The sequence below is a fragment of the Pseudomonas sp. PK-RTE-24 genome (genome assembly GCF_054052265.1).
In genome coordinates, this window is the sequence record NZ_CM133224.1 from 399,973 (window position 1) to 515,315 (window position 115,343).

At 60.1% G+C, this 115,343-nt stretch carries 103 protein-coding genes and 1 pseudogene (2 of these 104 only partly in view); 56 read left to right on the forward strand and 48 right to left on the reverse strand.

Annotated elements, in window-relative coordinates; translation table 11 throughout:
• From ACV8MC_RS01825 to rlmF, 5 genes are all read left to right on the forward strand, one after another.
• Positions 1-428, forward strand: the 3' end of a protein-coding gene (locus ACV8MC_RS01825) for a leucyl aminopeptidase (protein ID WP_016771567.1). It extends 1,063 nt beyond the left edge of the window; the window shows 428 of its 1,491 coding nt (coding positions 1,064-1,491); the start codon falls outside the window, past its left edge; it ends in the stop codon at positions 426-428.
• A gap of 60 nt (positions 429-488) precedes the next feature.
• A complete protein-coding gene (locus ACV8MC_RS01830; protein ID WP_125918303.1) occupies positions 489-917 on the forward strand; it encodes a DNA polymerase III subunit chi in 429 nt (142 codons plus the stop codon).
• An 8-nt stretch (positions 918-925) separates the two neighbouring features.
• Positions 926-1,312, forward strand: coding sequence for a hypothetical protein (locus ACV8MC_RS01835; RefSeq protein ID WP_056783087.1), 387 nt, complete (start codon positions 926-928; stop codon positions 1,310-1,312).
• A gap of 194 nt (positions 1,313-1,506) precedes the next feature.
• Positions 1,507-4,353, forward strand: a complete 2,847-nt coding sequence (locus ACV8MC_RS01840) for a valine--tRNA ligase (RefSeq protein WP_457264285.1) — start codon at positions 1,507-1,509, stop codon at positions 4,351-4,353.
• Between the two features lie 233 nt (positions 4,354-4,586).
• Entirely contained in the window at positions 4,587-5,606 is a 1,020-nt protein-coding gene (gene rlmF, locus ACV8MC_RS01845) for a 23S rRNA (adenine(1618)-N(6))-methyltransferase RlmF (RefSeq protein ID WP_016771571.1), read from the forward strand.
• Between the two features lie 194 nt (positions 5,607-5,800).
• Here rlmF and ACV8MC_RS01850 read toward each other — a convergent pair whose 3' ends face one another.
• Positions 5,801-6,082, reverse strand: a complete 282-nt coding sequence (locus ACV8MC_RS01850) for an HU family DNA-binding protein (protein WP_003221909.1) — start codon at positions 6,080-6,082, stop codon at positions 5,801-5,803.
• A 396-nt stretch (positions 6,083-6,478) separates the two neighbouring features.
• On the opposite strand from ACV8MC_RS01850, the gene yejK reads away from it, so the two are divergent.
• The gene (gene yejK, locus ACV8MC_RS01855; RefSeq protein WP_039759184.1) at positions 6,479-7,483 is read left to right on the forward strand and encodes a nucleoid-associated protein YejK; all 1,005 of its coding nucleotides are present in this window, start codon (positions 6,479-6,481) and stop codon (positions 7,481-7,483) included.
• Entirely contained in the window at positions 7,483-7,833 is a 351-nt protein-coding gene (locus tag ACV8MC_RS01860; protein WP_056783081.1) for a glutaredoxin family protein, read from the forward strand. Before yejK ends, ACV8MC_RS01860 begins: the two co-directional genes overlap by 1 nt.
• A gap of 116 nt (positions 7,834-7,949) precedes the next feature.
• Here ACV8MC_RS01860 and ACV8MC_RS01865 read toward each other — a convergent pair whose 3' ends face one another.
• The 5 genes from ACV8MC_RS01865 to ACV8MC_RS01885 all read right to left on the reverse strand — a co-directional run bounded on the left by ACV8MC_RS01865 (position 7,950) and on the right by ACV8MC_RS01885 (position 11,927).
• Positions 7,950-8,885, reverse strand: a complete 936-nt coding sequence (locus ACV8MC_RS01865; RefSeq protein ID WP_457264288.1) for a glutathione S-transferase family protein — start codon at positions 8,883-8,885, stop codon at positions 7,950-7,952.
• 84 nt (positions 8,886-8,969) lie between these two features.
• A complete protein-coding gene (locus ACV8MC_RS01870) occupies positions 8,970-9,272 on the reverse strand; it encodes a GIY-YIG nuclease family protein (protein ID WP_095180433.1) in 303 nt (100 codons plus the stop codon).
• A gap of 40 nt (positions 9,273-9,312) precedes the next feature.
• Positions 9,313-9,783 (reverse strand): nuclear transport factor 2 family protein, encoded by a 471-nt coding sequence (locus ACV8MC_RS01875; protein ID WP_095180432.1) that lies wholly within the window; start codon positions 9,781-9,783, stop codon positions 9,313-9,315.
• Between the two features lie 190 nt (positions 9,784-9,973).
• A complete protein-coding gene (locus tag ACV8MC_RS01880; RefSeq protein ID WP_041479504.1) occupies positions 9,974-11,278 on the reverse strand; it encodes a CynX/NimT family MFS transporter in 1,305 nt (434 codons plus the stop codon).
• On the reverse strand, positions 11,268-11,927 hold the full coding sequence (locus tag ACV8MC_RS01885; RefSeq protein ID WP_095180430.1) for a FadR/GntR family transcriptional regulator: 660 nt from the start codon (positions 11,925-11,927) through the stop codon (positions 11,268-11,270). The genes ACV8MC_RS01880 and ACV8MC_RS01885 overlap by 11 nt, the downstream gene beginning before the upstream one ends.
• Before the next feature lie 166 nt (positions 11,928-12,093).
• Here ACV8MC_RS01885 and ACV8MC_RS01890 point away from each other — a divergent pair, with 166 nt between their 5' ends.
• Both ACV8MC_RS01890 and ACV8MC_RS01895 read left to right on the forward strand, forming a co-directional pair.
• Positions 12,094-12,405 carry a type II toxin-antitoxin system MqsR family toxin gene (locus ACV8MC_RS01890; protein WP_071174464.1) on the forward strand — a complete coding sequence of 104 codons (312 nt, stop codon included), beginning with the start codon at positions 12,094-12,096 and terminating at the stop codon, positions 12,403-12,405.
• Positions 12,402-12,890 carry a type II toxin-antitoxin system MqsA family antitoxin gene (locus ACV8MC_RS01895; RefSeq protein WP_150636205.1) on the forward strand — a complete coding sequence of 163 codons (489 nt, stop codon included), beginning with the start codon at positions 12,402-12,404 and terminating at the stop codon, positions 12,888-12,890. The genes ACV8MC_RS01890 and ACV8MC_RS01895 overlap by 4 nt, the downstream gene beginning before the upstream one ends.
• 57 nt (positions 12,891-12,947) lie before the next feature.
• Here the strand turns inward: ACV8MC_RS01895 and ACV8MC_RS01900 are convergent, their stop codons facing one another.
• The 4 genes from ACV8MC_RS01900 to ACV8MC_RS01915 all read right to left on the reverse strand — a co-directional run bounded on the left by ACV8MC_RS01900 (position 12,948) and on the right by ACV8MC_RS01915 (position 17,110).
• Entirely contained in the window at positions 12,948-13,712 is a 765-nt protein-coding gene (locus ACV8MC_RS01900; RefSeq protein ID WP_016771581.1) for an amino acid ABC transporter ATP-binding protein, read from the reverse strand.
• A gap of 13 nt (positions 13,713-13,725) precedes the next feature.
• Entirely contained in the window at positions 13,726-14,820 is a 1,095-nt protein-coding gene (locus tag ACV8MC_RS01905; protein ID WP_457264293.1) for an amino acid ABC transporter permease, read from the reverse strand.
• Positions 14,821-14,830: 10 nt separating this feature from the next.
• Entirely contained in the window at positions 14,831-16,012 is a 1,182-nt protein-coding gene (locus ACV8MC_RS01910) for an amino acid ABC transporter permease (protein WP_071174462.1), read from the reverse strand.
• A gap of 66 nt (positions 16,013-16,078) precedes the next feature.
• Positions 16,079-17,110: an amino acid ABC transporter substrate-binding protein gene (locus ACV8MC_RS01915; protein WP_016771583.1), complete on the reverse strand. Its 1,032-nt coding sequence runs from the start codon at positions 17,108-17,110 to the stop codon at positions 16,079-16,081.
• Positions 17,111-17,578: 468 nt separating this feature from the next.
• Here ACV8MC_RS01915 and ACV8MC_RS01920 point away from each other — a divergent pair, with 468 nt between their 5' ends.
• From ACV8MC_RS01920 to ACV8MC_RS01940, 5 genes are all read left to right on the forward strand, one after another.
• Positions 17,579-18,235: an alpha/beta hydrolase gene (locus ACV8MC_RS01920; protein WP_056783069.1), complete on the forward strand. Its 657-nt coding sequence runs from the start codon at positions 17,579-17,581 to the stop codon at positions 18,233-18,235.
• A gap of 96 nt (positions 18,236-18,331) precedes the next feature.
• On the forward strand, positions 18,332-19,810 hold the full coding sequence (rhlB, locus tag ACV8MC_RS01925) for an ATP-dependent RNA helicase RhlB (protein WP_056783067.1): 1,479 nt from the start codon (positions 18,332-18,334) through the stop codon (positions 19,808-19,810).
• 117 nt (positions 19,811-19,927) lie between these two features.
• Positions 19,928-20,872 carry an ornithine cyclodeaminase family protein gene (locus ACV8MC_RS01930; RefSeq protein WP_056783066.1) on the forward strand — a complete coding sequence of 315 codons (945 nt, stop codon included), beginning with the start codon at positions 19,928-19,930 and terminating at the stop codon, positions 20,870-20,872.
• A gap of 150 nt (positions 20,873-21,022) precedes the next feature.
• On the forward strand, positions 21,023-22,150 hold the full coding sequence (locus ACV8MC_RS01935) for an NAD(P)/FAD-dependent oxidoreductase (RefSeq protein WP_353188219.1): 1,128 nt from the start codon (positions 21,023-21,025) through the stop codon (positions 22,148-22,150).
• A gap of 84 nt (positions 22,151-22,234) precedes the next feature.
• Positions 22,235-22,861, forward strand: a complete 627-nt coding sequence (locus ACV8MC_RS01940) for a helix-turn-helix transcriptional regulator (RefSeq protein ID WP_016771588.1) — start codon at positions 22,235-22,237, stop codon at positions 22,859-22,861.
• Between the two features lie 101 nt (positions 22,862-22,962).
• Here the strand turns inward: ACV8MC_RS01940 and ACV8MC_RS01945 are convergent, their stop codons facing one another.
• From ACV8MC_RS01945 to ACV8MC_RS01970, 6 genes are all read right to left on the reverse strand, one after another.
• On the reverse strand, positions 22,963-23,739 hold the full coding sequence (locus tag ACV8MC_RS01945) for an ABC transporter substrate-binding protein (protein WP_056783062.1): 777 nt from the start codon (positions 23,737-23,739) through the stop codon (positions 22,963-22,965).
• 262 nt (positions 23,740-24,001) lie between these two features.
• Positions 24,002-24,454, reverse strand: coding sequence for a molybdopterin synthase catalytic subunit MoaE (gene moaE, locus ACV8MC_RS01950; protein WP_016771590.1), 453 nt, complete (start codon positions 24,452-24,454; stop codon positions 24,002-24,004).
• 2 nt (positions 24,455-24,456) lie between these two features.
• Positions 24,457-24,699, reverse strand: coding sequence for a MoaD/ThiS family protein (locus ACV8MC_RS01955; protein WP_024011686.1), 243 nt, complete (start codon positions 24,697-24,699; stop codon positions 24,457-24,459).
• Positions 24,696-25,169: a cyclic pyranopterin monophosphate synthase MoaC gene (gene moaC, locus ACV8MC_RS01960; RefSeq protein WP_041479492.1), complete on the reverse strand. Its 474-nt coding sequence runs from the start codon at positions 25,167-25,169 to the stop codon at positions 24,696-24,698. The genes ACV8MC_RS01955 and moaC overlap by 4 nt, the downstream gene beginning before the upstream one ends.
• A 240-nt stretch (positions 25,170-25,409) precedes the next feature.
• A complete protein-coding gene (locus ACV8MC_RS01965) occupies positions 25,410-26,804 on the reverse strand; it encodes a PhoH family protein (RefSeq protein WP_024011685.1) in 1,395 nt (464 codons plus the stop codon).
• 338 nt (positions 26,805-27,142) lie between these two features.
• Entirely contained in the window at positions 27,143-28,219 is a 1,077-nt protein-coding gene (locus tag ACV8MC_RS01970) for a polysaccharide deacetylase family protein (protein ID WP_457265516.1), read from the reverse strand.
• 363 nt (positions 28,220-28,582) lie between these two features.
• Between ACV8MC_RS01970 and yaaA the strand changes: the two genes are divergently transcribed.
• From yaaA to ACV8MC_RS02035, 13 genes are all read left to right on the forward strand, one after another.
• Positions 28,583-29,362: a peroxide stress protein YaaA gene (gene yaaA, locus ACV8MC_RS01975; protein WP_457264300.1), complete on the forward strand. Its 780-nt coding sequence runs from the start codon at positions 28,583-28,585 to the stop codon at positions 29,360-29,362.
• Positions 29,363-30,171: 809 nt separating this feature from the next.
• Positions 30,172-31,488, forward strand: a complete 1,317-nt coding sequence (locus ACV8MC_RS01980; protein ID WP_256809511.1) for a nucleotide sugar dehydrogenase — start codon at positions 30,172-30,174, stop codon at positions 31,486-31,488.
• 79 nt (positions 31,489-31,567) lie between these two features.
• Positions 31,568-33,049: a mannuronan synthase gene (alg8, locus tag ACV8MC_RS01985; protein WP_162098720.1), complete on the forward strand. Its 1,482-nt coding sequence runs from the start codon at positions 31,568-31,570 to the stop codon at positions 33,047-33,049.
• A gap of 35 nt (positions 33,050-33,084) precedes the next feature.
• A complete protein-coding gene (locus ACV8MC_RS01990) occupies positions 33,085-34,254 on the forward strand; it encodes an alginate biosynthesis protein Alg44 (RefSeq protein WP_024011680.1) in 1,170 nt (389 codons plus the stop codon).
• A 9-nt stretch (positions 34,255-34,263) separates the two neighbouring features.
• Entirely contained in the window at positions 34,264-35,772 is a 1,509-nt protein-coding gene (gene algK / locus ACV8MC_RS01995; protein ID WP_207808461.1) for an alginate biosynthesis TPR repeat lipoprotein AlgK, read from the forward strand.
• Complete coding sequence (locus tag ACV8MC_RS02000; RefSeq protein WP_056783051.1) at positions 35,769-37,250, forward strand: alginate export family protein; 1,482 nt, start codon at positions 35,769-35,771, stop codon at positions 37,248-37,250. The genes algK and ACV8MC_RS02000 overlap by 4 nt, the downstream gene beginning before the upstream one ends.
• A gap of 26 nt (positions 37,251-37,276) precedes the next feature.
• Positions 37,277-38,848 (forward strand): mannuronan 5-epimerase AlgG, encoded by a 1,572-nt coding sequence (gene algG / locus ACV8MC_RS02005; RefSeq protein WP_073473915.1) that lies wholly within the window; start codon positions 37,277-37,279, stop codon positions 38,846-38,848.
• A gap of 11 nt (positions 38,849-38,859) precedes the next feature.
• Positions 38,860-40,326 carry an alginate O-acetyltransferase gene (locus ACV8MC_RS02010; protein ID WP_457264303.1) on the forward strand — a complete coding sequence of 489 codons (1,467 nt, stop codon included), beginning with the start codon at positions 38,860-38,862 and terminating at the stop codon, positions 40,324-40,326.
• A gap of 8 nt (positions 40,327-40,334) precedes the next feature.
• Positions 40,335-41,447 carry a mannuronate-specific alginate lyase gene (locus tag ACV8MC_RS02015; RefSeq protein WP_095180419.1) on the forward strand — a complete coding sequence of 371 codons (1,113 nt, stop codon included), beginning with the start codon at positions 40,335-40,337 and terminating at the stop codon, positions 41,445-41,447.
• A gap of 271 nt (positions 41,448-41,718) precedes the next feature.
• Positions 41,719-43,284 (forward strand): MBOAT family O-acyltransferase, encoded by a 1,566-nt coding sequence (locus tag ACV8MC_RS02020; RefSeq protein WP_457264304.1) that lies wholly within the window; start codon positions 41,719-41,721, stop codon positions 43,282-43,284.
• Between the two features lie 10 nt (positions 43,285-43,294).
• Positions 43,295-44,467, forward strand: coding sequence for an alginate O-acetyltransferase (locus tag ACV8MC_RS02025; protein WP_041479484.1), 1,173 nt, complete (start codon positions 43,295-43,297; stop codon positions 44,465-44,467).
• 14 nt (positions 44,468-44,481) lie between these two features.
• Complete coding sequence (locus tag ACV8MC_RS02030; protein WP_095180418.1) at positions 44,482-45,138, forward strand: alginate O-acetyltransferase AlgF; 657 nt, start codon at positions 44,482-44,484, stop codon at positions 45,136-45,138.
• A 208-nt stretch (positions 45,139-45,346) separates the two neighbouring features.
• Positions 45,347-46,798 (forward strand): mannose-1-phosphate guanylyltransferase/mannose-6-phosphate isomerase, encoded by a 1,452-nt coding sequence (locus tag ACV8MC_RS02035; RefSeq protein ID WP_024011673.1) that lies wholly within the window; start codon positions 45,347-45,349, stop codon positions 46,796-46,798.
• A gap of 79 nt (positions 46,799-46,877) precedes the next feature.
• Here the strand turns inward: ACV8MC_RS02035 and ACV8MC_RS02040 are convergent, their stop codons facing one another.
• On the reverse strand, positions 46,878-49,622 hold the full coding sequence (locus ACV8MC_RS02040; RefSeq protein WP_457264307.1) for an RHS repeat domain-containing protein: 2,745 nt from the start codon (positions 49,620-49,622) through the stop codon (positions 46,878-46,880).
• Positions 49,623-49,792: 170 nt separating this feature from the next.
• Between ACV8MC_RS02040 and ACV8MC_RS02045 the strand changes: the two genes are divergently transcribed.
• The 3 genes from ACV8MC_RS02045 to ACV8MC_RS02055 all read left to right on the forward strand — a co-directional run bounded on the left by ACV8MC_RS02045 (position 49,793) and on the right by ACV8MC_RS02055 (position 52,574).
• Positions 49,793-50,257 carry a hypothetical protein gene (locus ACV8MC_RS02045; protein ID WP_056783040.1) on the forward strand — a complete coding sequence of 155 codons (465 nt, stop codon included), beginning with the start codon at positions 49,793-49,795 and terminating at the stop codon, positions 50,255-50,257.
• A 35-nt stretch (positions 50,258-50,292) separates the two neighbouring features.
• Complete coding sequence (locus tag ACV8MC_RS02050) at positions 50,293-51,117, forward strand: SDR family oxidoreductase (protein WP_310214275.1); 825 nt, start codon at positions 50,293-50,295, stop codon at positions 51,115-51,117.
• Positions 51,118-51,278: 161 nt separating this feature from the next.
• Positions 51,279-52,574, forward strand: coding sequence for a hypothetical protein (locus ACV8MC_RS02055; RefSeq protein WP_305382256.1), 1,296 nt, complete (start codon positions 51,279-51,281; stop codon positions 52,572-52,574).
• A 45-nt stretch (positions 52,575-52,619) separates the two neighbouring features.
• On the opposite strand, the gene ACV8MC_RS02060 is transcribed toward ACV8MC_RS02055, so the two are convergent.
• The 4 genes from ACV8MC_RS02060 to ACV8MC_RS02075 form a co-directional block, all read right to left on the reverse strand.
• Positions 52,620-53,486: an efflux RND transporter periplasmic adaptor subunit gene (locus ACV8MC_RS02060; protein ID WP_236168112.1), complete on the reverse strand. Its 867-nt coding sequence runs from the start codon at positions 53,484-53,486 to the stop codon at positions 52,620-52,622.
• A gap of 10 nt (positions 53,487-53,496) precedes the next feature.
• Positions 53,497-53,697 (reverse strand): DUF1656 domain-containing protein, encoded by a 201-nt coding sequence (locus ACV8MC_RS02065; RefSeq protein WP_016771611.1) that lies wholly within the window; start codon positions 53,695-53,697, stop codon positions 53,497-53,499.
• On the reverse strand, positions 53,687-55,879 hold the full coding sequence (locus ACV8MC_RS02070) for an FUSC family protein (protein WP_457264310.1): 2,193 nt from the start codon (positions 55,877-55,879) through the stop codon (positions 53,687-53,689). Before ACV8MC_RS02070 ends, ACV8MC_RS02065 begins: the two co-directional genes overlap by 11 nt.
• A 139-nt stretch (positions 55,880-56,018) precedes the next feature.
• The gene (locus tag ACV8MC_RS02075) at positions 56,019-57,518 is read right to left on the reverse strand and encodes an efflux transporter outer membrane subunit (protein WP_457264312.1); all 1,500 of its coding nucleotides are present in this window, start codon (positions 57,516-57,518) and stop codon (positions 56,019-56,021) included.
• A 272-nt stretch (positions 57,519-57,790) separates the two neighbouring features.
• Between ACV8MC_RS02075 and ACV8MC_RS02080 the strand changes: the two genes are divergently transcribed.
• From ACV8MC_RS02080 to ACV8MC_RS02095, 4 genes are all read left to right on the forward strand, one after another.
• The gene (locus ACV8MC_RS02080; protein ID WP_024011667.1) at positions 57,791-58,759 is read left to right on the forward strand and encodes a LysR family transcriptional regulator; all 969 of its coding nucleotides are present in this window, start codon (positions 57,791-57,793) and stop codon (positions 58,757-58,759) included.
• 414 nt (positions 58,760-59,173) lie between these two features.
• On the forward strand, positions 59,174-59,548 hold the full coding sequence (locus ACV8MC_RS02085; protein ID WP_150742824.1) for a DUF6124 family protein: 375 nt from the start codon (positions 59,174-59,176) through the stop codon (positions 59,546-59,548).
• 1,048 nt (positions 59,549-60,596) lie between these two features.
• Positions 60,597-61,571 carry a 2-hydroxyacid dehydrogenase gene (locus ACV8MC_RS02090; protein ID WP_122601877.1) on the forward strand — a complete coding sequence of 325 codons (975 nt, stop codon included), beginning with the start codon at positions 60,597-60,599 and terminating at the stop codon, positions 61,569-61,571.
• Between the two features lie 139 nt (positions 61,572-61,710).
• Positions 61,711-62,220 (forward strand): DUF2165 domain-containing protein, encoded by a 510-nt coding sequence (locus tag ACV8MC_RS02095; RefSeq protein WP_073473697.1) that lies wholly within the window; start codon positions 61,711-61,713, stop codon positions 62,218-62,220.
• Between the two features lie 18 nt (positions 62,221-62,238).
• On the opposite strand, the gene ACV8MC_RS02100 is transcribed toward ACV8MC_RS02095, so the two are convergent.
• The gene (locus tag ACV8MC_RS02100; RefSeq protein WP_457264315.1) at positions 62,239-63,141 is read right to left on the reverse strand and encodes a DMT family transporter; all 903 of its coding nucleotides are present in this window, start codon (positions 63,139-63,141) and stop codon (positions 62,239-62,241) included.
• 140 nt (positions 63,142-63,281) lie between these two features.
• On the opposite strand from ACV8MC_RS02100, the gene ACV8MC_RS02105 reads away from it, so the two are divergent.
• A complete protein-coding gene (locus ACV8MC_RS02105) occupies positions 63,282-64,157 on the forward strand; it encodes a helix-turn-helix domain-containing protein (protein ID WP_457264317.1) in 876 nt (291 codons plus the stop codon).
• A gap of 200 nt (positions 64,158-64,357) precedes the next feature.
• On the opposite strand, the gene ACV8MC_RS02110 is transcribed toward ACV8MC_RS02105, so the two are convergent.
• The 6 genes from ACV8MC_RS02110 to ACV8MC_RS02135 all read right to left on the reverse strand — a co-directional run bounded on the left by ACV8MC_RS02110 (position 64,358) and on the right by ACV8MC_RS02135 (position 70,765).
• A complete protein-coding gene (locus tag ACV8MC_RS02110) occupies positions 64,358-66,787 on the reverse strand; it encodes a TonB-dependent siderophore receptor (RefSeq protein ID WP_305382249.1) in 2,430 nt (809 codons plus the stop codon).
• A gap of 212 nt (positions 66,788-66,999) precedes the next feature.
• Positions 67,000-67,989: a FecR family protein gene (locus ACV8MC_RS02115; protein ID WP_305382247.1), complete on the reverse strand. Its 990-nt coding sequence runs from the start codon at positions 67,987-67,989 to the stop codon at positions 67,000-67,002.
• Positions 67,986-68,552 carry an RNA polymerase sigma factor gene (locus ACV8MC_RS02120; protein WP_457264320.1) on the reverse strand — a complete coding sequence of 189 codons (567 nt, stop codon included), beginning with the start codon at positions 68,550-68,552 and terminating at the stop codon, positions 67,986-67,988. The genes ACV8MC_RS02115 and ACV8MC_RS02120 overlap by 4 nt, the downstream gene beginning before the upstream one ends.
• A gap of 1 nt (position 68,553) precedes the next feature.
• The gene (locus tag ACV8MC_RS02125) at positions 68,554-68,880 is read right to left on the reverse strand and encodes a DUF3325 domain-containing protein (protein ID WP_457264322.1); all 327 of its coding nucleotides are present in this window, start codon (positions 68,878-68,880) and stop codon (positions 68,554-68,556) included.
• Positions 68,880-70,463, reverse strand: a complete 1,584-nt coding sequence (locus ACV8MC_RS02130; RefSeq protein ID WP_457264324.1) for a PepSY-associated TM helix domain-containing protein — start codon at positions 70,461-70,463, stop codon at positions 68,880-68,882. The genes ACV8MC_RS02125 and ACV8MC_RS02130 overlap by 1 nt, the downstream gene beginning before the upstream one ends.
• Complete coding sequence (locus ACV8MC_RS02135; protein ID WP_041479671.1) at positions 70,460-70,765, reverse strand: DUF3649 domain-containing protein; 306 nt, start codon at positions 70,763-70,765, stop codon at positions 70,460-70,462. Before ACV8MC_RS02135 ends, ACV8MC_RS02130 begins: the two co-directional genes overlap by 4 nt.
• A 146-nt stretch (positions 70,766-70,911) precedes the next feature.
• Here ACV8MC_RS02135 and ACV8MC_RS02140 point away from each other — a divergent pair, with 146 nt between their 5' ends.
• The 3 genes from ACV8MC_RS02140 to fecA all read left to right on the forward strand — a co-directional run bounded on the left by ACV8MC_RS02140 (position 70,912) and on the right by fecA (position 74,883).
• A complete protein-coding gene (locus ACV8MC_RS02140; RefSeq protein WP_258711022.1) occupies positions 70,912-71,442 on the forward strand; it encodes a sigma-70 family RNA polymerase sigma factor in 531 nt (176 codons plus the stop codon).
• On the forward strand, positions 71,439-72,371 hold the full coding sequence (locus ACV8MC_RS02145) for a DUF4880 domain-containing protein (RefSeq protein WP_457264326.1): 933 nt from the start codon (positions 71,439-71,441) through the stop codon (positions 72,369-72,371). The genes ACV8MC_RS02140 and ACV8MC_RS02145 overlap by 4 nt, the downstream gene beginning before the upstream one ends.
• 178 nt (positions 72,372-72,549) lie before the next feature.
• Positions 72,550-74,883: a TonB-dependent Fe(3+) dicitrate receptor FecA gene (fecA, locus tag ACV8MC_RS02150; RefSeq protein ID WP_457264328.1), complete on the forward strand. Its 2,334-nt coding sequence runs from the start codon at positions 72,550-72,552 to the stop codon at positions 74,881-74,883.
• Between the two features lie 580 nt (positions 74,884-75,463).
• On the opposite strand, the gene ACV8MC_RS02155 is transcribed toward fecA, so the two are convergent.
• Together ACV8MC_RS02155 and ACV8MC_RS02160 are read right to left on the reverse strand one after the other, a co-directional pair.
• Positions 75,464-75,871 (reverse strand): HPF/RaiA family ribosome-associated protein, encoded by a 408-nt coding sequence (locus ACV8MC_RS02155; protein WP_016771629.1) that lies wholly within the window; start codon positions 75,869-75,871, stop codon positions 75,464-75,466.
• 200 nt (positions 75,872-76,071) lie between these two features.
• Positions 76,072-77,019 carry a LysR substrate-binding domain-containing protein gene (locus tag ACV8MC_RS02160; RefSeq protein WP_016771630.1) on the reverse strand — a complete coding sequence of 316 codons (948 nt, stop codon included), beginning with the start codon at positions 77,017-77,019 and terminating at the stop codon, positions 76,072-76,074.
• A gap of 135 nt (positions 77,020-77,154) precedes the next feature.
• Here ACV8MC_RS02160 and ACV8MC_RS02165 point away from each other — a divergent pair, with 135 nt between their 5' ends.
• Complete coding sequence (locus tag ACV8MC_RS02165) at positions 77,155-78,531, forward strand: L-serine ammonia-lyase (RefSeq protein WP_095180402.1); 1,377 nt, start codon at positions 77,155-77,157, stop codon at positions 78,529-78,531.
• 263 nt (positions 78,532-78,794) lie between these two features.
• Positions 78,795-79,112, forward strand: coding sequence for a DUF3509 domain-containing protein (locus ACV8MC_RS02170; RefSeq protein WP_016771632.1), 318 nt, complete (start codon positions 78,795-78,797; stop codon positions 79,110-79,112).
• Here ACV8MC_RS02170 and ACV8MC_RS02175 read toward each other — a convergent pair.
• Positions 79,109-79,609, reverse strand: a complete 501-nt coding sequence (locus ACV8MC_RS02175; RefSeq protein ID WP_039759287.1) for a phosphate-starvation-inducible protein PsiE — start codon at positions 79,607-79,609, stop codon at positions 79,109-79,111. The genes ACV8MC_RS02170 and ACV8MC_RS02175 overlap by 4 nt on opposite strands.
• A gap of 347 nt (positions 79,610-79,956) precedes the next feature.
• Here ACV8MC_RS02175 and ACV8MC_RS02180 point away from each other — a divergent pair.
• Positions 79,957-80,211, forward strand: a pseudogene (locus ACV8MC_RS02180) (YebG family protein); the annotation flags it as partial.
• Between the two features lie 155 nt (positions 80,212-80,366).
• Here ACV8MC_RS02180 and ACV8MC_RS02185 read toward each other — a convergent pair.
• Positions 80,367-81,386, reverse strand: coding sequence for a Glu/Leu/Phe/Val dehydrogenase family protein (locus tag ACV8MC_RS02185; RefSeq protein ID WP_041479665.1), 1,020 nt, complete (start codon positions 81,384-81,386; stop codon positions 80,367-80,369).
• A 184-nt stretch (positions 81,387-81,570) separates the two neighbouring features.
• Here ACV8MC_RS02185 and ACV8MC_RS02190 point away from each other — a divergent pair, with 184 nt between their 5' ends.
• On the forward strand, positions 81,571-82,374 hold the full coding sequence (locus ACV8MC_RS02190; RefSeq protein WP_095180401.1) for a transglutaminase family protein: 804 nt from the start codon (positions 81,571-81,573) through the stop codon (positions 82,372-82,374).
• Between the two features lie 139 nt (positions 82,375-82,513).
• Here the strand turns inward: ACV8MC_RS02190 and maiA are convergent, their stop codons facing one another.
• Genes maiA through hmgA form a run of 3 tightly spaced genes read right to left on the reverse strand, consistent with a single transcriptional unit; the run spans position 82,514 to position 85,774 of the window.
• Positions 82,514-83,149, reverse strand: a complete 636-nt coding sequence (gene maiA / locus ACV8MC_RS02195; RefSeq protein WP_056782996.1) for a maleylacetoacetate isomerase — start codon at positions 83,147-83,149, stop codon at positions 82,514-82,516.
• Between the two features lie 12 nt (positions 83,150-83,161).
• A complete protein-coding gene (gene fahA / locus ACV8MC_RS02200; protein WP_041479662.1) occupies positions 83,162-84,466 on the reverse strand; it encodes a fumarylacetoacetase in 1,305 nt (434 codons plus the stop codon).
• 3 nt (positions 84,467-84,469) lie between these two features.
• Positions 84,470-85,774, reverse strand: a complete 1,305-nt coding sequence (hmgA, locus tag ACV8MC_RS02205) for a homogentisate 1,2-dioxygenase (RefSeq protein WP_323621681.1) — start codon at positions 85,772-85,774, stop codon at positions 84,470-84,472.
• Between the two features lie 163 nt (positions 85,775-85,937).
• Between hmgA and ACV8MC_RS02210 the strand changes: the two genes are divergently transcribed.
• Positions 85,938-86,717, forward strand: coding sequence for an IclR family transcriptional regulator (locus ACV8MC_RS02210; protein ID WP_056782991.1), 780 nt, complete (start codon positions 85,938-85,940; stop codon positions 86,715-86,717).
• Positions 86,718-86,743: 26 nt separating this feature from the next.
• Here the strand turns inward: ACV8MC_RS02210 and ACV8MC_RS02215 are convergent, their stop codons facing one another.
• From ACV8MC_RS02215 to ACV8MC_RS02230, 4 genes are all read right to left on the reverse strand, one after another.
• Positions 86,744-90,208, reverse strand: a complete 3,465-nt coding sequence (locus tag ACV8MC_RS02215; protein ID WP_457264333.1) for a dermonecrotic toxin domain-containing protein — start codon at positions 90,206-90,208, stop codon at positions 86,744-86,746.
• A 153-nt stretch (positions 90,209-90,361) separates the two neighbouring features.
• Positions 90,362-92,737, reverse strand: coding sequence for a LuxR C-terminal-related transcriptional regulator (locus ACV8MC_RS02220; RefSeq protein ID WP_457264334.1), 2,376 nt, complete (start codon positions 92,735-92,737; stop codon positions 90,362-90,364).
• Between the two features lie 315 nt (positions 92,738-93,052).
• Positions 93,053-94,420: a DUF1329 domain-containing protein gene (locus ACV8MC_RS02225; protein ID WP_457264336.1), complete on the reverse strand. Its 1,368-nt coding sequence runs from the start codon at positions 94,418-94,420 to the stop codon at positions 93,053-93,055.
• Between the two features lie 23 nt (positions 94,421-94,443).
• Entirely contained in the window at positions 94,444-96,237 is a 1,794-nt protein-coding gene (locus ACV8MC_RS02230; RefSeq protein WP_457264338.1) for a DUF1302 domain-containing protein, read from the reverse strand.
• 709 nt (positions 96,238-96,946) lie between these two features.
• Between ACV8MC_RS02230 and ACV8MC_RS02235 the strand changes: the two genes are divergently transcribed.
• Positions 96,947-98,020, forward strand: coding sequence for an S-type pyocin domain-containing protein (locus tag ACV8MC_RS02235; RefSeq protein ID WP_457264340.1), 1,074 nt, complete (start codon positions 96,947-96,949; stop codon positions 98,018-98,020).
• A 255-nt stretch (positions 98,021-98,275) separates the two neighbouring features.
• Here the strand turns inward: ACV8MC_RS02235 and ACV8MC_RS02240 are convergent, their stop codons facing one another.
• The 4 genes from ACV8MC_RS02240 to ACV8MC_RS02255 all read right to left on the reverse strand — a co-directional run bounded on the left by ACV8MC_RS02240 (position 98,276) and on the right by ACV8MC_RS02255 (position 101,655).
• Complete coding sequence (locus ACV8MC_RS02240) at positions 98,276-99,187, reverse strand: SDR family oxidoreductase (RefSeq protein WP_041478004.1); 912 nt, start codon at positions 99,185-99,187, stop codon at positions 98,276-98,278.
• A gap of 152 nt (positions 99,188-99,339) precedes the next feature.
• Positions 99,340-100,242, reverse strand: coding sequence for an alpha/beta fold hydrolase (locus ACV8MC_RS02245; protein ID WP_150636130.1), 903 nt, complete (start codon positions 100,240-100,242; stop codon positions 99,340-99,342).
• Positions 100,242-101,024 (reverse strand): class II aldolase/adducin family protein, encoded by a 783-nt coding sequence (locus ACV8MC_RS02250; protein ID WP_041478002.1) that lies wholly within the window; start codon positions 101,022-101,024, stop codon positions 100,242-100,244. The genes ACV8MC_RS02245 and ACV8MC_RS02250 overlap by 1 nt, the downstream gene beginning before the upstream one ends.
• Positions 101,025-101,199: 175 nt before the next feature.
• A complete protein-coding gene (locus ACV8MC_RS02255) occupies positions 101,200-101,655 on the reverse strand; it encodes a flavodoxin (RefSeq protein ID WP_041478001.1) in 456 nt (151 codons plus the stop codon).
• Between the two features lie 154 nt (positions 101,656-101,809).
• On the opposite strand from ACV8MC_RS02255, the gene ACV8MC_RS02260 reads away from it, so the two are divergent.
• A complete protein-coding gene (locus ACV8MC_RS02260) occupies positions 101,810-102,286 on the forward strand; it encodes a PAS domain-containing protein (protein ID WP_457264343.1) in 477 nt (158 codons plus the stop codon).
• A 54-nt stretch (positions 102,287-102,340) separates the two neighbouring features.
• Positions 102,341-102,946, forward strand: a complete 606-nt coding sequence (locus tag ACV8MC_RS02265) for a hypothetical protein (RefSeq protein WP_024011639.1) — start codon at positions 102,341-102,343, stop codon at positions 102,944-102,946.
• A gap of 3 nt (positions 102,947-102,949) precedes the next feature.
• Here the strand turns inward: ACV8MC_RS02265 and ACV8MC_RS02270 are convergent, their stop codons facing one another.
• Positions 102,950-103,909 (reverse strand): MerR family transcriptional regulator, encoded by a 960-nt coding sequence (locus ACV8MC_RS02270; RefSeq protein WP_095180389.1) that lies wholly within the window; start codon positions 103,907-103,909, stop codon positions 102,950-102,952.
• Positions 103,910-104,120: 211 nt separating this feature from the next.
• On the opposite strand from ACV8MC_RS02270, the gene ACV8MC_RS02275 reads away from it, so the two are divergent.
• The 5 genes from ACV8MC_RS02275 (at position 104,121) to ACV8MC_RS02295 (ending at position 106,627) form a co-directional block, all read left to right on the forward strand.
• Entirely contained in the window at positions 104,121-104,690 is a 570-nt protein-coding gene (locus ACV8MC_RS02275; protein ID WP_041477999.1) for an antibiotic biosynthesis monooxygenase, read from the forward strand.
• Between the two features lie 58 nt (positions 104,691-104,748).
• Positions 104,749-105,459 carry a dihydromonapterin reductase gene (gene folM, locus ACV8MC_RS02280; RefSeq protein WP_457264345.1) on the forward strand — a complete coding sequence of 237 codons (711 nt, stop codon included), beginning with the start codon at positions 104,749-104,751 and terminating at the stop codon, positions 105,457-105,459.
• Positions 105,460-105,531: 72 nt separating this feature from the next.
• Positions 105,532-105,903, forward strand: coding sequence for a dihydroneopterin triphosphate 2'-epimerase (folX, locus tag ACV8MC_RS02285; RefSeq protein ID WP_016771653.1), 372 nt, complete (start codon positions 105,532-105,534; stop codon positions 105,901-105,903).
• 96 nt (positions 105,904-105,999) lie between these two features.
• On the forward strand, positions 106,000-106,296 hold the full coding sequence (locus ACV8MC_RS02290; RefSeq protein WP_056782977.1) for a DUF1244 domain-containing protein: 297 nt from the start codon (positions 106,000-106,002) through the stop codon (positions 106,294-106,296).
• A complete protein-coding gene (locus ACV8MC_RS02295; protein WP_039759326.1) occupies positions 106,289-106,627 on the forward strand; it encodes a HopJ type III effector protein in 339 nt (112 codons plus the stop codon). Before ACV8MC_RS02290 ends, ACV8MC_RS02295 begins: the two co-directional genes overlap by 8 nt.
• A gap of 190 nt (positions 106,628-106,817) precedes the next feature.
• Here the strand turns inward: ACV8MC_RS02295 and trxB are convergent, their stop codons facing one another.
• A complete protein-coding gene (trxB, locus tag ACV8MC_RS02300; RefSeq protein WP_016771656.1) occupies positions 106,818-107,780 on the reverse strand; it encodes a thioredoxin-disulfide reductase in 963 nt (320 codons plus the stop codon).
• A 313-nt stretch (positions 107,781-108,093) separates the two neighbouring features.
• On the opposite strand from trxB, the gene cysZ reads away from it, so the two are divergent.
• Together cysZ and ACV8MC_RS02310 are read left to right on the forward strand one after the other, a co-directional pair.
• Positions 108,094-108,846: a sulfate transporter CysZ gene (cysZ, locus tag ACV8MC_RS02305; RefSeq protein ID WP_038861129.1), complete on the forward strand. Its 753-nt coding sequence runs from the start codon at positions 108,094-108,096 to the stop codon at positions 108,844-108,846.
• 40 nt (positions 108,847-108,886) lie between these two features.
• Positions 108,887-110,086: a glycosyltransferase family 4 protein gene (locus tag ACV8MC_RS02310; RefSeq protein ID WP_095180386.1), complete on the forward strand. Its 1,200-nt coding sequence runs from the start codon at positions 108,887-108,889 to the stop codon at positions 110,084-110,086.
• A gap of 127 nt (positions 110,087-110,213) precedes the next feature.
• Here ACV8MC_RS02310 and ACV8MC_RS02315 read toward each other — a convergent pair whose 3' ends face one another.
• The 3 genes from ACV8MC_RS02315 to ACV8MC_RS02325 all read right to left on the reverse strand — a co-directional run bounded on the left by ACV8MC_RS02315 (position 110,214) and on the right by ACV8MC_RS02325 (position 112,621).
• Positions 110,214-111,317, reverse strand: coding sequence for an NADH:flavin oxidoreductase (locus ACV8MC_RS02315; RefSeq protein ID WP_150636122.1), 1,104 nt, complete (start codon positions 111,315-111,317; stop codon positions 110,214-110,216).
• A gap of 212 nt (positions 111,318-111,529) precedes the next feature.
• Positions 111,530-112,012: a glutathione peroxidase gene (locus tag ACV8MC_RS02320; protein WP_041477992.1), complete on the reverse strand. Its 483-nt coding sequence runs from the start codon at positions 112,010-112,012 to the stop codon at positions 111,530-111,532.
• A gap of 123 nt (positions 112,013-112,135) precedes the next feature.
• Complete coding sequence (locus ACV8MC_RS02325; protein WP_056782966.1) at positions 112,136-112,621, reverse strand: FKBP-type peptidyl-prolyl cis-trans isomerase; 486 nt, start codon at positions 112,619-112,621, stop codon at positions 112,136-112,138.
• Here ACV8MC_RS02325 and ACV8MC_RS02330 point away from each other — a divergent pair.
• The 3 genes in view from ACV8MC_RS02330 to ACV8MC_RS02340 are tightly spaced (at most 51 nt apart) and all read left to right on the forward strand, a layout consistent with a single transcriptional unit that may run on beyond the window.
• Positions 112,590-112,916 carry a DUF3565 domain-containing protein gene (locus tag ACV8MC_RS02330; RefSeq protein ID WP_082530248.1) on the forward strand — a complete coding sequence of 109 codons (327 nt, stop codon included), beginning with the start codon at positions 112,590-112,592 and terminating at the stop codon, positions 112,914-112,916. The genes ACV8MC_RS02325 and ACV8MC_RS02330 overlap by 32 nt on opposite strands.
• A 51-nt stretch (positions 112,917-112,967) precedes the next feature.
• The gene (gene pta, locus ACV8MC_RS02335; protein WP_457264349.1) at positions 112,968-115,067 is read left to right on the forward strand and encodes a phosphate acetyltransferase; all 2,100 of its coding nucleotides are present in this window, start codon (positions 112,968-112,970) and stop codon (positions 115,065-115,067) included.
• Positions 115,068-115,343: the 5' end (the start) of an acyltransferase gene (locus ACV8MC_RS02340; RefSeq protein ID WP_056782964.1), read on the forward strand. The gene runs 630 nt beyond the window's last position; the window shows 276 of its 906 coding nt (coding positions 1-276); the start codon lies at positions 115,068-115,070; its stop codon lies beyond the right edge, outside the window.

Genomic DNA, 115,343 nt, shown 5'->3' on the forward strand with positions numbered 1-115,343 from the left:
TGTGCGATGCGCTGACCTACGCCGAGCGCTTCAAGCCACAAGCGGTGATCGACATCGCCACCCTGACCGGTGCTTGCGTGGTGGCCCTGGGCGCACACACGTCCGGCCTGCTGGGCAACAACGACGAACTGATCGAGCAATTGCTCAGCGCCGGCAAGGCTGCCGACGACCGCGCCTGGCAACTGCCGCTGTTCGACGAGTATCAAGAGCAGCTGGACAGCCCATTCGCCGACATCGCCAACATCGGCGGGCCGAAGGCCGGCACCATCACCGCCGCCTGCTTCCTGTCGCGCTTCACCAAGAACCTCAACTGGGCGCACCTGGACATCGCCGGCACGGCATGGACCAGCGGCGGCAAGGACAAGGGCGCCACTGGCCGTCCGGTTCCGCTGCTGACCCAGTACCTGCTCGATCGCGCCAAAGCCTGACACCGCTGATGGGCGGCGGCGTCACTTTCGGGTGACGCCGCTTGCCGCTCTGGAACCGCAATGACCAAAGTCGACTTCTATATCCTGCCCAGCGCCGATCCTTCAGCGCGTCTGGATTTCGCCTGCAAGCTCACCGAGAAAGCCTGGCGCATGGGCCATCGCATCTACCTGCATTGCAGCGATGCGGCCCAACGTGACGATCTCGATGCGCGGCTGTGGGCATTCAAGGGCGAAAGTTTCGTGCCTCACGGCCCTGCCGACAGCGAACCGGACGGTTTGATCGTGCTGGGACTGGGCGAAGACTGCGGGGAACATCAGGATCTGCTGGTCAATCTCGACCTGAAAGTCCCGGCCTTCGCCAGCAAATTTGCCCGCGTGGCGGAAGTGGTGGTGGAAGATCCGACCATCCGAGCGGCGGCGCGGGAGAGTTTCCGTTTCTACCGCGAACAGGGCTATTCTCTGCAAGACCACCGTTTACAGCGACTCTGAGCATTCCAATGGACACTCCGAAACCGCAACAGAAGTCCGCACATCTGCTGGACGATCTTGAATCGATCCGCCAGTTGCTCGGCGATGACAACCTGCAACCGCCGCTCTTGACCGATACGGTCGATGACGGCGAACAGGAACAGATTCCGATGCTGTTCGATTCCGTCGGCAATCAGCCGGCGGCCGTCGAGCCGCCACCAGCGCCGCCGGCGGCCCCGGCTGCCGCACCGGTCGATAAAGGCCCGGATGCCTTGCTGCACCTGGACAGCGAACTGCGCGCCGCCGCGCAATTGATCATGCAAGACGTGATCGACGACTTCGCCCCGCACATCGAAACCGAAATCAAACGTCGCCTGGATGCGCGGATGGAGCGGCTGCTCAGCCAGTACGAATAAGCCGCTGGTGTAGGAGCTACCGAAGGCTGCGATCTTTTGACTTTGCTTTCACAAAAAACAAGATCAAAAGATCGCAGCCTTCGGCAGCTCCTACATTTAGATCTCCGCCCGACCTCCCCCGCTCGCCCTCGGCACCACGCCCCGCTATACTTCCCGGCTTTTCCTGAATAAATGCCAATAGGGTCCCGCCGCGCATGGATAAGACCTACCAGCCGCACGCCATTGAAACTTCCTGGTACAAGACCTGGGAGTCCGAGAACTACTTCGCCCCGCAAGGCGCGGGCGAGTCCTACACCATCATGATCCCGCCGCCGAACGTCACCGGCAGCCTGCACATGGGTCACGGTTTCAACAACGCGATCATGGACGCGTTGATCCGTTTCCGCCGCATGCAGGGTCGCGACACCCTGTGGCAACCGGGCACCGACCATGCCGGTATCGCCACGCAGATGCTGGTGGAGCGTCAGCTCGAAGCCCAGGGCCAGAATCGTCACGATCTGGGCCGGGAAAAATTTCTCGAAAAAGTCTGGGAATGGAAAGATCAGTCCGGCGGCAACATCAGCCGGCAGATCCGTCGCCTCGGCTCGTCCGTCGACTGGAGCCGCGAGCGCTTCACCATGGACGACGGCCTCTCGGAAGCGGTCAAGGAAGCTTTCGTGCGCCTGCATGAAGACGGCCTGATCTACCGCGGCAAGCGTCTGGTCAACTGGGACACCAAACTGCACACGGCGATTTCCGACCTCGAAGTGGAAAACCACGAAGAGAAAGGCTTCCTGTGGAACCTGAAATACCCATTGGCCGATGGTGTAAAAACCGCCGAGGGCGATGACTTCCTGATCGTCGCCACCACCCGTCCGGAAACCATGCTCGGTGACTCCGCCGTCGCGGTTAACCCGAACGACGAACGCTACAAAGCGCTGATCGGCAAATTCGTCGAGCTGCCACTGGTTGGCCGCCGCATCCCGATCATCGCCGACGATTATTGCGACCCTGAATTCGGCACCGGCTGCGTGAAAATCACCCCGGCCCACGATTTCAACGACTACGAAGTCGGCAAGCGCCACAACCTGCCGCTGCTGAACATCTTCGACAAGAACGCCAACGTGCTGCCTGCCGCTCAGGTGTTCAACCTCGACGGCACGCTGAACGAGAGCATCGACGGCAAGATTCCGGCCGAGTTCGCTGGCCTGGAACGTTTCGAAGCGCGCAAGCAGATCGTTGCCGCGTTCGACGCCGCCGGCCTGCTGGTGAGTGTCAACGATCACAATCTGAAAACGCCGAAAGGCGATCGCTCCGGCACGGTCATCGAGCCGTGGCTGACCGACCAGTGGTACGTATCGACCAAGCCGCTGGCCGAGCCGGCGATTGCTGCCGTTGAAGACGGTCGCATCCAGTTCGTGCCCAAGCAGTACGAAAACATGTACTTCTCGTGGATGCGCGACATCCAGGACTGGTGCATCAGCCGTCAGCTGTGGTGGGGCCACCGGATTCCGGCCTGGTACGACGAGTCGGGCAAGGTCTACGTCGGTCGCGACGAAGCCGAAGTCCGTGCCAAGCACAACCTCGGCCCGGACGTTGCGCTGCAACAGGACAACGACGTACTCGACACCTGGTTCAGTTCCGGCCTGTGGACCTTCTCGACCCTGGGCTGGCCTGAGCAGACCGAGTTCCTGAAGAAATTCCACTCCACCGACGTGCTGGTCACCGGTTTCGACATCATCTTCTTCTGGGTTGCCCGGATGATCATGATGACCATGCACCTGATGAAGAACGAAGACGGCACGCCGCAGGTTCCGTTCAAGACCGTTTACGTACACGGTCTGGTGCGCGACGGCCAAGGCCAGAAGATGTCCAAGTCCAAGGGCAACGTCCTTGACCCGCTGGACATCATCGACGGCATCGATTTGGAAACCCTGGTGCAGAAGCGCACCTCGGGCCTGATGCAACCGAAACTGGCGAAGAAGATCGAGAAAGCCACCCGCGAAGAGTTCGCCAACGGCATCGAAAGCTACGGCACCGACGCCCTGCGCTTCACGTTCTGCTCGCTGGCCTCGACCGGTCGCGACATCAAGTTCGACATGGGTCGCGTCGAAGGCTATCGCAACTTCTGCAACAAGATCTGGAACGCCGCGCGTTACGTTCTGGACAAGGGCGAAGACTGCGGCCAGAACGGCGAAGCCTGCGAGCTGTCGCTGGCTGATCGCTGGATCATCTCGCAGCTGCAACGCACCGAAGCCGAAGTGACCCGCCAACTGGATCAGTTCCGTTTCGACCTCGCCGCGCAAGCGCTGTACGAGTTCATCTGGAACCAGTACTGCGACTGGTATCTGGAACTGTCCAAGCCTGTGCTGTGGGACGAGAACGCACCGGTCGAACGTCAGCGCGGCACTCGCCGGACGCTGGTACGCGTGCTGGAAGTGGCGCTGCGTCTGGCGCATCCGTTCATGCCGTTCATCACTGAAGAAATCTGGCAGCGCATCGCGCCGCTGGCCGGCATCCAGGGCAAGACGATCATGTTGCAGCCTTGGCCGGTGGCCAACGAAGAGCGCATCGATCCGGCGGCGGAAAACGACATCGAATGGCTCAAGGAACTGATGCTCGGCACGCGCAACATTCGTGGCGAGATGAACATCGGCCCGGGCAAGCCACTGCCGATCTTCCTGAAGAACGTCAGCGCTGACGACCAGCGCCGCCTGACCGAGAACGAAGCGCTGCTGAAGAAGCTGGCGCGCCTGGAATCGATCACCGTACTCGCCGCTGGCGAAGAAGCACCGCTGTCCGCCACCGCACTGGTCGGCGAGATGGAAGTGCTGGTGCCGATGGCCGGTCTGATCGACAAGGGCGCCGAACTGGCGCGTCTGGACAAGGAAATCCTGCGTTTGCAGGGCGAAGTCCAGCGGGTTGGCGGCAAGCTGTCCAACGCCGGTTTCGTCGACAAGGCCCCGGCCGAAGTCATCGAGAAGGAACGCGCCAAACTGGCCGAGGCCGAACAGGCCCTGGGCAAACTGGCCGAGCAGCACGCGCGGATTGCCAGCCTGTAACGGCAAATCGCAGTGAAAAAGGGAGGCCCAAGTGGCCTCCCTTTTTTATTCCTGAAAAACCTTGAGTCCCCTGTGGGAGCGAGCCTGCTCGCGAAAGCGCTGTGTCAGCCGACAAATCTGCCGGATGTGAAACCGCCTTCGCGAGCAGGCTCGCTCCCACAGTTTGAACGGTGTTGCCTTCAGATGTGGGACAATGCCCGCCACTTTCAGCCATACCCGAATCGACCACGCCCATGACCGCCCCCCGCACACCCAAACCTGCGCGCAAGAAGCCTGACGCCGCCTCCCCGAGCAAAGCCGTCGAGCCGCGCGAGAAGGCCAGCCTGCATCCGCGCAATCGCCATCAGGGTCGTTACGACTTTCCGGCACTGATCAAGACCACGCCGGAACTGGCCAAGTACGTGATCACCAATCCGTACGGCAAGGAAAGCATTGACTTCGCCAGCCCCGACGCGGTACGTGTGTTCAATCGGGCGCTGCTCAAGGCGTTCTACGGCATCCAGCATTGGGACATCCCGGCGGACTATCTTTGCCCTCCTGTTCCGGGGCGTGCCGACTATGTGCACTTTCTCGCCGACCTGCTGGCGAGCATGAACGACGGCAAGGTCCCGCGCGGCGCGATCGTCAATGTGCTGGATATCGGCATGGGCGCCAACTGCGTGTATCCGCTGATCGGCAACAGCGAATATCGCTGGCACTTCCTCGGCTCGGAGATCGACCCGACAGCCGTGGCGGCGGCGCGAGCCATCGTGCAGTCCAATGATCTGAGCAAAGTGATCCAGCTGCGCCAGCAGGAAAACCGCAAGCACATCCTCATTGGCTTGCTGGAGCCGGGCGAGCGTTTCGACCTGACCATGTGCAACCCGCCGTTCCACGCTTCGATGGAAGAAGCGACCAAGGGCAGCGAGCGCAAGTGGCGCGCCTTGGGCAAGGCCGACCCGAAACGCAAGCTGCCGGTGCTGAACTTCGGCGGGCAATCGGCGGAGCTGTGGTGTGAAGGCGGTGAAGCACGCTTCGTGACGCAGTTGATTGCCGAGAGCGCGAACTTCCAGCACAAGGTGTTGTGGTTCAGCACACTGGTGTCGAAGGCCTCGAACCTGCCGGCCATTGAAACCGCGCTGAAGAAGGCTGGCGTGCTGGAGAGCCAGGTCGTGGAGATGTCGCAGGGCCAGAAGCAGAGCCGCTTTGTTGCCTGGACCTTCCAGACCAAGTCCGAGCAGCAGATCTGGCGACGCGAGCGCTGGGTTCGCTAACACACAGCAGATCCCCTGTGGGAGCGAGCCTGCTCGCGAAGGCGGCGTGTCAGTCAGCTTCAATATCGACTGACCTACCGCTTTCGCGAGCAGGCTCGCTCCCACATTGGCACTGCGATTCAGTCGCTAAATCACAGACACAAAAAAACCGTGCCCCGGATCACTCCGAAGCACGGTTTTTTTATCGCTGCGTCTTACTTGTTCACAGCGTCGGTCAGGCCTTTGGCCACAACCAGCTTGATCACTTTCTTTGCAGGGATTTCGATGGCAGCGCCAGTCGAAGGGTTACGGCCGGTGCGGGCAGGACGCTCGGTCACTTTCAGCTTGCCGATACCTGGCAAGGTGATTTCGCCGCCGTTTTCCAGCTGATCGGCAACGATTTGGCCCAGTTGGTCCAGAGCGTTACGCGCGGTGGTTTTCGGCGCGTCGATAGCTTCAGCGATGTCGGCGATCAGTTGGTCTTTAGTAAGAGCCATGTAGTGTTCCTTCCCTATCAAATTCATATGGATTGCAGAGTGCAGTGTCAGCCATCGAGCCCGATCTTCTGGATCTGGCACCCTCGGCGATTAACCACGACGAGTCGGGTTATAGATGCCGAAATCAGGGTTTGGTTCGACCTGACAAATGCTGAATGCACGCTTAACGCAGTGACTTCGCGTAAGACCGGGCAAAACTAGCACAGCGACAAGGAAATATCCGCCTCTAGCTACCCATTTGGTCAGCTTTATTGCGCTAAATCGGTAAAAAACCGCTTAAGGCCGGGCGCGCGCCCCGGTTTTGCCCTGCAACCCGCGCCAAAACCAGTGGTTGCGGTACACTGAGCGCTTTTTCGGGGGAGCCTGCCCTCCTCCCTTCCAACAGCCGAGAAGCCCATGCCGATCCGTCATTGCATCGTCCACCTGATCGACAAAAAACCCGACGGCACGCCCGCAGTTCTGCACGCCCGTGACTCTGAACTGGCCGAGTCCGCAGCCATCGAAAACATGCTCGCCGACCTCAACGAAAGCTACAACGCCAAACAGGGCAAAGCCTGGGGCCTGTTCCATCCGGAATCCGGCGCATTCCCGTTCAGCGGCTGGCTGAAGGAGTATATGGAAGGCGGCCGTGACTTCACCGCGTTCAGTAAAGTGGCGGTCGAGCATCTGCAGAAACTGATGGAAGAATCCAACCTGTCGGTGGGTGGCCACGTGCTGTTCGCCCACTATCAGCAAGGCATGACCGACTATCTGGCGATCGCCCTGCTGCATCACAGCGAAGGTGTGGCGGTGACCGACGAGCTCGACGTGACGCCCTCGCGCCATCTCGACCTTGGCCAGTTGCATCTGGCAGCGCGGATCAATGTCTCGGAGTGGCAGAACAACAAGCAGTCGAAACAGTACATCTCGTTCATCAAGGGCAAGAATGGCAAGAAGGTCTCGGAGTATTTCCGCGACTTCATCGGTTGCCAGGAAGGCGTCGACGGCCCCGGCGAGACGCGCACACTGCTCAAGGCCTTCAGTGACTTTGTCGAGAGCGAAGACCTGCCGGAAGACTCGGCCCGCGAGAAAACCAAGACCCTGGTCGACTATGCCAGCAGCCAGGCCAAGCTCGGCGAACCGATGGGTCTTGAGGAGCTGTCGGAGCTGATCGACGAGGAACGCCCGAAAGCCTTCTACGATCACATCCGCAACAAGGACTATGGCCTGTCGCCAGAGATTCCGGCAGACAAGCGCACCCTCAATCAATTCCGTCGTTTCACCGGCCGCGCCGAAGGTTTGTCGATCAGCTTCGAAGCGCACCTGCTGGGCTCGAAGATCGAGTACGACGAAGAGAACGGCACCCTGATCATCAAAGGCCTGCCGACTTCGCTGACCGATCAGTTGAAGCGGCGTAACTGATGCTCGGCAATGTGCTGAAAAAGGTCGCCCTGGTGCTGCTGGTGGTCGTGGTCTATCAGAACTGGGGCAAGATCGAGCGGGTATTCAATCCCGCGCAAATGGTCTCGCCGCAGACCCGGGCGCAAGCCAATGTCGTGCTCTATGCCACCGACTGGTGCGGCTACTGCAAACAGACCAAACGCTTTCTCGACAGCAAGGGCATACCGTTCAAGGAGTTCGACATCGAGAAGGATGCCGATGCGCGCAAGGCGTATGAGGCACTGGGTGGACGCGGGATTCCGCTGATCGATGTGAACGGCACGTTGATTCGCGGGTTCGATCCGGACGAAATCCTTGCAGCCCTGAAATAACCAATGTGGGAGCGAGCCTGCTCGCGAAAGCGCTGCATCAGCCAACAACCATGTTGAATGATCCATCGTCTTCGCGAGCAGGCTCGCTCCCACAGGTTTTGCAGCTGCTTGATAAATCAGCGCGCTTCGATACGGAAACCAAAACGCGGAAAGTGCACATGCACCACGCCGCCACGTTCGTCTTCACGGCGAATGATCAGCTCTTCACTGCCAGCAAACAGCAGCTCGCCCACCACCGGATCAACGCCGTAATCGATAGCGGCAATTGCCACTTGCTGTCCCGTCTTGAAGCCGTTCGGATCAACGAACCGCTCATCCGGCAATGCCGCTGGCGTCGCGTTACGCGCGACCTCCAATGCCTCGGCAGAGGACATCTCGCTCGCTGCGCCATGGCCGAACCCGAGCACCCGACCCAGCCACGCCGCCACCGCCGGATATTCATCCACCAGCGGCGCCGTGACGTGGGTCGCCTTGAGGAACCACAGCGGATGCGCCAGGGCGAAGTCGGCAATCGATGGCTCGCCGAAGAGGTAGTCGCCCTGTTCGCGCTGCAACTGCTGCTCCAGACGCGCCATGATCGTCGGCCACTGATGCTTGGCCTGCTCGGCGGACAGGCGTGTGGCGCTGCCACCGCTGAACAAGCCGGCGCGGTCGGCCAGGAAGGCCTTGATCGCTTCCGGCGGCAATTTGCCGAAACGCACGGCTACCGATTCTGGCTGGAACACCAGGCTCACCGCGTGCTGAAACACCACCGAGTCGGCCCACGCCGCAAAACTGGCGCTGGTCATTTCCTGGCCTTCGGGGAAAAACGCCGGCAGGGCTTTTTCCTGTTCCAGCCGTCGAGCGATCAGTGCGGTATCGCAATAGATGTCGGCACCGATCTGCAACACTGGAGTCTTGCGGTAGCCACCGGTCAATGCCGTCAGATCAGGCTTGGGCATCACCGGGGAAATATGCACCGAACGCCAGGACAGGCCTTTGAAGCCCAGCAGCAGGCGCGCCTTCTCGGCAAATGGAGAGGTCGGGTAATGGTGCAGAATCAACTCGGACATGCTCGGCTCCGCCGCTGGAAAAGTGAATCCGCAGCTTAGCGCGCATTGCCTGACAGGCCTACCGATCTGCCTGATGGGAACCAATCAGTCAGATTGATAAGACGCGACCAGGCATTCCTTGGCGCTCTTCTTGAGCTTTTTGATCAGCCGTTCCTGGCGCAAAGCATCGCTTTTGTCGCGGCACAGTTCGGTGTAGACCAGGGCCATCGCGGGGCTGGAAAGAAAGAACCGCGCGCCCTTGCCGCTCTGGTGCTTGGCGAAACGGCGTACGGGGTCGTCGCTGATTCCGCAATACAACGAGCCATTGGCGGCACGCACGAGGTAGACGAACCAGGATTTACTCACTGGTTCGGCAGCATCGACGGATTTTTCGCTAAGGCTGGTCACTTCGGGATCTGAACGTGTAGGAAAACAGGCGGCGATCTTATCAGCGCCCGGCCTGAAATGCCTTCAGTCCCTTGCGCGCCTGGGCACGTACCGCGTTGCGCACCAGCGGCGTCCAGCCCAGCAGCAGGCCTTTGAAACCCAACGCCTGCCGCGACCAGCGCCACAGATCGAAGTGGTCGTGGTGCTCACAGATCTTGCCGTCCCGGAAGACGAAGCGCGCCTGGATGTCGTTGACCACGACGTTGCCGGTCTGACTGAACAGGTAAGTCGCCACCCAATGCGCGCCGCCGGTGCGCTCGTCGGCGCGGACATTGTCAAAAGTCAGGGAAAAATCCCTGGCGCGGGTAGTCAGCATGCGCCACATGTCGCCGGCATCGCGCCCGCGCAACTCGCCGAAGGCCGGATCGCTGAAGACCACATCATCGGTGTAGCAGGCGGCCATGGCTTCTGCGTCAAGGCGCTGAAAGGCTTGGTAGAAGCGGGTGATCAGGGCGCTATGGGCTTCGCTCAAGGCAATCTCCAAAGAAATAGGTACAGATTGCCAGCACCATAATCTGCCGCGCGCAGAAACACTATCGGCAATACGCAAAACCTTTGTGGGAGCGACCCTGCTTGCGAAGGCAATTCAACATTCAACATCCATGTTGACCGAAACACCGCTTTCGCGAGCAGGCTCGCTCCCACATTTGCAACCAGTGCATTCAGATCTTTTCGCTTTGCACCTGCACATACAACGCCCGCCCGGCACCCAGCCCGGCCAGGATCGCACCAGCGCCGATAACGCCGAAGATCCAGCCCAGGGCATTCCAGCCGCCGGTCCAGTCATGCACCACGCCCACGGCAAACGGCCCCATGGACGCCAGCGTGTAGCCAAACCCCTGGGACATGCTCGACAGGTTCGCCGCGACATGGGAATCACGCGAGCGCAGCACGATCAGGGTCAGGGCCAGACTGAACGTGCCGCCCTGCCCCAGTCCGAGCAGAATCGCCCAGCCCCACAGACCTTCGATCGGTGCGTACAGGCAGCCGAACAGGCCGGCCAGGGTCAGCGCCATGACCACGACAATCGCCAGGCGCTGATCCTTGCCCCGGGTCGCCAGCCACGGCGCGGCCAGCGAACTGGCCAGCTGAATGATCACCGAACCGGACAGCACCAATCCGGCCTGAGTCGGTGTCAGCCCGCGCCCGATGAGGATCGACGGCAACCAGCCAAACACGATGTAGGCCAGCGACGATTGCAGGCCCATGTACAAGGTCACCTGCCAGGCCAGCGGATCACGCAGCAACCCGCGCACGCGATAGGCGACGTTGTGTGCGCCATGTTTGGAGCCGACTTGTGGCAGCCAGAATACCGCGGCCACCAATGCCGGAATCACCCAGAACCCCAGGCCCATCGCCCAGCTGTTGCCGAAGTGTTCACTCAGCGGCACGGTCGAACCCGCCGCCATCGCTGCGCCCAGGCACAGCGCCATGGTGTAGACGCCGGTCATGGTCCCGGCATGTTTGGCGAAATCGCGCTTGACGATGCCCGGCAGCAGCACGCCGACGATGCCGATGCTGGCGCCCCCAAGCACGCTGCCGGCAAACAGGCCGATCTCGCCGAAATTACTGCGCAGGATAATCCCGCCGGCCAGCGTCAGCAGAATTCCCAGCACCACGCGCTCGGCACCGAAACGCCGCGCCAGAATCGGCGCCAGCGGCGCAAACAGGCCAAGGCACAGCACCGGCAACGTGGTCAGCAATCCCGCCTGCGCCGCAGACAGTCCGAGACTGCTGGAGACCTCGCTGAGCAACGGCGCCATGCTCGACAACGCCGGGCGCAGGTTCAGCGCCACCAGAATCAAGCCGAGCAGCAACAGCCACGGGCGTTTTACCAATGGGTGGCTTTGCTGGACCTGCTCGTCATCAGCCTCGGCATCGATCAGCAGCTCTTCAAGTTCGGGGGTGCGTTTCGACGCTGTGGATAACTCACTGCGGGGCATGGATTTCTCGGTTTCAAGGTTCATTGATCAACTGCCTCGACAAGGCTTTGGCCCGTTCCGGGTCGCGTTGCTCGACCGCATCGAGCAAGTCGATGTGCAGATCGAACACTTCCTGACGGCGCGGGGAGATATTCAAGGTCTGGCGCAATTGCGCGCCGACGATGCTGGAGAAATATCGATACAGCTCGCTGAGGGTCGGGTTGTGCGCGGCGTCGACCAGTCGGCGATGGAACACCAGATCGCAGGCGATGTAAGTGTCGAGATCACCATGGTAGTGGCTGCCGCTGGTGCCGAGCGCTTCGCGCAGGGCCGCCAGATCGTCATCGGTACGACGCAACGCCGCCAGGCCGATGGCCTCGACTTCAAGGATGTGTCGGGTCTCCCGAGCCTGCTCCAGGGAACAGCGGGACAACGCCTTCAGCGTATCCAGCGGATCGACCACGGCGCGCAAATAACTGCCGTCGCCTTGGCGAATTTCGATCAGACCGGAAAATGCCAGAACACGCATGGCTTCGCGCACGGTGTTGCGGCTGATGCCCAGCTCGGCGCACAGCTCAGGCTCGGTCGGCAGACGCTCGCCGACTTGCCACGCACCGCTGTTGATGCGCTGACGCAGTTGATCCAAAGCCTGATCGACCAGGGATCGCTTGATCAAAGGGGAAATGTCGGACATGAAACCCACCTTTTCATCCAATCATAGGATGAATTTTCCGACATGTTAGTCAGACCCATGTAGGACGGCAACCACCTAGGGTCAATCGGAGACACATGGAGCGGCATTTTCGATTGGTCAAAATTACCCTTTAAGGGTAATTTCAGGGACAGGGTTTTGGCTTCTTATGGAAAAGAACACACCCCATTACGACTTGGCAGTCGTGAAGGCCGAAGTAATTAGACGAGGCAAAGAAGCCTTTACACGTTATGCACTTGAGACAGGCCGGGACATGGGCATGTCATGGAAAGTGATGATGCAGGTTGTGGCAACGCTTGAGCGGCGGATGCTCTACAAATCCATGACCTCTTATTCCAACCATCGTAACTGGCACGACGTCTATCACGTATCGTTTCGAAATCGGGAGATCTACATCAAAGTGACCTACTGCACGAGCGGTGGTTCTCCGGTGATCTCCTTCAAGGAGAAAAACACATGAGCAAGAGGCAATGCCTGAGTTGCGGCACCGAACACGCAATGCACCACTTTCAAGATCGCAGTCTCGACGTCAATTACAAACAGTTTTCGCGGCCCGTACACCTTCTCGCCGGCTGGGAGTGCAGGGTCTGTGGCGAAATCATTTTTGACAGTGGTACCGACAGTGCCGAGCGCTACGTAGATGCCGGCGATCAATTACTCGAAGACGTACTTCGGCTGATCGGTACCGAAATGAAGCGTATTCGCCGAAAGCTCCATCTCACTCAAAGAAGTGCGGTGAAGTGGCTGTCAGGAGGTGGGCATAATGCGTTTTCACGATATGAACGCGGCGAACTGGCTCCGCCGCAGCCGTTGTTCACATTAATGCGGCTTCTGGATCGTCATCCCGATCTGCTAGAGGAAATTCAGGCACTTCACGCAGACGACGGTCTCAAACAACTTCTGGAAACTCGTTACCCGGAGCGGGAACCTGTTCTGGCCAGATGAGCCCAAATAAAACAAACCCGGAACTGAGTCCGGGTTTGTTTCAGTGCCTGACGGGCATCAATGCAAAATCTGACTCAAGAACAACTTGGTCCGATCATTCTGCGGATTGTCGAAGAAGTCGTTCGGCGCGGCCTGTTCAACGATTTCGCCCTTGTCCATGAAGATCACGCGGTTGGCCACGGTGCGGGCGAAGCCCATTTCGTGCGTCACGCAGAGCATGGTCATGCCGTCTTCGGCCAGACCGATCATGGTGTCGAGAACCTCTTTCACCATTTCCGGATCGAGCGCTGAAGTCGGCTCGTCGAACAGCATGATTTTCGGCTTCATGCACAAGGCGCGGGCGATCGCCACACGCTGTTGCTGGCCGCCGGACAGTTGCCCCGGATATTTGTGCGCCTGCTCCGGAATGCGTACGCGCTCCAGGTAATGCATGGCGATTTCCTCGGCCTTGCGCTTGGGCATCTTGCGCACCCACATCGGCGCCAGCGTGCAGTTCTGCAGGATGGTCAGGTGCGGGAACAGGTTGAAGTGCTGGAACACCATGCCGACTTCGCGGCGGATCGCTTCGATCTGCTTGAGGTCGTTGGTCAGTTCCACGCCATCGACGACGATGCGCCCCTGCTGGTGTTCTTCCAGACGATTGAGGCAACGGATCGTCGTGGATTTACCGGAGCCCGACGGACCACACAGGACGATGCGTTCGCCCTGTTTGACGTTGAGGTTGATGTCCTTGAGTACGTGAAACTGGCCGTACCACTTGTTCACGCCCTGCATCTGGATGATGCCTTCCGGACCCACAGGCTTTTTGATTGCTTCGCTCATTTACAGAGAACTCCTAACGCTTGTGGCCAGTGTCGAGCTTGCGTTCCAGATGCATGGAATAGCGCGACATACCAAAACAGAAAATCCAGAACACCAGGGCGGCGAACACGTAGCCTTCGGTGGCCATGCCCAGCCATTTCGGGTCGGCGGCGGCTTGCTTGACGCTGTTGAGCAGGTCGAACAGGCCGATGATGATCACCAGGCTGGTGTCCTTGAACAGCGCAATGAACGTGTTGACGATGCCCGGGATCACCAGCTTCAGGGCTTGCGGCAGAATCACCAGGCCCATCGAACGCCAGTAACCGAGGCCCATCGCTGCAGCCGCTTCGTACTGCCCTTTGGGAATCGCCTGCAGACCACCGCGCACCACTTCGGCGACGTAGGCCGACTGGAACAGGATCACGCCGATCAGCGCCCGCAACAGCTTGTCGAAGTTCATGCCTTCAGGCAGGAACAGCGGCAGCATTACCGAGGACATGAACAGCACCGTGATCAACGGCACGCCGCGCCAGAACTCGATGAAGGTCACGCAGACCACACGAATCGCCGGCATGTTCGAACGCCGTCCCAGCGCCAGCACGATGCCCAGCGGCAATGCTCCGGCGATGCCGACGGTGGCGATCACCAGGGTCAGCATCAGGCCGCCCCACTGGCTGGTCGGCACGGTGGTCATTCCGAAACCGCCATGCAGCAAAGTGAAGGCAATGATCGGGTACAGCACCAGGAAGCTCAGGCCGTATACCGCTTTACGCGGCACGCGCGAGATGAACAGCGGTGCTGCGCCAATGACCGCCAGCCACACGGTCAGATCAACGCGCCAGCGCAGCTCGGTCGGGTAGTAGCCGTACATGAACTGGCCGAAACGCTGCTGAATGAACACCCAGCAGGCGCCTTCCTTGGTGCAGTCGGCGCGGGTGGTGCCGACCCAGTTGGCGTCAACGATCGCCCAGCTGAGGATCGGTGGCACGACCAGGTAGATCAGGTAGAACGCAAACAGCGTCAGCAGGGTGTTGAGCCAGCTGGAGAACATGTTCGCGCGCATCCACGCCAGCACGCCGATGCTGCTGTTCGGTGGAGGCATGTCGGGTTTGAAAGTATGAGTACTCATGCGCTTTTCCTTACCGCTCGATCAGCGCAATGCGCTTGTTGTACCAGTTCATCAGCAGGGAAATGCTGATACTGATCGCCAGGTACACGCTCATGGTGATGGCAATCACTTCGATGGCCTGCCCGGTCTGGTTGAGCACGGTGCCAGCGAACAGCGAAACCATTTCCGGGTAACCGATACCGGCTGCCAGCGAGGAGTTCTTCGCAAGGTTCAGGTATTGGCTGGTCAGCGGCGGAATGATCACGCGCAGGGCCTGCGGGATGATCACCTTGCGCAGGGTCGGGCCGTTGCGCAGGCCAAGCGAACGCGCCGCTTCGGTCTGACCGTGGCTGACCGACTTGATCCCGGAACGCACGATCTCGGCGATAAACGCTGCGGTGTACACAGTGAGCGCCAGGGTCAACGCCAGCAGTTCCGGGATCAGCACCCAGCCACCGACAAAGTTGAAGCCCTTGAGCTCGGGCATTTCCCAGTGCAACGGAGCGCCGAAGATCAGCGCGCACAAGGTCGGGATCACCAGCGCAATTGCCAGGCCGGTCCAGAACTTGTGGAACGGTACGCCGGTTTCTTCGAAACGCTTGTTGGCCCAGCGGCACATCAGCACGATGCCGACGATGGCCAGCACGATGCTGATCACGAACGCCCAGAAGCCGTCAGCGGCGAGTGCGGCCGGCATGTTCAGGCCACGGCTGCTGACGAAAAAGGTGTCGCCGAAGTTGTGGCTGTTGCGCGGCCCCGGCATGGTCAGGAACACCGCGAAGTACCAGAACAGGATCTGCAGCAGCGGCGGAATGTTGCGGAATACTTCCACATACACCGTCGCCAGTTTGGCAATGATCCAGTTCTGCGACAGCCGCGCTACACCGACGATGAAACCGAGAATCGTCGCCAGGATCACGCCGATAAATGTCACCAACAGGGTGTTGAGCAGGCCGATGACAAACACCCGCGCATAACTGTCCGCTTCGGTGTAGTCGATCAGGGTTTGAGCGATGCCGAACCCGGCACTACGCTCCAGAAAGCTGAAACCGGAAGTGATACCCCGGTGCTGAAGGTTGGTTTGCGTGTTGTCGAACAGGTACCAGCCAAGCGAGACCACCGCCACAACGGTGATGATCTGGAATAGCCACGCACGCACTCGTGGATCGCTGAGGCTGAGCCTCTGCTTTGGTGCGCCGATTGAATTTTGCATGAAGTGCCCCGGAAGAAATGGAACAAGAACATCACCCGGCGGTTGGCCCGCCGGGCGATAGAACCATTAGCGCACTGGTGGTGCGTACTGAATGCCGCCGTTGTTCCACAGGGCGTTCAGGCCACGGTCGATTTCCAGCGGAGTGCTCTTGCCGAGGTTTTTCTCGAAGATTTCGCCGTAGTTGCCGACCTGCTTGACGATCTGCACAACCCAGTCTTTCGGCAGTTTCAGGTCTTTGCCGTATTCGCCGTCAGCACCGAGCATACGGGCCACGTCCGGGTTCTTGGTGGACTTGGCTTCAGCTTCGACGTTCTTCGAAGTGATGCCGGCTTCTTCGGCATTGAGCAGCGCGTAGCCGACCCAACGCACGATGGCCAGCCACTCGTCGTCGCCGTTACGTACGACCGGACCCAGTGGTTCTTTGGAAATGGTTTCCGGCAGAACCACGTAGTCCTTCGGCGAGGCCAGCTTGCTGCGCTGGGCGAACAGCTGGGACTTGTCGGAGGTCAGCACGTCGCAACGACCGGATTCCAGCGACTTGGCGCTTTCATCGGAGGTGTCGAAGGTGATCGGGGTGTATTTCAGACCGTTGCCACGGAAGTAGTCGGAAACGTTCAGCTCGGTGGTGGTACCGGCCTGGATGCAGATGGTAGCGCCGTCGAGCTCTTTGGCACTTTTCACGCCCAGCTTGTTGTTTACCAGGAAGCCGATGCCGTCGTAGTAGGTGATGAAGCCCGGGAATTTCAGGCCCATGCCCGCGTCACGGGAGCTGGTCATGGTGGTGTTGCGCGACAGGATGTCGATCTCGCCGGACTGCAGCGCGGTGAAGCGCTCCTTGGCGTTCAACTGGCTGAACTTGACCTTGTTGGCGTCGCCGAAAACGGCTGCGGCCACAGCGCGGCAGACGTCGGCGTCGATGCCGAGAATCTTGCCGGTCGCATCCGGTACCGAGAAGCCCGGCAGACCGTCGCTCACGCCACACTGCACGAAACCTTTTTTCTGTACCGCATCCAGGGTTGCACCCGCCTGAGCGAACCCGCTGACGCCGAGTACTGCTGCAGCAGTCACGACCGCCAGAGTGGATTTCAACATCTTCATTCAAACCTCCAGTTTTGCTCTTGTTGTGTCGGAGCTTGAGTCCAGTCGCACCCTTTTGAGGCGTTGTTGACCCGTGTTGGCTTTTTTTGGGGTCAACCGACGTAAGACCTTCGCTATGAGTCTAGTAGGAGAAAATCCACATCATGGATCACTCACTTCTCACCAATCGGCCGAACGGGCTGTAGCCCTTTCACGTTCGCTAAGCCCGTAGCGGCCATTGGCGAACATCCATCACCGGATTCGTTGCTATCCCATCACGCGACTGACACTGATAGTGTTACCGCCACGCGTAGGACGCTTCGTACGCAAACCTCCATAGCAAACGCCGTACCACACCGCTTGCGAAAGTGATTGCGCGACACGTCAATAGCTAAACTTGTAACCTTGCGACATCTTGTTAACGGATCAACCGGGCGCGCACTTCAATCACGCACTCAATGAGAGCGCCCGCACATTTTTGGAGCAGACATGACCGAGCCCTTGATTCTTCAGCCTGTTAAGCCCGCAGACGCCTGCGTGATCTGGCTGCACGGCCTCGGCGCCGACCGTTACGACTTCCTGCCGGTGGCCGAGGCGTTGCAGGAAAGCCTGCTGAGCACGCGTTTTGTGCTGCCGCAGGCGCCGACGCGTCCAGTGACGATAAATGGCGGATATGCCATGCCCAGCTGGTACGACATCAAGGCCATGAGCCCGGCCCGGGCGATCGACCGTGACCAGTTGGAAGCTTCGGCAGAGCGCATCATCGAACTGATCGAAGCCGAGCGCGCCAGCGGAATAGACGCCTCGCGGATTTTTCTCGCCGGGTTTTCCCAGGGCGGCGCGGTGGTATTGCACACCGCATTTCTGAAGTGGCAGGGGCCGTTGGGTGGGGTGCTGGCGTTGTCGACTTACGCACCGACATTCAGCGACGAACTGGAGTTATCCGCCAGCCAGCAGCGCATTCCGGTGCTCTCGCTGCACGGCCAGTTCGATAACGTGGTGCAGAACTCGATGGGCCGCAGTGCTTACGAGCATTTGAAGAAGCATGGTGTCACCGTGACATGGCAGGAATACCCAATGGAGCACGAAGTGTTACCTGAAGAGATTCGAGACATTGGTGTCTGGTTGAGCGAACGACTGCGCTGATTGTCGACCAATCCCTGCCCATTGATCCCTCCTACTACGCCGCGCCCGATTCTTGCATTACACTGGCCGGCGTACATTCCTTAACCAATTGATGAGATGACCGTGCTCAAAGCACTCAAGAAAATGTTCGGTAAAAGCGAGGCTGAGCAGCTCGCGCCAGTTCCCAGTGCGCCGTCGCACGCCCCCGGTCATCGCGCCGATGCCCCGCAGGCCGACCGCCCCGCTCCCGCAGCCGCACCGAAGCCCGAAGAAAAACCCGCTGCGGCCGCGCCAATGGCCGTAGAGCCTGCACCCGGCGAAGCGCCGAAACCGGCCAGACCGCGTCGCGAACCGAAGCCCAAGGCACCGGTCATTCCATGGAAACTCGAAGACTTCGTCGTCGAGCCACAGGAAGGCAAAACCCGCTTTCACGATTTCAAGCTTGCCCCGGAACTGATGCACGCCATTCAGGACCTGGGCTTTCCTTACTGCACGCCGATCCAGGCGCAGGTGCTGGGCTTCACCCTCGCCGGCAAAGACGCCATCGGCCGCGCGCAGACCGGCACCGGCAAGACCGCCGCGTTCCTGATCTCGATCATCACCCAGTTGCTGCAGACGCCGCCGCCGAAAGAGCGCTATATGGGCGAGCCGCGTGCGCTGATCATCGCGCCGACCCGCGAACTGGTGGTGCAGATCGCCAAGGACGCCGCTGACCTGACCAAGTACACCGGCCTCAACGTCATGACGTTCGTCGGCGGCATGGACTTCGACAAACAGCTCAAGCACCTCGAAGCGCGGCATTGCGACATCCTCGTCGCCACGCCGGGCCGCTTGCTCGACTTCAACCAGCGCGGCGACGTGCACCTGGACATGGTCGAAGTGATGGTCCTGGACGAAGCTGACCGCATGCTCGACATGGGTTTCATCCCGCAGGTACGGCAGATCATTCGCCAGACCCCGCCGAAATCCGAGCGCCAGACCCTGCTGTTCTCCGCGACCTTCACCGAAGACGTGATGAATCTGGCCAAGCAATGGACCACCGACCCGGCGATTGTCGAAATCGAAATCACCAACGTTGCCAACGAGAACGTCGAGCAGCACATCTACGCCGTGGCCGCTGCCGACAAATACAAGCTGCTCTACAACCTGGTCAACGACAACGGTTGGGAGCGAGTCATCGTGTTTGCCAACCGCAAGGACGAAGTACGCCGCATCGAAGAACGCCTGGTGCGTGACGGCATCAACGCCGCGCAACTCTCCGGTGATGTGCCGCAGCACAAGCGCATCAAGACTCTGGAAGGTTTCCGCGAAGGCAAGATCCGCGTGCTGGTAGCCACCGATGTCGCCGGTCGCGGCATCCACATCGACGGCATCAGCCACGTGATCAACTTCACCCTGCCGGAAGTCCCGGACGATTACGTGCACCGCATTGGCCGTACCGGTCGTGCTGGCGCCGATGGCGTGTCGATCAGCTTTGCCGGCGAGGACGACTCTTACCAGTTGCCGTCGATCGAAGAAAAGCTTGGTCGCAAGATCAGCTGTGAAACCCCGCCGACGCATCTGCTGCGTGCGGTTGAGCGCAAGCGTCCGCAGTAAGCGCCACGAAATGAAAAAGCGCAGCCGGCAACGGACTGCGCTTTTTTTATGCCCGATGGTTGCTCGCCAGAACTAAAAGTCCATAATGGAAAAATAAGTTTAGTTTCGGAGCGCGAAATGTCCAGTACGCCCTATGTGATCGATCAAGCCCAGGCCCATGAGCTATTGGCGCGTATCGATGTTCCGCAAATCCTGCACAAGCTGTTCCGCGATCTGGCGGCCGGAAACGCCGTGCAGCCGGCGCAGCAATGGGTCGAGTTTCCGCAGGGTGCCGGCGACTTCATCAACTACTTGGGTGTACTGGCCGAGGACGGCGTGTACGGAGTGAAGACTTCGCCGTACATCGTCCGTGAGCAGGGAGCGCTGGTGACGGCATGGACCCTGCTGATGTCGATGAAAACCGGCCAGCCGCTGCTGCTCTGTGATGCCGGCGAACTGACCACCGCGCGCACCGCCGCGACCACGGCCGTGGCGGTCGACGCCCTCGCCCCGTTGAATGCCCAGCGACTGGCGATCATCGGCAGCGGCAAGGTTGCTCAAGCGCATCTGCATTACGCCAAAGCGCTGCGCGACTGGAAGAGCATCAGCCTGTATTCGCCGTCGCTGCTGGAAGATGCGCAAACACAGGCCGAGTTGAAGTGCATTGTGCCGTCAGTGAAGATTGCCGACAGCCTTGAGACCGTCACCGCCGATGCGGATGTGATCATGCTCTGCACCTCGTCGGCCGGGCCGGTGATTGATCCTGCAACGTTAAGCAAACCGGCGCTGATCACCTCGATCAGCACCAACGCCCCCCGCGCCCATGAAGTACCGCCGCAAAGTCTCAACGACATGCAGGTGTTCTGCGACTATCGTCTGACCACGCCGGGTTCGGCAGGTGAGATGCTGATTGCCGCCGAACAGCATGGCTGGAACAAGGATTCGATTGTCGGCGACCTCGCCGACTTGCTCAGCGAAAAAGTGCCGCGCCCGGGTTACGACCGTCACGTGTTCTTCCGTTCAATCGGCTTGGGCCTGGAAGACATTGCCCTCGCCAATGCGGTTTATCACTTAACCCACTAACGCCAAAAATCCCCTGTGGGAGCGAGCCTGCTCGCGAATGCGGTCTGACATTCAGCGAAGATGTCGACTGATACACCGCTTTCGCGAGCAGGCTCGCTCCCACAAGGGACTAGCGAACGCCTTGATATTGCGTACCCACTGGAGACCTACATGAACCACGCAGATTTCATCATCATCGGCGGCGGGATTGCCGGCGCTTCCACCGGGTTCTGGCTGGCGCCGCACGGCAAAGTGATCGTGCTCGAGCGTGAAACCCATCCCGGCTATCACTCCACCGGTCGCTCCGCCGCGCTGTACACCGCCGCCTACGGCACCGCACAGGTCCGCGCACTGACTCAGGCGAGCCGCGCGTTTTTCGACAGTCCTCCGAGCGGCTTTTGCGAGCACCCGCTGCTGACCCCGCGCGGCGAAATGACCGTCGACTTCATCGGTGATCCCGCCGAACTGAACAACCAATACCTCAGCGCCAAAGCCACCGTGCCGCAGATGCAACTGCTCAGCGCCGACGAAGCCTGCGCGCGTCTGCCGATCCTGCGCCGGGAAAAAGTCCACGGCGCGATCTACGATCCATCGGCCTGCGACATCGACACCGACGCGCTGCATCAAGGCTACCTGCGCGGCATCCGGCGCAACCACGGCGAAGTGCGCACCGATTGCGAAGTGCTCGGCTTGAGCCGCGATGCCGATGGCCTGTGGATCGTGCAGACCAACGGCGAGACATTCACCGCACCGGTGCTTATCAATGCCGCCGGTGCCTGGGCCGACAAGATCGCTGCCCTGGCCGGTGCGCAGCCGCTGGGTCTGCAAGCGAAACGCCGCGCCGCATTTATCTTTGCCGGCCCGGAAGGCGTTGACACTCATCATTGGCCAATGCTGGTCAGCCTCGACGAATCCTTCTACATGAAGCCCGACGCCGGCATGTTCCTCGGCTCGCCGGCCAACGCCGATCCGGTCGAACCGCACGATGTGCAGCCGGAAGAACTCGACATCGCCATGGGCATTTATCAGATCGAAGAGGCCACCACGCTGACCATCCGCCGTCCGACCCGCACCTGGGCCGGTCTGCGCAGTTTCGTTGCCGACGGTGATTTGCTCAGCGGCTTTGATCCGCAGGTGCCAGGGCTGTTCTGGGTCGCCGCGCAGGGCGGCTACGGCATTCAGACGTCGCCGGCGATGGGCCAGGCCAGTGCGGCGCTGGTGCGCGGCGAGCCATTCCCCGAGCACCTGCATCAATTCGGTCTGGACAGCGCCATGCTCTCCCCGGCCCGACTGGTTTGATCGCATCGACTCGTCGAAAAGATTGCGGCACACTCGCAGCGCCCCGGCACAAGGGGCGCTGACGCTGCCTGGAGCTCCACTGTCATGACTGCCCCCGAATTCGACCCGGCGCTGGATAACTTCCGCGCCATCGCCGACGCCATTGCCACGCTGTTCTTCCCCCACGCCGAGGTGGTGCTGCACGACCTGCGCACGCAGAAGGTCGACTACATCGCCAACAACCTGTCCAAGCGCGAGATCGGCGACGACTCGTCACTGGAAGACATGCTCAGCGAGGATGTCAGCGACAGGAACATCGGCCCGTACGAAAAGCTCAACTGGGACGGTCAGAAAATTCGCAGCCTGAGCACCGTGCTGCGTGACAGCGAAAGTCGGCCGCTGGCGGTGCTGTGCATCAATCTGAATATTTCCCTGTTCGAGAACGCCAAAGCGGCGCTGGACCTGTTTCTCTCGCCGAGCAAGCTGATTCCGCAGCCGGACTCGCTGTTCCGTGATGACTGGCAGGAACGCATCAACACCTTCCTCCACGCCTGGTTGCGCGAGCGGCAGTTGAGCCTGAACCTGCTGACCCGCGATCACAAACGCGAACTGGTGCTGGCGCTGCACGCCGAGGGCGCGTTCAAGGGCAAGAGCGCCTCGAACTACGTGGCCAATGTGCTGAACATGGGGCGGGCGACGGTGTACAAACATTTGAAGGAATTGAAGGGCTGAAGATTTGCATCGCTAGCGCTGGCCTCTTCGCGAGCAGGCTCGCTCCCACATTTGGAATGCGTTACCCCTGTGGGAGCGAGCCTGCTCGCGAAAGCGCTTGATCAATCGCCGTAGATATCGGTCTTGAAATACTTCTCGGAAATCTTCTGATACTCGCCATTCGCGCGAATTCCGTCGATGGCGCTGTTCAACTGGCTGACCAGTTCACCGTTGCCCTTGCGCACGGCAATACCCGCACCTTCGCCGACGTACTTCGGATCCTTCAGCTCCGGCCCGACAAACTCATAACCCTTGCCACGCGGCATCGACAGAAAGTCATTGAGCGGGATGGTGTCGGCGAAAATCGCATCGAGGCGCCCCGCCGCCAGGTCCATGTAGATTTCTTCGTTGTTGCTGTAGCGCTTGACGTTGATGCCCTTGGGTTCGAACACCTCGGTGGCATAACGATCGGTGGTGGTCGCGCGCTGCACGCCGACGTTCTTACCTTTGAGGCTGGCGTACTGATCATCCACCGTCGCGCCTTCCTTCATGACCAGACGCGAAGAAGTGAAATAGTACTTGTGGCTGAAATCCACCGACTTCTTGCGATCTTCGTTGATGGTCATCGACGACAGCGCCATGTCGATCTTCTTCACTTTCAGCGAAGGAATCAGCCCGTCGAACTCACCTTCAACCCACACGCACTTGACCTTCATCTGCGCACACAGGGCATTGCCGATGTCGTAGTCGAAACCGACGATTTCACCTTTATCGGTTTTCGAAGCGAACGGCGGATAGGCCGCTTCGATGCCGATACGCAGGGTTTTCTCGGCGGCGAAGACGCTGGAGCAGGCCAGCAGACTGAGAGCCAGACCGGTGATGAGGGGAAGTTTCTTCATGTTCGTTCTCTCGCGGGTTGTTGTTGGTTTGGCGAAGAAGAGCAGCTACAAGCGGCAAGCTGATAGCTGCAAGACAGAAGCTTTTTTGTACTTGGAAATCCATACTGGACTCTCAGGTACAAATCGTCAATCGGGTAGAGAGGGAAGGATTTTCGGTGTCACAGATGACGCCTTCGCGAGCAGGCTCGCTCCCACAGGGGAACGCTTTCCAATTGTGGGAGCGAGCCTGCTCGCGAAGACTGACCGGAGGGCGCTACAGAAACTACTTCTTCCAGCGATCCGCAGCCGCATGATCACTGTCACGCCCTTCGACCCAACGCGGGCCGTCACTGGTGTTTTCTTTTTTCCAGAACGGCGCGCGGGTTTTCAGGTAGTCCATGACGAAGGCGCAGGCGTCGAACGCGGCCTGGCGATGGGCGCTGGCGGCACCGACGAATACGATCGGCTCGCCCGGCTCCAGCGCGCCGATGCGGTGCAGCACTTCCAGTTTCAACAGCGGCCAGCGCTGCTCGGCTTCGACGGCGATCTTGCCGAGGGCTTTTTCGGTCATGCCCGGATAGTGCTCAAGGAACATCCCGGCCACGTCGAGCCCGTCGTTGAAGTCGCGCACGTAACCGACAAAGCTCACCACCGCGCCCACACCGACATTGGCCGCGTGCATCGCATTGACTTCAGCGCCCGGATCGAACGGCGTGGCCTGCACGCGAATCGCCATGCTCAGCCTCCGGTCACGGTGGGGAAAAACGCCACTTCATCACCATCGACAACTGGCTCGTCGAGCTGGCAGAGGTCTTCGTTGCGTGCGCACATCAGGTTCTGCTCGCTCAGCACTTCGGCGCCATCACGTTCTGCCAACAGTGCCCGAACGTCATCGACGGTGGCGAAATCGCCTTCAACCGCAACCGAATCCACGCCCAGCGCTTCACGGTAGCGGGCAAAAAATTTCACGGTCAGTTTCATGGCTGCTCCGCCTGGAAGTGGCCGCTCTTGCCGCCGACTTTCTCCAGCAGACGCACGCTTTCGATGGTCATGCCCCGGTCGACGGCTTTGCACATGTCGTAAATGGTCAGGGCGGCGACGCTGGCGGCGGTCAGCGCTTCCATCTCGACGCCGGTCTGCCCGGACAGCTTGCAGCGGGCGACGATACGCACGCTGTCATCGCCTTCGGCGCTGAGTTCGACTTTGACGCCGGTGAGCATCAGCGGGTGGCACAGGGGAATCAGATCGCTGGTCTTCTTCGCCGCCTGAATTCCGGCAATGCGCGCCACGGCGAACACATCACCCTTGGGATGACCGCCGCTGACGATCATCTGCAAGGTTGCGGGGAGCATGCGCACCAGCGCTTGAGCGGTCGCTTCACGGAACGTCACGGCTTTTTCAGTGACGTCGACCATGTTGGCGCGACCTTGGGAATCGAGATGAGTCAGCACGGGATTACTCCTGATCAGGAGCGTGGATTGTAAACCTGTGGGTCAGATATCCGCATCACTGATTATGAAATCACCGTTGCCCCCTGTGGGAGCGAGCCTGCTCGCGAAAGCGGATTCAGATTCACTATAGATGTCGACTGATACACCGCATTCGCGAGCAGGCTCGCTCCCACAGGAGATATGCATTTATCCATAAAAAAACCGGGCGGCTTTAAGGGCCGCCCGGTTCTGGGTGAAAGGTTACAGATGCGATTCGGCGTATTCGGCCAGGATCGAGCGAGGCACCCCTTGCAGGGTGATGTGCACACCGTTGGGGAAGTCCTTGAAACGTTCGGTCAGGTAGGTCAGCCCGGAGCTGGTCGCGGACAGGTAAGGGGTGTCGATCTGCGCCAGGTTGCCCAGGCACACCACTTTGGAACCGGCGCCGGCACGGGTGATGATGGTTTTCATCTGGTGCGGCGTGAGGTTCTGGCATTCGTCGATCAGGATCAGGCTCTGCTGGAAGCTGCGACCGCGAATGTAGTTGAGCGATTTGAACTGCAACGGCACTTTGCTGAGGATGTAGTCGACGCTGCCATGGGTGTTTTCGTCATCCATGTGCAAGGCTTCGAGGTTGTCGGTGATGGCGCCCAGCCAAGGCTCCATTTTTTCCGCTTCGGTGCCGGGCAGGAAGCCGATTTCCTGGTCCAGACCCTGCACGCTGCGGGTGGCGATGATGCGGCGATAACGTTTGCTGACCATGGTCTGCTCGATGGCAGCGGCCAGCGCCAGAATGGTTTTACCGGAACCGGCGGCGCCGGACAGGTTGACCAGATGAATGTCCGGGTCAAGCAACGCGTACAGCGCCAGACTCTGATAGATGTCGCGCGGCTTCAGGCCCCAGGCCTCCTGATGCAGCAGTGGCTCCTGGTGCAGGTCGAGGATCAGCAGGCGGTCTTCCTGGATTTCCTTGATCCAGCCGACAAAGCCCTGCTCGTCGATGATGAACTCGTTGATGTGCACGGCCGGCAGGTTGTCGATCAGTTGTACCTGATGCCAGGTGCGGCCGTGGTCCTGACGGGTTTCGACCTTGCTCACGCGGTCCCAGAAGGAGCCGGTCATGTTGTGGTAGCCGTTGGGCAGCAGGGACACGTCATCGACCAATTGGTCGGTGCTGTAGTCCTCGGCGTCGATCCCACAGGCGCGCGCCTTGAGGCGCATGTTGATGTCTTTGGTGACCAGCACCACCGGTTTTTGCGGATCGCGGGTATGCAGATCAATCAGTTGGTTGATGATTTTGTTGTCGTTCAGATGTTCGGGCAGAATCAGGTTCGACTCGGCCTGCTTGCTCATCAGAATTGACAGCAAGCCCTTCGGCCCGCCCTTGCCACGCTGGATCGGCACGCCCAGTTCAACGTCTTCAGGGGACGCATCGCCCAGGGTCTTGTCGATCAGGCGGATCGCCTGGCGGCATTCGGCGGCCACGCTGTGATGGCCGCTCTTGAGCTTGTCCAGCTCTTCCAGCACGGTCATCGGGATGGCGACGTGGTGTTCTTCGAAATTCAGCAGGGCATTTGGATCGTGAATCAATACGTTGGTATCGAGTACATACAGGATTGGCTGGTTGGAGGAAGGGCTGCGTCCGTGATCATCCATACTCGGTCACCTTTGTGGGAGCCATTCGACGCAATACCGTGACAGTGCTGCGCCTCGAGGTGACTGCCGAATTCATCCACGAGGGCCTGGATGAACTGCACACAATAGGAGTCTGGGAAGACGCCACCTGTGTCGCAGGTTTCGGCGGTCTGTCTTCGTAATACTCCAAAACCGATGACATAAAAAAGCACTTTGACGGTTTTTTTAAGTTTATTTTGCAGAGTGACGAAAAGCCCTTGGCGGACTCCCCGTACCCCGCTAAAGTCGGAAGTCCGCCTGCATCGAATTCCTCCTGAAAATTACCCCAAGCCCAATGTTTCCGGGCTTTTTGTCGTTTCTCAACGAAACGCGTCCTGACAGTCTTCCCAGCCGATACCGCTCTGCGCAGTCTGGGTGATCAGCCACGGCAGGGACGTCTTCACCGCATCCTGTTTCATGTTGAAATTGATCACCCCGTGCCGCCACAGCAGCATCAGGGTCAGCACCCGCTGCGCGCTCGCCGGGCCTTTGAGTTTGCCGGCACCGTCCTGGGCATCGATGTCCCACAGCCCCACTTGCAGGCCCTGGCTGTTGAAGAAACCTTGTGCGTCACTGCGGCGCTGACCATCCGGCGGACGGAACAGCGGCACGTAGTTTTCCGGCAGTTTGTTCTTCACCAGATCGGCGCTGCGCCGCACCGAATCCTGCCAGTCCTGCCAATGGCTGTGAGAGCGGAACTCCCAGCCCTGCACGCCAACGCACTGCCGGGAAAAACTCGCCTGCAGACTGCTGACCGAACGCCCTGCGAGTCGCGCCTGAATATCCTTGCCCAGTACAAAGAACGTTGCGCTCAGATTCGATTTTCGCAGGTACTCGGTCAGCCAGTCGGTGTTGTCCGGTTGCACGTTGGCGGCGCTGTCGAACGTCAGCAGAAACAGCCGGTCGTGCATGTCGTCGCCGTTGCGCTCGTAGTCGCCGAAACGATCGAATTCGTTACTGGTTTGCGGTGACAGCGCGGCCTTGCGCATCAGCTCGTCGAGGTACTGCAAATGGAAGATCCGGCTCGGCTCGGCCCATTTGGTGTAATAGCTGTCGTCGCTGACGACGAACTTGGCCGCCTGCTCGCGCAGGGTCGGCAGGTCTTCGACGAGGAAGCAGAACGAGGCGTCCTGATCGCAGCTTTGCTGGGCGTGGTTGTAGTTGGCGAGCAAGCGCTGCCAGAGGCGCTGGCGCAGCTGATTGACCGCATCGATATTGACCGTGCGCAGGCCCAGGCGCTGGGCCAGTGCCGCCTCGTCGATGGACTCGGTGCCGAGCAGGCCGCGAGCGAACATGAGGATTTCCGCCCGCGACGCGACGTCGAACAGGGTCGGGTTGCTGAGCTGCTCCGGCCAGGTCGTGCGATCCAGCGTTGCCGCATCGCCGGGCGCCGCCATGGCGCCGAAGCTCAGCAGCCACGCGGTGAATAAAAGAACAATGCGCAAAGGGATGTCTCCATAACAAAACCCGCGCGGCACTATAGCTGATCCTGTCCTATTCCCCTTAGCCACGGATGATCGTTCCCACGCTCTGCGTGGTAACGCCTCCCCGGACGCTCCGCGTCCGACGACTGTGACGCAGAGCGTCACGGGCTGCATTCCCACGCGGAGCGTGGGAACGATCATGTAAATCCGCTTTCGCGAGCAGGCTCGCTCCCACAAGGGGTTTGAGTTAAGCCGTCGATCACCTATGGGCTTGATAGCTGGAGTCAACAAGGACAACCCCCTAGAATCGCCCCCACGATTAAAGGAGACGACTTCATGCTGATGGTGATTTCCCCCGCCAAGACCCTCGACTACGAAACACCGCCGGCGACCCAGCGCTTTACCCAGCCGCAGTACCTCGACCATTCCCAGGAATTGATCCAGCAGTTGCGCGAGCTGAGTCCGGCGCAGATCAGCGAGTTGATGCACGTGTCCGACAAAATCGGTGGCCTCAACGCCGCGCGTTTCGGCAGTTGGACCCCCAACTTCACCCCGGAAAACGCCAAGCAGGCCCTGCTCGCCTTCAAGGGTGATGTGTACACCGGCCTCGACGCGCAGTCCTTCAGCGAGGCGCAATTCGACTACGCGCAAAAGCACTTGCGCATGCTCTCCGGCCTTTATGGCCTGCTGCGGCCGCTGGACCTGATGCAACCCTATCGCCTGGAAATGGGCACCAAACTGGCCAACGGCCGTGGCAAGGATCTGTATGCGTTCTGGGGTACGCGCATCAGCGAGTGGCTGAATGAAGCGCTGGCCGATCAGGGCGATGACGTACTGCTCAATCTTGCATCCAACGAATACTTTTCCGCGGTCAAGCGCAGCGCGTTGAAGGCGCGGATCATCAACACCGAGTTCAAGGATCAGAAGAACGGCCAGTACAAGATCATCAGTTTCTACGCGAAGAAGGCGCGCGGCCTGATGAGCCGTTTTGTGATTGAGGAACGCATCAACGACCCGTCTCAACTCAAGCAATTCGATGTACAGGGTTATCGCTACAGCGCCGAGCAGTCGAAACCCGACAATCTGGTGTTTTTGCGCGACCACGCCCCGGAATAAAGCATGCCCTTTGCACGACTCTTTTTCTCAAGAGTCGTGCAGTCCGCCCGAAGTCAAAATTCCCCCGCCGCATATCGCCAAATTCATGGCGCCAATAAAACCACACTCTATTTTCTAATTTTAGTTTCACTCGACACTGAAGTTTTTTTTCAGTAGTGGCACCTAAATTTTTTACCCGTAGTGGCACAAAACTATCGGCCCCGGTTTCGCCCCGATAACTAAAGGGCGAAATCGTTAGTGCTATCAATTTGCACCCAGTGCCATCTTCATCAATATTTCAAAAAATTTCGACTGGCACGATGAGCGGGCTGGAACTATGTCCAAATGCATTGCTCATACCACCGGTAACGATTCTCGCCGAGTTTGTACGAGATAACTTACGCAGAGCTGATAGCCATGTAACCAAGTTGTCACAGCAACTTGCCTGAGTGACTAACTAGTCTCAAAACAATCGAAGGACAGGAGATACGCACCATTAATATCCCCTACAAAGGCCAAGGCCGCGCCCCTATAAACGTGCTCGCCTGAGCACCTAACTGCTTGATTTACCGGCCCCCTACCGGACGTCGAGCAGGCTACACGACTGCACTAGAGTCTTCCCGCACGGAAGATCGGCTGCATAACAGGGCAAGTCATAACAACAAGGCCTAGTTGCGCACATCTTGAGTGCACTTATTAGACACTCGGAACTTTGTATGCCTGCACACGGCATTGTGGCGCCTGTAAGCCGCACTTCCGAGTGCACTAGTGACCGCTGAACACCATTAACTCCGGCCTTCTAAGGCCTGATATATACAGAGGTAATTGCGATGCGCATCAGCATATTTGGTTTGGGTTACGTTGGCGCAGTATGTGCCGGTTGCCTGTCTGCACGGGGCCATGACGTAGTTGGCGTCGATGTTGCCAAAGACAAGATCGACATGATTAACGCCGGCAAATCGCCGATTGTAGAACCAGGCCTCGGCGAACTGCTGCAGCAGGGTATCCAGACCGGCCGTCTGCGCGGCACGACCAACTTCGCCGAGGCGATTCGTGATACCGACCTGTCGATGATCTGCGTCGGCACGCCAAGCAAAAAGAACGGCGACCTGGAACTGAACTACATCGAGGCCGTGTGCCGCGAGATCGGTTTTGTCCTGCGTGAAAAAACCACCCGCCACACCATCGTCGTGCGCAGCACCGTGTTGCCAGGCACCGTGGCCAACGTGGTCATCCCGATTCTGGAAGACTGCTCGGGCAAGAAGGCCGGCGTCGATTTCGGCGTTGCGGTCAACCCGGAATTCCTCCGCGAATCCACCGCCATCGCTGACTACGATCAGCCACCGATGACCGTTATCGGCGAGTTCGATACCGCCTCGGGCGACGTTCTGCAATCGCTGTACGAAGAACTCGACGCCCCGATCATCCGCAAGGACATCGCCGTTGCCGAGATGATCAAGTACACCTGCAACGTCTGGCACGCGACCAAAGTGACCTTCGCCAACGAGATCGGCAACATCGCCAAAGCCGTCGGCGTCGATGGTCGTGAAGTGATGGAAGTGGTCTGCCAGGACAAGACCCTGAACCTGTCCCAGTACTACATGCGTCCGGGCTTCGCCTTCGGCGGCTCGTGCCTGCCCAAAGACGTACGTGCGCTGACCTACCGCGCCGGTTCCCTGGACGTCGAAGCACCGCTGCTCAACTCGCTGATGCGCAGTAACGAATCGCAAGTGCAGAACGCTTTCGACATCGTTGAAAGCCATGAAAAACGCAAAGTCGCCCTGCTCGGTCTGAGCTTCAAGGCCGGCACCGACGACCTGCGCGAAAGCCCGCTGGTCGAACTGGCGGAAATGCTGATCGGCAAGGGTTACGACCTGAGCATCTACGACAGCAACGTCGAATACGCCCGTGTCCACGGTGCGAACAAGGACTACATCGAATCGAAGATTCCGCACGTATCGTCCCTGCTCAACTCCGACTTCGACTCGGTGATCGACAACTCCGACGTGATCATCCTCGGCAACCGCGACGAGAAATTCCGTTCGCTGGCCCAGGAAGTGCCGCAGGGCAAGCAAGTCATCGACCTGGTGGGCTTCATGTCCAAGGCCACCAGCGCCGGTAGCCGCACCGAAGGCATTTGCTGGTAAGGCAAGCCTCAAGCTTCAAGCCGCAAGCAAAAGCAACACGCTTGCGGCTTGAAGCCTCCATCACCTTCGGATGACGGTTATGACCAAGCTCAAACATTTTTTTCTGCAATCAGCCGGCTGGCTTTTTTATCTCAGTCTGCTGATGGGCCTGGCCTTGATGCTGCCCACGTCCACATTCGACTCCGAGTCGAAGGACTTCATTTTCCTGATTGGCGCCGTGGGTATCTGGCGCTACTCGATGGGTGCAACGCACTTTGTGCGCGGCATGATTTTTCTCTACATCGTTTACCCGCACCTGCGTCGCAAAGTACGCAAGCTGGGTAAAGCGGCCGATCCGTCGCATGTGTTTCTGATGGTCACCAGCTTTCGTATTGACGCGCTGACAACCGCGCAGGTCTACAGCTCGGTGATCCGCGAAGCCATCGACTGCGAACTGCCGACCACCATTGTCTGCTCGATCGTGGAAATGTCCGACGAGCTGCTGGTCAAGGCGCTGTGGGCACGGATGAATCCGCCGGAGCGGGTCAAGCTCGACTTCGTACGAATTCCCGGCACCGGCAAGCGCGATGGTCTGGCCTTCGGTTTCCGTGCGATCTCCCGTCACCTGCCGGACGACCGTGCCGTGGTGGCCGTGATCGACGGCGACACCGTGCTCGGCGAAGGCGTCGTGCGCAAGACCGTGCCGTGGTTCCAGCTGTTCGGCAATGTCGGCGGCCTGACCACCAACGAGTTCTGCGAAGTGCGCGGCGGTTACATCATGAGCGAATGGCACAAGCTGCGTTTCGCCCAGCGCCACATCAACATGTGCTCGATGGCCCTGTCCAAGCGCGTACTGACCATGACCGGTCGGATGTCGGTGTTCAAAGCCTCCGTGGTGACCAATCCGGAGTTCATCGCCGACGTTGAAAGCGACTCGCTGCAACACTGGCGCCTGGGCCGCTTCAAGTTCCTGACCGGTGACGACAAGTCGAGCTGGTTCAGCCTGATGCGCCTGGGTTACGACACCTTCTACGTGCCGGATGCCGCGATCAACACCGTTGAACATCCGCCGGAAAAGAGCTTCATCAAGGCCAGCCGCAAGCTGATGTTCCGCTGGTACGGCAACAACCTGCGCCAGAACTCGCGCGCACTGGGCCTGGGTATCCGCCGCCTCGGCGCGTTCACCTCGGTGGTGCTGTTCGACCAGCGCGTGTCGATGTGGACCTCGCTGCTCGGCCTGACCGTCGCACTGATCGCCAGCTTCAAGTACGGCACCGCGTTCATCCTCGTGTACCTGCTGTGGATCGGTATCACCCGCCTGATCCTGACGCTGTTGCTGTCGTGTTCCGGTCACCGCATCGGCCCTGCTTACCCGGCGATTCTGTATTACAACCAGATCGTTGGCGCCCTGGTGAAGATCTACGTGTTCTTCCGCCTCGACCAACAATCCTGGACTCGCCAGCCCACATCCCTGACCCGTGATCTCGCCAGCTTTCAACGTTGGTTCAACACCTGGTCGTCTCGGACCATGACCTTCTCCGCCGGCAGCATTTTTGTCGCCGTGCTGCTGATGATGGTCTGACCCGCTCCTATTGAATTAACAAGGAAATCGCCCCTATGAATACCGCCGTCAACGTCAACGTAGTGCATGAATCCGAAGCCCAGCGCCAGCACGCTCGCGTGAAAATCCCGGCCAAGCTGCGTTTCTTCGGCCCTGACCGGACTCCGCTCGAAGCGCGGGTCCTCGATCTGTCGGCTGGCGGTCTGGCGTTCAACGCCGGGCAGATGCCACTGACCATCGGCGAGGTGTACAAGGCGCGTCTGCAATTTGTCATCGACAACCTCGGCCTGGCCATGGACGTTGAACTGCAGGTGCGTTCCTTTGACCGCGCCACCGGCCGCGCCGGCTGCCAGTTCCAGAACCTCGAGCCGCAGGACATTTCCACCCTGCGCCACCTGATCACTTCGCACCTGGCCGGCGACATCGTCAGCATCGGCGAAGTGCTGGCGACCCTGCAGCGCGACAACTTCACCAAGGCGCGCAAGAACAAGACCAACGACACCGGCATGACCCCGTTCGGCCGCCTGAAAGCCGTGACCTTCAGCGCCGGTATTTTCGCTGTTGGTCTGGTCGCCGCCGGTTTCATCTTCAAGTCGGTGTACGGCATGTACTTCGTCAGCCACGCCCAGGCCGGTCTGGTCAGCGTGCCGGGGATGAACATCACCATGCCGCGCGACGGCACCGTACAGAGCCTGGTCAAGTCCGACGGCGTTGCCGCCAAAGGCGCACCGCTGGCGACCTTCAGCACCAGCATGCTCGACGTGCTCAAGGGCCATCTGGCCGAAGACCAACTGGCCCCGGCCAAGGTTGAAGAACTGTTCGGCAAGCAAATGACCGGCACCCTGACTTCGCCGTGCGACTGCACCGTGGCCCAGCAACTGGTGGCTGACGGGCAGTACGCGAGCAAGGGCGACGTGATCTTCCAGTTGGTGCCGCGCAACACCCAGGCCAACGTTGAAGCACGCTTCTCCTATCGCCAGTTCGGCGACGTGCGTCCAGGCACTCCGGTGAGCTTCCAGATCGCCGGCGAAGACAAGACCCGCACCGGCAAGATCGTCAGCAGCACGAGCCTGAAGAGCGCCGACCTGTCCTCCGACATTCGCGTACAGATCCAGCCTGACGAGCCGCTCGACAGCAGCCTCGCCGGCCGCCCGGTTGAAGTGAACAGCGACCGTGGCCCGAACCTGAACTGGCTGATCGACAAAGCCATGGCTGCCGGTCTTTAAGTCGAGGACATGCCTGTGACTACGCATAACTTGAACACACCGCCGACCCTGTGGGAGCGAGCCTGCTCGCGAAAGGGCCAGCGCGGTTTGTCTGAAGTACCGAGTCGACTGCTTCGCGAGCAGGCTCGCTCCCACATGGGATTGATGGTGTGCTCGCTGGCACTGGCAGTTTCTATGGCCGGTTGCGCCGGGCTGCCCGATCAGCGTCTGGCCAACGAAGCGCTCAAGCGTGGCGACACCGCCACCGCTGCGCAGAACTACCAGCAACTGGCCGATCTGGGTTACAGCGAGGCGCAAGTCGGCCTGGCCGATATCCAGGTCGACAGCCGTGACCCGGCGCAGATGAAACAGGCCGAGGCGACTTACCGCGCAGCGGCCAGCGTGTCGCCGCGTGCCCAGGCACGTCTCGGTCGTTTGCTGGTGGCCAAGCCGGGCTCCACCGAAGCCGAGCACCACGAAGCCGAAACCCTGCTGAAAAAAGCCGCCGCCAATGGCGAAGGCAACACGTTGATCCCGCTGGCGATGCTGTACCTGCAATACCCGCACAGCTTCCCCAACATCAACGCGCAGCAGCAGATCGATCAGTGGCGCAAGTCGGGCTACCCGGAAGCGGGTCTGGCGCAGGTGCTGCTGTATCGCACCCAAGGCACTTACGACCAGCATCTGGATGACGTGGAAAAGATCTGCAAGGCCGCGCTCAATACCACCGACATCTGCTACGTCGAACTGGCCACCGTCTACCAGAAACGTGGCCAGGCGGACCAACAGGCCGAGCTGATCAAGCAGATGCAGGCCGGTTACAGCCGTGGCACCGTCACCGCGCAGCGTGTCGACTCCGTAGCCCGCGTGCTGGCCGATTCGACCCTGGGCAAGACTGACGAAAAAACCGCGCAGGCGCTGCTCGAGCCGATCGCTCCGGGCTACCCGGCATCGTGGGTCACCCTCGCCCAACTGCTTTACGACTTCCCCGAACTGGGCGACGTCGACCAGATGATGAAGTACCTGGACAACGGTCGCGCCGCCGACCAGCCGCGCGCCGAACTGCTGCTGGGCAAGGTCTACTACGAAGGCAAAATGGTCCCGGCCGATGCGAAAGTCGCCGAGGAACACTTCCAGAAAGCCGTTGGCCGCGAAGTCGCCGCCGACTACTACCTCGGCCAGATCTACCGTCGTGGCTACCTGGGCAAGGTCTATCCGCAGAAGGCTCTGGACCACCTGCTGACCGCTGCGCGCAACGGCCAGAACAGTGCCGACTTCGCCATCGCCCAGTTGTTTTCCCAAGGCAAGGGTACCAAGCCCGACCCGCTGAACGCCTACGTATTCAGCCAACTGGCCAAGGCGCAGAACACCCCGCAAGCCGATGAACTGGCAGCGACACTCGAGGCGCAATTGCCGCCCGAGCGCCTGCCCGAAGCCCGCCGCCTGTTGCAACAGGAACAGGCCAGCCGTGGCGCCCTGAACTCGAACACGCTGCAACTGCACGCCCTGCAAGAAGAAGACGGCGAGGAAAAACTATGAAGCTGAACCCATTCGTGAAGGCCGGTATTGGCCTCACCTTCGCGCTGCTCTGGTCTTGCCCGACACTGGCTGCGATGACTGAAACCAAGAATTTCGGTCTGGAAGTGAAACTCACCGGCCAGTCCGAAGACGACCGTGACCTCGGCACTGCCGGCGGCGGTGACGTCAATGGCGTGGGCCTCGACCTGCGTCCCTGGATCTACGGCGAAAGCGGCGCGTGGAGCGCCTACGCGATGGGTCAGGCAGTGACCTCGACCGACATCATCGAGACCGACACCCTGCAACAATCGGACGGTGAACAAGCCACCGACAACAGTGATCGCAAAACCAAGAAGAACTACCTGGCGATGCGCGAGTTCTGGGTCGGCTACAGCGGCCTCACCCCGTACCCGGGCGAGATGCTCAAGTTCGGTCGCCAGCGTCTGCGCAATGACGACGGCCAATGGCGCGACACCAACATCGAAGCGCTGAACTGGACCTTCGACACCACCCTGCTGCGCGCCAATGCCGGTGTTGCCGAGCGTTTCAGCGAATACCGCACCGACTTGAAAGAGCTGGCGCCGAAAGACAAGGATCGCCTGCACGCCTACGCCGACGCTGCTTACCAGTGGACACCGGGCCAGTGGGTCGGCATTCGCGGCCACCACACTCACGATGACGGCAAACTCGATTACGCCGAGCCGGGCGTCCCGCGCGACTCGCTGGACAAGACCGAGAACGGCGACATCAGCTGGATCGGCCTGACCGCTGACAGCGACGCCTACAACTGGCGCAACACCAACACCGTCAACTACTGGGGCAGCATCACCGGCATGAGCGGCGACCGCGACACGGTCAACGCGCTGAACGCCGACGGCACGCGCCCGACACAAGCCAAGCGCAGCGATGACATCAGCGGCTGGGCAGCCGATGTCGGCGTGCGTCTGCGCCTCGATCCGCAGTGGCAAGTCGGCGGTGCCTACGCCCGCGCCAGTGCCGATTACGAACAGAACGGTCTGGAGAGCAACCGCTCCAACTACACCGGTACCCGCTCGCGCGTGCACCGTTTCGGCGAAGCGTTCCGTGGCGAAATGAACAACATGCAGACCGCCACCCTGTTCGGTTCGTGGATGGTCAACGACGAGTACGACGCCAGCCTGATCTATCACAAGTTCTGGCGTGTCGACGGCAACAAGCCGGTCGGCAGCAACGGCATCAATGCGGTGGAAAACAACACCGACGACGTCACCGGCGCGATCCTCTCCAGCACATCCTTGCCGCTTGAAGATGGCAACAAGGACCTGGGTCAGGAAATGGACCTGGTCGTCACCAAGTACTTCAAGCAAGGCCTGTTGCCGGCGGCGTTGAGCCAGTCGATCGACGAGCCTTCGGCACTGGTGCGTTTCCGTGGCGGTGTGTTCAAACCGGGCGATGCCTACGGCAGCCAGGTTGATTCCTACATGCACCGCGCATTCATTGACGTGATCTGGCGCTTCTGATGCAAACCGCCAAGGGAGTGCCCGACATGATCAGCACCAGAACAGGCTCACTCAGCCTGCTGGCCGGCGCGATGCTGCTGGCCAGCGCCGGCGCCTTCGCCAATGTTGAACCGGCGAAACCTGCGACCGTGGCCAAAGAACTGCAACAGGCCAAGACCTACACCGTCAGCAGCGCGCCGACCGACGCACTGAAACTGGCCAAGCCGACACTGCCCGACCTCTCCGGCTTCACCGCCGAAGCCGCTGCCGCGAAGATCGTGCGCAGCAAACCGGGCAAGATCAGTGTGCGCCGGATGATGCAGGAAAACGCCCTGAAGGACTTCATCGGCGGCGATAACAAGATGGCCGAATGGGTGGTGCGTCAGCACGGCATCCCGCAGGCGATCTTCATCGACGACGGCTACATGAACCTCAAGGATCTGGCGAAAAAACTGCCCAAGCAGTATTTCAGCGAGACGTCCCCGGGCGTGTATCTGGCCAAATTGCCGATCGTCGTCGGCGAGAAAGGCATCCTCGAAATCGACGGTCAGACCCAGGAACTGCGCCTGTCCCAAGAGGCCGGTTCGTTCCTGGTCAACGACGGCAAACTGTTCGTGCGTGACACCAAAGTCACCGGCTGGCGCGAGAAGGACAACGGCCCGGCGACCTTCCGTTCGCCGAAGGAATTCCGTCCGTTCCTGCTCTCCTGGGGCGGCACCGAGACCTACATCGTCAACAGCAAGATGGCCAGCTTCGGTTACGCCAACAGTAAGTCGTACGGGGTGAGTATTTCCCAGTACACGCCGAACATGGCCAAAGTCCTCAAGCGCCCGGAACCGACCGGCTGGATCGTCGGCTCCGAGTTCTCGGACATGTGGTACGGCTTCTACTGCTACGAAACCAGCGACTTTGTGGTCAAGGGCAACACCTACAAAGACAACATCGTCTACGGCATCGACCCGCATGACCGCTCGCACCGTCTGATCATTGCCGAGAACACCGTTCATGGCACGAAGAAGAAGCACGGGATCATCATTTCCCGTGAGGTCAACGACAGCTTCATCTTCAACAACAAGAGTTTCGACAACAAGTTGTCGGGCCTGGTGATCGACCGTAACAGCGTCAACAACATCATTGCCTACAACGAGATCTACAAGAACCACACCGACGGCATCACGCTCTACGAGTCTGCCGACAACCTGCTGTGGGGCAACAAGGTCATCAGCAATACCCGTCACGGCATTCGTATTCGTAACAGCGTGAACATCCGCCTCTACGAAAACGTTGCCATGACCAACGGCCTGACCGGTATCTACGGCCACATCAAGGACCTGACCGACACCGACCGTGACATCAAGCTCGACCCGTTCGACGCGCAGGTCTCGCTGATCGTCGTCGGCGGCGAGCTGGCGGCCAATGGCAGCGGTCCGCTGTCGATCGACTCGCCGCTGAGTGTCGAGCTGTATCGCGTGTCGATGCTGGCGCCGACCAAGTCCAGCGGGATCAGCTTCAACGGCATCCTCGGCGAGCGCCAGGATGAAATTCTCGATCTGTTGGTGCGCCAGCAGAAAGCCGTGCTGATCGACCCTGTCGAACGCCAGACCGAATTGCAGGACTGAGGATAATTTTTATGCACCCACACATGATCAAACTGCTCAGCCTCTCGGCCCTGACTCTCGGCATTCTCGCTGCCGGCAACGCCCGCGCCGACGCTGAAGGCGCAAGCGTCACGCCACCGAAGTTCACCGCCGAGCCGTGCTGCAACCTGTGCCCGGCGGCCCATGACGCGAAGAACTACACCACGCGTTATCAGCAGAACTTCACCACCCTGGTACAGGCTCAGGGCGACTGGCTGTTCCGTACCCAGGAAGACCTGCGCACCGAGTTCAACACCACGCCGGCCGGCTACAAGCGCCTGCAGCAGTTGCACGATGCGTTCAAGAGCAAAGGCGTCGAGCTGGTGATCGTTTACCAGCCGACCCGTGGCCTGGTGAACCGCAACAAGCTCAACCCGCAGGAAAAAGCCGCGTTCGATTACGAAAAAGCGCTGGGCAACTACAAGACCATGCTCGGCCGTTTCGCCAAGATGGGCTACGTGGTGCCGGACCTGTCGCCACTGACCAACGAATCGCTGTCGGACACCCTGCCCGCCCACGATTTCTACTTCCGTGGCGACCAGCACTGGACACCTTACGGTGCCCAGCGCACGGCAAAAATCGTCGCCGAAAAGGTCAAGCAGATCCCGGCCTTCGCCGACATTCCCAAGCGTGAATTCGAGACCAAGCGCTCCGGGCGCATGGGCAAGACCGGCACTCTGCACAACATGGCCGGGCAACTGTGCGGCACCAGCTATGCGATCCAGTACATGGACCAGTTCACCACCGAGCCGAAAGGCGAGGCAGGCGACGGCGATCTGTTCGGCGATTCCGGCAATCCGCAGATCACCCTGGTCGGTACGTCGCACAGCGGCAAGAACTACAACTTCGCCGGCTTCCTCGAAGAAGCCATCGGCGCCGACATCCTCAACGTGGCCTTCCCCGGCGGCGGTTTCGAAGGTTCGATGCTGCAGTACCTGGGCAGCGAAGAATTCCAAAAGACCCCGCCGAAGATTCTCATCTGGGAATTCTCGCCGCTGTATCGCCTCGACCAGGAAACCATCTATCGCCAGATGATGGCGCTGCTGGATAACGGTTGCGAAGGCAAGGACGCGCAGATGTCCGCCAGCGCCACGCTGAAGCCGGGCAGCAAGCAAGAACTGCTGGTCAACAGCAAGAACCTGAACCTGCAGAACGCCAACCATCAGGTTGATATCCGCTTCGCCGACACCTCGGTGAAAACCCTGCAAGCCACCCTCTGGTACATGAACGGTCGCCACGAGGACATCAAGATCGAGAAACCGGAAACCTCCGACACCGACGGTCGTTTCGCCTTTGAGCTGCGCACGGACGAAGACTGGGCCTCGCAAAACCTGCTGGCAGTCGAAGTCCAGGGTCCTGAAGCCGGACCTGGCGCCGCGCCACAAAAAGTCGAAGCGAAAATCTGCAAACGCAACGTATTCCCGGGCGTCGGTCAACAGACCGCGCAGCTCGGGCAATGAGGTCTGCTATGCGAAATCCGAAACTGAAAAATCTGTTGGCACCGACACTCCTGAGCCTGGCGATGTTCGCCGGGGCAACTCAGGCCGCCGCGCCATTGCGTCCACCGCAGGGCTACTTCGCCCCGGTGGATAAATTCAAGACCGGCGACAAGAGCGACGGCTGCGACGCGATGCCGGCGCCATACACCGGTCCGCTGCAATTTCGCAGCAAATACGAAGGTTCGGACAAGGCCCGCGCGACGCTGAATGTGCAGTCGGAAAAAGCCTTTCGCGACACCACCAAAGACATCACCACGCTGGAGCGCGGCACCGCCAAGCGCGTCATGCAGTTCATGCGCGACGGTCGCCCGGAGCAGCTCGAATGCACGCTCAACTGGCTGACCGCATGGGCCAAGGCTGACGCGTTGATGTCCAAAGACTTCAACCACACCGGCAAGTCGATGCGCAAATGGGCACTGGGCAGCATGGCCTCGTCGTACATTCGCCTGAAGTTTTCCGACTCGCATCCGCTGGCCCAGCATCAGCAGGAAGCGCAGGTGATCGAAGCCTGGTTCAGCAAAATGGCCGATCAGGTGGTCAGCGACTGGGACAACCTGCCGCTGGAAAAAACCAACAACCACTCGTACTGGGCCGCCTGGTCGGTGATGGCCACCGCCGTCGCCACCAACCGCCGCGACCTGTTCGACTGGGCGGTGAAGGAATACAAGGTCGGCGTCAACCAGGTCGACGCCGACGGATTCCTGCCCAACGAACTCAAGCGCCAGCAACGCGCCCTCGCCTATCACAACTACGCCCTGCCGCCGCTGGCGATGATCGCCAGTTTCGCCCAGGTCAACGGTGTCGATCTGCGTCAGGAAAACAATGGCGCACTGAAGCGTCTGGGTGACCGCGTGTTGGCCGGCGTGAAGGACCCTGACGAGTTCGAAGAAAAGAACGGCAAAAAGCAGGACATGACCGACCTGAAAGAGGACATGAAATTCGCCTGGCTCGAACCGTTCTGCACGCTCTACACCTGTGCGCCGGATGTGATCGAGAAGAAACGCGACATGCAACCGTTCAAGACTTTCCGTCTTGGCGGCGACCTGACCAAGGTCTACGACCCGTCGCATGAAAAGGGCTAAAAGCCCCTCACCCTAACCCTCTCCCGGAGGGAGAGGGGACTGACCGAGGTGGCTGTGCGAGTTACGTCGAAATGAAATACCGAGTCGATCTCCATTTTTGAAAACCATGGAGATCAGGCTCCCTCTCCCTCCGGGAGAGGGCGGGGGGTGAGGGGCGCGGTTTGACGGCCAGCCCAGACCTCAAGCAAACACTGTGTCACCCCTCCACTACCACGGGGGGTTTGGGGGGGCTTTGGCCCTTGACTGTTGGTTCAAACATGGAGAGATCGGGATGGTATTTTCATCCAACGTGTTCCTGTTTCTGTTCTTGCCGATCTTTCTCGGCTTGTACTACCTGAGCGGGCAACGCTATCGCAACCTGCTGCTGCTGATCGCCAGCTATGTGTTCTACGCCTGGTGGCGGGTGGACTTCCTCGCGCTGTTCGCAGCGGTCACGTTGTGGAACTACTGGATCGGCCTGAAAGTCGGTGCCGCTGGCGTCAGAACCAAACCGGCGCAGCGCTGGCTGCTGCTCGGCGTGGCCGTCGACCTGTGCATCCTCGGCTACTTCAAGTACGCCAACTTCGGTGTCGACAGCATCAACGAAATCATGACTTCGTTCGGTCTCGAGCCGTTCATCCTCACCCACGTGCTGCTGCCGATCGGTATTTCGTTCTACATCTTCGAATCGATCAGCTACATCATCGACGTGTACCGTGGCGACACTCCGGCCACGCGCAACCTGATCGACTTCGCAGCATTCGTGGCGATCTTCCCGCACCTGATTGCCGGCCCGGTTCTGCGTTTCCGCGACCTCGCCGATCAGTTCAACAACCGCACGCACACCCTCGACAAGTTCTCCGAGGGCTGCACGCGGTTCATGCAGGGTTTCATCAAGAAGGTCTTCATCGCCGACACCCTCGCCGTGGTCGCCGACCATTGCTTCGCCTTGCAAAATCCGACCACGGGTGATGCCTGGCTCGGTGCGCTGGCGTACACCGCGCAGCTGTACTTCGACTTCTCCGGTTACAGCGACATGGCCATCGGTCTGGGCTTGATGATGGGTTTCCGCTTCATGGAAAACTTCAAACAGCCGTACATCAGCCAGTCGATCACCGAGTTCTGGCGCCGCTGGCACATCAGCCTCTCCACCTGGCTGCGTGACTACCTGTACATCACCCTCGGCGGTAACCGTAAAGGCACGCTGATGACCTATCGCAACCTGTTCCTGACCATGCTTCTGGGTGGTCTGTGGCACGGCGCGAATATCACTTACATCATCTGGGGCGCCTGGCACGGCATGTGGCTGGCGATCGAAAAAATGCTCGGCCTGAACACTTCGCCGCGCAGCCTCAACCCGATCCGCTGGGCACTGACCTTCCTGCTGGTGGTGATGGGCTGGGTGATCTTCCGTGCCGAGAACCTGCACGTCGCCGGGCGCATGTACGGTGCAATGTTCAGCTTCGGCGACTGGTCGCTGTCGGAACTCAATCAGGCCAGCCTCACCGGTCTGCAAGTAGCGACTCTGGTGGTGGCTTACGCAACCCTGGCGTTCTTCGGCCTGCGTGATCTGTACACCAATCAGCCGCCAGCCAAGACCAAACCGGAAGTCAACGTCGAGGCCAATGGCCCTGCCACCGCAACGCCGGGATTGATCAAGGCAGCACCTGGGGAAAATCCGGCGAGCATCCACGAACCTGGTTACACCGTTGGCGTCGAAGCCCAGGTGCAACCGGCTTACTGGACCGCTGACTGGTCGCGCTACGTGATGCGCGGGCTGATCCTGCTGCTGTTCATCGCCTCGATTCTCAAACTCTCGGCGCAAAGCTTCTCGCCGTTCCTTTACTTCCAGTTCTGAGGGATCTGACATGACCCGCTCATTACGCATCTTCTACATCGCCCTGTTCCTGGTGACGCTGTTGGTCCTCGGTCTGTGGTCGGTTCGCAGCTTCTTCGGCTTCAGCACCAACGCCGACGCGACGGTGCTCAATGGCCGCTGGACGAAGGCGGTGGAAACCCACTACGACGATGAATTCCCGATCAAGCGTCTGGGCACTAACCTCTGGGCCGCGCTGGATTTCAAACTGTTCAACGAAGGTCGTCCGGGCGTTGTGCTCGGCCGCGACCAGTGGTTGTACAGCGATGAGGAATTCAACCCGATCGTCAACGAACAGCAGAACCTCCAAGGCAACTACGCGCTGGTCGAAGGCGTGCGTCAGACCCTGAAAGAGAAAGGCGTGAAACTGGTGATGGCGATCGTGCCGGCCAAGGTGCGTCTGTACCCGGAGCATCTGGGTGAAGTGAAGCCTTCGAGCATTCACCAGAATCTGTACCAGGATTTCCACGCCCGTGTCGCGGCCGACAAGATCCTCGCCCCTGACCTGCTCGGCCCGCTGCAACAGGCCAAGCAGAACGGTGAGCAGGTGTTCCTGCGCACCGACACCCACTGGACGCCGGAAGGCGCCGAGATCGCCGCCAATACGCTGGCGAAAACCATTGCCGAGAAATTCCCGCTGAGCGGCGAGCCACAGCGCTTCGTTACCACGCCAGCAGAGAAGGTCACGCACAAGGGCGATCTGCGTCTGTTCCTGCCGCTCGACCCGCTGTTCGAAAACATGATGCCGGCGCCTGAGCCGTTGCTCAAACGCAACACCGTTGCCGCCGAGCAGCCTGCCGGTGACGACGCCCTGTTCGCCAACAGCGAAGTACCGGTCGCGCTGATCGGCACCAGCTACAGCGCCAACCCCAACTGGAACTTCGTCGGTGCGCTCAAACAAGCGCTGCACAGCGACGTCGTCAACTACGCCGAAGACGGCCACGGCCCGATTCTGCCGATGCTCAGCTACCTGAAAAGCGATGACTTCAAGAACAGCCCGCCACAAGTGCTGATCTGGGAGTTTCCTGAACGATATCTGCCTGTGAACAACGAAATCGGCGACGCCGACCCGCAGTGGGTCGCAGAGCTCAAACAAGCCGGCGCCCGCCAACAAAACGTAGCCATCAACACTAAATCCGAGACGCCCGATCGGGCGCAAAACTGAAAGAGAGGTACACCATGACTTTCACTACTACTCCTCGTCGTCTCGCTAAAAGCTTCGCACTGGTTGCTGGCCTCAGCGTACTTTCCGTCCCAGCCTTCGCCGGCGGCGACGCCGCGCTGTACGGCCCGACCGCTCCGAAAGGCTCGACCTTCGTGCGTGTCTACAACGCCAGCAACGCTGAAGTCAGCGCGACTGTCGGCAGCACCAACCTGAGCGACATCGCGCCACTGGCCAGCAGCGACTTCAGCTTCATGCCGGGCGGCGATTACAGCGCCAAGGTTGGCAGCCAGACCCTGCCGGTCAAACTCGCTGGTGACCACTACTACACCCTGGTCAACAACGCTTCCGGCGCGCCACAACTGATCGAAGAGCCACCGTTCAAGAACAAGCAGAAATCCCTGGTGCGTGTACAGAACCTCAGCGACAAATCGCTGACCCTGAAAACTGCCGACGGCAAGACCGAAGTGGTGCCGAACGTCGCTGCCAAGGGCCGTGGCGAACGTGAAATCAACCCGGTGAAAGTCAGCCTGGCGCTGTACGAAGGCGACAAGAAAGTCGGCGACGTGAAACCGGTCGCCCTGGAGCGTGGTGAGGCAGCCGTGCTGTACGTCACCGGCAACGGCAGCAACCTGTCGCCAGTCTGGGTGAAACGCCCGGTGTCGACTCGCTAACCAATTTCCCGCAGAGACGCTGATCCCTGTAGGAGCTGTCGAGTGAAACGAGGCTGCGATCTTTTGGTTTTGAAGATCAAGATCAACAGATCGCAGCCTTCGGCAGCTCCTACGAGGGATGCGGCGTCTTCGGACACGAGACAAAAACAAGAGTGAAACGACACAACGTTCGTTGCTCTAACCAAATTGATTTTATGGAGTAAACACTATGATTCCGGTGATCTTGTCAGGTGGTAGCGGTTCGCGTCTGTGGCCTCTTTCGCGCAAGCAATTCCCCAAGCAATTCCTCGCCCTGACCGGCGAACACACACTGTTCCAGCAAACCCTCGAGCGTCTGGTGTTCGAAGGCATGGACACGCCAATCGTGGTCTGCAACAAAGAGCACCGTTTCATCGTCAACGAGCAACTGGCCGCGCGCAATCTGGAATGCCAGCGCATCCTGATGGAACCGTTCGGCCGCAACACGTCGCCGGCCGTAGCATTGACCGCGATGATGCTGGTCAATGAAGGTCGTGACGAACTGATGCTGGTGCTGCCGGCCGACCACGTGCTGGAAGACCAGAAAGCGCTGCAACGTGCGCTGGCCCTGGCCACCGTCGCTGCGGAAAACGGCGAAATGGTGCTGTTCGGCGTGCCGGCAACCAAACCGGAAACCGGCTACGGCTACATCAAATCCACTGCTGATTCGCTGCTGCCCGAAGGCGTCAGCCGCGTCTCGCACTTCGTCGAAAAACCGGATGTGAAGCGCGCCACCGAGTACGTCGAATCCGGCGGTTACTACTGGAACAGCGGCATGTTCCTGTTCCGCGCCAGCCGCTTCCTCGAAGAACTGAAAAAGCACGATCCGGACATCTACGACACCTGCCTGCTGACCCTTGAGCGCAGCCAGCAGGACGCCGACACCATCACCTTCGACGAAGCCACCTTCGCCTGCTGCCCGGACAACTCCATCGACTACTCGGTGATGGAAAAAACCCAGCGCGCCTGCGTGGTGCCGCTGACCGCCGGCTGGAGTGATGTCGGCTGCTGGTCGTCGCTGTGGGAAGTCAACGAGAAAGACGCCAACGGCAACGTCAGCAAAGGCGATGTGGTCATCCAGGACAGCAAGAACTGCATGATCCACGGCAACGGCAAACTGGTCTCGGTGATCGGTCTGGAAAACATCGTCGTGGTCGAAACCAAGGACGCGATGATGATTGCCCACAAGGACAAGGTCCAGGGCGTCAAGCAGATGGTCAACACCCTCAATGCCCAGGGCCGCAGCGAAACCCAGAACCACTGCGAAGTCTATCGTCCGTGGGGCTCGTACGACTCGGTGGACATGGGCGGGCGTTTCCAGGTCAAGCACATCTCGGTCAAGCCGGGCGCGTGCCTGTCGCTGCAGATGCACCACCACCGCGCCGAACACTGGATCGTGGTCAGCGGCACCGCCGAAGTGACCTGCGACGAGAACGTGTTCCTGCTCACCGAAAACCAGTCGACCTACATCCCGATCGCCTCGGTGCACCGCCTGCGCAACCCGGGCAAGATTCCGCTGGAAATCATCGAAGTGCAGTCGGGTTCGTACCTGGGTGAAGACGATATCGAGCGTTTCGAAGATATCTACGGCCGCTCCACCCCGATCGAACGCGGCGTGTCGGTGAAAACCATCGCGCAGTAATCGCCTGCTGAAACAAGAAGCCCTCGTCCAGCCCGTTGCGTTCCCTATCCGCAGCGGGCTGGGCGGGGGCTTTTTTTGTCTAGCCGAAGACTGAATTGCGGCGTCTCGCCAGTGGTGAATCTTCATCGACCGACTCGCCTTCCGTCGCCTGCGCCAACCCCGCGGGACCTTGTGTAAACGCGGCTGCAAACAGTTGCTGCGCCAACGGTGTGGACGTTGATTCCGGTTCTGCGAACAACGGCTGCCGCCGGGTCGATCGATTGAAGGACTGCAAGTCGACCGCCGGACTGTTCGAGGAGATGGCAAGAGGCACGGCAACGGGTGTGCTGAGCAGTTTGTACTGGATCCGCGTCTGAGCCTCGGAAACCTGCATGGCATTGCCCATTGCCACACTCAGTGAGCCCACCAACTGAGCTGCGGGGTTAGCGGCGTGCATCAGCAGATTTCCGCCGATCTGGAAGCCTTTGGCCACGGCACCGCGCCTGGCTGCAAGCACTTGCGGTTCTTCGACAGGGCTGTTGAACGCAACGGACATGGGTCCCATGATCCGGCTGGTGGTCTCCTCCCCCAACACCCGATTCATTGTCGAAGAAACGAATTCACCGGAGTGGTACAGCACGGCCCCCGAAGGTGGCGCGGTGTGCGTCCGGACGGCGGCAATGACATGCGCCTGATGTGTGTTGAGCACGGAGTTGTCCCGGGCTCCCAGCTCTGCCAGCGCTACCGGTATTTCGCGGCGGTAGGCCTGGACGTCGGGATTTGGGTCATTCTCGAAGTAACGGCGCACGGGCTGCATGCCGGCGGCTTGCACGGGATTGACCAGTTTCTTGTCGGCAAGATCGTGATACACCCGGTCGCCAGCACGCTTGTCGGGCTTGTCGGGCTTGCGCCCGTCGCTGTCCCTGTAAGTCATTGGGTTGTTGCGCAGCGCGCGATAGCGATTATGGCCGTCGATCGCTCCACCAGGATCGCTGTTCAGCCAGCGTTGCAGCCACGGCACGTAATAGCGAAACCCGTAATAGTAAAGTCCCGTGGCGTCACGTTCCTTTGCCGAATACCGCGCGGTCTTGTAGCTGACGTCGGGTTCTTCGGCCCACGCCGTTGCACCGAATGGATAAAAATGCTCGCGGCTGATCAACTGCGCATCCGCGTCCAGCTCAAGACTGATTGAGCCCAGATGATCATTGAAACTGTATCGGTAGAGATAATTGACGCCGGTCGGCGATGGGCTCTGCCAATGCAGGACGCGTACGATATTGAGTCCGGTCCGCACGATGATCACCTGCAGGCTCTCACCGGTGCCGGTATCGGTGCGTAATTCCAGCGCTGGCAGATAACGCACCTGTGCAAGAAGACTGCGTGCAGAGGCCCGTGACGAACGCATCTTGCATACCCGCTGACCGGCGCCGTCATAGAGATAGCTTTCACGATCATCGGCATCTGATCGGCGTGAGACGACCACGACCGAGTCCAGCTGGCAACGCAGATTCCACTGCAACCGGCGCCCCTGATCCAGCAACAGCAAATTACCCCGCGAATCGAAAGCTGCAGCGATCTCTGCTTCAGAGGGCGGCTTACCGTCGTGCCACGGCAAACACCGATTGCTAAAGCGTGCGGCCTGCAGTTGATGACCTGGACTCTGTTGGCCGACGTGAGTCAGCCCGCGCAAATTGCCGCCGGCGTCGTAATGATAACGCTGGCTGTAGTTGGCGACAGCGGTCGGCCCGCCACCGGCAACGCCGGCCTCCCAGCCAGTGGCATGGGACAACTGATAAAGACTGTCATAGCGGTAACGACTGACCGGCTCGATGCGCTGGTTGGCGAACCAGCGCACGGGCAATGCCTGGTCTTCGATACTCGTTACATTGCCCATCGGGTCGTAAGCGTAGATCAGATGCTGCAGCACATTGCCTAGATTGTCCTGAGCATGGCGAGTGAGCAGGCGGCCGTCTTCGGGACGGTAGCTCAGCGTAGTCAGCACCCCGTTGCCTGCCAGTTCATGAGTGACTTGTCCGTAGGCGTCGTAGCGAATATCACTGACGACCGAATGGTTCTGAGTCTGAAGTTTGAGCCGTATTTCAACTGCGCGTAACTGGCCGTGGAGAGTCAGTGCGAAGGCCTGCCGATTGCCACCGGCATCGATCTGTTCGAGCACAGGTCCCAGCGGGGCATAGCGCCATTGTGTGGTTGCCCCTTGGGGTTCGAGCAACTTCTGTCGATCGGCGATAGCCTCTGGCCAATCCGCGGCAACCGGCTCAAGCGTGAAGTGACGGATGTTTTCACTGCACTGCCCGGTGATCGCAAACTGCGAGAACAGAACACTGCCACCGGGATCGTCATGACGAATCACTTGACCGAGCTGATTGCGCAGCGGATCGCCCGCGCCGAGGCGGCCATAGGCAAGGCGCTCGGAACAACGGCGAGGTACGCCGGTGCCTTCCTCGAACACCGCGACAGGTCGCAACAAGTCATCGTATGCAATTTCGCGGCATGTGCCACGGCTGTCCCAGTTGCACAGCGTCTGGCCGGCCAAACCCGGCAACTGGACCTGGACTCCCGCATCGGTACTGTCCGAGCGCAGCGCGATATCGTTCAAGGCATGGACAGTGGTGAGGCTGGCGGGCGCTTGTGGATCAATCGCCTGCAACGCCCACAATCGCGCATCCCATTGTTTGACTGCACGGCCGGCGTTGTCGCGCAACGTCCGCTCGATCCGGGGCTCGCTTGCCAGCGCCGCATCGGCGCGCCAGTAGTTGACGTTGAGGATGGCCAAACCGCGCGGATCGTTCACGGCAAGCGTTGGCGTATTGCTGTGGATGCCCATAGTGCGTCAACGTCCCAGTGTGCCCTTGGCTCATGAGAGCAAGCGCGGAACCGCATTCCTACTGTCAGAAATTACAGTCCCGACCAACGGTGCGCACAAACTCGTCCCGAATACCCATTGCGCCAAGCCTTCGGTAGGATGGGGCTCACTCACCCACGGAGCGCTCACGCATGTTCATCGGCATCCTGCTGGTCATTACCTGGTTGATCCTGCTGCTGCGCTACCCGGCCAAGGCCTTGCCGGTTTCGGTAGCCGCTGCGATTGGCCTGGGTTTCGTGGCCATGTGGGTGGTGTGGCTGGACAACCGCGAGATCAAGCAACTGGCGCGCCTGGAACTGCGCATTGCCTACGCTCCCGAGCAATGCCCGGCCGACCGTCCGCTGCAATTGAAAATGAACAATGGCAACAATGTGCCGCTGACCGAGCTGCGCTGGCGCATCGCCGCTTATGCGCCGGGCGATACGGTCAACCTGGCCGACAATCAATACACTGCCCCACGCTATCGTGGCCCCGGCGAGTTGCAGGCCGGTGCAACCTGGGAAGACTGCTTGCCACTGCCGCCGCTGCGCCCCGGCTATCGCCCGCAAACCCTGGAGTTTCGCGCCGAGCATTTGCAAGGTAGTTTCTCCGACTGATCCCCTCCCCCGACTGTTTGCACAAGGAATGCGCCATGCCCGTTGCGTTGATTACCGGTTGTTCCAGCGGCATCGGCCGCGCCCTTGCCGACGCGTTCAAAGCCGCTGGCTACGAAGTCTGGGCCAGTGCGCGCAAGGCTGAAGATGTCAGCGCGCTGAGCGCTGCCGGTTTCACCGCTATCGAGCTGGACGTCAACGATGGCGCCGCGCTGGAACAACTCGCCGAGCGCCTCCGCCAGCAACATGGCGGCCTCGATGTACTGATCAACAACGCCGGTTACGGCGCGATGGGGCCGCTGCTCGACGGCGGCGTGCAGGCGATGCAGCGCCAGTTCGAGACCAACGTGTTTTCGATTGTTGGCGTCACCCGCGCGTTGTTTCCGCTGCTGCGTCCGGCCAAGGGGTTGGTGGTGAATATCGGCAGTGTGTCGGGTGTGCTGGTCACACCGTTTGCCGGCGCCTACTGCGCGTCGAAAGCGGCGGTGCATGCGCTTAGCGATGCATTGCGCATGGAGCTGGCACCGTTTGGCATCCGTGTGATGGAAGTCCAGCCCGGTGCGATCGAATCGAGTTTTGCGAAGAATGCCGGACATGAAGCCGAGCAGTTGATCAACGAGCAATCGCCGTGGTTTCCCCTGCGTGAAGGCATTCGGGCACGGGCCAAGGCATCGCAGGACAAGCCAACACCGGCCAGTGAGTTTGCGGCTGAGCTGTTGAAAGCGGTGCGGCAGAGCAAGCCGCCACGGCTGGTTCGCATCGGCAACGGCAGCCGGGCGTTGCCGTTGTTGGCGGCGTTGTTGCCGCAAGGGTTACTCGAATCGACGTTGATGAAGCGGTTCGGGTTGCGCGCCAGGCTCTGATCCCCAGTCGTTGCGACCAGCGGTAGCCAGACCTGTCAGAGTTGACAGTAGGCGCCCTCTAAGCGAAGGCCTATCGTGAGTTCAAGCCAGGTGAATAGTGTTAAGACAGCGTTAGCGCCCGGCGAGTAAACCGACCTCCCGACAACCGCGCAGGGACGTATATGGCAATCGCAGAGAAGGCCGCGAACATCAGGGCGACAATCGACGCTACATGGGGAAGCGGCCAAGGCAAACTTCAACTTGACGATATATTCCAGGACGACCCGACGAAGTCCCGGCCCCTCACGGGGTCAACGCTGCTGCGCGATAAATCGTTGCTGGTCACCAGTACCTTCGACAAAGGCGTCTTCTTCATTTCCAAGCTGAACCACTTGGGTGCCGTAGACCTGGCGTTTGGGGTCGCAGGGCGTGTCACGGGTTCGTTCCTGGCCAATGAGCAGGCCTCTGGCGGGCCGATTGCAGAAGGTGCCGATGGGCGGCTGTTCATGGCAGGCAGCACAGCCAATGAGCAATCGAACGAGGTTAGCGCTGCGATTCTCTGCCTTGACAGCAAAGGCAATCGAGTGAGCAGCTTTGGCGAGAATGGCCAAGTCATCATCGATCCCCCAAACACACAACGGCTTACGAAAAAAGGCCCGGCATTCGTCTTCGCGCTACCCGATGGCAGCGTTATTGTCGGCGTTGATTACCACACGCCTGACGTGCTCAGGGCGCACCTTTACAAATTCGATGCGCAAGGCGCACCCGTGAAGGCATTCGGCACAGATGGCCGAGTTGAAATTAATCACGGGATGCCGCATGCATCGACTTCACTCAGCGACGGTTGCGTGCTCGACAATGGACTCTTGTTATTTGCAGGCTACGAAAAATACGAGCCCGACGTGAACACGGACGGTCTCCTCGTGATGTTGAATTCAGACAGTGGCGCGCTCCATGAGAGTTTCGGCCTCTCGGAAAGACCCGGGGTTGTGGTAGTCCGGTACAACTTCATGGGTGCCGAACTCAATACTGTGAGACAGCGAGCCCCTGATAGATTTACGGCATCTGGCTACACCAACATGGGCAGCGGTGTCAGTGAGCGATACGGCATGTTGTTCGCCTTCGATGAAAAAGGTAAGCCCGATTTTGACGTTTTCGGCAGTCCGAATGCCATGCCACTCCCACCAGCTCTCGGCAGCGACAGGCGAGTCAACTGGGCGGACCATGTTCCTTTCGCTGATAACATCGTAGTTTCTGGTGGAGACGAGAAGGGCAATTATATTGCCTGTGTGAAAACCCGGAGCGGTGGCTACAACTCCGATTTTTCAGACGCGGGTGGCGTCATCCATCGCGAGGAGACCACCGACTCGCTCTCCAGGCTTCATTATCAGCAGGCCCCAGGCAAATTGATTGTTGCCCTCAACATCAATCCAGAAAACCCTCTGGGTTGTCTGTATCGCTACAACATTTCCCAGTAGCTGGAAGCATCACCGCGTCGCCCTGGTCAGGGGCGACGCGGTCGATCAATTGCCTGCCAGGTCCTGCTTCACCACTACCGTGCAAGTAATCCCCGCCGCCAGTAACACGCCCTCTGGCACCTCATCAATATGAATCCGCACCGGCACGCGCTGCGCCAGCCGCACCCAGTTGAACGTCGGGTTCACGTCGGCAATCAGTTCGCGGCTTTCCGGGTTGTCGCGGTCGTAGATCCCGCGCGAAATGCTTTCGACATGACCCTTGAGCACTTCGCCGCTCATCAATTGCATGTCGGCTCGGTCACCGATTTTGACGTGCGGCAACTTGGTTTCTTCGAAAAAGCCGTAAACCCAAAATGAATTCATGTCGACCACGGCCATCTTCGCCTCGCCGATGCGTGCGTAATCGCCGCGATGCACATTGAGGTTGGTCACGTAACCGTCCACCGCCGCACGCACTTCGGTGCGTTTGAGGTTGAGTTCGGCGGCTTCCAGTTGCGCCTGGGCGTGTTGGTAATCAGCCAGTGCGGCGTCGGCGATGTTGCTGGCGTCGTCGCGGTTCTCTTTAGAGATCACCAGATTGTCGAGGTCGGCGCGGCGATGGGCGTTGACCTTGCGCATTTCCCAGGTCGACTTGCGCGAAGCGACCAGTGACTGCGCCTGCTTGACCGCAATGCGGTAGTGCTCGGGGTCGATGCGCATCAGCAGATCGCCCTTTTTCACCAGTTGGTTGTCACGCACCGGCACTTCGACCACTTCGCCGGTGACGTCGGCGGCAACGTTGATGATGTCGGCGCGAACGCGGCCATCGCGGGTCCACGGCGTGTTCATGTAGTGCTCCCACAACGTGCGGCCAATCCACAGCGCCAGGGCCAGCACCAGCAGGGTCGCGAGCAGGCTGAAAAACTTTTTCATCAAGATGTTCTCAACGGTAGACAGTCAGCGCCATGGCGCCGAACAGACAGGTAAACAGGCTCAGGCGCAGCAGCGCCGGGTGCCAGAAAAAGCGGTACAGGTCGAACCCCGAGAGGAAGCGGTCAACTGCCCAGGCCAATCCCGCAGCAATGAAAAACATCAGGGTCATGGTCGGCATGTACACGCCGTGGAAGGCGATTTCACGAGGCATGGGCAAGTCCTTCGGGCCTGGCGGGAGCGAATTCGGCCAGGGGTGATTGCGGGTCGAGCAACGAGGTGCGAATAAAGTGCAGATAGCTTTTCACCCGGCGCAACGCGGAGGTATCGAAGTGCGGCGCGAACGGCTCATCGGTGGCGGCGACGCGGCTGATGGCGTGATCGACCGCGACCAGTGCGCGTTCGAGATTGCTTGCGTTCGGCTGCAGAAACAGGCGCACCAGCGCACGCCCCATCACGCGGATTGCCTGACGCCACGGCTGCGATTCGGCATACGCCGGGTGCACCGGCAGGATCGCCTGCTCCTTGCGCAACTCGATGATCGCGTGGCCGACTTCCAGCACCACGAACATCCAGCGCAGCAGACTCTTCTGCACCTTCGGTTGCCCTGCCGCGAGGCCATAGGCCTGATGCAGCAGATCGCGGGTGCGGCTCTCGAAACTCGAGGCCAGGCCTTTGAGTTTTCCACTGATCGCATAGACCACTTGCCCGCGCAGATCCTGCTCCAGGCGCTGCCACAGCCAGCGACTGTTCGGCGGCAGAATAATCGCCCCCGCCGCAGCACACACGAGCATGCCCATGACCATGGCGATGTAGTCGTTGATGAAGGTGTAGGGGTTGTAGATCGTGAGATTGTCCGGCACTGAACCAGTGCTGAAAAAAATCAGCAGGCCCAGTCCGACCCCGGCGTATTGCGGCCGCGAGGCGAGGAACGAACCGAGCACGATCACCGGCGCGAGCATCACGCAGAGCAAGGGGAAACCGTCGATCCACGGGAAGATGAAAAACATCTCGACGAAGCCGATCAGCGCGCCGAGAAAAGTCCCGCAGGCCATTTGAAAAGCCATGCGTTTCGGGTTCGGTGTGGCGGCGGAAAGACCGACGGTGGCGGCGGCGATCAGGGTCATGGTCGCCCCGCTCGGCCACGCGGTGGCGACCCAGTAACTGCCCAGCACAAGCAGAATGAACGAGGCGCGGATCCCCGAAGCGGCCGCCGCCCACCAGTTGGTTTGCGGGGTGAACGGCTCGTCCCAGCGTTCGCGTTCGTGACGATGCTCGCCCAGCGACGCGTGGGTCTGCGCATAGCTGTGCAGGTCATCGACGAAGCGGTAGAGCAATTCGTAGGCGGTGTGAAAATCCAGTTGTTCGGCTTCGCTCGGAGCAGTGTCCTGAAAGATCCCGCGCAGGGTTCGGACACGTGCCGGCAGACCTTCCTTGTAGGTGGCCAACGCGGTCGCCAAACGTGCCGCATCCGGGCTGGTCAGCGCGCGACCGCTGAAGCCGTCGAGCACTTCGGCGAGGTCCTGCAAGCCCGGTTTGATCGCTGCCACGACGTGCTCTTCGCCATTGCCGTGCAGGCGTTCGAGCAATTGATGCAAGGCGTTGAAGCGCGTGGTGATGCCCATGAACTCGCTGTTCAAACGACTCAGACGACCGTTGCGCCGGCGCATGTGCGGGTCTTCGAACACGGTCACGCTGCGCAGCCCTTCCAGGCCGACGGCTTCAGCAATGAAGCGCACGTTGCTGGCTTCGAACGCTTCGGCTTTGCTGCGCCCGCGCAAGCCGTCGGTGACGAAGAGCGCGAACACACCGAAGCGCTGATACAAGGCGTTGCGCATCGCCGCACTGGCGGTCTGCGGCAGGATCGCCGCGCTGATCAGCGTCGAACAGAGAATGCCCAGCGAGATCTCCAGCACCCGCCACACCGCCGCCATAAAGGCGCCGTCCGGGTGCGCCAGCGCCGGCAGACCGACCATCGCTGCGGTGTAACCGGCGAGCACAAATCCATACGCGCGAAAATTGCGGCAACGCGCGGCACCGGCCGAGCAGATGCCGACCCAGATCGCCAGCGAGCCGAGAAACAGCTCGGTGTTCTGCGCGAACAAAGCGATCAGCGTGACCATCATCGCCGACCCGGCCAGCGTGCCGAGCAAGCGATAGAAACTCTTGGCGAACACCTGGCCGCTCTGCGGCTGCATGACGATAAACACCGTGATCATCGCCGTACGCGGTTGCGGTAGTTCCAGACGCATCGCCAGCCATAGCGTGAGAAACGCGGCGAGCAACACCTTGAAGATATACACCCAGGTCACGCCATCGCTGCGTGCCCAGTCGAAAAAACCGCGACGCCATTCCAGGGAGTGGAGCCAGCGCAGGGGGGCGGGCAAGGAGGTCATTGAAAATACTCAGGCATGCAATGCGGACTCGAAACCTGTGGGAGCGAGCCTGCTCGCGAAAGCGCAGTCTCAGGCAACATGTTCATTGACTGATACGCCCTCTTCGCGAGCAGGCTCGCTCCCACAATGGATGCTGTGTTCAACGCAGGAGCGCCGGGGTTTTCGGGGCCTGGGTCTGCGCGGCTGTCGGCACGTCATTACCCGCACCGAGGCCTCCCCCCAAGGCAGTCACCAGCTCGGCATGCGCACTCAATCGCGCGGCCTGCACTTGCTGCTGAACCTGCTGTTGCTTGAACAGCAAGGTCTGCGCATTCAGCACATTGAGGTAATCGGTGAGGCCGCGTTGATAGGCGATCATCGCGATGTCGTAGGTCTTCTGTGCTGCGGCCACGGACTCGGCGGCGAAGTTCTGCTGCTTGTCCATCGACTCGCGGCGGATCAACTGATCGGAAATGTTCTTCAGCGCGTTGATCAGAGTCTGGTTGTAGTGCGCCACGGCGATGTCATAACCGGCCGCCGCTTCGCCCAATTCACCACGCAGTCGGCCGCCGTCGAAGATCGGCAACGAGATCGCCGGGCCGACGTTGTAGTTGAGTTTCTTGCCGGTCAGAAACTCCAGCGCGCCGCCGCCCGTGGCCATGTAGCCGAGGCTGCCGACCAGATCGACGTTGGGGTAGAAACCGCCGTGGGCAACATCAATGCCACGCGCCTGCGCCGCCACTTGCCAACGACTGGCGACCACGTCCGGACGCTGCCCGAGCAGTTCGGCGGGCAATGCCGTGGGCAACTTCAACGGCGCCGCGAGGGACAGCGTCGGCCGTTGCAGTTGCGCCGCAGCGCCCGGGCCTTTACCGGCCAGCGCTGCAATCTGGTTGCGGCTAAGGGCGATTTCCTCGTCCAGCGCATCGAGTTGGCGATGGGTTTCGGGCAGCGGCGTTTCGGCCTGGCTGACTTCGAAATGCGTGCCGATGCCACCGCTCAAACGCTTCTGCGCCAGATCGAGAATCTGCTGTTGCTGCCTGAGCATTGCGGCGACGATGTCGCGCTGGGCGTAATGCAGCGACAACTCGATGTAGGCGCGGACCAGATTGCTCTGCAGTTCCAGCTGCGCCAGTCGCGCCTCGGCCACGCTCACATGGGCCAGATCCACCGCGCGTTCACTGGCATTGCGCTCGCGGCCCCAGATGTCGAGGGCGTAGCTGAAGCCGAGCGCGGCGTTGTTGTCCCATGTGGTGGTATTGGCCAGTTCGCCGGGGCCGTAGAACTGATCGGTCGGCCAGTTGTGTCGCTTGAGGGTCGACTCGCCATTGATCTGCAACGCCTCGGCCGCTTCGGCAACACCGGCCATGGCCTTGGCCTGACGCACCCGCGCAGCGGCCATGGCCATGCTCGGGCTGCCTTGCACGGCGAGGTCGATCCAGCGATTAAGTTGCGCATCACCAAACGCCTGCCACCATTGGGCGCTGGGCCAGTGGGCGTCTTTGGCGGCCTCGGCAATGGCCGCGTCGGTGGCCAGTGAATCGGCCGCGAGTGCCTCGCCGTGAGGGGCAATGCCTTGGGTAGAGATGCAGCCGCCGAGAGCCAGGGTTAAAGCCAGAACACTGAGCGGCAAAAGCGCTCTGTTGATGCGACGCGGCACAGCTGCGAATTCCTGAGAAAGGGATCAATCGAGGGACTTGTGTAGGAGCTGCCGAAGGCTGCGATCTTTTGATCTTTTTAAAGACAACATCAAAAGATCGCAGCCTTCGGCAGCTCCTGCAGGGATCGGCGCAATTCTATGGAGCTGCCTCTGCGGCGATAAGCTGGGATTTCTGTGAATCTTTGTTACGGTTAACGAGATAATCCCTTGGTCGGGGGTCTCAGCCCCTGAAACTTCGTGTCACAATTTGCCATCTCCCTTGAGAGCACCCCATGGACACTTTGCAAAACATGCGCGCCTTCAGTTGTGTTGCCGAAGCGGGCAGCTTCACCGCCGCCGCCGTGCAACTGGACACCACCACCGCCAACGTCTCGCGCGCGGTCTCCAACCTCGAAGCCCATCTGCAAACCCGTCTGCTCAATCGCACAACCCGGCGCATCGCCCTGACCGAAGCCGGCAAGCGCTACCTGCTGCGCTGCGAACAGATCCTCGCCTACGTCGAAGAAGCCGAAGCGGAAGCCAGCGACGCCCACGCGCGCCCGGCCGGCCAGCTGAAAGTGCACACCATGACCGGCATCGGTCAGCACTTCGTCATCGACGCCATCGCCCGCTACCGCAAGACCCACCCCGACGTGACCTTCGACCTGACCCTGGCCAACCGCGTGCCGGACCTGCTCGACGAGGGCTACGACGTGTCCATCGTGCTGGCCAGCGAACTGCCAGACTCGGGCTTCGTTTCGCAGCGCCTGGGCATCACCTACAGCATCGTCTGCGCCTCGCCGGCGTACGTGAAAGCCAACGGCGCCGCACAGAAACCCAGCGACCTGCTCAACCACGCCTGCCTGCGCCTGGTCAGCCCGGTGATCCCCCTGGAGAAATGGGCCTTCGACGGCCCGGACGGCCAGGAAACGGTCACCATCAACAGCTCGCCGTTCCTGGTGAACTCCGCCGACGCCATGAAAACCGCCATCACCAGCGGCATGGGCGTCGGCGTGCTGCCGGTCTACGCCGCCATCGAAGGCCTGCGCAACGGCACCCTGGTGCGCGTGATGCCGAACTACCGCTCGCAGGAACTCAACCTCTACGCGATCTACCCGTCGCGGCAGTACCTGGATGCCAAGATCAAAACCTGGGTGGAGTACTTGCGTGGGTCGTTGCCGGAGATATTGGCGGCGCATCAGGCGGAATTGGTCGCGTATGAGTTGAGCGGGAGTCTGGCTGGCGCGCGCGTCGCCACCTGACTTTAAACACCGCTGACTTCGTGCAGGAGCTGACGAGTGCAACGAGGCTGCGATCTTTTGATCTTGTTGTTTAAAAATCAACGGATCGCAGCCTACGGCAGCTCCTACATCGCGGTGTTTACGGGGAAGTTTCCGACAGGTTTTGCAGGTTGTCCGTCGGAAGAGCGCTGGCTAGGATTTGGCGGTTGCTGACGAATCAGCGACCGGGTCTGGAAAACCCGCAGGATCACAGCGCATGACATAATGCCGCGCTCTTTCAGCGCCGGTATTCAGTTATGGCGGCTGTACGTGGGAGACCTTCGGGTCTGCCGGGTTTGATCCTTTGCCGGTTTTTCCAGTCCGCGTACAGCTGCCACCCCTTTCGCCTGGAAAACGAAAAAATGGCAGCTCCATAAATCCAAAAGGATCTTTGCCATGTTCAAACCCACACCCAATCCCCCCGAATCCGCAAGCACCTCACCCTACCAATCCCCCGACTCAACGAAACTCCACGACGCCGCCGAGCGTGCGCTGGATCACTACCTCAAACCGTCCGCCAGCGCGCAGCAAAACCACAAACCCAGCACCATGTTCCAGGTCGCCCCGGACCAGGACAACGAAAGCCTGCTGGCCCACGCCTGCGAATCCCTCGCCTCGGCCAGCATCATGAGCAGCGACATCGCCGCCCACGTCGACAGCCCACAACGGCACACGATATTGGCCATCCAGCAGGTGATCATGCTGGCGGAACTGGCGGTGAACCGCGTGCTGGATAACTACGAAATCCATCAGCTCCCGTCACGCAGCTGACCTCCCGGGAGCGAGCCCGACCGCGAGGGCTTCGGCACATTCAACATTCGAGGTGTCAGATAAACCGCTTTCGCGAGCAGGCTCGCTCCCACAGTTGGAATGCGTGCACCAGTGAGAAACAGGTCGGCTGTCAGGCCGCTTTCGCTGGCAAGCCAGCTCGCACAGGGACGGGGTGAATCTGGCAGGGATGGGTTGGCAGTGGAGACGCCTTCGCGAGCAGGCTCGCTCCCACAATTCTGGATCGTATACATCAGCAAGATATGAGTCGGCTGTCAGGCCGCCTTCGCTGGCAAGCCAGCTCCCACAGGGACAGGGTGAATCTGGCAGAGAGAGGTTGGCTGTGGAGACGCTTTCGCGAGCAGGCTCGCTCCCACAGTTTGAATCGAGTACATCAGCGAGAAACAGGTCGGCTGTCAGGCCGCCTTCGCTGGCAAGCCAGCTCCCACAGGGACGGGGTGAATCTGGCAGAGATGGGTTGGCAGTGGAGACGCTTTCGCGAGCAGGCTCGCTCCCACAGTTTGAATCGAGTACATCAGCGAGAAACAGGTCGACTGTCAGGCCGCCATCGCGAGCAGGCTCACTCCCACAAAAGCAAAGGCAAAGCAGCGCAGCTGCCCGCGGCGCAGCCGCCCCACTCAACAATGAGCGCAAGCTCGAGTGCTTTTGATCTTGATCCACCGGCGACGTCGGAAGGCTGAGTGGAGGGATTGATCCGGGCGTGGGAGCGCAGCGACCGTACGACGCAGTCGTACACAGCGAGTGTAGGTGCAGCGAAGCAAACCGGAGCCGCTGCGCCCGGATCGATCCCGCCGCGAAGGAACCCGAGCCTGCGAGGGCCGAACGCAGGAGCTAGCGTTTTTTGCTTACTTTTTTAGGCGCTTGTAAAAAAGTAAGTCGCCGTCAGGCGAAACCGCCAGCCGCCGCCCCGAAACCTTCGGATATTCACACCAGACAAACCCAAGGCATGGCCGGCCCAGAGGCCGCCAAGACAACCCGAGCGAGAAAATGTTAGCGTGCTTGCAATCAAGCCCCGACGAGCCCAAGCCCAATGAAAAAAACAGTCCTGGCCTTCAGCCGCATCACCCCGCCCATGATCGAACGCCTGCAAGAAGAATTCGACGTCATCGTCCCCAACCCCAAGACCGGTGATATCAACGCCCAGTTCAACGAAGCCCTGCCCCACGCCCACGGCCTCATCGGCGTCGGCCGTAAACTCGGCCGCGCACAACTGCAAAGCGCAACAAAACTCGAAGTGGTCTCGAGCGTCTCGGTCGGCTACGACAACTACGACCTCGACTACTTCAACGAACGCGGGATCATGCTCACCAACACCCCCGACGTGCTCACCGAAAGCACCGCCGACCTCGCCTTCGCCCTGATCATGAGCAGCGCCCGCCGCGTCGCCGAACTCGACGCCTGGACCAAGGCCGGGCAATGGCAGGCCAGCGTCGGCGCCCCGCTGTTCGGCACTGATGTGCACGGCAAGACCCTCGGCATCGTCGGCATGGGCAACATCGGCGCCGCTGTCGCCCGGCGCGGGCGCTTCGGCTTCAACATGCCGATCATCTACAGCGGCAACAGCCGCAAGACCGAACTGGAAGAGGAACTCGGCGCGCAGTTCCGCAGCTTGGATGAACTGCTGGCCGAAGCCGATTTTGTCTGCCTGGTAGTGCCGTTGAGCGACAAGACCCGCCACCTGATCAGCCATCGCGAACTGGCGCTGATGAAGCCGAGCGCTATTCTGGTCAACATCTCGCGCGGCCCGGTGGTCGACGAACCGGCACTGATCGAAGCCCTGCAAAACAACCGCATCCGCGGCGCCGGGCTGGACGTCTACGAAAAAGAACCGCTGGCCGAATCGCCGCTGTTCCAGTTGAAAAACGCCGTGACCCTGCCGCACATCGGCTCGGCCACCACCGAGACCCGCGAAGCCATGGCCAACCGCGCCCTGGCCAACCTGCGCAGCGCCCTGCTCGGCGAACGGCCACAGGATCTGGTCAACCCGCAAGTCTGGCGCGGCTGAAAAAAGGGCCGGCGCAACATTATGCCGGCCTTCACCTTACATAACTTGCAACCGAACAAAAACGCCAGACCAAGTAACAGCAATATAAGCTCTCGCAACTTATCAACTTATTGATTAATTGCCATGGAGAGCCAACCTCGTGAACACCCTGACCACCGACAAACTCATTCGTTACAGCAAAGTCATCTTGATGGCTTATATAAGTTTCTTTGGCCTGCTGGTGATGATCCATAACTTCACTGACTATGAGTCCAACTACACTTACGTTGCACATATCCTGAGCATGGACACCACCAACGCCAGCGAAAACATCATGTATCGGGCCATTGATTCGCCGATGATCCATCACCGGATCTACTGGTTCATCATCACCATGGAAGTCACCTATACCGTGCTTTGCCTGATCGGTACTTACCAGTTGTATCGCTACATCGATGCATCGCCAGCGGCATTCCATGAAGCCAAGAAGTTTTCGATCATGGGTATATTGGTCGCCATCTTCATTTATTACGTGTGCCTGCAAACTGTAGGTGTCGAATGGTTCGACATGGACACTTCGCAATCCTGGAATGCCAAGGACTGGGCAAGGCATATTGTCGATTTCATCTTCCCGGTAATGATCTACATCACTTTGAAAGTTGAGCGCTGAGTATCAGCGCTCGCTTTATCAAGCCAACTTCCCTTGACCTGCAGACAACAGCACTTTCGGTTTACGAAACACCAGCACGTTGCCCAACATCACCAACACCAGCCCGACCAGCGCCGGTGCGGTCCATTGATAACCTTCGGCAAACACCGACACGTTCAACGCCACCACCGGGAACAGCACCGTGCAGTAAGCCGCCCGCTCCGGGCCCATGCGCCCGACCAGCGTCAGGTACGCGGTGAAGCCGATCACCGAGCCGGGGATCACCAGATACAACAGTGCCCCGACATAACGCGGCGACCAATCCATGTCGAAGGGTATGCCCTTGATCAGACACCACACCGTCAGCATCGCCGCGCCGTAGGCCATGCCCCAGGCGTTGGTGGTCAGCGGTCTGAGGCCGGCCTTCTGTTGCAGGCTCGAAAGCATATTCCCCGCCGAAAAACACAAGGTGCCACACAGCGCCAGACCCAGCCCCAGCAAGGTTTGCGGACTGGCCTGATGCCCGGCCAGTTCCGGCCAGAACAACAGCCCCAGACCGAACAGCCCCAGCGCACCGCCCATCAACACATTGCGGGCAATGCGCTGGCCGAAGAACACCCGCGCATTCAGCGCGTTCCACAACGTCGCCGTAGAAAACACCACCGCCACCAGACCACTGGGTATCCACTGGCTGGCGGTCAGAAAACACATGAAGTTCACGCAGAACAGACAGAGCCCTTGGGCCACGCAGATCAAATGGCCTCGGCGGTTCATCGGTTGCAGGCGCCGGCTGAGCAGCAACAACGCAAACAACACGAACGCGGCGAGGCCGAAGCGATAGACAATCGACACCGGAATTTCGACTACGCCCAATTGCCATTTCAAGGCGATCCAGGTGGTGCCCCATATCAGCACGGTCAGCAGGTACAACGACAGGTTCATGGCCAACACTCCTTAAACAGGCCTTGAGTGTCTGCCTCGGGCAGCCTTCGACGCTTGCACAATCTTGCGCTTTTGTCTGGCGGCTGGCTGGCAGGGCGGCGTCTACGGAGTAGGATGCAAGGCGTTGGAGAGAACCGAACATGGCCGCAATTGACACCCTGCAAGTCTTTCAAGCCCTCAACCGCTCGCCGAATGCACGCCTTGTGCACAGCGCCGAGCTCGGTGACGGCATGTCTGCGGCTTTGTGGACCAACCACCACGATGCCCAGGAATACGAAGCGCCAAGTCATCACACACTTTCGTGCTACGTCGCCGGCGGCACCGGCACATTCCGTCGTGGCCAGCCGGGCCGCAAGGGCGGGCCGGACAAGCTGTGCATCCTGCCGGCCGAGCATGAATCGGGCTGGGTGATCAATGGCGACATCCGCTTGGCGCACCTGTATTTCAGCGCCGAACAATTCGCCCTCGGTTGCGTCACTTTGCTCGATCGCGAACCGCGCGAGATGCAATTACGCGAACAGACTTTTCTTGAAGATCCGCAGCAGGCGCAGCGCTTTCGGCAGTTGCTGAACCTGAACTGGCAAGAGCCGGCCGAGCGCTTGCTGACCAGCAGCCTCGCCCACGAATTGATCAGCCACACCTTGCTCAGCCAGGTGGGTGGGCGACAGGGCTTGCGCTTGAAGGGCGGACTGGCGCCACATCAGCGCCGACAACTGGTGGAGTTCATCGACAACCAGTTGAGTGAAGCCATCAGCCTCGGGCAACTGGCCGGGTTGTGTGCGCTATCGGAATATCACTTCGCGCGGATGTTTCGCCTGAGCTTCGGCCTGCCGCCGCATCAATATGTGCTGGCACGGCGCTTGAGCCGGGCGCGGGAATTGTTGCGCGCCACGGCGCTGCCCTTGGGGGAGATTGCGCTGGCGTGCGGGTTTGCCAGTGCGAGCCATTTTACCAATCGGTTCAGGCAGGTTTTAGGTGGGACGCCGGGCGAGTATCGGCAGGCGTTTTTGCGTTGAGCCCTTTTCCCCTCACCCCAGCCCTCTCCCAGAGGGAGAGGGGGCTGACCGAGTTGTCTTGCACTGTACGTCGACCTGAAACACCGAATCGATTATGGATTCAAAGCAACACGTTCAAGTCGGTGTACCTCTGGAATATCCCACGGTCAGTCCCCTCTCCCTCCGGGAGAGGGCTAGGGTGAGGGGCTTTTGATCTTGCCTCAAAACTCCAGCGTGCTGGAAAGCGAAACCTGCCGCGAATCCCCCATCGACACAAAAAAGCGGCTCGCCGAAGAGGTGTAATAAGTGCGATCAAACAGGTTCTTCACGTTCAACTGAAACTTGACCTTCTGCCCCTCAACCGTGGTGTCGTAAGTGGCAAACGCATCCGCCACGGTATAGCTCGGCAGGTCAAAATCATTCACCGCGTTGCCGGCACGCTCGCCGACATAGCGCGCGCCCGCCCCGACACGCAACTGATCGCCGCCAAACACATTGCCGAAGTCATACACCGCCGACAGCGAGCCGGAATTCTTCGCTACGTTTTGCAGGCGCTTGCCTTTGTATTCCGGGTCTTCGGTGACTTCGGCATCGGTGTAGGCATAGCTGCCGATGAGGTTCCAGTGCTCGCTGAGTTGCCCGCTCAGGTCGACTTCCAACCCACGGGAACGCACCTCGCCAGCGGCGCTGTAGATCGTCGTCGGACCTTCGGAGTTGGCCACCAGTACGTTGCGTTTCTTGATGTCGAACAACGCGATATTGCCGGTGATGCTGCCCGGCATATCCAGTCGCGCACCCAGCTCCCACGACTTGGCTTCTTCCGGCGCGATGCTGCCGTCGAGCACGGTACTGCTGCCGCTCAGCGGGGCGATGGTCGAGTTGGGTTTGAACGATTCAGTGTAACTGCCGTAGAACGATAAGGCGTCGGTGTAGCGATACACAAGACCGGCGCGCGGTACCCACTTCTGGCCATTGCTGTCGGTATTGGCCTTGAACGGCACGCCTTTGCCGGCGTACTGGTCGTACTCCTGAAAACGTCCGCCGGCGACCAGAATCCACTGCTCGTTGAGGTGAATCGAATCCTGCAGGAACAGCGAATCGCTGCGCAGCTTATCGGTCTGCGCACTGTCGGGCGCACTCACCGTAGTGCCCATCACTTCGCGACCATACACCGGGTTGAGATAGCTGAAGGTGGTCAGGCTTTTCTGCCGGATCAGATCTTCGCGGTAGATCTTGCGGTACTCGTCATCGACGCCGAACACCAGATCATGCTGCATGCCCAGCACATTCACTTTGCCTTCGAGGCTGGCGGTGGTGAAACGATCGGTGCTGATCGCGTTTTGCGTGCCGTCCATGCTCCGCGTCAGTGTGCCTTTGTTGGTGTCGATCGCCGTCACGCGCACTTGGCTGGCGTCGTAGGTTTCGCGGTTCCAGCTGTAGCCGAAGTGGGCTTTCCAGTCGTCGTTGAGTTCGTGGTCGGCTTCGAAATGGTAGAGGTCCGAGCGCCCTTCCATGTCGTTGAACGGCTCGTCGAGACGCTGCTTGCGCGAGATATCCAGCGGATGGTTGGTGCGCGGATCGATCAGCGTGCCACGGTCGAAGGGGGTGAGAAACTCGCGGTGCTCGTAGGCGAACAACAGCTTGGTGCGCTCGCCGTACCAGGCCAGCGACGGTGCGATCAGCGTCTCGCGGTGGGTGCCGAAGTTGCGCCAGTAATCTTCGTCTTCGTGATCGACGACCATGCGATAGGCGAAGCCGGAATCGCCCAGCGCACCGGTGCTGTCGAAGGCGCCACCGCTACCGTTCTTGCCGTCACCGTAGGTCGAACCGCGCACGGTCACGGCATTGTACTGGGTCAGTTCCGGCTTCTTGCTGACCAGGTTGACCACGCCACCCGGATCCTGAATCCCGTAGAGCAACGAGGCCGGGCCTTTGAGCACTTCGACGCGATCCACGGTCGCGTTCATGCCACGGCCCTGCACCAGCGGCATGCCGTCGCGCATGATCGAGCCGTTGCGGTTGTCGCCGAAGCCGCGAGTCATCACCGAGTCCTGCGTACTGCCCAAAGTGTTGCCCTGGGTGATGCCGCTGACATTGGCCAGCGCGTCATCGAGATTGCGCGGCGCCTGATCGCGAATGACCTGCGCCGGGATGACATTGACCGTCTGTGGAATTTCTTGCAGCGACGCCGATGAGCGCATCACCGAACTGGTTTCCGGCGGCTGATAGCTCATCGATTCGTCGCGCGTGGACGTGATGGTGGTGGCGCCGAGATTGAGCGCCCCTTCGGTCGGCAACGGCTCCAGCGCCAGGGTATGACTGTCGGTGCGGCGAAAGCTCAGGCCGGAATTGCCGAGCAGGCGTTGCAGAGCCTGTTCGGCGCTCATCTGGCCGTTGACTGCCGGAGCATTGAGGCCGTACGGCGCTTCATCGGTGTAGACCACGCTTTGCCCGGTCACGCGGCTGAAGTCGCTCAGGGCTTGCGGCAACGGTTTCGCGGCGAGGGCAAAATTGAATTGCTGTTGCGCCTGATTGCTCACAGCTTCTGCCGCCAGCGCGATACTCATCGGCAGCAATGCCAACGCGGAAAAACTCAACGCCGACATGCCCAACCACTGTTTGACCGAACCGGATTTTGCCCTGGACTTCATTGCTCAATGACCTGTGTAGAACCGCAACGGATGCGAATGGCTCGCAGTTTCAGTCACTACACGGATGGGGCTCGGGGTTACCTCACCTTTAATTTGAAAATATTTTGCGGGGGATTTGTTGCCTGGGCTGACGCCTTCGCGAGCAGGCTCGCTCCCACCTTTGAAATGCCTACCCTGTGGGAGCGAGCCTGCTCGCGAAGAGGCCGGCTGCCTCAGCGCAAAATAATCAGTTGCCCCAACACCCGATGCTGCTCAAATCCCAGTACCCCTTGCAGCGAATTGAGCACCGCTTGCGGATCCTTGCTCGGAAAGCTGCCGCTGACCTTGCGCGCCGCCAGCTCATCGTTGAGCAGCACAATCCGCCCCGGGTAATAGCGGCGCAGATCCTCGACGACATCGGCCAGCGTGGTCTTGTAGTAAGTCAGCCAACCCTGACGCCAGGCCAGTTGCGCTTCACTGTCCACGCCATGCAGTTTTTCCGCTGAGCCGTCGGCGTAGGCAACTTGCTGGCCGGCCGTGAGAATCTGCTGTTGGGCATGCTCGTCTGCCGTCACCGCGACACGCCCGGACAATACCGTCACTTGTGCGCCGTGAGGTTGCCGACGTACTTCGAACTGGGTGCCGAGCACCCGCGCCTCGCCCTGCTCCGCCGCCACCACAAAAGGGTCGCCGGTGTGGGTGACGCTGAAGAAAGCAGCACCTCTGATCAATTTCACGCGGCGCTGGCCATGACTGAAATCCACAGCAATCGCACTGTCGGCATCCAGTGTCACTTGCGACTGATCGGCCAGAGTCACCGTGCGGATTTCCCCAGGTGCCGAGACATGATCGGCGCGCAGATCGTCGAGCCAGCGCTGCGCCTGCCACCCTGTGCCGAGGCTGACCATCAATAGCAGACACGCGGCCAGCGCCAGCGCTCCAGACCAACGCAACATCGGCGAACGACGCGGGGCGTCCATCGCCTGCAGATAACCTTGCAGCGCAAGCGTATCTTCCTCGGCCAGCGTGCGCGCGGGGCTTTCGCTGAGTTCCCAGATCACCTGCGCCTGCGCGTACGCTTCGGCATGGGCCGGATCGGCCCGCAGCCATTGGCTGAAGGTGAGTTGATCGCCAGTGCTCGGGCGGTCGTGCAACAGGCTCAGCCAGGCCAGCGCGGCCTGCTCCTGGGCCGGCGTCGGTGTGATCGGATCGGATGGCTTCACGGTGCTTTCCCTGGCAGGCGTGGCGCGGGGTCGCGCAGGCTGGCCTTGCAGGCCTCGAGGGCGCGCATCATATGTTTTTCCACGGCACTTTGGGACAGGCCCATGGCCTTGGCGATCTCGGCGTACTTGCGCCCATGAATGCGATTGAGCAGAAAGATCTGCCGGGTACGCTCGGGCAAGGCGCGCAACGCGGCTTCGACATGGCGCAGATCGTTGCCGGCTTCGAGGGCGGCCTGGGGTTCGCTGCCGTGGCTGTCGGGTTCGTCCGGCTGCCAGCCTTCGTTGACCCGCGTGCGCGTGCCTTCGCTGCGAAGATGATCGATGGCGATGTTGCCGGCGCAGCGCAGCAGATAGGTGCTGAGTTCTTCGACCTGGACCAGCGGCCGACGCCAGAAGCGCAAAAACAGATCCTGGACCAGATCCGCCGCCGTCGCCCGACAACCGACGCGCCGATTCACCAGCGCCTCCATTTGCGCACGCTGGGACAGAAACACCCGAAGAAAATGCGCACGCGCGCCACGCGCTTCATCGTCACGCGACTCCGGCGGCAGACCGATCAGCACTTCAGCACTGCGCCCAGGCGGCGACCGGGCTGGCCAACAGGCTCAACCCGGCCAGTGCCATGGCCAGACGCGGGCGATACGGCAGCAACAGCACCAATGCCAAAGCGCTGAGCATCAGCACCGCGAACCAGTCGACCAGACCGAAACTCCAGCCATTGGCCGCCACCGCAGCCCACAATGACAGCGCCAGCAACAGCCATCCCGCCAGCGTCAAACCCTGACGGCGGCGCATCGACGGTTTGGCGCCGAGCAACTCGGCATGATGGCGTGGCATCGACAGGCACAACGCGGTGAAGCCGGCATAGGTGAGCAACAGGGCCAGCAGCATCAGTTGGCCCCCTGTTCAACTGTGTTCGAGCGAGGCGAAGAACTTGCTTTGCGAACGCTGACGCGGTCGCCCGTACGCTGCATCTTGCGCGCAGCCCAGCCGAGAAAAAGCCCCGCCGCCAGACACGTCAGATCAAATCCGGCCAGTGCCCAGTCGCGCTGCATCAGGGTCGCGCCAAGATTCCACGGTGTGGTCAGCGCATTGATCAGCGGCACCGCGATAAACAGCGCGGCGCCGAGCGTCAGCTGTTCGATCCACGCCTTGCGTCCCGGACGCAATACCGCGTGCAACAGGCTAAGCCCCCAGGCAATAAAAAACGCATTCACTTCCCAATCGGCCCGCCCCGCCAGACTCACCGGCAACAGTCGATTGGCTAAAAAGAACACCGCCACCGCCGATACCAGGCCGGCCATGCTGGCGATATTCAGCACCTCGACCAGGCGCAATTCGAACGGCAGCGCCGCGCTTTTCATGTGCTTGAGCTGCCGCTTGCCGAGCCAGATCACCAGCCCGGTGCCAATCATCGCCGTGCCGGCCAGTCCGCAAATGAAATACAGCCAGCGCAACAGCGGCCCGGCGAAATGGCCCATGTGCAAACCGTAGAACGCGCCACCCACCGCCATCGCCATGGGTTGATCGGGGGTACTGTTCAGAAGCTGCCCGGTGACGCCATTGAAGGTCACCGCCCGACCGAAATCATGCACCACCCGATCACCCGCGCGAGACAGCACCACCGTGGCGCTGGTGTCGCCCGGGTTGCTCACCGACAGGCGCGCGGTATGGCCACCCGACCACTGCTCGCTGGCCTTGGCCAGTAGCGGCGCCATGGCGGTCAGCGGTGCGGCGACATCGGCGCGCTCGGGCGTCTTCGAGGCGGGAAAGACGTCGTCGTAGAACTTGCGTACGTCGCTGCCGTAAGAGGCAACGATGCTCGCCGGCATAACCATGGACATGAAAATCACCAGGCTGCTGTAAGTGATCATCAAGTGAAACGGCAGCACCAGCACACCCACGGCGTTATGCCCGTCGAGCCAGGAACGCTGGCCCTTGCGCGGGCGGAAAGTGAAGAAGTCCTTGAAGATTTTCTTGTGGGTGATGATGCCGCTGATCAACGCAACGAACATCACCATCGCAGCGAGAGTTGCCAGCCAGCGCCCCCATGGATAAGGCATCTGCAACTGGAAGTGGAAACGGTAAAAGAACTCGCCGCCCATGCTTTCGCGGCCCTGTACTTCGGCCCCGGTCTGAGCGTCGAGGGTTCGGGATTCGAAGCGGCCGCGCTCGCCGGGTTTGCCCGGCGCCTGCTGCCAGCGCACGGTCAGGCCGGGGTCGCGGGCATCGGGCAGATCGATCAGCCAGCGCGAGGCAATGGCGGCGTGTTGCTGCAGATAGTTTTGCGCCTGCGCCAGGCTCGCTTCGCTATCAAGCGAATGTGCAGCGATCTCCGGCTGCATCCAGTGGCTGATTTCATCTTTGAAGTAAGCGAGCGTGCCGGTGAGGAAAATCGCGAACAGCAGCCAGCCGAACACCAGCCCGGCCCAGGTGTGCAGCCAGGCCATCGCCTGGCGGAAACCCTCTTTCATGCCAGCCCCAGTCCGCGCGCGGCACCGGAAACGGTGGCAAGAATCACGCTTGGCACCAGCAAGCCGACCCACGCCGACCATGCGCTGCGGCAGGCAAAGCACCAGAGCACGGCAACGAGATAGACCAGAAAGGACACGGTCATGCCGGTGACCACGGCTTCGGCGCGGTTCAGCGGCAGCCACAACGTCAGGGTGACGCTGGCCAGCGCCGCGACCAGATAGCCGCCGAAAATCGCCGCCAATACCCGCGAAGTGACGGCCAGACGATAGGACATGGGAAGGGTGGCGAGTTTGCCTTTCATGTTTCGACCCTGAAACGAAAAACGTTCGGCCGACAAGCCGAATCTACAGGCGAGCAATATTAATGATAAATATTCTCATACGCAAAAGCATCTGATTGCCGGACACTGTCGCCAGCCTCTACAATGCGAACCGTTCTTGTTCTCTAATGCACGTTCTCTACGCAAGTTTTGCGTCCGGAGTCATTTCGTTGCCGCCCGCCCATCCCGTCGAATCGCTCTACCATGCCCATCACAGTTGGCTCACCGGCTGGTTGCGGCGCAAGCTCGGCTGCCCGGACAGCGCAGCGGATCTGGCTCAGGACACGTTCATCAAGGTGCTGACCGCCCGCGAGCCACCAGTGATCATCGAGCCGCGCGCCTTTCTCACTACGCTGGCCAAGCGCGTACTGTTCAACCATTACCGGCGGCAGGATGTGGAACGCGCCTACCTCGAGACACTGGCGCAGATGCCTGAAATGGTCGCGCCGTCAGAAGAGCACAAAGCGATCATCCTGCAGACATTGGTCGAACTCGATGAGCTGCTCGACGGTTTGCCGCGCCAGATCAAACGCGCGTTCCTGCTCGCTCAGGTCGATGGTCTGACTTATCCACAGATCGCCGCAGAACTGGGAATCTCGGTGGCCACGGTCAAACGCCATTTGAACAAAGCGGCCATGCGCTGCTATTTCGCCCTGTGAATCGCACGCCGGATTTCTCCGCGCAAGTCGCCGAACAGGCGGTGCACTGGTTGCTGGAAATGCAGCAGGGCACGCTGACCTCGCGCCAGCAACAGGCATGGCAACAATGGCTGGATGCACACAGCGAACACCGCCGAGCGTGGGAACACATGCAACGGGTCAACCAGCGCTTGCGCGGCGTGTCGTCGCCGTTGGCCCACGCCGCGTTGAACGGACCGAAATCCGGCAGCCGCCGTCAGGCGCTGAAAATGTTGCTGATTCTCGGTGCCGGCTCAGCGGCGACCTGGGGCATGCGCGAGCACACTCCGTTGCCGTCGCTGCTCGCCGATTACCGCACGCCGGTCGGCCAGCGGCGCAAGATTGGCCTGGGCGGTGCCGATTCGTTGCAGCTCAATACCGCCAGCTCGGTTGATGTTGATGGTGCGCAGCGGTTGATTGGTCTGCTTGAGGGCGAAATGCTGTTGAGCGCTGCGAATCCGTTCGAAATACGCACGGCACACGGCGTGCTGAAAAGCCAAGGTGCGCGCGTCAATGTGCGGCAGTTTGCCGATCGCACGCAGATCGCCCTGTTTGAAGGACGAGTCGAACTCGTCGCCAACCAGCGCGCGCCCCTGCTGCTGCCGATCGCGCGGCAGTTGAGTTTTACTGCCAGCTCGGTCAGCGACCCCAAACCGCTGGACGCCAACAGCGGTGCATGGACCGACGGCATGCTGGTCGCCGCCCATATGCGCCTCGGCGATTTCCTCGAAGAGCTTGGCCGCTACCGGCGCGGGCAGCTGCGGTGCGACAGTCAGGTTGCCGACCTGCTGATTTCCGGGACGTATCCGCTGGATGACAGCGAGCGGATTCTCGACCTGCTGCAGATCAGTCTGCCGGTGCAAGTGAAGCGCTTTACCCGTTATTGGGTGAGCGTCGAAGCGCGGGTTTAAAAAGCAAGATCAAAAGATCGCAGCCTTCGGCAGCTCCTACATTTGGAATGCATTTTTTCTGTAGGAGCTGCCGAAGGCTGCGATCTTTTGATTCTGAAAAAATAAATGAGCCGTTTTTCAGATCTGGCGTGACAGAGAAGGAAAGCCCCCTTGATTCCACCTTCTCAGGATCATCCACATGCAGCCCACCCGCCTTACGCCACTGGCCCGCAGCCTGCGCAATCTTCTGCTCGGCGCCAGCCTGAGTTTCACCGCCCTGCCCGCTGCGCTGGGCGCCGAGACCAAGATTTATCACATCGCCCCGGCGTCGCTGGAAACCGCGCTGAACCAGTTTGGCCGTGAAGCAGGCGTGCTGATTTCCTTCGGTTCGCAAGTCACCAGCGGTGTGCAGAGCCGTGGTCTGGAAGGCAACTACACCGCGCAACAAGGCCTTGACGCCTTACTCGAAGGCACCGGCCTGCAAGCCCGCGCCGAAGGCGACAATGCCTTCAGCCTGCAACCGCTGGCTGACGCGGCGCTGGAGCTGGGCACTTCGACCGTGGTCGGCGACTGGCTCGGCGATGCAGCGCAGATCAACGTCTTCGAACACCCCGGGGCGCGTGATGTGATCCGCCGCGAAGAATTCGAACGCCAGGGCGCGACCCAGGCCCGCGATGTACTCAATCGCATCCCCGGTGTGAATGCGCCGGAGAACAACGGCACGGGCAGCCACGACATGGCACTGAATTTCGGCATTCGCGGTTTGAATCCACGCCTGGCCGCACGCTCGACAGTATTGATGGATGGCATCCCGGTGCCGTTCGCGCCGTATGGTCAGCCGCAGCTTTCGTTCGCGCCGATCAGCATGGGCAACATGGATGCCGTGGACGTGGTGCGTGGCGGCGGCGCGGTGCGTTACGGCCCGCAGAACGTCGGCGGCGTGGTCAACTTCGTGACCCGGGCGATTCCCGACGAGCCAACGGTCAAGGGAGGTTTGCAGACTGAAACCAGCCCATCGTCGAGCCACGACGGTTTCAAGACCAGCGCCAATCTGCTGGCCGGCGGCACCAACGCCAACGGCCTCGGTGGCGCCTTGCTGTACTCCGGCACCCGTGGTGGTGACTGGCGTGAACACAGCGATACCGAGATCGACGACCTGATCCTCAAGGGCAAGTACCAGCTCGACGACGCCAACAGCTTCAACGCCATGGCCCAGTATTACGAGGGCAAGGCCGACATGCCCGGCGGTCTCAATGTCGCCGATTACGATGCCGATCCGTATCAGTCGACGCGACCGAAAGACCAGTTCTGGGGGCGCCGCACGATGTTCAACTTCGGCTATCGCTATCAGCAAGATCGCCGAGAATTCACCGCCAACACCTTCTTCACCAAAACCCTGCGCAGCGGTTATCTGGATCAGGGCACGTTTCTTTCGCTGTCGCCCCGCGAGTATTGGGTGCGTGGTCTGGAAACCCGTTTCGCCCAAGGCTTCGACCTGGGTCCGAGCAGCCACGAAGTCGGCGTCGGCTACCGCTACATCAATGAGGCCGGCCACGAACTGCGTTATCGCACGCCGATCAGCGCCAACGAATACCCGACCACCAGCAGCCGCAACGACCGTGACACTCGCGGTGGTACCGAGGCCAACGCATTCTTCGTCGATGACCGCATCGACATCGGCAAATGGACCATCACCCCGGGCGTGCGCTACGAGATGATCGAGTCGCAACAGACCAACAACCTGACCAACGTCAAATACAAGGGCGACTACAACACCGCGCTGCCGGCGCTGAACGTGCTCTATCACCTCACCGACAGCTGGAATCTGTACGCCAACACCGAAGGCTCGTTCGGCAGCGTGCAATACAGCCAGATGCCCAACCGGGTCAGCAGCGGCGAAGTAAAGCCGGAAAAGGCCCGCACCTGGGAACTCGGCACGCGCTATGACAACGGTGCTCTGCGCGCTGAAATCGGTGCGTTCCTGATCAACTTCGACAACCAGTACGAGAGCAACCAGACCAACGACTCGGTGATCGCTCGCGGCGAAACCCGCCATCAGGGCATCGAGACCAGCGTCAATTACGCGCTCGACGACTTGAGCCCGGCGCTGGCCGGTTTCGATGTCTACGTCAGTTATGCCTATGTCGATGCGACCATTCGCGAAGACGGGCCGAACAAAGGCAACCGCGTGCCTTTTTCCTCCAAGCACAAAGGCACGATTGGCGTCGGTTATACCGAAGGGCCATGGAAGCTGAATCTGGACAGCAGCTTCCAGAGCGACCAGTTTGCCGACAACGCCAACACCTCGAAGGAAAGTGCCGATGGCAGCACCGGCAAGATCCCCGGTTACATGCTGTTCAGCAGCCGCGCCGGGTATGACTTCGGACCGCAACTGTCGGATTTGAATGTGGCGGTGGGGGTGAAGAACATCTTCAACACGCAGTACTTCACACGCTCGTTCGATGACAACAACAAGGGCAAGTACGTAGGTGAGCCGCGGACGGTTTATGTACAGACGTCGGTGGCGTTCTGACCCCACCCCATCGAAGATCAAAAGCCCCTCACCCTAACCCTCTCCCAAAGGGAGAGGGAACTGACCGAGGTGTATTTACGATTTACGCTCGCCTGCAATATCGAGCCGAACGCTGGACTTGAAAACAACCGGAATCGGCCCCCTCTCCCAGAGGGTGAGGGACTGACCGAGGTGTATTTACGATTTACGCTCGCCTGCAATATCGAGCCGAACGCTGGACTTGAAAACAACCGGGATCGGCCCCCTCTCCCAGAGGGTGAGGGACTGACCGAGGTGTATTTACGATTTACGCTCGCCTGCAATATCGAGCCGAACGCTGGACTTGAAAACAACCGGAATCGGCCCCTTCCCCCAGAGGGTGAGGGACTGACCGAGGTGTATTTACGATTTACGCTCGCCTGCAATATCGAGCCGAACGCTGGACTTGAAAACAACCGGAATCGGCTCCCTCTCCCTCGGGAGAGGGCTGGGGTGAGGGGCTACGGTTTTAAACCCTGCGAGCAATCACCAACACCACAAACAAAAAACGGGCCTGCATCAGCAGGCCCGTTCTCCTTTGGTTACTTGTGAAATCAGCGCATCAACTGTTGATCGCTGCCTGTTCGTTCTCGTCAAATTCTTCCGCCAACAGCTTGTCGTTGGCTTTGCCGGTAAATGGCACTACAGCGGCGCGTGGTTTACCTCGCAGTTTGCCGAACAGATGATCCAGTTTGTGCTCGAGTTTCTCGGCAGCACCGTCGATCGCCTGTTCCAGCGAATCGGCTTTATGAGTCACGGAAATCGGTTGGTGGCCTTTTGGCCGCGCTTCCAGTTGGCAGCGCAAGTCATGGGGACCTGGTTTCTCGCCGTTCTCGTCGCTCAGGTGGACTTCGACACGGGTCAGGTCTTCTTCATAACGGTCGAGCGTGCTCTCAATAGTTGTACGTACCCACTCCTCCAGTCGCTTACTGCTTTGAATATGGTTATCGCTGTTGACTTGGATTTGCATAGTTCATCCCTTATTTCAGCTAGCTCGCTGGAGGCCTTGAGTTGAATTTCCTGACCTCCTGGTTACAACAATCGGCCCGAGCGACGAACATTTCAACCCCTGAAAAAAGAAAAATATTCATTCGCAAAAAAAGCCGGACAACCGAGCTGGGCGCTGTTAATGTCGGGAGTTGGGTCGACCCGCTCCGCAGAAAAATCTGCTCACATCTGTTGCTCATTCAGCGGGTGCAGGCTGCGAAAAATTCCCGCCTCTTCCACCAGCCAGTCATGCACAGCGCGCACGCCCGGATGGCTCAACGCCCCCGGCGCATATAGCAGCACGTAGCGTTTATGGTTGGGCACCGACAAGCCGAACGGCACGATCAAAGTGCCGCGCTCCAGCTCATCGTTGAGCAACGTGCGCCGGGCAATCGCCACGCCCATGCCAGCGATCGCCGCTTCGATGGTCAAGTGATTGCGATTGAACGTGTGGCCGCGCCGCACATCGGCGCCTTCGAAGCCGATCGCATTCAAATAGAACTCCCATTCCGCGTATTCGTAACTGCCACGCCAGGCGGTGATGTCGTGCAGCAACGGGAAATGCACCAGATCCGCGGGCCCGTGCAACGGCGGTCGCCCACGTAACAGGCTCGGCGCGCACACCGGGAAAATCTGCTCGTCGAGCAAGGCTGTGGATAACAATCCGGGGTAACTGCCATCGTTGAGGTCGATGGCCAGATCGAAATCGCCCTCATGCAAGGGCACGCTGCTGTCCTCGGCCACCAGGCGCAACTGGATGTCCGGAAAGCGTTGCTGCAAGCGCGGCAGGCGCGGGGTCAGCCACTTGCCGAGAAACGACGGGATCGAACGCAACCGCAGAGTCCCGCTGATCATCCCGGCGTCCAGCCGGCGCAATTCCGCATCGATGCTGCCATAGGCTTCATTGACGGTAATCGCCAGCCGCTGCCCCTGTGCACTCAACTCAACACCCCGCGCGCGCCGATGAAACAGGCGAAAGCCCAGGCGCTCTTCCAATTGGCGGATCTGCTGGCTGACCGCGCCCGGGGTGATGTGCAGCTCTTCGGCACAACGGGTGAACGACAGGTGCCGCGCGGCACAGGCAAACACCTGCAGCCAGACATAGGTCTGGGCATGCAATTGACGACTCATTGTTTAGTCCTGCTAAAGGCTGTCTTAGGAGGTTTCGTTGGTCACCTCGAACCGAGGCAGGCAGTATCGCCGACATTGCGCTTGTCCGACAAAAAATGGCAGCGATTCCTACTCCATTGCTTGTAAGGGTTTAGCATGGCTATCAGTGTTTTCGATCTATTCAAAGTGGGCATCGGTCCGTCCAGTTCCCATACCGTCGGCCCGATGCGCGCAGCGGCGACCTTTGCCCAGGCCCTGATCGACCAGCATCTGCTCTATGACGTGCGACGGGTGGAAATCCGTCTGTACGGCTCACTGTCTGCGACCGGCGTTGGCCATGCCACCGATCGCGCGACGGTCATGGGCCTGATGGGCGAGTGGCCGGACAGCATCGATCCTTCGACCATCGATCCACGCATTCAGCAACTGCGCGAAACCGGACAACTGTCCCTCGCCGGTCAACGCTCGATTGCGTTTGACTGGCAGAGCGATCTGCTGCTGCTCGACGAGAGCTTGCCCTACCACCCCAACGCCATGTCGCTGAGCGCCTTTGGCGAAAGCGCCGAGCTGTTCGCGCAAACCTATTACTCGGTGGGCGGCGGTTTCATCGTCGAAGCGGCTGAAGCCGAGTCTGGCGTGGCGCCAACCAGCGACGTGGTGTTGCCGTACGATTTTTCCAGCGCCGCCGAACTGCTCGCCCTCTGCAAACAACACAATCTGCGCGTGTCCGAACTGATGATGGCCAACGAACGCGCCTGGCGCAGCGATGCCGAGATTCGCCAAGGCCTGCTGCACATCTGGTCAGTGATGCGCGAGTGCGTCGAACAAGGTTTGCGCCACGAAGGCATCCTGCCCGGCGGTCTGAAAGTACCGCGCCGCGCGGCGAAACTGCATCGCAGCCTGCTGGAAATCGGCAAACCGAATGTGATCAGTTCGACCCTGTCGGCAATGGAATGGGTCAACCTGTTCGCCCTTGCCGTCAACGAAGAAAACGCGGCCGGTGGGCGCATGGTCACCGCGCCGACCAATGGCGCCGCCGGCATCATTCCGGCCGTTCTGCACTACTACATGAAATTCAATCCGGACGCGTCTGACGATGACGTCGTCGCGTTCTTTCTCGGTGCAGCCGCCGTGGGCATTTTGTGCAAGAAAAACGCCTCCATCTCCGGTGCCGAGGTCGGCTGTCAGGGCGAAGTCGGTTCAGCTTGCGCAATGGCCGCCGCCGGCCTCGCCGACGTCCTCGGCGCGACACCGGAGCAACTGGAGAACGCTGCCGAAATCGGCCTGGAACACAACCTCGGCCTGACCTGCGATCCGGTCGGTGGCCTGGTGCAAGTGCCGTGCATCGAGCGCAATGCCATCGCGGCGGTGAAGGCGATCAACGCCACGCAAATGGCCCTGCGCGGCGACGGCAATCATTTCATTTCCCTCGACCGGGTGATCCGCACCATGCGCGACACCGGCGCCGACATGCACGACAAGTACAAGGAAACCTCGCGGGGCGGGCTGGCGGTGAACTGGGTGGAATGCTGATCGGCCTGACTGCACTGTCAGCGATCATCGGCTGATTCCTGCCCTGAAAACGCGCCACAAAAAACGGCGAGCCCCGAGGCTCGCCGTTTTTTTCGCCGTGTTTATTGTTCGACAATTTTTCCGGCATGCCCCTTGCTACATCACCCTTGAGGCAAACGGACATTGCAAACCTCAGCGAACGAGATGCCAGTGGTCTGGTGTTGCGAACCAAATCAGATCATGGCCGGTCAACAACTGCACGTTCAATCAGGCGGTGACGCATCATGGACAACCCATTTCAGATCATTACCGATGCTTTCGCGCCGGACTATCAGATCAATCTGAGCATTCAGGGCCTGGACGGCAGCATCATGCTGACCCTGTCCAACGCCGGCCGCATTGTGGCCAAGCGCATGATCAGTGCCGAACAGCGCAACGATCCCGAGCGTTTGAAGAGGCTGGTGCAAAGCATCCAGTTCGGCATCGCCATCGAACAGGGCCACAGCGCCATGTCGATTCTCGAAGCCATGACCAGCGGCGCCGGGCTCACCCCGCCACCGCCACGCGTCAAGGGCCAGCCCGGCCAGGCGGCGGGCCTTTAAAGCTCGCCCTTCTCCACTTCAGGATGTTCGCTGGAGCCCGTGCCGAGCTTGCGCTGCGGGTTCTCGATCTTCACTGAGGGGAATTGCGACGAAGCGTAACGCACCACCAGGATCGCAAACGCCAGCAGCAGAATGCCGCCGCACAGGTAGATAATGCCCATGTCCGGTGGGTTGTGGTGCGAGACGTTGGAGATCAGCAGGCGCGTCAGCGCGGTGATCGCCACGTAGATCAGGAAGCGCACCGGCATGTGGTTGGTCTTGAAATAAATCCCGACCATCGCGCCCAGTTCCAGATAGATGAACAGCAACAGAATGTCATCGATCTTGATGTGCCCGACTTCGAGCATCCCGAGAAACTCCATCACCGCCGCCCACGCTGTCACCGCACCGATGGCGAACAGCGCCAGATAGTGAAAGGTTTCGACGAACAGGTTGCCCAGGGACTCGGCCAGTTGATGCACGTTACGCCGCAGTTTCTCGGCCCAATTTATTTTCACGATGAGTTTCCTTAGCCCGTTTCGGGCGGATGATGCGTATCGCACGTGACGGTTTTGCGCGCGCGCCTTGTAGCAACGGTTTTCATGCAGGTTCAGGGCCACGCATCATGGCGATCCGCCGCAAATCCCGCGCCGTGGCGTTTGGTCGCAGGCTCGCGGCTTTGCACAATCCCCGTGGGAGCGAGCCTGCTCGCGAATAGCAGCCACACCGTACCCCTGACAAACCCCGAATCCGGTCTACATTGAAAAGCCACTACCCATGGCGCAGGGATTCGCTTATCCTTTTCGCTGTATATGGATACAGTAGTCGTCAAGACAACTTAATGTGAAGGCATGTGAGGTGGTGAATGGCCGTCGAAGTGGTATACCGCAGCAGCCGAGATCTGGAGCGCTTGTTCATGGATAAAGCCGAAGCTGATCGTCATGACAAAATGCTCGAACTGGCCGAATATCTGGCCGATGTGCTGCAAAAAGCCGTTCCGTCCCTGACTGAACAGCAAGTGGAAGAAGCCGGGATCTACATGGCGAAGAATCGCGATGTGTTCGCCAGAGCGTTCAAGAGCCAGCCCGATGCGCTGTCGGAGCTGATCAATGCGCCGGCCGAGCCTGTCGAAAAAGCTGAAGCGGCAGAACCTGATGAGGCGCCGGCGAAGCCAGCCAAACCAGCGAAAGCGCCGAAGTAATTAGAAAGATCGCAGCCTTCGGCAGCTCCTGCACTCGGAATGTAGGAGCTGCCGAAGGCTGCGATCTTTTGCTTTCAGCGATACAAAACCTTTTCGGCCAACTCATCCGCCACCCGCGCCGGCGAACGTTTTTCCGCCTGAGCATGGGCGAAGACTTCGGTCAGCCGCGAACTGATTTTCGACAGATGCGCCGTAATCGTCGGCAACTCCTCACCGCGATGTTTAAGCGATACGTAAATCAGCCCGCCGGCATTGATCACATAATCCGGCGCATAAAGAATCCCGCGCCGTTCCAGTTGATCCGCCACATCCAGATGGGAAAGTTGATTGTTCGCCGAACCGGCCACCGCCGAGCAGCGCAGCTGTGAAACGCTGTGACTGTTGAGCACACCGCCCAACCCGCACGGCGCGAGAATGTCGCACGGCGTGCTGAGCAATGCGTCGTTGGCGATCGGGTGAGCATTGAGCTGCTCCATCGCCAGTTGCACCTTGCCGTGGTCGATGTCACTGACGAGCAACTCGGCGCCTGCCGCGTGCAGTTGCTCGGCCAGCGCAAAACCGACATTGCCAAGCCCCTGGATGGCAACGCGCAGACCTTCGAGGTTGTCGCTGCCCAGGCGCGCCATCGCCGTGGCGCGTATGCCGGCGAACACGCCCATGGCCGCATGCGGCGCCGGGTCGCCTGCCGAAGTGGTGCTGGTAACGTGGCGGGTCTGCTGGGCAATGCAGTCCATGTCCGCCACTGACGTACCGCTGTCGATGGCGGTGATATAGCGGCCGTCGAGTTGCTCGATGCAACGTCCGAAAGCCTCGAACAACGCGGCGCGATTCTCGACATGGGCCGGGCGCACGATCACCGCCACCCCGCCACCTTGCGCGAGGCCGGCGAGCGCCGCTTTGTAGCTCATGTTTTGCGCCAGGCGAATGGCGTCCTCGACCGCAGATTCGTCGTTGGGATAGGCAAGGTAACGGCACCCACCCAGGGCTGGCCCCAGATGGCTGTTATGAATGGCAATGACCGCCTTCAACCCGGTGGCCGGGTCCACGCTCAGGTGCAGCGATTCCAGGCGAGTGCTTTGCATGAGAGCGAACATCGACAGGCTCCCGAATCACTTCTTGTAGAACGCCAGTATAGGCTTGCCCCTGAAAATTGCTGGCGCACACCGGCATGAGCCGCCGAGCGGACAATGCTGCGCCGCTATAACTCGCGCTCAGTGAGCCCGGCACTGGACGAACAACCCGGACGGGGCTAAAACGAGGCATTGGAGGGAGATTCAGATGAGTGCGCGCCAACGCTTTTTCGAATGCCTGCATCGTTCACCGCCGGCCCTGCTGGAAGCTGCGCTGTGGATAAGTGCCGAGCACGACAAAACCCTCGAGCCCGAGGCATGGTTGCGCACCTTCAAGGATCTGCAACTACGCGTCAGCTATGGGCTGCCGATGCTGCCGGTCAGCGAACTGGCGCAACCGCTGTTGCGACGCATGGTCGATCTCGGTTTCGCGCAGGATGATTTCCTGCCGCTGCGCCCGCAGGCGGCGCTGCTGCATCGCGTGTTGCACACCCAACGCGGTCAGCCGTTGGCATTGGCGTTGATCGCACTGGAATTGGCGCGTGGGTTGGAGATTCCTCTGGTCGGGGTCAACTTCCCCGGACATTTTCTGCTGCGGGTACCCGGCGCCGACCACTTGCTCGATCCTTGCGGCGGGCGGCGACTGTATCCCAATGACTGCCGAGAACTGTTGCAACGCCAATACGGGCCGAACATGCAGCTCAGCGCCGAACATTTGCTGAGCGCAACGCCGGTGCAGATGCTGCAACGTCTGTCACGCAACCTGCGCCAATTGCACCTGACCCACGACGATCACATCGCCGCGCTGATCGACGCAGGACGAGTGCTCGAACTGGGCGATGCGAAGGCCTCCGATTACATGGCCCGGGCCAGTCTGTATCAACGGCTGGATTGCCCGAACGCTGAACGCTTCGATCTGGAGCATGCATTATTGCTCAGCGAAGACCCGATCCAGCGCCTGCGCCTGACCGAACGCCTCGGCCATCTGCCGCCCAACTCCGTCGTGCATTAACTACCTTCCGCAGGCTGCCACCATCCTTGAGGCCCACACAAACCTGTGTGGGAGCGAGCCTGCTCGCGAAAGCGGTGTGTCAGCTGAATGAAAGGCCACTGACACTCCGTCTTCGCGAGCAGGCTCGCTCCCACAGGAATTACGGGGTGTCTGGTTGATTGGCAGGATGCGCCTTGATAAACGCCGGATGTTCAGCCGCCAACGCAGCCACACGGCAAATTTTCGGATACGCCTCCAGGCTGACGTTGAACCGCTCAGCCGCATACAACTGCGGAATCAGATACACATCTGCCACGCACGGCCATTCGCCAAAACAGAAACCGCTGTCGCCGATCAACTGCTCCACCGTTGCCAGCCCTTGGCTGATCCAATGGCTGATCCACTCCACCACTTGCGCCTCATTCTGCCCCGCCTGGCGCAGGCGATTGAGCACGCTGACGTTATGCAGCGGGTGCACATCGCAGCCGATCACCGCCGCGACACCGCGCACCTGCGCGCGCGCCAGCAGATCATCCGGCAGCAACGGCACCTGCGGGTATCGCTCTTCCAGATACTCGATGATCGCCGGCGATTGAATCAGCAGCGCACCATCATCGGTGCGCAAGGTCGGCACCCGGCCCTGCGGATTGAGCGCCAGATACGCCGGTTGCCGATGTTCACCGCCCGACGGTGCGATCAGGTTGACCGGCAACGCCTGGTAATCGAGGCCCTTCAACGCCAGCGCAATGCGCACCCGATACGACGAAGTGGAACGGTAATAGCCATAGAGATCCATAAGCCGCTCCCGTCAGCGCGCAGCGATCACGGTGCCGCGACATTCGCCGAAGCCGATCGAGGCAAAACCGTCGCGGGCGCAGCGGGCACGCAGGATGATTTCGTCACCGTCCTCAAGGAATTTGCGCACTTCGCCGGAAGCCAGTTCGATCGGTTTCTTACCGCCCTCGGTAATCTCCAGCAGGCTGCCAAACTGGCCGTTTTCCGGGCCGGACAAAGTGCCCGAACCGAACAGATCGCCGGCCTGCAACTGGCAACCGTTGACGCTGTGATGCGCAACCATTTGCGCGACGGTCCAGTACATGTAGCGGGTGTTGCTCAGGGTCAGGCGATGGGCGGGCAGGTTCTGCTCGCGCATGGTTTCGGTACGCAACAGCACTTCCAGCTCGATGTCGAAGGCGCCGCCATCCTGATCGCGCTTGTCGAGCAGATACGGCAGCGGCTGCGGATCACCTTCAGGGCGGGCCGGTTGCGCCGTGCGGAATGGTTCCAGTGCTTCAGCCGTCACCACCCACGGCGAGACGCTGGTGATGAAACTCTTCGACAGGAATGGGCCGAGTGGCTGGTATTCCCAAGCCTGGATATCCCGCGCCGACCAGTCGTTGAGCAGGCAGAAACCGGCGATGTGCTCGGCAGCGTCACCGATGGCAATCGGCTCGCCCATCTCATTGCCCTGGCCGATCCAGATACCCAGTTCCAGTTCGTAATCCAGACGCGCGCATGGACCGAATACCGGTTCGGTCTGGCCGGCCGGCAGCGTCTGGCCTTTCGGCCGGCGCACGTCGGTGCCGGACGCTCGCACCGTGGAAGCGCGACCGTGGTAACCGATCGGCACGTGCTTGTAGTTCGGCAGCAGCGGGTTATCCGGGCGGAACAGTTTGCCGACGTTCTGCGCGTGCTCGATGCCGACGTAGAAGTCGGTGTAATCGCTGATCCGTGCCGGCAGGTGCATCTGGCAATCGGCAGCCAACGGCAAGAGTTTCGCGCCTTGCGCTTCGATGTTGCCACGCAGGGTGCTGCCTTCACTGAACAGTTCGATCAGGCGTTCGCGCAGGGCAACCCGCGCCTCACGGCCAAGTTCAAAGAACGCGTTCAACTGCCCGCCGTGCATGGCTTCCACCGCACTGCGTGCGACACCGTCGAACAGACCGGCCTCAAGCGCCACCTGCAAATCGAAAATGTGCTCGCCGATCGCTACGCCCGCGCGAGGCGCCGAACCGTCCAGGCTGAACACGCCCAGCGGCAGATTCTGCAAGGGGAAATCGCTGTGACCGTTGGCCGAAGCGACCCAACTGCGGGGGATGGAATTCTGTGTCATGGGTTATCTCCGGGTCGGGTCGAACGTGGCGGGCAGCGTCGCCCAGCAAGCGTCGTAACTGGGTTGCAACTGTGGGCATTCGAGGGCGAAACGACTTGGACGAAGCACCTGGCTGGTCTCGAACATGAAGGCCATGGTGTTATCGATTTTTGCAGGTGCAAGCTCGGCGTTGATCGCCCTGGTGCAGGTTTCGCCGTCCGGGCCGTGGGCGCTCATGCAGCTGTGCAGCGACGCGCCGCCGGGCACGAAGCCTTCGGCCTTGGCGTCGTATTCGCCCTGGATCAGGCCCATGAATTCGTTCATCAGGTTGCGATGGAACCACGGTGGCCGGAAGGTGTTTTCGGCGACCATCCAGCGCGGCGGGAAGATCACGAAATCGAGGTTGGCCAGACCGTGCACGCTGGTCGGCGAGGTCAGTACAGTGAAAATTGAAGGATCAGGGTGATCGAAACTCACCGTGCCGATGGTGTTGAAACGGCGCAGGTCGTATTTGTACGGCACGTTGTTGCCGTGCCAGGCGACCACATTGAGCGGTGAGTGATTGAGTTCGGTGGCCCACAACTGGCCAAGGAATTTCTGCACCAAAGTAGTCGGTTGCTGCAGGTTTTCGTAGGCAGCGACCGGGGTGAGGAAATCCCGTGGATTGGCCAGACCGTTGCTGCCGATCGGCCCCAGATCCGGCAGGCGCAGCGGCGCGCCGTGGTTCTCGGCGAGGTAGCCGCGAGCCTGTGGATCGAGCAGTTCGACGCGAAATTTCAGGCCACGCGGCAGAACGACGATTTCCAGCGGCGCCACTTCGAGTACGCCCAGTTCGGTGGCGATACGCAGGCGACCGAGTTGCGGCACCAGCAGCATTTCCCCATCGGCGTTAAAGAACACACGCTCCATTGAACGGTTGGCGGTGTAGTTATAAATGCTGATGCCGGAAGGTTTTTCGGCGCCAGCATTGGCCGCCATGCTGACCAGACCATCGATGAAATCCGTTGGCTCGGTCGGCAACTCCAGTGGATTCCAGCGCAGGCGATTGGGCGTCACTTCACCCAAAGGTCCGCCGGCCAGTTGCCGTTCCAGTTTGACGAACGCCGGGTGGTTGGCCGACGGCTGAATCCGGTACATCCAGGTGCGCCGCGCTTCGCTGCGCGGCATGGTGAACGCGGTGCCGGAGAACAGCTCGGTATACAGGCCGTACGGGGCTTTCTGCGGGGAATTCTGGCCAACGGGCAGCGCGCCGGGCAACGCTTCAGTGCTGAATTCGTTGCCGAAGCCGGACTGGTAAACCAGGTCCTGCGCGGTTGAATCGGGGTTCATGGAGCCTCCTGAACAGGGAGTCGGCAGTGGCCCATCGCTCTGGCTCAGAGTTCTCGGCACGCCGGGGTTGTTATTATCGTAATCTGATTACGCATAACGTAATTTGCTCGCTATCCAGCGTCAAGCTATAAAGACGCCCATTCGAACCGGAACCGCCAGCCCCATGGAAAAAACCAGCGACAGCAACGGCAAACAGAAAGTCCGCTCCGCCGAAGTCGGCACCGACATCCTCAAGGCTTTGGCCGAGTTGTCACCGTCGACTTCGCTGTCGCGTCTGGCCGAACATGTGCAGATGCCGGCAAGCAAGGTGCATCGCTATTTGCAGGCGTTGATAGCCTCCGGATTTGCCGAACAGAACACCGCCACCAACCATTACGGCCTCGGTCGCGAAGCACTGCGCGTGGGCCTGGCCGCGCTCAACAGCATGGACGTGCTGAAAGTTGCCGCCCTGCCGCTGTCCGAGCTGCGCGATGAACTCAACGAAACCTGCTTTCTCGCGGTGTGGGGCAATCAGGGCGCAACCGTAGTGCACATTGAACCGGCGGTGCGCGCGGTGACGGTGGTGACGCAGTTGGGTTCGGTGCTGCCGCTGCTCAGCTCGTCCACCGGGCTGGTGTTCAGTGCTTACCTGCCGCACCGGGAAACCGATGAATTGCGCGAGCAGGAGATCGCTGTCGAAAAGCATCCCCTCAAGGACGAAAAAGCCTATGCAGCGCTGTGTGAACAGATCCGCGAACGCGGTCTGCATCACGTGCATGGTTTGTTGATGCCGGGTGTGGATGCGCTTTCTGCGCCAGTGTTCAACGCGGTCGGGCAGATCGCTGCGGTGCTGACCATCGTCGGCCCGACCTCACTGTTCCACGCCGACGAAAACGGCCCGGCGGCGCAGCGGTTGTTGGCTGCGACCCGGGCCGTGAGTTGGCGCATGGGTTACGAAAGATAAATCAGACTATGAGCGCTCGAAACGGCTCAGCGAACCGTGGTCTTGCTTAATGCAGACTCAGCCTCTTGCATCAGTGACTTGAAGAACCCGATCAGTTCATCGGCGGGGTCTTCATGGCCGGTGTAATACGTAACCAGCTCCGCGACCGTGCGGGCGTCTTCAAACAGACTGAGAAACGAGCGTTGCGCACGGGTAAGTTCTTTAGCCGGCGCCCCCGCCGCTGCAGCCTGACCCAATGTCAGCAGTCCGCTCAATACATCCTGCACATGCCCCAGCGCGGCGGAATAATCACCGCGCCGGTGCGACTGAGACGCGTCGTAGATGCTTTTCATCACCTGCACAGCCACCACCACAGTGCCTACGGGTGGCACCAGCAGGCTGACAATGTTTGCGGCCTTCAACAGATTTTCATAAACCACACTGGCGATTATTTCGTTGAGACTGGTGGTCCGTTCGTCGATGTCACTCAATACACGGCGCACTCGCTCGTCATGGAAAGTGAACAGATCGGGCAGTAACGAACGCTGCTGTGTGCGAATGACCGGTCGGGTATCAACCGTTGCGACCAGATTATCGAAGTAGTCATTGGTCACTTTCTGGTCAACCAGCAGTATCCGCTCGCTGTAATAGCTCCTGAATGGGCCTTTTCGAAAACGAATCGAAGGAATGAACTCAGCGATCGGTCGGAAGTTGACTTGATCCGGTGCGTCAGGCGTATAGAGCAAGTCGAAGAAACCTGACGACAACTTCAGTCGAAAAATATAAACGCCGCCAACCGCGCGGTCCCCAGGAGTCGTCAGACCCAGCGCGCCAATATTGAATTTGTACAGCCCGATATCACCTTCGGCGGTGCTGGTCCCTACCGACTGATAACCGCCACTCTCTTTCAGGTTATCGATGACCCCTTGGACAGCAGAGAAAGACTCTGTCGATAATCTGCCGTTGGTGAAATCGGCAAACGCATTGCGATACATCTCACAGCGGATTTTCCGGGCGTGTACCGCGCGCTTGAAAGCGTGATCAGGATGAGCCTTGTTCAGATATTGCTCTTCCAGCATCGCGCTGTATCGGTCACCAGGGCGGAAGGTTTTCGATAGCGAAGACAAATCCCGGATATCCAGTTTTTCAACGAGGGGATGTCCATTCACCAAGTAATATTTGGGGCTGTACTTGGTTTCATAGGCCGGATGCACCGCTTCGAAAGCGAGTCCCTCAAGCAAGACGTCGGTAACGCTCTTACGAAACTCTTCGGTCTGAATAATGATCTGGTCGGGATTGACCGAAATGTTGCTGCCGCGCGAACGCAACAGGTCTTCTATCTGGGCTTTCACCGCGTCATAGGTGAACTGCTCGAATGTCGGAAAACCATTGTCTCTTGCATCAACCGTGGACAGCGCCTTGAGTTCGGTTGTCAGACGCGAATAGCGCTTGCGCCCCTCAATGCCAAGCGCCCGATAAGCTGCCGGTGCAATGGCCTTGTGCAGCGCAACTTCGGCTCGGTAGGCGACATTTACGTAGTCCGCCAAAGGTGCCTTGGCGTTCAGATAAAGATCGACCGGCCGGCTATCAAGCGTGTAGCGGTAGCTCAGTTGAGTACCAGCGCTGCCAAGCAACTCACCCGCCTCGTGCAGGTAGTCGGGATGGATCACCAATGCGGCGTATTCACGATCCGCCGACAATGCCGACTCCAGCCAGCGGTTCGCCGCGTAGATATCGGAAAATTTCTGCAGTTCGAATTGCCCGTCAGCTGTTTTGACCAACATCAGCGACGGTGCGTATTCTTTGGCCGAAATCATCAGAACATCTTTCAATGCTGGGACTTGCAGCCTGATTTTCAAGCCCTGAATAGTCACCGCAGGGTCGTTGGCCATGGCTCGCGCGATGATGTTCGCATCGGTGGAATCCAGCTTCCCGGACTGGCGAGCTACAAAAACTGCAAACTCCATCTGGCTGAAGAGATAGTTGCGATAGGCCTCCTGCCAAGCAACCGACGGCGAGTATGCAAGACTGCCGGTAAACTCCAGGCGCAGGTTACGATTTTCCAGCCACTGCTCGAGCGCTACTGCCGTCAGCCGACTTCCGTCGGGAGCGCCGATGATGGTCAGAGTCGCTTTGTAACCATTGTCGTGCAGACCGAAAACAAGAAACTCCGTCAGCGTCCGGGTTTCTTCCTGTTCGATGGTCCGTCCGGCAACTTGCAAAGTGTACGAGCTATGGACACTGATCGCTTCTGGATCCAGACGTTGGTCAAAGGCCCTCTGCGCCCATGCGGCGAACGTGCGCAGCACATAGTCCTTGAAAGAAAAACACGTATCGAACGCGCTCGAATATGCAGCCTCATACTGGTCTTTGGATTCTTCAAGCTCGCTATAACGTTGTTGAACATCGCTACCAGCGGCATGCAGCCAAAGCGGCCAGTCGGTGCGCTTCAGTGCCGCCCAGAGCAGATAGAAACGGGTGTCGATGCCGTAACGCAGCACATGCAGGCCTTGATTCTCTTGAAGCATGGAGATCAGTGGTTTTTCCAGTTGTTCCCGGCCACTGATCAAGGATGAAACATTTTCAAGCTGACCTTTGAGGTGAGTGTCGACACAAAAGACATGAGGACTTTGCGTGGCTTTCGGGTAACTGATCTGCTCGCTACGCAGGGAAAGTCTCTGCTGAAGTTTGCTGTGCAAATCGGTATTTCTTTCAAAGAACTCGAAGCCGTTTTCCGGCGTGTGCAGCAGATAGGAAGTCGACTCGTTGACCAGTTGCATCTCTGCGACCGCACGCTCGGCGTTGTCCAGAACGAAACAGGGCTGGCGCACCAGAAGATAATCCTGTGCCGGTTGCAGGTTGACTTCAAACGCTGCGCGACCGGCATCTGCTTCCAGCAGATGAGCGAATCGCTCGCCCAATCGGGCATCGAAGTTGTTGGCCATGACCGACAGCGACAGCTCTGCACCGGTGACCACGGCATAGGCCTTGATGAAAGCCTGTTTGTTCGACAGCGGTGCATTGTCGGCATGGACGGGTTTCGCTGGCGCAGCCCAGAACTTTGCGATCTCGGCTCGCAATGTTTTTTCCAGTCCGGCAGTTACAGCAGCGATCAGATCTTCAACAACAATGGTATTGAGCACCTTGACTTTGAATTGCTCACTGAACGTATCCGGCAGAACAAAAACCCCATCACCACCCATAATATAGGCAGGACTTATATGGTTATTCAGACAATGAACCGTCACCTCCCAAAGAGTGCCTGATGGCCGATTTTCATCGGCAGGGAAAGCAGGATCCGTATTGATATAGACCTTGTCGATATCAACTGTTTTGCCCAGACGCTTCAATTCACCCTCAAGCATGCTGCGCAGAATATCCAGCACGCTCGGCATGGCGTCGATGATCTTGAACAGATCTATTTTAGCCTGTGTTGCCTTTTCCCACTCTTCCCGCCAGGTAACCTGCTCACCGAAAGAACCACGCATCAAACTTTTATATAACTTGGCCACAAACTTTCCTTACTTGATTATCCAGAGCTGCAAGTGCAGCCACCGCCGATAATTGCAAGGTAGTTTCTTTTTCAGCCGACATGAAGCTCGAACAAATTACAAAACATGCCACCCAACAACGAACACCATGTTGTGCTACTGAAATTTACAAAACTAAACCAGTATCCCCATCAACTTGGCTTTCGCCACAGCCTGGGTTCTGCGTTCCACACCCAACTTACCGTTAATCCTCCTCGCATGAGTTTTTACTGTATGTAATGAAATAAACAGTTGTTCGGCAACTTGCTGATTAGAAGCCCCTTGAGCAATCAACATCAGCACTTCCCGTTCGCGCCGACTGAGGCCAGGCGCCTGTTCATCGTTATCCCGTGGCCAGGCAGAGACCTCCTTGCCAGCCCCAGTGAGGCTACCTCGGCGTAATTCCCACTCGCGCACGGCTTGCTGCAATCGGCAACGCTGCGCCAGCGTTGCGGCTCGCTGGAACGCTTGCTGCGCCGCCACCGTGTCACCGTGCGCCTCGGCCAACTGGGCGAAGGCCAGCAACAATTCCGTTTCCGCCGCCAACATGCCTTTGGCCTGAGCGCGCTTCAACAATCGCTCAATGGTTGGCAAAGCGCTTTCGTCCGGGACCGATTGCGCATTCGCGCAGGCCAGCAGGTATTCGATGCGAATAATCAGTTCGAACGTCGCGGGTGGCGCCTGCAACGCCGAAGGTCCCCGGTAATGCCGTAACAGTCGGCTCAACGCTTCTTGCACAAGATGCGGTCGGCCCTGCTGCAACCAGAACTGGCTGCTCACCTGCAACACAACACCGCGATAGACCGTATCGGGAATCTGCCGTTGCTGCATGACCCTTTCGGCCTCGCGCAGGCGTTCGAAAGCGCCGGCATAATCGCCGCGATTGCCGGCCAGTTGCGCTTGCCCGAGGTAGCCGTACAAGACCCTCTTGTCCTGGCTGCGCAAGCAATCTTCAAGGCCCTGGCTGAACAACTGCGCAGCCTGCTCTTCAAGGCCCATGCACAGCGCCAGTCGTCCGCGCCGCAGGGCAATCCGGCCGAGCAGTGGCACGGGCAGCGTGGCGCGCTGGCGCAGCAAGTGCTCGATCTCCACCAGCAGGCTTTCGGCACGCAAAGGCGCGCCCCGCTGCTCGAGCCATTGCGCATGGTCAAGCTCAAGCAAGCCTTCGAACAGCAAGGAGCCATGAGCCCGCGCCAGGCACAGCGCCTCGCGGTTGAGGGCATGTGCCTGATCCAGCTCGCCGCACAGTAACGCCTGCTGGGTCAGTCCCGACAGGCACATCAAACGCGCCTGCCAGGCACCGTCAGCCAGTGCAGACAAAGCCTCCTGAAAGCAGGCGCGTGCCGGCTCCATTTGCCCTTGCAGGTGAAACAGCCATCCCTGTTGCGCCTGCCAGCGGGCCAGCAGTTGCTGCTCCAGTTGCGCTGTCGGCTGCGGCATGAAGCGGCCGAGATGAGCCAGGCATTGCCCGGCCTGTTCGAACCGGCCGGCAAACAATAAGGCGCCCGTGACCAGCACGATCAGCTGTGGTGTCATCAGGGTCAGCTGCTGGCTTTGCTGCTCGTGCAAACGCAACAGCAGGACGACGGTCTGGTCTTCGAACAAGTCTTCGAAGCCGAAATGCTGCAACAGGCTGACGGCAGTTTCGTATTCCTCGGCCAACAACGCTTGCTCGAACGCCGCTCGCCAATCCTGCGTCGCGCTGAACCACTGACAGGCGCGCCGGTGCCAGGAACGCGCACACGGCCAGTGCGACTCCTGGATGATTCGCGACAGCGGGCGGAACACCTGGAGCCAGTCAGCGGACGCTTGCCAAGGCTCGATGAAGCAGCCCAGCACTTGCAGATCACGCAGCAGCTGAGCGCCTTCGCCAGGGCCGAACAAATGCTCGCATAACGGCGCGTTGAACCGTGGCAGGTGAGCCAGCACACGCCATGCCTCGTCCTGCTCCGGCGTCAGGTTGCTGAACAGTTCATGCTGCAGATAATCGAGCAGAGTGTCGACACGCTGCTGCGGTTGCAGGTTTTGCGACCAGTCGCATTTCTGCAGGAGCGCCATGCGCGACCCCGCGCACCAACCGCCAGTACGCTGGATGATACGGGTGGCGACGCGGTCCGCCTGGTCAGGCGGCAAATGGTGCAACACCGATACAACTTCATCGTGAGTCAGCGCCAGGCTGGCACTCTCGAATTCGTAGAGTTCGTCATCGAGCAACAGGCGCGGCCAGTTGCACTGCGGCCGGCGGCGAGTGCTGATCCACCAGGTGAGCGCCGGGCTGCTGACCGCCAGCAAGCGATCCAGCAGAGCATCCACAGCCGGATCCGGCAGCCGACTGTAATCGTCGATAAACAGCGACGTCGGCCTCGACCAATGGGCCAGCTCCGCCATCAGTTGCGTATCGTCAAGGCCTTCGACCAGCCCGAGCGCCCGCGTCAGACGCAGGCAGAATTCTTCGCTGCTGAGCGTCGCTCCCGCCAGCGGCAGCCAGATTGCCTCGCACTCCGCGCGCACCTGAAGGAGACATTCGGTGAGCAGTGCGGTTTTGCCGCTGCCTGCGGGCGCGCACAACAGCCTGACCCGTGCGTTCGATGTCAGCAAAGGTGCGCTCAAACGGCTGCGAGGTTGATGATGCGAAGAAAGCCTGGGCAAAAATCCGGGTCGATCCAGGCACGGGGTCATGGCGGTCATCGGGTGAGCCTTCTTATCGTTGTGCGCTCACCCTAGCCCTCTCCCGCGCCCTTGTTGACGAGTATTCAGCACGCTGATTGATGGCCATAAAAAAGGCGACCGTGCGGTCGCCTTTTGTCCAGCGGTACAGCAGAGCCGTTAGCGCACGCCCTCGGCGCGCAGGGCCGAAGGTGTGTAATCGGCAGCCTTGGCTTCAAAACCGAATTCGAAGCTGTGCTTCTCTTCGTTCTTCATGCCCAACGCAATGTAGCGGCCGGCAATGATGTCGTAGAGCGCTTCCAGCGTGTAAGCCTGAGCCTGATGATCGTAGTAGTACTGCGCGTGACCTTCGGCAACGCGCCACAGTTGCCCGCGACCGTCGTAGTGATCGGCCAGTGCCACTTGCCAGCTGTCCTCGTCGATGTACATGTGGCGCTTGGCGTAGATGTGCCGCTCGTTCGGTTTCACCGTGCCGATCACTTCCCAGACGCGGTGCAGTTCGTAACGGGTCAGGTCCTGATTGATGTGCCCGGCCTTGACGATGTCGTCGTACTTGAGCTTCGGCGAGTCGAGCTTGTAGCTGTTGTAGGGAATGTACATTTCCTTCTTGCCGACCAGTTTCCAGTCATAGCGATCCGGAGCACCGGAGAACATGTCGAAGTTGTCGGAAGTCCTCAGGCCATCGGCCGCTGTACCCGGGCCGTCATAGGCCACTTGCGGTGCGCGCCGGACCCGGCGCTGACCGGCGTTGTAGATCCACGCCAGACGCGGTTCCTTCACCTGATCGAGAGTTTCGTGCACCAGCAGCACGTTACCGGCCAGCCGCGCCGGGGCGGTCACCGATTGCTTGAAGAAGGTCAGTACGTTGGCGGCTTTATCCGGGTCGATGTCTTTCATCAGTTGCGGCACGGCGATCTCTTCTTCGAAGCGGATCGGCGTGTAGCTGCCGTTGGTCTGCGGTGTGACCTGAGTGATGATCCGCCGCAGATTGCCGCCGTGGTAGCGGGTGATGTGGTTCCACAGCACCTCGACGCCGTTCTTCGGAATCGGGAAGGCGTAGTAGCGGTTGCCGGTGAAATTGGCCAGGCCGTTGCCATCGTTGATTGCGTTGACGTTCAGCGCGCTGCGCTTGGCCGACTCGTAGATTTCCGCTGGCGCCCCCACGGTGCGGTGGGTCGGGTAGACCGGGATCTTGTAGGTTTCCGGGTAACGTTTGAACATCGCCACCTGGCCATCGGAGAGCTTGCCTTTGTACTGTTCGACGTTCGCGGCGGTGATGGTGAACAACGGTTTTTCGTTGGCAAACGGGTCGGCGAGGAAGCCCTTGCTGTCCACCGCACCGGCGTTTTTCGGGATGCCGCCGGTCCAGGCCGGGATCGAACCGTCCGCATTGCCGGCCTTCTCAGCGCCGAGCGGGGTCAGGCTGGTGCCAAGTTTGTTCGCCTCATCCGGCGACACCGCCGCCATTACGTTGGCGGCCAGCAGACTCAAGGCCAGCACGCCACATTGCAGAATCGTTTTGCGCATTGCAGTCATCCTTCTCGGGCAGATCAGAAGTTCACGCCGAAGCTCAGGGCCACGAAGTCACGGTCTTCGAGGACGTTGTAGTCGCCACCGAAAAAGTCGGTGTAACTCAGGCTTGCGGTGTAGGTGTTGCGGTAGTCGGCATCGACGCCGAAGCTGATGGCTTTCGCACCTTCGTTGAACAGACCGTTGGGGCCGTAACCGGCGACGTCATGGGACCACGACAGGTTGGGCTTGAGGTTGATCCCGCCGATGACGTTGGCGTAATCGAGAATCGCCCGGGCGCGATAGCCCCACGAAGTCGAGGTGACGAAGCCGTCGGTATCGCCGCCGAAACCATACTGGCCGTAGACCGAATCACGGCCATAACGCAGCTCACTGCGTGACTCCAGACCACCGACATGCACCACCGCTGCTTCGCCGACCACAGTCAAGCGTTCGGCGCCGAGCACCTGATCGAAGAAGTGTGTGAGGGTGCTCTGGATTTGCGTGACTTCCTTGCGCCGGTAGCCTTTGTTGTCGGCACCCGGCGAAGTGGCGAGTGGCGATGCGGTGCCGCCGGCAATCGGATTGACCAGCGCCAGGGTCAGGTCGTTGGTGTTGACCTGCACCGGCGCGTTCGGCCGGTAGCTGATCTCGCCGGTCCATGCGGTGCCGGTGGGCAGGGTGGTGGAGAAACTCGCGCCGTACAGGCGAATGTCTTCCGGATATTCGAGGTAATACTGACCGCGCCCGAGCATCACGCTCTGCGCCAGCCCCGCACCGCTGCCAGGCGCAAGGCCGTTCGCAATGCCGACCATGCCTGGCAACGCCGCCAGTGTCGACAGCCCCGCCGTGGTGGTGCCGACCGTCGGCGTACGGCTGTGGTAGTTCATGAAGTAGAGGCCGTACTCGGTGTCGTCGCCGAGCCAGCGCAGCGCCGTGCCCCACTGCCCGGAATCGCGCGCATCACGATCGCCGCCACGGGGGATCACCACGCCCTCCCGGGTGACCTGGATGCCTTGGCCGAACGCGGTGGTCAGCGGCACCAGTGGCGCCACCGCTGGGCTGCCGACGGTGTAGCCGTTGTTGCAACCGTCCGCCGCCACGTCGACGCCGAAGAACGTGCCGCAGTTGTCGAGAACGGTCTGGTCCCACTCCAGTTGGTAGAAGCCTTCGACCGAGAGTTTGTCGGTCAGGCTCTGCGAACCAAACAGCATGTTCACCGGAATCAGGCCTTCCTTGATCTCGGCACCGGGACGGCGGAATGCCGAGACGTCGACCGGGTTGATGCTGTTGATCGAGTTGCCGATGAAGGTACTTTCGCCCCAGCTCACCACCTGCTTGCCGGCCCGCACGGTGCCGGGCAAATCGGCGATGGCGTAGTTGTGATAGACGAAGGCATCGAGGATCTGCGCGCCGGAAGACTTGGCGCCTTCCTTGCGGCCGCTGTCGCTGATCTGTTTGAACTCGCGGTCTTCGTCCTTGAGTTCGAAGTCGTACCAGTATTTGCCCCGCACGAACATGCCGGTATCACCGTACTTCAGTTCGAGGTCATGGATGCCCTTGAAGATCTTCGAAAAGGTTTCGCCCTTCTTGAAATTCAGGCGCCCGTCATCACCGGTGGACGATTGTCCGCTGCCGCCATTGACCGTGCCGACCAGCGAGTTGTCGGCATCGCGCAGACCCCAGCTCGCGCCGACCGAAAGTGACGAGTCGAAGGTGCCTTCGATTTCGCCGATGTTGAAGGCGACCGCGTGCGCCTGGGCGCCGCAACCCAGAGCCACCGCAGCGGCCAGCGCCTGCGGTGTGAAGATGGCGCGCATTGTTGTTTTTGTCATGCGTCTTCCCCGGTGAGTGACAGAAGGCCCCACCCTACTGCCGGGTGAAGCGGTCGATAAGCGCACCAAGGAGGTATTTGCGTTGTCGCTCGAAAGGATGAATGGCCTTGTACGGCGGGGCCTGGGCGGTTCATGGACTGGCTGGATAGCGCGTCATCAGCGCCATCCATGCGCACGCCACTGTTGCGCGCCCCGTAACAGTGCATGTCTGGAATCGGTATTTTTCCTACAGGCTTGAGACCTTATTCTGAGCGCGCTTTCCTCGGCACACGCCGCAAAGCGCCAAGCTCGCCACGCTGAATCGCGAGCGACTGGCTACAGATTCTGGATAAATCGATGTTTTCGGTTTACCGCCCCGGTGTTCACTGACGTTGATTTGTAGCTCCTTGATCCAACGTCTTACCTTGGCCGCTGCGTTTGCAGCGGCCTTTTTTATGGGCGTTTAAAAAGGCTGGTTAGCGGTTCGGGAGCGCTTCCGATCAGCGCGTCAGACATTTCTTCGAAGCTCGGACGAATTCCCTCTGCATCGATGAAAACCCGCGAAAACCCTTTCGACATAACGCCCTGTTACCGACGGGCTTCTCGGATTTGATTACCGCCACTCTGATGTAACTTGAAACACCTCAACCATTCGCTGGTGACACGGATGTCATCGCCACCCGTGCGCACTTTCGAGCGAGTGAAAACGCACATTCACAAGGATATGAATATGCCAAAGCCTCCACCGTTAGAACTGGATCCGCGCCAGCGTGACATTGCCGAAGCGGTGCGCCGGGAGCAGGAAGAAATCCGCGTACGCGAACAGGCGCGTCTGGCCGCGTTGGCGGAGAAACAGCGTCGGGATACCGAACAGGCTCGACTGGCGGCTGAGACCGCGCGCCTGAATGCTGAGGCTGAAGCTCGGAAGAAAGAGCGGCTGGCTGAGTTGAAAATCGCCCAGGCCGAGGCACAAGCCAAAGCTGAAGCAGCGGCGCTGGCCAATGCGGCAGAACAGGCTCGGTTACAGGAGGAACGCAAGCATGTCTTTCCGGCTTATGGAGCAGTGGCCCGCAACGGCCCGGCCGTTTCTTTCGCTTCGACAGCCGTCCCGCTCGGCCCGGCTACCTCGGCGGGAATACTCAATGCGCTACGTACGGCAAAAGCGACCCTGACAGCGACGGGCACGACGCTGTTCGGCAGTCCGGTACTGATGGGATTCGCAGCACTGTTGATGCCGTCACCTCTGGGCAACGGCGAACGCTTTGCGATGAGCGTTCCACTGGCCGAGTTGTCGTCCGAGCCGGCCGAGACGCTGCGTGAAATCGCAGACCGGCAGGGCACTTTGGAGATGCAGGTCGGGCTAGGGGTCAGGCGACTCGGGGCTGGCACGCAAGTGTTCGTCGCTACGAGTGATGACTTCCATATTCGCTCAAGTGTGATGGTCCTCAATGCCGCATACGATTTGCTCAACGACGTATACCAGGTCGCGCTATCGAACTCGCCCACCGACTTGCTGACCTGGACTCCGGCTATCTCGCCGGGAGACCAATCGACCGCCTTGCCAATAGCGGATACCGATTCGCCCGCCTATTCCGGCGCTTCCATTTTTCCGGTTGAAGGGCTGCTGGATCTGAACCCGATCCTGGTCGAAGGCTGGGATCGATTCATCATCGTGTTTCCGGCTGATTCGGGGATAGAGCCGCTTTATGTGGTGTTCAGTAGTCCTTATGAGGGGGCAACCGAAAAGGGAAAGCACAGCGGGCGTGGTTTCAACCCAGACGAGACTGGAGATGAAATGACATAGTCACTGTGTTCGCGTTACTTCAGGCAACGCCACATCTGGACATGATGATCAGACGCCACAATCGAGACCTGATCAACGAGTATGGGACCCTGGAAGCGTCGTACTCTCGGCTCTTCGCTGCCGGGATTTTGCTGGAGGGGGAAAAGGGCCTCGCTATCAAAGGACCTAACTGGAAGCCGCCCAAGTTCATGACAGAACAAAGATACATTTGAAAACTGGAGCCACCAGCCGCGAAGGCTGGTGGCTCCGTTACCTTCAAATCGAATACTTCTGCAAATTCGCCATCATTTCCTTCAACGCTTCAATATTGTCCTTCGGATGCGCCGCCCCTTCGAAATCACAAATCTGCTGCCAGTGCGCCGCGACGTCTTCCGGCGAGAACCCCTCGCGCGGATCGAAGCCGGCACCGAGGCTGCGCTCCCAGCGCACCTTGCCCATCCAGCCGCCGCCGACTTCGAACAGGCCGGACGTTTCCTGGCATTGCTCGCTGGCCAGATACACCACCAGCGGGCTGACCAGTTCCGGCTTCAGTTGCTCGAATACTTGCGGCGGGATCAGGCCCTCGGTCATGCGCGTGCCGCCGGTCGGGGCGATGGCGTTGACCAGAATGTTGTTCTTGCGTCCTTCGATCGCCAGCGTTCGGGTCAACCCGTACAGCCCGAGTTTGGCCATGCCGTAGTTGGATTGGCCGAAATTGCCATAGATGCCTGAAGTCGATGCAGTGAAAATCACGCGACCGTAGTTTTGCTCGCGCAGATGCGGCCAGGCGGCACGGGTAACCTTGTAGGCGCCTTCGACGTGGACGCGATAGACCAGATCCCAGTCGGCGTCGTCCATCTTGTGAAACGACTTGTCGCGCAGGATCCCGGCATTGTTGACTACGACGTCGACGCGGCCGAAGGCATCAAGGGCGTTCTGTACCAGTTTGTCGCCGTCAGTCACCGAGTCGTGGTTGGCTTCGGCAATACCGCCGGCCTCGCGGATTTGCGCCACTACGCGGTCGGCAGCCGAAGCGTTGGCGCCCTCGCCCTGCGTCGAGCCACCGAGATCGTTGACCAGCACTTTGGCGCCCTGCCTGGCGAACAGCAGCGCATGCGCACGACCGAGGCCGCCACCGGCGCCGGTCACTATCACGACTTTATCTTCGAAACGCACAGGTTCATTCATCGCGGCAACTCCAGCAGGCCAAGGGATATTGCCCCGAGTGTCAGGCACGGCGCTTTGGGTCACAACGAACACGGCTGCGGCTGAATGGTGGGCGATAAGGCTGAGGGATGATCGAGTGTCAGGACGCCGAGAGCCCGTGCTCTCGGCGAGAATCAGGAGTACGCCACTTTGCGCGGAGGCAATACCAGACGATCGCGGAACGCCAGATAGTGCTTGAGTACCAGCACCGGCGCCTCGGTTTGCGGATAGTGGCCGATGCCGGGTAAGAGCACGGTGTCTGCATCAGGGATCAGTTCGCGATATCGCTCGACCATGTGCACGCCGGAGATCGGGTCAAATGCGCCGTCGATCACCCGCAAGGGAATGTCACCCTGCTGCATGGCCGTCACCCAGCGCTCACGTTGCACCCGGCGCTCGGGGATATAAGTGATCAATTTATGCAGGATGCGCGGGCCATGGTTGCTGTCGACCAGACTCCAGTAATCATCCAGTTCGCTTTCAGTCGGCTGGGTCTGCGGGCCGAAGATCTGCCGGAAACCTTTGACCAACGCCTCACGACTGAATGCGCGACCAAGCAGCCAGCCAATCGGACTGAGCAGCAGTTTCTGCATCAGCAGTGGACGATGAGTTTCCGGAAACAGACCGCCATTAAGGAATACGCAACTGGCCACTTCAATGCGCTTTTCGTAGTGCCGCGCGAGCAGTTCCTGAGCAACGCTGTCGCCATAGTCGTGGGCAAGAATATGCACCGCTTGTTCAACCTGCAGATGGGCGAGCAGCGCCTGTTGCAGATCGGCCTGTTCCAGCAGGCTATAGGTGTGATTGCGCGGTTTTGCCGAATCGCCGAAACCGAGCATATCGCAGGCGATCACCTGATAACGCTGGGCCAGTGGCTGCCACAGGTAATGCCAATCCCAACTGGCGGTGGGGAAACCGTGAATCAACAACAGCGGTTCACCCTGCCCGACTGTCCAGTAGCGGATCGACTGGCCACGAAAGACAAAAGTCCGGCTGCGCTTGCGCCAGACACACAAAGGAATCTCGGCAAGTGGCATTAGAATTTATACCCCGGATCCTGCAGGTCGAGTTTGCGCAGCAGCGCCGGCCACGCCAGCGCGCCGCCCATGCCCTGCGCGCTCTTGGTGACGCCGGCAATCATCGCTTTGGCGCCGGCGAGAATCTGCGGTTCGATGGCGATCAGTTCGGTCCCTCCAGTCTGCGCCATGACCTGAATGTCGCAGGCCCGCTGGAAAGTGAACATCATCAGAAAAGTGTCGGCGATAGTCCCGCCGCAGGTGAGCAGACCGTGGTTGTGCAGCATGAGGAAACTGTTGTCGCCAAGATCGGCTTGCAGGCGCGCCTTTTCTTCATGATTCAGGGCCACGCCCTCGTAGGCGTGATAGGCCAGGCTCGACAACACGAACAACGACTGTTGACTGATCGGCAACACCCCCTGCCTTTGCGCCGACACTGCAACGCCTGACGCAGTGTGCGTATGCAGCACGCAAACCACATCGTGGCGCACTTCGTGGACGGCGCTGTGAATGGTGTAGCCGGCGGGGTTGATTTCGTAGGGGCTGTCCATGAGTTTGTTGCCGGCCTGATCGACTTTCACCAGGCTTGAGGCGGTAATCTCGTGGAACATCAGGCCAAACGGATTGATCAGGAAATCTTCGGTGCCGGGCACCTTGGCCGAGATATGCGTGAAGATCAGATCGTCCCAGCCGTGCAGCGCCACCAGACGGTAACAGGCGGCAAGATCAACGCGGGTCTGCCACTCGGCAGCGCTGACCTGATCTTTGACGTTCGGCGACGATTGGACGGGGGCTACGCTCACTGTATGCACCTCTGCGTTCTTCTTGTTCTGCTCGTGTCAGCAGTCTAGTCAGGCGCAGGGCATCGCGTAGTTGCATTGGCAGCCAGCTTGATGACTGAACGAGTCAGCCGGGCAAACAGCCTGGATCCGTTGCAATTCAACAACGCTTGGAAGGTGCAGCGATTATTGCCCGCAATCAGCCCTTGAGCGCTTCGATCAACTGCGCCAGCCACGGCTCGGCATCGGTTTCCGGCGTGACGCTTTCGCTGGCGTCGATGCGCAACATTTCCTGAACCTCGTTTACGCCCAGTTCGGCAAACAGTTCGCGCATCTGCTCGCCACCGCCGCAGAAGGTGTCGCCGTAGCTGGCATCACCGAGGGCAATCACCGCGCCGGGCAGGCCCCGCAACGAAGCAGGCAACTGATCGCGCAGCATCGAATACAACGGTTGCAGGTTGTCCGGCAGCTCGCCCATGCCAGTGGTCGAAGTGACGGCCAAAAGAGCCTCAGGAGCGAACGCCTGAATATCGGCCAGCGCGGCCCGCGAGTTGTAGAAGGTTTCAAAGCCGGCGGCTTTCAGCAGGTTCTGGGCGTGGCGGGCGACTTCTTCGGCGGTGCCGTAGACCGAACCTGAGAGGATGGCGACTTTCATCAATCTGATCCTGGAACTGAAAAAAAAGAGTCGCGATAGTAACAGCCCATGCCGCGAAGTTGCGATTGGCTCTCAATGGAAGCTGATGGCCTATAGACAGTCCGCGGCTTTCTTCTAGAATGCCTGCCACTGACATAACGGAAGGGATTCTCGGATGATCAACGCCAGCCTGCTGCAAATGGTGATCAATGCGTCGAATGACGGAATCGTGGTCGCTGAAAAGGAAGGCGAGCAGGACAACATCCTTATTTACGTCAACCCTGCCTTCGAGCGCATGACCGGTTACAGCAGTGAGGAAATCCTCTACCAGGACTGTCGTTTTTTGCAGGCTGGAGACCGTGATCAACCAAGTCTGCAACTGATTCGCGAGACATTGCGTGAAGGCGGTTCCTGCCGGGAAATCCTGCGCAACTATCGCAAGGATGGCACGCCGTTTTGGAACGAATTGTCATTGTCGACGATAAAAAATGCCGATGACGGGCAGACCTATTTCATCGGTGTGCAGAAAGATGTGACGGTTCAGGTCAAGGCGCAGCAGCGGGTTGCGCAGCTCGAAGCTCAACTGGCGGCGCTGCAAAGCGAGCTGGCGGCACTCAAAGCGACGAACGGCGCAAACAAAACCGCGAACTGACGGTCATTAACTACAATCACCAATGACTTTGTAACTATTCACTTCGAGTTAGCCATGCAGCGCGACGCCCTCCTCACCCAGGACGAGCTGGATTTCATCCAGACAATGCAGCACAACCCGCAACTGAACGTGCGGGATGCAACGTCGAGTCTGCTGGTTAATGGTGGTTCGCAGATCCGTGACCTGCTGACACGTCTGGCTGCTCACGAGCAGGTGACGATCCAGGCCAACTTCGAAAATCAGCAGATGACCTTCCCGCTGCATCTGGTGGAAGACGAGTTCCACGCACTGCATCTGCGTCTCGGGGTGCCGAGCATCTACGAAGACGGGCCGATGGTGCGCCCATGGCGTCTCGTACTCGAGGAGCCGGTGGCATTGGAAAACGCCAAAGGCCAGCCCGGCACGCTGTGGGTGCACGAGGTGTCGCACAAAGGTGTGTTGCTGGAAGTGCGCAACAAGACCAAACCACCGAAACATTTCGCCCTGTGGTTCAGCCCTTCCGGTTATGAGCGCATCTCGTTGCGCGGCCATTTCGAGCGTGAAACCGAGCAAGGTTTCTTCGCTTACGAACTGAGCCAGACCGATGCCGACGAAACCGAGCGCCTGCGCCAGTTCATCCTTCAACAGCATCGCCTGACCCACCCCGCCCTGCACGCCTGAGTCTCAGGTATCCAGCTTGCCTGCCATGAATTGCTTCATGCGTTGACGCATCGTTGCGCCCTCATTCCCCAGACATGCAACGGATGAACCGGCCAGACTGTCTTCGGCCAGTTCCGAGGCATCGCCGGCCAACATCAATTGGCAATCGAGGCTCAGTGCCAGACGATTCAGGCGCCGGGGCAGCTCTGGACCGGGGGCATGATTGGAAAACAGTACAAGTGCGTCAGGCTTGACCTTTTCGCAGACCAGCGTCAATTCATCGAACGGCTGGCCCGTGGTCAGCACCCGCACGCCAGAATCGTTGCCGCTGAGAAACAGCGCCGCGACCAGCAACTCAAGCTCTCTGCACTGCCCCGCGAGCGCGCTGACAATCACCCGGCGCGGTTGCGCACCACGCAACATGACAATGCGCTGCAGTACACGCACCCTGAGAAATCCGTCGAGAAACAACCATTCGCTGGTTTGCCCGAAAGCGTCCTGGCGCTGCAGCAGTTGACGCCACAACGGCATCAGAATGGCTTCGAACACCACCGGCAGCGCGTACGACGAGAAAATCTGCCCGTAGACGCGATCCAGCTGCTGATCGTCGAACGCACTGACCGCCTGCTGAACCTGCTCCTGCCATTGCTTGTAATCGGCCTGCACATGGTCATCGGGGATGAAGTTTGCCAGCACCTTCAGAGGCTCTGTTTTCGCCAGGATCTTGCCGACTTTGCTCACGGCCACGCCGCGATCGATCCAGTCGACAATGCTGCGCACGCGCTCGATATCGTTCATTGAATACAAACGATGCCCGCTTTCGGTGCGGGTCGGCTGGATGAGTCCGTAACGGCGCTCCCAGGCACGCAGGGTCACCGGGTTGACGCCAGTCAGGCGCGCCACTTCGCGGATGGGAAAAAGCTCTTCGCGCTCGATCGTGCCGAGTGCTGTCGAAGCCGGGCGAGGGTCCGTGATTACAGGCATCTGGCGGTCAACTTCCATGTCGGTTCATTGGATCCCATTTTAAACATGATGGACTGGAAACCTTCAAGTAGTGATCTGCGACGAAAGTGGCTGGTTTAATCGGCAAATTCAGGAATAATCCTTGCTTGTTGTAAAGCGCAAGCCTCTACCCCGGCTTGCGTCAGGCGAAGTTCTTACCCGGAGCGACGCACTCGAAATACGGAGATACAAAATGTCTACTTCCCCCGTCACGCTAATGGTAGCGCGTCGCGTCGCTGATGGCCGTTATCACGATCTTATCGCCTGGTTGCGCGAAGGCGAGCAACTGGCCACCGACTTCCCCGGCTACCTCGGCTCCGGCGTCCTCGCGCCACCGCCCGGTGACAACGAATTCCAGATCATCTTTCGCTTTGTCGATGAGCAGACCCTGCATGCGTGGGAATACTCGGCGTCGCGTACCGCCTGGCTTAACCGCGGCAGCGATTTGTTCGAACATCCTAAAGAGCACCGGGTCAGCGGCATTGAAGGCTGGTTTGGTGCTGCCGGCCAACGCCCGCCGCGCTGGAAACAGGCCGTGGCGATCTGGCTGGCGTTTTTTCCGGTGTCGCTGATATTCAACTTTGCCCTCGGCCCGCTCCTCGCTGAGCTGAGCCTGTTGCCGCGCATCTTGATCGGCACGGCGTGCCTGACGCCGCTGATGGTGTATTTCTTCATCCCGTTGTCGACGCGTCTGCTGGCGAACTGGTTGAACAGCACGCCGACGAGGCCATTGGCTGGCGCACCGTCGGCGCAGAATCGCTGATCTGCAGCGGGCGGCGAGCCTGTTATAGTTTTCGCTTCAACCGCGATGCGAGCCGCCCATGCCAGATTCCGCAGCCCCGATCCTCATCACCGGCGCCGGCCAGCGTGTCGGTTTGCACTGCGCGCAGCGCTTGATCGAGGATGGCCACCCGCTGATTTTCACTTACCGCACCGAGCGACCGGGCGTACAGGCCCTTCGCGATCTTGGCGCGACAGCGCTGTTCGCGGACTTTTCCAGCGAGGCCGGGATTCTTGCCTTCATCGATGCGCTGAAAGCCCACACCGACAGCTTGCGCGCCGTCGTGCACAACGCCTCCGAATGGCTGGCGGAAACCCAGGGCAGCGAAGCACAAGCCTTCAATCGCATGTTCAACATTCACATGCTCGCGCCTTACCTGATCAACCTGCACTGCGCCGAGTTGCTGCAGCGCTCGACGCCTGCCGACATCATCCACATCAGCGACGATGTCACCCGCAAAGGCAGCAGCAAGCACATCGGTTATTGCGCCAGCAAGGCCGGGCTCGACAGTCTGACCCTGTCGTTTGCCGCGCGCTTTGCGCCCGCCATCAAGGTCAACGGCATCGCCCCCGCGCTGTTATTGTTCAACCTCGACGATGACGCGGCGTACCGCACCAAGGCGCTGGCCAAGTCCGCCTTGGGTATCGAGCCCGGCAGCGAGGTGATCTACCAGAGCCTGCGCTATCTGCTCGACAATCCCTATGTCACTGGCACGACCCTGACCGTCAACGGCGGCCGGCACGTCAAATAGGCCGTCCCGCTTCAGCCGCGAGTCGAGTAAGATCCACCTGAACGCCTGCAATAGACTGGACGGAGCAAATCAATGCCACAACTTCAACCGGGAATGGCGCGCATCCGGGTCAAGGATCTGCGCCTGCGCACCTTTATCGGCATCAACGAGGACGAAATCCTCAACAAGCAGGATGTGCTGATCAACCTGACCATTCTGTACGCAGCGCAGGAGGCGGTGCGCGACAACGATATCGACCATGCGCTGAATTACCGCACCATCACCAAGGCAATCATCGCCCACGTCGAAGGCAACCGCTTCGCGCTGCTCGAACGCCTGACTCAGGAATTGCTCGACCTGGTGATGACCAATGCATCGGTGCTGTACGCCGAAGTCGAAGTCGACAAGCCCCACGCGCTGCGCTTCGCCGAATCGGTATCGATTACGCTCGCAGCGAGCCGCTAGCTTCAAGCCTCAAGCCGCAAGCTGTAAACTTTGCTCACAGACACCCATCTTGCAGCTTGAAGCTTGCCGCTTGAAGCTGTCTCGAAGAGACCCCCCATGACTGATCAACAACGCCTGGAACTCGAAGCCGCCGCCTTTCGCCGACTGGTCGCCCACCTCGACAGCCGCAAGGACGTGCAGAACATCGACCTGATGAACCTCGCCGGGTTCTGCCGCAACTGCCTGTCGAAATGGTACAAGGCCGAAGCCGACCAACGTCAGATCGAGGTCAGCCTCGATGACGCCCGCGAAGTGGTGTACGGCATGCCCTACGCCGAGTGGAAAGCCCAATACCAGCAAGAAGCCAGCGCCGAGCAGCAAGCAGCGTTTGCCAAAGGAAAACCCAATGACTGATCTGAACACCCTGCGCGCCAGCCTCAAGAGTGGCGAGCATGCTTTCGCCGACACCCTGGCGTTCATCGCCGCCGGTTACGACTACCAGCCGCAAGCATTCAACAACGGCGGCGTGGAAAATGCTGCCGGGCAGAACGAAGGCTCGTGCAAGACCCTGGGCCTGGCACTGCTGGAAGGTCTGAGCGATGAAGAAGCGCTGCTGGCGTTCGGCGAGCATTACCGTTCGGTGCTGGCGACGCCTGAGGGCAGCGATCACGGCAATATCCGCGCGTTGATCAAGCACGGCCTGGCCGGGGTGAAATTCAGCGCCCAACCCCTGAACCGCCGCTGATCCCAACAGCCACACATGCCCCCTGTGGGAGCGAGCCTGCTCGCGAAGACGGACTGACATTCAACGTTGATGTCGACTGATACACCGCTTTCGCGAGCAGGCTCGCTCCCACACTGGATGCGTGGCGACTGCGAATCTCGGGCACAAAAAAACCGGCCAATCTGGCCGGTTTTTTTTATGCCCTGCGGTCTTAGAACGTGGCGTTCTGCAAGCCGTCCAGGTAGCGCTCGGTGTCCAGTGCCGCCATGCAACCGGCGCCGGCCGAGGTGATGGCCTGACGGTAAACGTGGTCAGCCACGTCACCGGCAGCGAAGATGCCTTCGACGCTAGTGGCAGTCGCATTGCCTTCACGGCCGCCCTGCACAACCAGGTAACCGTCTTTGAGCGTCAACTGACCTTCGAACAGCGAAGTGTTCGGGGTGTGGCCGATGGCGATGAACACGCCGTCGACTTTGATCTCGTCGAAGCTGCCATCGTTGTTGCGCAGGCGCGCACCGGTCACGCCCATGTTGTCGCCGAGGACTTCGTCCAGGTTGGCGTTCAACTTGAGAATGATCTTGCCTTCAGCCACACGAGCGTTGAGCTTGTCGATCAGGATCTTCTCGGCGCGGAAGGTTTCGCGACGGTGGATCAGGGTCACAGTGCTGGCGATGTTGGCCAGATACAGCGCTTCTTCGACAGCGGTGTTGCCACCGCCAACCACGGCGACCGGCTTGTTGCGGTAGAAGAAACCGTCGCAGGTCGCGCAGGCCGACACGCCTTTGCCCATGAACGCTTCTTCCGACGGCAGGCCCAGGTAACGCGCACTGGCGCCGGTGGCGATGATCAGTGCATCGCAGGTATAGACGGCGCTGTCGCCGGTCAGGGTGTACGGCTTGGCAGCGAAGTCCACGGCGTTGATGTGATCGAAAACGATCTCGGTCTCGAAACGCTCGGCGTGCTCGCGCATGCGCTCCATCAGCACCGGACCGGTCAGGCCGTGGACATCGCCCGGCCAGTTGTCGACTTCGGTGGTGGTGGTCAGTTGACCGCCGGCCTGCATGCCGGTGATCAGCAGTGGCTTGAGGTTGGCGCGGGCCGCGTAGACCGCAGCGCTGTAACCGGCGGGGCCGGAACCGAGAATGATCACTCGCGAATGACGGACTTCAGACATGAATCTGCTCCTGTTGGCCGGCCATGAAAAAATCTGGCGCGGACGCCGGACGGCCGGCGGAATAAAAAAGGACCGTGGACACCTTGGGGAAGGCTTGAACTCGACAGTCCTGTAAAAAGTTGGGTGCAGCGTATCGAGGGGGGCAAGATTAAGGAAATACGGTTTAACAATCCAGCTCATAGGTGGTCTCTATGCCGAGACGCTGACGAGATAGACCTCTTTGTTACAGTGAATGTCGATTGCTCTGCCGCGCTTTCGCCGCTGTGGCAAAGCCGGTAACGTCGGCGCGTTTTCCCTTGCTTCGGAGCACCTTATGCCCGCCCCTGTTCTGTCAGGCCCGCAATACCTGCGCGAAGGCCTCAAACTGGTCCTGAGCCCTGGCCTGCGCCTGTTCGTGTTGTTGCCGCTGGCTATCAACCTGGTGCTGTTCGTCGGATTGATCTATCTGGCCGGCCACCAGTTCAGCCTGTGGGTCGACACGCTGATGCCGTCATTGCCTGAATGGCTGAGTTTCCTCAGCTATATCCTCTGGCCGCTGTTCGTGGTCCTCGTGGCCTTGATGGTGTTTTTCACCTTCACCATGCTCGCCAACATCATTGCCGCACCGTTCAACGGTTTCCTCGCGGAAAAAGTTGAAGTGGTGGTGCGCGGCACCGATGATTTCCCGGCGTTCAGCTGGGGCGAACTGATCGCGATGATCCCGCGCACCCTCTCCCGTGAAATGCGCAAGCTCGGCTACTTCCTGCCGCGCGCCATTGGCCTGTTCATCCTTTCGTTCATCCCGGTGGTAAATATCGTCGCCGCGCCGTTATGGCTGCTGTTCGGCGTGTGGATGATGGCCATCCAGTACATCGACTACCCGGCGGATAACCACAAACTCGGCTGGAACGAGATGCTCGCCTGGCTGCGGCAGAAGCGCTGGCAGAGCATGAGTTTTGGCGGGATCGTCTATCTGGTGTTGCTGATTCCGGTGGTCAACATCCTGATGATGCCGGCGGCGGTAGCCGGGGCGACGTTGTTCTGGGTGCGTGAACGTGGTGCCGAAAATCTGGTGATACAGCACTGACCGCGTCACAAATCCATCATCCAAATGTCACAACGTCGACATGGCCTCAGCCGACACTGAGGTCATGACGACAGCTCTACATATCACCCTCATCAGCGAAACCTTCCCACCGGAAATCAACGGCGTGGCCAATACCCTTGGCCGCTTGTGCGAGGGTTTGCGCGCAAGAGGGCATCAGGTGGAGCTGGTGCGCCCGCGCCAGGCCGGTGATCCACAACGCAGCGAAGACGATGCACTGTTGCTGTGTCGCGGATGGCCGCTGCCGGGCTATCCGGGGCTGCAATGGGGCCAGTCGTCGATGCATAAACTGCTGCGGCGCTGGAAACGCCAGCGCCCCGATGTGCTGTACATCGCCACGGAAGGCCCGCTGGGATTGTCGGCACTGCGTGCCGCACGGCGCCTGGGGATTGCGGTGGTGAGCGGCTTTCACACCAACTTCCAGCAATACACCAGCCAGTACGGCCTCGGTCTGCTGACGCGGATGCTTACCCACTACCTGCGCTGGTTTCACAATCGTTCGGCAATGACTTTAGTGCCGAGCGCCAGTCAGCGCCTGGAGTTGGAGCGGCGGCATTTCGAGCGGCTGGCGTTGTTGTCGCGGGGTGTGGACAGCCAGTTGTTTCATCCGAGCAAACGTCAGAGCGCGTTGCGTGAGCAATGGGGGCTCTCTGACACGGATATCGCGGTCATCCACGTAGGAAGGCTCGCCCCGGAGAAAAATCTGGGCCTGCTCAAACGCTGCTTTGAAACCCTGTGTGAGACTTATCCACAGCGCCATCTGAAGCTGATCGTGGTCGGTGACGGCCCGCAGCGTTCGGCGCTGGAAAAAGAATTGCCGGAAGCGATCTTCTGCGGCGCGCAGCGGGGTGAAGTACTGGCGGCGCACTATGCCTCAGGGGATCTGTTTGTATTTCCCAGCCTCACCGAAACTTTCGGCAATGTGGTGCTGGAAGCCCTGGCTTCGGGACTTGGCGTTATTGCTTATGACCAGGCAGCGGCGGCGCAGCATATTCGCCATGGCTACAACGGCGTTTCGGCAATGCCCGGCGATGAGCAGGCGTTTTGCGAAGCGGCGGCGTGGTTGCTGGAGGAAGATGAACGGTTGCGTTGTGTGCGGCTGAATGCGCGGCAGCATGGCAGTCGCCAGGGCTGGGCGGCGATTATCGAGCAATTCGAGGGGTATTTGCGGGGGGCTTGTGCGGGGGAGTTGGTGGTGCCTGGGGCGCAGACACAACCATAGATTTGCGTCGACATATAAACAGCGTTCGCGAGCAGGCTCGCTCCCACATGGACACCGCATTCCGTCATATGAAATGCAGTAGAGGGTGGGAGCAAGCCTGCTCGCGAAAAGGTCGAACTGGCGCTGCTTAAACCAGGGTCATCAACGCCTCACGACTGAACGGCAGAATATCCTGCTCACGTCCTTCACGGACTTTCTGCGCCCAGTCCGGATCGACCAGCAGCGCGCGGCCCACTGCTACCAGGTCGAACTCTTCTTTGTTCAGACGCTCCAGCAGATTTTCCAGGCTGGCCGGTTGCGCGACCTTGTCGGTGTTGACCATGAACTGCAGGAACTCGCCGTCCAGGCCGACGCTGCCCACGGTGATGGTCGGTTTGCCGGTCAGCTTGCGGGTCCAGCCAGCGAGGTTCAGATCCGAGCCGTCGAACTCCGGCTCCCAGAAGCGTCGGGTCGAGCAGTGGAAAATGTCCACGCCAGCGTCAGACAGCGGCTTGAGAAACTCGCTCAGCGCTTCGGGTGTTTGCACCAGACGCGCGGTGTAATCCTGCTGCTTCCACTGCGAGAAGCGGAAGATGATCGGGAAACCCTCACCGACAGCCGCGCGTACTGCTTGAATCAATTCGATGGCAAAACGCGAACGGTTGGCCAGGCTGCCACCGTATTCGTCGGTGCGCTGATTGCTGCCTTCCCAGAAGAACTGGTCGATCAGATAACCGTGAGCGCCATGGATTTCCACACCGTCCATGCCGATGCTTTGCGCATCTTTGGCCGCCTGGGCAAACGCGGCGATCACGTCCTGGATGTCCTGTTTGGTCATGCCGTGAACCACGACCTGACCGTCCTTGAGTTTTTCCGACGGACCGTAGCCCGGCACGCTGGCGTCCGGCTCGGTGCCAAGGCGACGTACGCTGCCGACATGCCACAGTTGCGGAACGATCTTGCCGCCCTCGGCGTGCACGGCGTCGACAACTTTTTTCCAGCCGGCCAGCGGCGCGTCACCGAAAAATTGCGGCACGTTTGGATAGCCATTGGACGCGATGTGGCCGACCGTGGTGCCTTCGGTGATGATCAGGCCAACCCCAGCGGCCGCACGTCGACGGTAGTACTCAATGACTTTTGAATTCGGCACGCCGCCCGGGGAGAACGAGCGGGTCATCGGCGCCATGACCACGCGGGTCGGCAGTTCGAGGGCACCGAGGTGGAACGGTTTGAACAGGGCTTGAACAGGCATCGAGAGGCTCCACGAAAACGTTGGCTACAGGCATGAATCGATATGACGCCGATAATATTAAGAGTCGAGAGCTCTGAACAGCATTATTGATTTTGGTGATTAAGGATCAAAAGATTGAAAAGCAAAAGATCGCAGCCTTCGGCAGCTCCTACACGAGATTGGTGTTCTCCCTGTAGGAGCTGCCGAGGGCTGCGATCTTTTGATGCTACTTTTCAGCCCAGCGCTTTTTCAATCGCATGCACGATGGTCGGATCATCCGGCGCCGTGCGCGGCGAGAACCGCGCCAGCACCCGGCCGTCCTTGCCGAGCAGAAACTTCTCGAAATTCCAGGTGATGTCGCCGGGAAACTCGGCGCCCTCGCCCGCCAGCAGGCGATACAACTGATGCCGTTCGTGGCCGTTGACTTCGAGTTTGCTCGCCAACGGGAACGTCACGCCATAGTTGAGGCTGCAGAATTCCTGGATTTCCTTTTCCGAGCCTGGCTCTTGACCGGCAAACTGGTTGCACGGCAGGCCCAGCACAGTGAAGCCTTTGGCCTTGTATTGCTGGTAGAGGTTTTCCAGTGCCGCGTACTGGGGGGTCAAGCCGCATTTGGAGGCCACGTTGACCACCAGCACGACTTGGCCCTTGAACGGCGCCAGCGGTAGCTCCTGACCATCCAGGGCGGTCAACTTAAGGTCGTGAAAAGCACTCATGCCGAACTCCAGGATTCTCGTGTTCTACTCGAAACAGCCACTTGGCGAGGCCACCAAGGACAGCCGCGGACTAAAAAGGCGCCCACAGGCGCCTCTCCAGTACTCGAAGCTTAGCGCAGAAAATCAGTGGTGATGGCCACCTTCGCCATGGACGTGACCATGAGCGATTTCTTCCTGGCTGGCGTCACGGATATCAACGATCTTAACCTTGAAGTTCAGGCGCTGACCGGCCAGAGGGTGGTTGCCATCAACGGTGACGTCGTCGCCGTCCAGGTCACGAATGGTGACGATCTGCATCTGGCCGTCCGGCGCCGAAGCGTGGAACTGCATGCCGACTTCCAGCTCGTCAACGCCTTCGAACATGCTGCGGCTCAGGGTGCTGACCAGCTCGGCGGCGTATTCGCCGTAAGCATCTTCCGGCTCAACGGCCACTTCCAGCTCGTCGCCGACAGCTTTGCCTTCCAGGGCTTTTTCCAGGCCCGGGATGATGTTGCCTGCACCTTGCAGGTAAACCAGCGGAGCGCCGCCGGCGGAGCTGTCGATGACCTCACCAGCGTCGTTGGTCAGGGTATAGTCGATGGAGACAGCCTTATTGGCGGCGATCAGCATGGGGCGAGACCTTTTGCATAAGAATATAGAAAGGCCAAGTTTAGCGAAGCAATCGCGTGAAAGCGACCACAACCCGGACAAACGGGTTTCGACCATCACCGGCTTTCATCAGGACGAAGATGGCCATTGGGTGGTCGAGCTTTCCTGTGGCCACACCCAGCACCTGCGCCACCAGCCGCCGTGGCAAACCCGCGCCTGGGTCCTGGATCCGGCGCAACGTATTGAAAAAACAGGTCAACCCTTTGCCTGCGGTTGGTGTGCACAAGGCTCGGTTAGCGATAACCTTGGCGACTGAATTTCGGTAGTCGGCCAGACATAGGCTGACACCCTTGCATAGAGAATTCCCATGCAAACTTTTTTTATCGCCCCCACCGATTTTGGCGTGGGTCTGACCTCCATCAGCCTCGGGCTGGTGCGCACGCTTGAACGCGCCGGGCTGAAAGTCGGCTTCTTCAAACCGATCGCCCAGCCGCACCCCGGCGACACCGGCCCTGAGCGATCCACCGAACTGGTGGCGCGCACCCACGGTCTGAAACCGCCGCAGCCGTTAGGCCTGGCGCACGTTGAACGCATGCTCGGCGACGGTCAGCTCGACGAACTGCTCGAAGAAATCATCGCCCTGTATCAACAAGCGGCGGTTGGCAAAGACGTGCTGGTGGTCGAAGGCATGGTGCCGACCCGCAGCGCCAGTTACGCCGCGCGGGTCAATCTGCACCTGGCCAAGAGTCTGGATGCCGAGGTGATTCTGGTCTCGGCGCCGGAAAACGAAGTGCTCGCCGAGCTTTCTGGCCGTGTCGAGCTTCAGGCTCAATTGTTCGGTGGCCCGAAAGATCCGAAAGTCCTCGGGGTGATCCTCAACAAGGTCAAGACCGACGAGAGCATGGACGCCTTCGCCACGCGTCTGAAGGAGCATTCGCCGTTGCTGCGCAGCGGTGATTTCCGCTTGCTTGGCTGCATCCCGTTTCAGCCGGAACTCAATGCGCCACGCACCCGCGACGTCGCCGACCTGATGGGCGCGCAAGTGCTCAACGCGGGCGACTACGAAACCCGGCGCATGAGCAAAATCATCATTTGCGCACGAACCATGCGCAACACCGTCGAGCTGCTCAAGCCCGGCGTGCTGGTGGTGACGCCGGGCGATCGCGACGACATCATCCTCGCCGTCAGCCTCGCAGCGATCAACGGCGTGCCGCTGGCCGGCCTGTTGCTGACCAGTGACACCCTGCCCGACCCGCGCATCATGGACCTGTGCCGGGGCGCGTTGCAGGCCGGTCTGCCGGTGTTGTCGGTGAGCACCGGCTCCTACGACACCGCCAATCTGCTCAATGGCCTGAACAAGGAAATCCCGATCGATGACCGCGAGCGCGCGGAGATCATCACCGATTTCGTCGCCAGCCACCTCGACGCCAACTGGCTGCATCAGCGCTGCGGTACGCCTCGGGAGATGCGCCTGTCGCCGGCAGTGTTCCGCTATCAATTGATCCAGCGAGCGCAAGCGGCGAACAAGCGCATCGTCTTGCCCGAAGGCAGCGAGCCGTTCACCGTGCAAGCGGCGGCGATCTGTCAGGAACGCGGGATCGCCCGCTGCGTGCTGTTGGCCAAGCCCGAAGACGTCGAAGCGGTCGCCCGCGCGCAAGGTATCGTGCTGCCGCCGGGTCTGGAAATCCTTGACCCGGACCGCATCCGCGAGCGTTACGTCGAGCCGATGGTCGCCCTGCGCAAGAGCAAAAGCCTCAACGCACCGATGGCCGAGCAGCAACTGGAAGACACCGTGGTGATCGGCACCATGATGCTTGCGCTGGATGAGGTCGACGGCCTGGTTTCGGGTGTGATCAACACCACCGCCAACACCATCCGCCCGGCCTTGCAATTGATCAAGACCGCACCGGGCTGCACGCTGGTGTCGTCGGTGTTCTTCATGCTGTTCCCGGAAGAAGTGCTGGTCTACGGCGACTGCGTGATGAACCCGCACCCGAGCGCCGCAGAACTGGCCGAAATCGCCCTGCAAAGCGCTGACTCGGCGGCCGCATTCGGTATCACTCCACGGGTGGCGATGATCAGCTATTCCAGCGGCGAATCGGCCCGCGGTGAAGAAGTCGAGAAAGTCCGCGAGGCGACTCTGCTGGCTCATGAGCAACAAAACTCGCTGCTGATCGACGGCCCGTTGCAGTACGACGCCGCCGCCAACGCCGACGTCGCCCGGCAACTGGCGCCGAACAGTCAGGTCGCCGGGCGCGCCACGGTGTTTGTGTTCCCCGATCTGAACACCGGCAACACTACGCACAAAGCCGTGCAGCGCAGCGCCGATTGCGTCAGCCTCGGGCCGATGCTGCAAGGCCTGCGCAAACCGGTGAACGACCTGCCGCGCGGCGCGCAAGTCGATGACATCGTCTACACCATCGCGCTCACCGCGATTCAAGCCGCCAACCGACCTATGGATGTGTAAATGCTGGATTTTCTACCCGCCCCCGTGCGCGGCGTGATCGCCTCGCTGCTGTTGGCGCTCAACACGATTCTGCTGTGCTCGTTTCTGTTCTGTGTGGCGCTGGTCAAGGCCCTGCCGTTTGCCTTTACCCAGCGCATTGCCGGTTGGCTGATGAGCCACACCCACGAGGCGTGGATCAGCAACAACAAGGGCTGGATGAATCTGGTACGGCGCACCCGCTGGCACGTCAGCGGCCTGCAAGGCCTCGACTATCAGCACTCGTACCTGATCACCAGC

Coding starts and splice junctions, on each gene's coding strand:
- ACV8MC_RS01830 (WP_125918303.1), top strand. CDS start 489: ATGACCAAAGTCGACTTCTATATCCTGCCCAGCGCCGATCCTTCAGCG.
- ACV8MC_RS01835 (WP_056783087.1), top strand. CDS start 926: ATGGACACTCCGAAACCGCAACAGAAGTCCGCACATCTGCTGGACGAT.
- ACV8MC_RS01840 (WP_457264285.1), top strand. CDS start 1,507: ATGGATAAGACCTACCAGCCGCACGCCATTGAAACTTCCTGGTACAAG.
- rlmF (WP_016771571.1), top strand. CDS start 4,587: ATGACCGCCCCCCGCACACCCAAACCTGCGCGCAAGAAGCCTGACGCC.
- ACV8MC_RS01850 (WP_003221909.1), bottom strand. CDS start 6,082: ATGGCTCTTACTAAAGACCAACTGATCGCCGACATCGCTGAAGCTATC.
- yejK (WP_039759184.1), top strand. CDS start 6,479: ATGCCGATCCGTCATTGCATCGTCCACCTGATCGACAAAAAACCCGAC.
- ACV8MC_RS01860 (WP_056783081.1), top strand. CDS start 7,483: ATGCTCGGCAATGTGCTGAAAAAGGTCGCCCTGGTGCTGCTGGTGGTC.
- ACV8MC_RS01865 (WP_457264288.1), bottom strand. CDS start 8,885: ATGTCCGAGTTGATTCTGCACCATTACCCGACCTCTCCATTTGCCGAG.
- ACV8MC_RS01880 (WP_041479504.1), bottom strand. CDS start 11,278: ATGAACCTTGAAACCGAGAAATCCATGCCCCGCAGTGAGTTATCCACA.
- ACV8MC_RS01885 (WP_095180430.1), bottom strand. CDS start 11,927: ATGTCCGACATTTCCCCTTTGATCAAGCGATCCCTGGTCGATCAGGCT.
- ACV8MC_RS01890 (WP_071174464.1), top strand. CDS start 12,094: ATGGAAAAGAACACACCCCATTACGACTTGGCAGTCGTGAAGGCCGAA.
- ACV8MC_RS01895 (WP_150636205.1), top strand. CDS start 12,402: ATGAGCAAGAGGCAATGCCTGAGTTGCGGCACCGAACACGCAATGCAC.
- ACV8MC_RS01900 (WP_016771581.1), bottom strand. CDS start 13,712: ATGAGCGAAGCAATCAAAAAGCCTGTGGGTCCGGAAGGCATCATCCAG.
- ACV8MC_RS01905 (WP_457264293.1), bottom strand. CDS start 14,820: ATGAGTACTCATACTTTCAAACCCGACATGCCTCCACCGAACAGCAGC.
- ACV8MC_RS01910 (WP_071174462.1), bottom strand. CDS start 16,012: ATGCAAAATTCAATCGGCGCACCAAAGCAGAGGCTCAGCCTCAGCGAT.
- ACV8MC_RS01915 (WP_016771583.1), bottom strand. CDS start 17,110: ATGAAGATGTTGAAATCCACTCTGGCGGTCGTGACTGCTGCAGCAGTA.
- ACV8MC_RS01920 (WP_056783069.1), top strand. CDS start 17,579: ATGACCGAGCCCTTGATTCTTCAGCCTGTTAAGCCCGCAGACGCCTGC.
- rhlB (WP_056783067.1), top strand. CDS start 18,332: ATGACCGTGCTCAAAGCACTCAAGAAAATGTTCGGTAAAAGCGAGGCT.
- ACV8MC_RS01930 (WP_056783066.1), top strand. CDS start 19,928: ATGTCCAGTACGCCCTATGTGATCGATCAAGCCCAGGCCCATGAGCTA.
- ACV8MC_RS01935 (WP_353188219.1), top strand. CDS start 21,023: ATGAACCACGCAGATTTCATCATCATCGGCGGCGGGATTGCCGGCGCT.
- ACV8MC_RS01940 (WP_016771588.1), top strand. CDS start 22,235: ATGACTGCCCCCGAATTCGACCCGGCGCTGGATAACTTCCGCGCCATC.
- ACV8MC_RS01945 (WP_056783062.1), bottom strand. CDS start 23,739: ATGAAGAAACTTCCCCTCATCACCGGTCTGGCTCTCAGTCTGCTGGCC.
- moaE (WP_016771590.1), bottom strand. CDS start 24,454: ATGGCGATTCGCGTGCAGGCCACGCCGTTCGATCCGGGCGCTGAAGTC.
- ACV8MC_RS01955 (WP_024011686.1), bottom strand. CDS start 24,699: ATGAAACTGACCGTGAAATTTTTTGCCCGCTACCGTGAAGCGCTGGGC.
- ACV8MC_RS01965 (WP_024011685.1), bottom strand. CDS start 26,804: ATGGATGATCACGGACGCAGCCCTTCCTCCAACCAGCCAATCCTGTAT.
- ACV8MC_RS01970 (WP_457265516.1), bottom strand. CDS start 28,219: ATGGCGGCGCCCGGCGATGCGGCAACGCTGGATCGCACGACCTGGCCG.
- yaaA (WP_457264300.1), top strand. CDS start 28,583: ATGCTGATGGTGATTTCCCCCGCCAAGACCCTCGACTACGAAACACCG.
- ACV8MC_RS01980 (WP_256809511.1), top strand. CDS start 30,172: ATGCGCATCAGCATATTTGGTTTGGGTTACGTTGGCGCAGTATGTGCC.
- alg8 (WP_162098720.1), top strand. CDS start 31,568: ATGACCAAGCTCAAACATTTTTTTCTGCAATCAGCCGGCTGGCTTTTT.
- ACV8MC_RS01990 (WP_024011680.1), top strand. CDS start 33,085: ATGAATACCGCCGTCAACGTCAACGTAGTGCATGAATCCGAAGCCCAG.
- algK (WP_207808461.1), top strand. CDS start 34,264: ATGCCTGTGACTACGCATAACTTGAACACACCGCCGACCCTGTGGGAG.
- ACV8MC_RS02000 (WP_056783051.1), top strand. CDS start 35,769: ATGAAGCTGAACCCATTCGTGAAGGCCGGTATTGGCCTCACCTTCGCG.
- algG (WP_073473915.1), top strand. CDS start 37,277: ATGATCAGCACCAGAACAGGCTCACTCAGCCTGCTGGCCGGCGCGATG.
- ACV8MC_RS02010 (WP_457264303.1), top strand. CDS start 38,860: ATGCACCCACACATGATCAAACTGCTCAGCCTCTCGGCCCTGACTCTC.
- ACV8MC_RS02015 (WP_095180419.1), top strand. CDS start 40,335: ATGCGAAATCCGAAACTGAAAAATCTGTTGGCACCGACACTCCTGAGC.
- ACV8MC_RS02020 (WP_457264304.1), top strand. CDS start 41,719: ATGGTATTTTCATCCAACGTGTTCCTGTTTCTGTTCTTGCCGATCTTT.
- ACV8MC_RS02025 (WP_041479484.1), top strand. CDS start 43,295: ATGACCCGCTCATTACGCATCTTCTACATCGCCCTGTTCCTGGTGACG.
- ACV8MC_RS02030 (WP_095180418.1), top strand. CDS start 44,482: ATGACTTTCACTACTACTCCTCGTCGTCTCGCTAAAAGCTTCGCACTG.
- ACV8MC_RS02035 (WP_024011673.1), top strand. CDS start 45,347: ATGATTCCGGTGATCTTGTCAGGTGGTAGCGGTTCGCGTCTGTGGCCT.
- ACV8MC_RS02040 (WP_457264307.1), bottom strand. CDS start 49,622: ATGGGCATCCACAGCAATACGCCAACGCTTGCCGTGAACGATCCGCGC.
- ACV8MC_RS02045 (WP_056783040.1), top strand. CDS start 49,793: ATGTTCATCGGCATCCTGCTGGTCATTACCTGGTTGATCCTGCTGCTG.
- ACV8MC_RS02050 (WP_310214275.1), top strand. CDS start 50,293: ATGCCCGTTGCGTTGATTACCGGTTGTTCCAGCGGCATCGGCCGCGCC.
- ACV8MC_RS02055 (WP_305382256.1), top strand. CDS start 51,279: ATGGCAATCGCAGAGAAGGCCGCGAACATCAGGGCGACAATCGACGCT.
- ACV8MC_RS02060 (WP_236168112.1), bottom strand. CDS start 53,486: ATGAAAAAGTTTTTCAGCCTGCTCGCGACCCTGCTGGTGCTGGCCCTG.
- ACV8MC_RS02065 (WP_016771611.1), bottom strand. CDS start 53,697: ATGCCTCGTGAAATCGCCTTCCACGGCGTGTACATGCCGACCATGACC.
- ACV8MC_RS02070 (WP_457264310.1), bottom strand. CDS start 55,879: ATGACCTCCTTGCCCGCCCCCCTGCGCTGGCTCCACTCCCTGGAATGG.
- ACV8MC_RS02080 (WP_024011667.1), top strand. CDS start 57,791: ATGGACACTTTGCAAAACATGCGCGCCTTCAGTTGTGTTGCCGAAGCG.
- ACV8MC_RS02085 (WP_150742824.1), top strand. CDS start 59,174: ATGTTCAAACCCACACCCAATCCCCCCGAATCCGCAAGCACCTCACCC.
- ACV8MC_RS02090 (WP_122601877.1), top strand. CDS start 60,597: ATGAAAAAAACAGTCCTGGCCTTCAGCCGCATCACCCCGCCCATGATC.
- ACV8MC_RS02100 (WP_457264315.1), bottom strand. CDS start 63,141: ATGAACCTGTCGTTGTACCTGCTGACCGTGCTGATATGGGGCACCACC.
- ACV8MC_RS02105 (WP_457264317.1), top strand. CDS start 63,282: ATGGCCGCAATTGACACCCTGCAAGTCTTTCAAGCCCTCAACCGCTCG.
- ACV8MC_RS02110 (WP_305382249.1), bottom strand. CDS start 66,787: ATGAAGTCCAGGGCAAAATCCGGTTCGGTCAAACAGTGGTTGGGCATG.
- ACV8MC_RS02125 (WP_457264322.1), bottom strand. CDS start 68,880: ATGCTGCTGGCCCTGTTGCTCACCTATGCCGGCTTCACCGCGTTGTGC.
- ACV8MC_RS02130 (WP_457264324.1), bottom strand. CDS start 70,463: ATGAAAGAGGGTTTCCGCCAGGCGATGGCCTGGCTGCACACCTGGGCC.
- ACV8MC_RS02135 (WP_041479671.1), bottom strand. CDS start 70,765: ATGAAAGGCAAACTCGCCACCCTTCCCATGTCCTATCGTCTGGCCGTC.
- ACV8MC_RS02140 (WP_258711022.1), top strand. CDS start 70,912: ATGCACGTTCTCTACGCAAGTTTTGCGTCCGGAGTCATTTCGTTGCCG.
- fecA (WP_457264328.1), top strand. CDS start 72,550: ATGCAGCCCACCCGCCTTACGCCACTGGCCCGCAGCCTGCGCAATCTT.
- ACV8MC_RS02155 (WP_016771629.1), bottom strand. CDS start 75,871: ATGCAAATCCAAGTCAACAGCGATAACCATATTCAAAGCAGTAAGCGA.
- ACV8MC_RS02160 (WP_016771630.1), bottom strand. CDS start 77,019: ATGAGTCGTCAATTGCATGCCCAGACCTATGTCTGGCTGCAGGTGTTT.
- ACV8MC_RS02165 (WP_095180402.1), top strand. CDS start 77,155: ATGGCTATCAGTGTTTTCGATCTATTCAAAGTGGGCATCGGTCCGTCC.
- ACV8MC_RS02170 (WP_016771632.1), top strand. CDS start 78,795: ATGGACAACCCATTTCAGATCATTACCGATGCTTTCGCGCCGGACTAT.
- ACV8MC_RS02185 (WP_041479665.1), bottom strand. CDS start 81,386: ATGTTCGCTCTCATGCAAAGCACTCGCCTGGAATCGCTGCACCTGAGC.
- ACV8MC_RS02190 (WP_095180401.1), top strand. CDS start 81,571: ATGAGTGCGCGCCAACGCTTTTTCGAATGCCTGCATCGTTCACCGCCG.
- maiA (WP_056782996.1), bottom strand. CDS start 83,149: ATGGATCTCTATGGCTATTACCGTTCCACTTCGTCGTATCGGGTGCGC.
- fahA (WP_041479662.1), bottom strand. CDS start 84,466: ATGACACAGAATTCCATCCCCCGCAGTTGGGTCGCTTCGGCCAACGGT.
- hmgA (WP_323621681.1), bottom strand. CDS start 85,774: ATGAACCCCGATTCAACCGCGCAGGACCTGGTTTACCAGTCCGGCTTC.
- ACV8MC_RS02210 (WP_056782991.1), top strand. CDS start 85,938: ATGGAAAAAACCAGCGACAGCAACGGCAAACAGAAAGTCCGCTCCGCC.
- ACV8MC_RS02225 (WP_457264336.1), bottom strand. CDS start 94,420: ATGCGCAAAACGATTCTGCAATGTGGCGTGCTGGCCTTGAGTCTGCTG.
- ACV8MC_RS02230 (WP_457264338.1), bottom strand. CDS start 96,237: ATGACAAAAACAACAATGCGCGCCATCTTCACACCGCAGGCGCTGGCC.
- ACV8MC_RS02235 (WP_457264340.1), top strand. CDS start 96,947: ATGCCAAAGCCTCCACCGTTAGAACTGGATCCGCGCCAGCGTGACATT.
- ACV8MC_RS02240 (WP_041478004.1), bottom strand. CDS start 99,187: ATGAATGAACCTGTGCGTTTCGAAGATAAAGTCGTGATAGTGACCGGC.
- ACV8MC_RS02245 (WP_150636130.1), bottom strand. CDS start 100,242: ATGCCACTTGCCGAGATTCCTTTGTGTGTCTGGCGCAAGCGCAGCCGG.
- ACV8MC_RS02255 (WP_041478001.1), bottom strand. CDS start 101,655: ATGAAAGTCGCCATCCTCTCAGGTTCGGTCTACGGCACCGCCGAAGAA.
- ACV8MC_RS02260 (WP_457264343.1), top strand. CDS start 101,810: ATGATCAACGCCAGCCTGCTGCAAATGGTGATCAATGCGTCGAATGAC.
- ACV8MC_RS02265 (WP_024011639.1), top strand. CDS start 102,341: ATGCAGCGCGACGCCCTCCTCACCCAGGACGAGCTGGATTTCATCCAG.
- ACV8MC_RS02270 (WP_095180389.1), bottom strand. CDS start 103,909: ATGCCTGTAATCACGGACCCTCGCCCGGCTTCGACAGCACTCGGCACG.
- ACV8MC_RS02275 (WP_041477999.1), top strand. CDS start 104,121: ATGTCTACTTCCCCCGTCACGCTAATGGTAGCGCGTCGCGTCGCTGAT.
- folM (WP_457264345.1), top strand. CDS start 104,749: ATGCCAGATTCCGCAGCCCCGATCCTCATCACCGGCGCCGGCCAGCGT.
- folX (WP_016771653.1), top strand. CDS start 105,532: ATGCCACAACTTCAACCGGGAATGGCGCGCATCCGGGTCAAGGATCTG.
- ACV8MC_RS02290 (WP_056782977.1), top strand. CDS start 106,000: ATGACTGATCAACAACGCCTGGAACTCGAAGCCGCCGCCTTTCGCCGA.
- ACV8MC_RS02295 (WP_039759326.1), top strand. CDS start 106,289: ATGACTGATCTGAACACCCTGCGCGCCAGCCTCAAGAGTGGCGAGCAT.
- trxB (WP_016771656.1), bottom strand. CDS start 107,780: ATGTCTGAAGTCCGTCATTCGCGAGTGATCATTCTCGGTTCCGGCCCC.
- cysZ (WP_038861129.1), top strand. CDS start 108,094: ATGCCCGCCCCTGTTCTGTCAGGCCCGCAATACCTGCGCGAAGGCCTC.
- ACV8MC_RS02310 (WP_095180386.1), top strand. CDS start 108,887: ATGGCCTCAGCCGACACTGAGGTCATGACGACAGCTCTACATATCACC.
- ACV8MC_RS02315 (WP_150636122.1), bottom strand. CDS start 111,317: ATGCCTGTTCAAGCCCTGTTCAAACCGTTCCACCTCGGTGCCCTCGAA.
- ACV8MC_RS02320 (WP_041477992.1), bottom strand. CDS start 112,012: ATGAGTGCTTTTCACGACCTTAAGTTGACCGCCCTGGATGGTCAGGAG.
- ACV8MC_RS02330 (WP_082530248.1), top strand. CDS start 112,590: ATGGAGACAGCCTTATTGGCGGCGATCAGCATGGGGCGAGACCTTTTG.
- ACV8MC_RS02325 (WP_056782966.1), bottom strand. CDS start 112,621: ATGCTGATCGCCGCCAATAAGGCTGTCTCCATCGACTATACCCTGACC.
- pta (WP_457264349.1), top strand. CDS start 112,968: ATGCAAACTTTTTTTATCGCCCCCACCGATTTTGGCGTGGGTCTGACC.